The organism is Shewanella sp. ULN5, from assembly GCF_030731885.1.
Classification (GTDB): domain Bacteria; phylum Pseudomonadota; class Gammaproteobacteria; order Enterobacterales; family Shewanellaceae; genus Shewanella; species Shewanella holmiensis.
This window is the reverse complement of the sequence record NZ_JAPJEE010000001.1, coordinates 204,762-320,104: the sequence shown is the minus strand read 5'-3', so window position 1 is coordinate 320,104 and position 115,343 is coordinate 204,762. Positions and strand designations below refer to the sequence as shown.

The 115,343-nt window shown below is 40.7% G+C and carries 103 protein-coding genes, 1 tRNA gene and 2 pseudogenes (2 of these 106 cut by a window edge); 82 read left to right on the top strand and 24 right to left on the bottom strand.

Annotated features, from left to right (window positions below; all coding sequences use genetic code 11):
* The 38 genes from ORI98_RS01405 to ORI98_RS01220 form a co-directional block, all read left to right on the top strand.
* Nucleotides 1–653, top strand: partial view of a type IV pilus twitching motility protein PilT gene (locus ORI98_RS01405; RefSeq protein WP_188841225.1) — the 3' portion only. It extends 385 nt beyond the left edge of the window; 653 of the gene's 1,038 nt are visible here — the last part of the coding sequence; its start codon lies beyond the left edge, outside the window; the stop codon is at nucleotides 651–653.
* A gap of 11 nt (nucleotides 654–664) precedes the next feature.
* Complete coding sequence (locus ORI98_RS01400) at nucleotides 665–1,777, top strand: PilT/PilU family type 4a pilus ATPase (protein ID WP_306133972.1); 1,113 nt, start codon at nucleotides 665–667, stop codon at nucleotides 1,775–1,777.
* Between the two features lie 219 nt (nucleotides 1,778–1,996).
* A complete protein-coding gene (locus ORI98_RS01395) occupies nucleotides 1,997–2,596 on the top strand; it encodes a hypothetical protein (protein WP_306133971.1) in 600 nt (199 codons plus the stop codon).
* Nucleotides 2,597–2,621: 25 nt separating this feature from the next.
* Nucleotides 2,622–2,789: a hypothetical protein gene (locus tag ORI98_RS01390; protein ID WP_306133969.1), complete on the top strand. Its 168-nt coding sequence runs from the start codon at nucleotides 2,622–2,624 to the stop codon at nucleotides 2,787–2,789.
* A gap of 103 nt (nucleotides 2,790–2,892) precedes the next feature.
* A complete protein-coding gene (locus tag ORI98_RS01385) occupies nucleotides 2,893–3,456 on the top strand; it encodes a glutathione peroxidase (protein ID WP_306134060.1) in 564 nt (187 codons plus the stop codon).
* A 265-nt stretch (nucleotides 3,457–3,721) separates the two neighbouring features.
* On the top strand, nucleotides 3,722–4,735 hold the full coding sequence (gene hemH, locus ORI98_RS01380; RefSeq protein ID WP_306133968.1) for a ferrochelatase: 1,014 nt from the start codon (nucleotides 3,722–3,724) through the stop codon (nucleotides 4,733–4,735).
* 237 nt (nucleotides 4,736–4,972) lie between these two features.
* Nucleotides 4,973–5,302, top strand: coding sequence for a stress response translation initiation inhibitor YciH (gene yciH, locus ORI98_RS01375; RefSeq protein ID WP_188840990.1), 330 nt, complete (start codon nucleotides 4,973–4,975; stop codon nucleotides 5,300–5,302).
* A 123-nt stretch (nucleotides 5,303–5,425) separates the two neighbouring features.
* A complete protein-coding gene (locus tag ORI98_RS01370) occupies nucleotides 5,426–6,037 on the top strand; it encodes a YqgE/AlgH family protein (protein ID WP_306133966.1) in 612 nt (203 codons plus the stop codon).
* A 227-nt stretch (nucleotides 6,038–6,264) separates the two neighbouring features.
* Nucleotides 6,265–6,684, top strand: coding sequence for a Holliday junction resolvase RuvX (gene ruvX / locus ORI98_RS01365; RefSeq protein WP_306133965.1), 420 nt, complete (start codon nucleotides 6,265–6,267; stop codon nucleotides 6,682–6,684).
* A 190-nt stretch (nucleotides 6,685–6,874) separates the two neighbouring features.
* On the top strand, nucleotides 6,875–7,432 hold the full coding sequence (locus tag ORI98_RS01360) for a DUF4136 domain-containing protein (RefSeq protein WP_306133964.1): 558 nt from the start codon (nucleotides 6,875–6,877) through the stop codon (nucleotides 7,430–7,432).
* Between the two features lie 391 nt (nucleotides 7,433–7,823).
* The gene (gene rfaH, locus ORI98_RS01355; protein WP_306133963.1) at nucleotides 7,824–8,336 is read left to right on the top strand and encodes a transcription/translation regulatory transformer protein RfaH; all 513 of its coding nucleotides are present in this window, start codon (nucleotides 7,824–7,826) and stop codon (nucleotides 8,334–8,336) included.
* 959 nt (nucleotides 8,337–9,295) lie between these two features.
* Nucleotides 9,296–12,064, top strand: a complete 2,769-nt coding sequence (locus ORI98_RS01350) for an SLBB domain-containing protein (protein WP_306133962.1) — start codon at nucleotides 9,296–9,298, stop codon at nucleotides 12,062–12,064.
* A gap of 145 nt (nucleotides 12,065–12,209) precedes the next feature.
* Nucleotides 12,210–12,563: a four helix bundle protein gene (locus ORI98_RS01345; RefSeq protein WP_306133961.1), complete on the top strand. Its 354-nt coding sequence runs from the start codon at nucleotides 12,210–12,212 to the stop codon at nucleotides 12,561–12,563.
* 205 nt (nucleotides 12,564–12,768) lie between these two features.
* Nucleotides 12,769–13,734: a Wzz/FepE/Etk N-terminal domain-containing protein gene (locus tag ORI98_RS01340; RefSeq protein ID WP_306133960.1), complete on the top strand. Its 966-nt coding sequence runs from the start codon at nucleotides 12,769–12,771 to the stop codon at nucleotides 13,732–13,734.
* Between the two features lie 317 nt (nucleotides 13,735–14,051).
* Complete coding sequence (gene wecB / locus ORI98_RS01335) at nucleotides 14,052–15,173, top strand: non-hydrolyzing UDP-N-acetylglucosamine 2-epimerase (protein ID WP_306133959.1); 1,122 nt, start codon at nucleotides 14,052–14,054, stop codon at nucleotides 15,171–15,173.
* 9 nt (nucleotides 15,174–15,182) lie between these two features.
* Nucleotides 15,183–16,334, top strand: coding sequence for a dTDP-glucose 4,6-dehydratase (locus tag ORI98_RS01330; protein ID WP_306133958.1), 1,152 nt, complete (start codon nucleotides 15,183–15,185; stop codon nucleotides 16,332–16,334).
* Entirely contained in the window at nucleotides 16,334–17,221 is an 888-nt protein-coding gene (gene rfbA / locus ORI98_RS01325; RefSeq protein WP_306133957.1) for a glucose-1-phosphate thymidylyltransferase RfbA, read from the top strand. The genes ORI98_RS01330 and rfbA (ORI98_RS01325) overlap by 1 nt, the downstream gene beginning before the upstream one ends.
* Nucleotides 17,221–18,102 carry a dTDP-4-dehydrorhamnose reductase gene (gene rfbD / locus ORI98_RS01320; RefSeq protein ID WP_306133956.1) on the top strand — a complete coding sequence of 294 codons (882 nt, stop codon included), beginning with the start codon at nucleotides 17,221–17,223 and terminating at the stop codon, nucleotides 18,100–18,102. The genes rfbA (ORI98_RS01325) and rfbD (ORI98_RS01320) overlap by 1 nt, the downstream gene beginning before the upstream one ends.
* Before the next feature lie 4 nt (nucleotides 18,103–18,106).
* Nucleotides 18,107–18,652: a dTDP-4-dehydrorhamnose 3,5-epimerase gene (gene rfbC, locus ORI98_RS01315; RefSeq protein WP_306133955.1), complete on the top strand. Its 546-nt coding sequence runs from the start codon at nucleotides 18,107–18,109 to the stop codon at nucleotides 18,650–18,652.
* Nucleotides 18,652–19,056 carry an FdtA/QdtA family cupin domain-containing protein gene (locus ORI98_RS01310; protein WP_306133954.1) on the top strand — a complete coding sequence of 135 codons (405 nt, stop codon included), beginning with the start codon at nucleotides 18,652–18,654 and terminating at the stop codon, nucleotides 19,054–19,056. The genes rfbC (ORI98_RS01315) and ORI98_RS01310 overlap by 1 nt, the downstream gene beginning before the upstream one ends.
* Nucleotides 19,046–19,495, top strand: a complete 450-nt coding sequence (locus ORI98_RS01305; protein WP_306133953.1) for an acyltransferase — start codon at nucleotides 19,046–19,048, stop codon at nucleotides 19,493–19,495. Before ORI98_RS01310 ends, ORI98_RS01305 begins: the two co-directional genes overlap by 11 nt.
* Nucleotides 19,492–20,595, top strand: coding sequence for a DegT/DnrJ/EryC1/StrS aminotransferase family protein (locus tag ORI98_RS01300; protein ID WP_306133952.1), 1,104 nt, complete (start codon nucleotides 19,492–19,494; stop codon nucleotides 20,593–20,595). Before ORI98_RS01305 ends, ORI98_RS01300 begins: the two co-directional genes overlap by 4 nt.
* A gap of 251 nt (nucleotides 20,596–20,846) precedes the next feature.
* Nucleotides 20,847–21,638, top strand: coding sequence for an acyltransferase (locus tag ORI98_RS01295; protein ID WP_306133950.1), 792 nt, complete (start codon nucleotides 20,847–20,849; stop codon nucleotides 21,636–21,638).
* An 86-nt stretch (nucleotides 21,639–21,724) separates the two neighbouring features.
* Nucleotides 21,725–23,200, top strand: a complete 1,476-nt coding sequence (locus ORI98_RS01290) for a glycosyltransferase (protein WP_306133949.1) — start codon at nucleotides 21,725–21,727, stop codon at nucleotides 23,198–23,200.
* Nucleotides 23,197–24,105, top strand: coding sequence for a glycosyltransferase family 92 protein (locus ORI98_RS01285; protein WP_306133948.1), 909 nt, complete (start codon nucleotides 23,197–23,199; stop codon nucleotides 24,103–24,105). Before ORI98_RS01290 ends, ORI98_RS01285 begins: the two co-directional genes overlap by 4 nt.
* A complete protein-coding gene (locus tag ORI98_RS01280) occupies nucleotides 24,098–25,582 on the top strand; it encodes an oligosaccharide flippase family protein (RefSeq protein WP_306133947.1) in 1,485 nt (494 codons plus the stop codon). Before ORI98_RS01285 ends, ORI98_RS01280 begins: the two co-directional genes overlap by 8 nt.
* The gene (locus tag ORI98_RS01275; RefSeq protein WP_306133946.1) at nucleotides 25,582–26,184 is read left to right on the top strand and encodes an acyltransferase; all 603 of its coding nucleotides are present in this window, start codon (nucleotides 25,582–25,584) and stop codon (nucleotides 26,182–26,184) included. The genes ORI98_RS01280 and ORI98_RS01275 overlap by 1 nt, the downstream gene beginning before the upstream one ends.
* 40 nt (nucleotides 26,185–26,224) lie before the next feature.
* Nucleotides 26,225–27,535, top strand: a complete 1,311-nt coding sequence (locus ORI98_RS01270; RefSeq protein WP_306133945.1) for a glycoside hydrolase family 99-like domain-containing protein — start codon at nucleotides 26,225–26,227, stop codon at nucleotides 27,533–27,535.
* A gap of 80 nt (nucleotides 27,536–27,615) precedes the next feature.
* Nucleotides 27,616–28,791: a hypothetical protein gene (locus ORI98_RS01265; protein ID WP_306133943.1), complete on the top strand. Its 1,176-nt coding sequence runs from the start codon at nucleotides 27,616–27,618 to the stop codon at nucleotides 28,789–28,791.
* The gene (locus ORI98_RS01260) at nucleotides 28,781–29,884 is read left to right on the top strand and encodes a glycosyltransferase (RefSeq protein WP_306133942.1); all 1,104 of its coding nucleotides are present in this window, start codon (nucleotides 28,781–28,783) and stop codon (nucleotides 29,882–29,884) included. The genes ORI98_RS01265 and ORI98_RS01260 overlap by 11 nt, the downstream gene beginning before the upstream one ends.
* Nucleotides 29,885–29,893: 9 nt before the next feature.
* Nucleotides 29,894–31,030 carry a glycosyltransferase family 4 protein gene (locus ORI98_RS01255; protein ID WP_306133941.1) on the top strand — a complete coding sequence of 379 codons (1,137 nt, stop codon included), beginning with the start codon at nucleotides 29,894–29,896 and terminating at the stop codon, nucleotides 31,028–31,030.
* Nucleotides 31,027–31,983, top strand: coding sequence for an SDR family oxidoreductase (locus ORI98_RS01250; RefSeq protein WP_306133940.1), 957 nt, complete (start codon nucleotides 31,027–31,029; stop codon nucleotides 31,981–31,983). The genes ORI98_RS01255 and ORI98_RS01250 overlap by 4 nt, the downstream gene beginning before the upstream one ends.
* Before the next feature lie 9 nt (nucleotides 31,984–31,992).
* The gene (locus tag ORI98_RS01245) at nucleotides 31,993–32,541 is read left to right on the top strand and encodes a sugar transferase (RefSeq protein WP_306133939.1); all 549 of its coding nucleotides are present in this window, start codon (nucleotides 31,993–31,995) and stop codon (nucleotides 32,539–32,541) included.
* Between the two features lie 310 nt (nucleotides 32,542–32,851).
* Entirely contained in the window at nucleotides 32,852–34,783 is a 1,932-nt protein-coding gene (locus ORI98_RS01240) for a nucleoside-diphosphate sugar epimerase/dehydratase (RefSeq protein WP_306133938.1), read from the top strand.
* 63 nt (nucleotides 34,784–34,846) lie between these two features.
* Nucleotides 34,847–35,734, top strand: coding sequence for a UTP--glucose-1-phosphate uridylyltransferase GalU (gene galU, locus ORI98_RS01235; RefSeq protein ID WP_306133937.1), 888 nt, complete (start codon nucleotides 34,847–34,849; stop codon nucleotides 35,732–35,734).
* Entirely contained in the window at nucleotides 35,734–36,747 is a 1,014-nt protein-coding gene (gene galE, locus ORI98_RS01230) for a UDP-glucose 4-epimerase GalE (protein WP_306133936.1), read from the top strand. The genes galU and galE overlap by 1 nt, the downstream gene beginning before the upstream one ends.
* 279 nt (nucleotides 36,748–37,026) lie before the next feature.
* Nucleotides 37,027–37,695 (top strand): hypothetical protein, encoded by a 669-nt coding sequence (locus tag ORI98_RS01225; protein ID WP_306133935.1) that lies wholly within the window; start codon nucleotides 37,027–37,029, stop codon nucleotides 37,693–37,695.
* Nucleotides 37,696–38,070: 375 nt separating this feature from the next.
* A complete protein-coding gene (locus tag ORI98_RS01220; RefSeq protein WP_306133933.1) occupies nucleotides 38,071–39,480 on the top strand; it encodes an MBL fold metallo-hydrolase RNA specificity domain-containing protein in 1,410 nt (469 codons plus the stop codon).
* A gap of 305 nt (nucleotides 39,481–39,785) precedes the next feature.
* On the opposite strand, the gene ORI98_RS01215 is transcribed toward ORI98_RS01220, so the two are convergent.
* Nucleotides 39,786–39,983, bottom strand: coding sequence for a hypothetical protein (locus tag ORI98_RS01215; protein ID WP_306133932.1), 198 nt, complete (start codon nucleotides 39,981–39,983; stop codon nucleotides 39,786–39,788).
* Nucleotides 39,984–40,055: 72 nt separating this feature from the next.
* On the opposite strand from ORI98_RS01215, the gene ORI98_RS01210 reads away from it, so the two are divergent.
* The 7 genes from ORI98_RS01210 to rfbC (ORI98_RS01180) all read left to right on the top strand — a co-directional run bounded on the left by ORI98_RS01210 (nucleotide 40,056) and on the right by rfbC (ORI98_RS01180) (nucleotide 46,362).
* Nucleotides 40,056–41,282, top strand: a complete 1,227-nt coding sequence (locus tag ORI98_RS01210) for a NupC/NupG family nucleoside CNT transporter (protein WP_306133931.1) — start codon at nucleotides 40,056–40,058, stop codon at nucleotides 41,280–41,282.
* A 51-nt stretch (nucleotides 41,283–41,333) separates the two neighbouring features.
* Nucleotides 41,334–42,047 carry a purine-nucleoside phosphorylase gene (deoD, locus tag ORI98_RS01205; protein WP_261298125.1) on the top strand — a complete coding sequence of 238 codons (714 nt, stop codon included), beginning with the start codon at nucleotides 41,334–41,336 and terminating at the stop codon, nucleotides 42,045–42,047.
* Between the two features lie 98 nt (nucleotides 42,048–42,145).
* Nucleotides 42,146–42,562, top strand: coding sequence for a copper resistance protein NlpE (locus ORI98_RS01200; protein ID WP_306133930.1), 417 nt, complete (start codon nucleotides 42,146–42,148; stop codon nucleotides 42,560–42,562).
* Nucleotides 42,563–42,759: 197 nt separating this feature from the next.
* On the top strand, nucleotides 42,760–43,848 hold the full coding sequence (gene rfbB, locus ORI98_RS01195) for a dTDP-glucose 4,6-dehydratase (protein ID WP_306133929.1): 1,089 nt from the start codon (nucleotides 42,760–42,762) through the stop codon (nucleotides 43,846–43,848).
* Between the two features lie 82 nt (nucleotides 43,849–43,930).
* Nucleotides 43,931–44,797 (top strand): glucose-1-phosphate thymidylyltransferase RfbA, encoded by an 867-nt coding sequence (gene rfbA, locus ORI98_RS01190; protein ID WP_306133928.1) that lies wholly within the window; start codon nucleotides 43,931–43,933, stop codon nucleotides 44,795–44,797.
* Nucleotides 44,794–45,792, top strand: a complete 999-nt coding sequence (gene rfbD, locus ORI98_RS01185; protein WP_306133927.1) for a dTDP-4-dehydrorhamnose reductase — start codon at nucleotides 44,794–44,796, stop codon at nucleotides 45,790–45,792. The genes rfbA (ORI98_RS01190) and rfbD (ORI98_RS01185) overlap by 4 nt, the downstream gene beginning before the upstream one ends.
* 12 nt (nucleotides 45,793–45,804) lie before the next feature.
* Nucleotides 45,805–46,362 carry a dTDP-4-dehydrorhamnose 3,5-epimerase gene (rfbC, locus tag ORI98_RS01180; RefSeq protein WP_306133926.1) on the top strand — a complete coding sequence of 186 codons (558 nt, stop codon included), beginning with the start codon at nucleotides 45,805–45,807 and terminating at the stop codon, nucleotides 46,360–46,362.
* A gap of 118 nt (nucleotides 46,363–46,480) precedes the next feature.
* Here rfbC (ORI98_RS01180) and ORI98_RS01175 read toward each other — a convergent pair.
* The 5 genes and pseudogenes from ORI98_RS01175 to ORI98_RS01155 form a co-directional block, all read right to left on the bottom strand.
* Nucleotides 46,481–46,652, bottom strand: a pseudogene (locus tag ORI98_RS01175) (integrase core domain-containing protein); the annotation flags it as partial.
* Nucleotides 46,653–46,794: 142 nt separating this feature from the next.
* Complete coding sequence (locus ORI98_RS01170; protein ID WP_306133925.1) at nucleotides 46,795–48,231, bottom strand: OmpA family protein; 1,437 nt, start codon at nucleotides 48,229–48,231, stop codon at nucleotides 46,795–46,797.
* A 108-nt stretch (nucleotides 48,232–48,339) separates the two neighbouring features.
* Nucleotides 48,340–49,884 (bottom strand): leucine-rich repeat domain-containing protein, encoded by a 1,545-nt coding sequence (locus ORI98_RS01165; protein WP_306133924.1) that lies wholly within the window; start codon nucleotides 49,882–49,884, stop codon nucleotides 48,340–48,342.
* 171 nt (nucleotides 49,885–50,055) lie between these two features.
* Nucleotides 50,056–50,457 carry a hypothetical protein gene (locus ORI98_RS01160; protein WP_261298103.1) on the bottom strand — a complete coding sequence of 134 codons (402 nt, stop codon included), beginning with the start codon at nucleotides 50,455–50,457 and terminating at the stop codon, nucleotides 50,056–50,058.
* Between the two features lie 1,169 nt (nucleotides 50,458–51,626).
* Complete coding sequence (locus tag ORI98_RS01155) at nucleotides 51,627–53,456, bottom strand: ABC transporter ATP-binding protein (RefSeq protein ID WP_306133923.1); 1,830 nt, start codon at nucleotides 53,454–53,456, stop codon at nucleotides 51,627–51,629.
* A 200-nt stretch (nucleotides 53,457–53,656) separates the two neighbouring features.
* On the opposite strand from ORI98_RS01155, the gene ORI98_RS01150 reads away from it, so the two are divergent.
* The 7 genes from ORI98_RS01150 to sstT all read left to right on the top strand — a co-directional run bounded on the left by ORI98_RS01150 (nucleotide 53,657) and on the right by sstT (nucleotide 62,815).
* Nucleotides 53,657–55,204: an AlkA N-terminal domain-containing protein gene (locus tag ORI98_RS01150; RefSeq protein ID WP_306133922.1), complete on the top strand. Its 1,548-nt coding sequence runs from the start codon at nucleotides 53,657–53,659 to the stop codon at nucleotides 55,202–55,204.
* A gap of 29 nt (nucleotides 55,205–55,233) precedes the next feature.
* Nucleotides 55,234–55,782: a methylated-DNA--[protein]-cysteine S-methyltransferase gene (locus ORI98_RS01145; RefSeq protein ID WP_306133921.1), complete on the top strand. Its 549-nt coding sequence runs from the start codon at nucleotides 55,234–55,236 to the stop codon at nucleotides 55,780–55,782.
* A gap of 565 nt (nucleotides 55,783–56,347) precedes the next feature.
* Complete coding sequence (locus ORI98_RS01140; protein WP_306133920.1) at nucleotides 56,348–57,622, top strand: DEAD/DEAH box helicase; 1,275 nt, start codon at nucleotides 56,348–56,350, stop codon at nucleotides 57,620–57,622.
* Between the two features lie 11 nt (nucleotides 57,623–57,633).
* Complete coding sequence (locus ORI98_RS01135) at nucleotides 57,634–58,113, top strand: dual specificity protein phosphatase family protein (RefSeq protein WP_306133919.1); 480 nt, start codon at nucleotides 57,634–57,636, stop codon at nucleotides 58,111–58,113.
* 86 nt (nucleotides 58,114–58,199) lie between these two features.
* Entirely contained in the window at nucleotides 58,200–59,750 is a 1,551-nt protein-coding gene (locus ORI98_RS01130; RefSeq protein ID WP_306133918.1) for a phospholipase D family protein, read from the top strand.
* A 455-nt stretch (nucleotides 59,751–60,205) separates the two neighbouring features.
* Complete coding sequence (locus ORI98_RS01120; RefSeq protein WP_306133917.1) at nucleotides 60,206–61,105, top strand: chemotaxis protein; 900 nt, start codon at nucleotides 60,206–60,208, stop codon at nucleotides 61,103–61,105.
* Nucleotides 61,106–61,588: 483 nt separating this feature from the next.
* Complete coding sequence (gene sstT / locus ORI98_RS01115) at nucleotides 61,589–62,815, top strand: serine/threonine transporter SstT (protein WP_261298095.1); 1,227 nt, start codon at nucleotides 61,589–61,591, stop codon at nucleotides 62,813–62,815.
* A 163-nt stretch (nucleotides 62,816–62,978) separates the two neighbouring features.
* On the opposite strand, the gene ORI98_RS01110 is transcribed toward sstT, so the two are convergent.
* The 3 genes from ORI98_RS01110 to ORI98_RS01100 all read right to left on the bottom strand — a co-directional run bounded on the left by ORI98_RS01110 (nucleotide 62,979) and on the right by ORI98_RS01100 (nucleotide 64,876).
* Complete coding sequence (locus ORI98_RS01110; RefSeq protein WP_306133916.1) at nucleotides 62,979–63,632, bottom strand: pseudouridine synthase; 654 nt, start codon at nucleotides 63,630–63,632, stop codon at nucleotides 62,979–62,981.
* A gap of 65 nt (nucleotides 63,633–63,697) precedes the next feature.
* The gene (locus ORI98_RS01105) at nucleotides 63,698–64,252 is read right to left on the bottom strand and encodes a protein disulfide oxidoreductase (protein ID WP_306133914.1); all 555 of its coding nucleotides are present in this window, start codon (nucleotides 64,250–64,252) and stop codon (nucleotides 63,698–63,700) included.
* Between the two features lie 27 nt (nucleotides 64,253–64,279).
* Nucleotides 64,280–64,876: an ACP phosphodiesterase gene (locus tag ORI98_RS01100; protein ID WP_261298092.1), complete on the bottom strand. Its 597-nt coding sequence runs from the start codon at nucleotides 64,874–64,876 to the stop codon at nucleotides 64,280–64,282.
* A 204-nt stretch (nucleotides 64,877–65,080) separates the two neighbouring features.
* Between ORI98_RS01100 and ORI98_RS01095 the strand changes: the two genes are divergently transcribed.
* The 9 genes and pseudogenes from ORI98_RS01095 to ORI98_RS01055 all read left to right on the top strand — a co-directional run.
* Nucleotides 65,081–65,311: a hypothetical protein gene (locus ORI98_RS01095; protein WP_306133913.1), complete on the top strand. Its 231-nt coding sequence runs from the start codon at nucleotides 65,081–65,083 to the stop codon at nucleotides 65,309–65,311.
* 73 nt (nucleotides 65,312–65,384) lie between these two features.
* Entirely contained in the window at nucleotides 65,385–66,437 is a 1,053-nt protein-coding gene (gene queA / locus ORI98_RS01090; RefSeq protein WP_306133912.1) for a tRNA preQ1(34) S-adenosylmethionine ribosyltransferase-isomerase QueA, read from the top strand.
* A gap of 156 nt (nucleotides 66,438–66,593) precedes the next feature.
* Nucleotides 66,594–67,727 (top strand): tRNA guanosine(34) transglycosylase Tgt, encoded by a 1,134-nt coding sequence (gene tgt / locus ORI98_RS01085; RefSeq protein WP_261298089.1) that lies wholly within the window; start codon nucleotides 66,594–66,596, stop codon nucleotides 67,725–67,727.
* 61 nt (nucleotides 67,728–67,788) lie between these two features.
* On the top strand, nucleotides 67,789–68,121 hold the full coding sequence (gene yajC, locus ORI98_RS01080; RefSeq protein WP_188841037.1) for a preprotein translocase subunit YajC: 333 nt from the start codon (nucleotides 67,789–67,791) through the stop codon (nucleotides 68,119–68,121).
* Nucleotides 68,122–68,138: 17 nt separating this feature from the next.
* A complete protein-coding gene (secD, locus tag ORI98_RS01075; RefSeq protein WP_306133911.1) occupies nucleotides 68,139–69,989 on the top strand; it encodes a protein translocase subunit SecD in 1,851 nt (616 codons plus the stop codon).
* A 14-nt stretch (nucleotides 69,990–70,003) separates the two neighbouring features.
* On the top strand, nucleotides 70,004–70,951 hold the full coding sequence (gene secF, locus ORI98_RS01070; RefSeq protein WP_306133910.1) for a protein translocase subunit SecF: 948 nt from the start codon (nucleotides 70,004–70,006) through the stop codon (nucleotides 70,949–70,951).
* Nucleotides 70,952–71,527: 576 nt separating this feature from the next.
* Nucleotides 71,528–72,334, top strand: a complete 807-nt coding sequence (locus ORI98_RS01065; protein WP_306133909.1) for an alpha/beta fold hydrolase — start codon at nucleotides 71,528–71,530, stop codon at nucleotides 72,332–72,334.
* A gap of 61 nt (nucleotides 72,335–72,395) precedes the next feature.
* Nucleotides 72,396–72,794 (top strand): acyl-CoA thioester hydrolase YciA, encoded by a 399-nt coding sequence (yciA, locus tag ORI98_RS01060; protein ID WP_306133908.1) that lies wholly within the window; start codon nucleotides 72,396–72,398, stop codon nucleotides 72,792–72,794.
* Between the two features lie 139 nt (nucleotides 72,795–72,933).
* Nucleotides 72,934–73,199: pseudogene (locus tag ORI98_RS01055) on the top strand (protein translocase subunit SecF); the annotation flags it as partial.
* A gap of 101 nt (nucleotides 73,200–73,300) precedes the next feature.
* Here the strand turns inward: ORI98_RS01055 and ORI98_RS01050 are convergent.
* Nucleotides 73,301–73,756, bottom strand: coding sequence for a hypothetical protein (locus ORI98_RS01050; RefSeq protein WP_306133907.1), 456 nt, complete (start codon nucleotides 73,754–73,756; stop codon nucleotides 73,301–73,303).
* A gap of 145 nt (nucleotides 73,757–73,901) precedes the next feature.
* Complete coding sequence (locus ORI98_RS01045; RefSeq protein ID WP_261298085.1) at nucleotides 73,902–74,312, bottom strand: DUF3224 domain-containing protein; 411 nt, start codon at nucleotides 74,310–74,312, stop codon at nucleotides 73,902–73,904.
* A gap of 203 nt (nucleotides 74,313–74,515) precedes the next feature.
* Between ORI98_RS01045 and ORI98_RS01040 the strand changes: the two genes are divergently transcribed.
* The 4 genes from ORI98_RS01040 (at nucleotide 74,516) to ORI98_RS01025 (ending at nucleotide 76,760) form a co-directional block, all read left to right on the top strand.
* On the top strand, nucleotides 74,516–74,833 hold the full coding sequence (locus ORI98_RS01040; RefSeq protein WP_261298084.1) for a DUF2007 domain-containing protein: 318 nt from the start codon (nucleotides 74,516–74,518) through the stop codon (nucleotides 74,831–74,833).
* A gap of 46 nt (nucleotides 74,834–74,879) precedes the next feature.
* Nucleotides 74,880–75,239 (top strand): rhodanese-like domain-containing protein, encoded by a 360-nt coding sequence (locus tag ORI98_RS01035; RefSeq protein WP_261298083.1) that lies wholly within the window; start codon nucleotides 74,880–74,882, stop codon nucleotides 75,237–75,239.
* Entirely contained in the window at nucleotides 75,240–76,151 is a 912-nt protein-coding gene (locus ORI98_RS01030; RefSeq protein ID WP_306133906.1) for a bifunctional precorrin-2 dehydrogenase/sirohydrochlorin ferrochelatase, read from the top strand.
* A 72-nt stretch (nucleotides 76,152–76,223) separates the two neighbouring features.
* Nucleotides 76,224–76,760: a YaeQ family protein gene (locus tag ORI98_RS01025; RefSeq protein WP_261298081.1), complete on the top strand. Its 537-nt coding sequence runs from the start codon at nucleotides 76,224–76,226 to the stop codon at nucleotides 76,758–76,760.
* A gap of 295 nt (nucleotides 76,761–77,055) precedes the next feature.
* Here ORI98_RS01025 and ORI98_RS01020 read toward each other — a convergent pair whose 3' ends face one another.
* The 4 genes from ORI98_RS01020 to ORI98_RS01005 form a co-directional block, all read right to left on the bottom strand.
* Nucleotides 77,056–78,555, bottom strand: coding sequence for a DUF3300 domain-containing protein (locus tag ORI98_RS01020; RefSeq protein ID WP_306133905.1), 1,500 nt, complete (start codon nucleotides 78,553–78,555; stop codon nucleotides 77,056–77,058).
* A 74-nt stretch (nucleotides 78,556–78,629) separates the two neighbouring features.
* A complete protein-coding gene (locus ORI98_RS01015; protein ID WP_306133904.1) occupies nucleotides 78,630–79,976 on the bottom strand; it encodes an ATP-binding protein in 1,347 nt (448 codons plus the stop codon).
* Nucleotides 79,973–80,659, bottom strand: a complete 687-nt coding sequence (locus ORI98_RS01010) for a response regulator transcription factor (protein ID WP_261298078.1) — start codon at nucleotides 80,657–80,659, stop codon at nucleotides 79,973–79,975. Before ORI98_RS01010 ends, ORI98_RS01015 begins: the two co-directional genes overlap by 4 nt.
* 2 nt (nucleotides 80,660–80,661) lie before the next feature.
* A complete protein-coding gene (locus tag ORI98_RS01005) occupies nucleotides 80,662–81,003 on the bottom strand; it encodes a PepSY domain-containing protein (protein ID WP_306133903.1) in 342 nt (113 codons plus the stop codon).
* Between the two features lie 295 nt (nucleotides 81,004–81,298).
* Between ORI98_RS01005 and ORI98_RS01000 the strand changes: the two genes are divergently transcribed.
* Entirely contained in the window at nucleotides 81,299–82,201 is a 903-nt protein-coding gene (locus ORI98_RS01000) for a choice-of-anchor H family protein (RefSeq protein ID WP_306133902.1), read from the top strand.
* 131 nt (nucleotides 82,202–82,332) lie between these two features.
* Complete coding sequence (locus tag ORI98_RS00995; RefSeq protein WP_306133901.1) at nucleotides 82,333–82,992, top strand: OmpA family protein; 660 nt, start codon at nucleotides 82,333–82,335, stop codon at nucleotides 82,990–82,992.
* Between the two features lie 139 nt (nucleotides 82,993–83,131).
* Here the strand turns inward: ORI98_RS00995 and ORI98_RS00990 are convergent, their stop codons facing one another.
* Nucleotides 83,132–83,359 carry a hypothetical protein gene (locus tag ORI98_RS00990; RefSeq protein WP_306133900.1) on the bottom strand — a complete coding sequence of 76 codons (228 nt, stop codon included), beginning with the start codon at nucleotides 83,357–83,359 and terminating at the stop codon, nucleotides 83,132–83,134.
* Between the two features lie 90 nt (nucleotides 83,360–83,449).
* A complete protein-coding gene (xseA, locus tag ORI98_RS00985; RefSeq protein ID WP_306133899.1) occupies nucleotides 83,450–84,775 on the bottom strand; it encodes an exodeoxyribonuclease VII large subunit in 1,326 nt (441 codons plus the stop codon).
* A 119-nt stretch (nucleotides 84,776–84,894) separates the two neighbouring features.
* Between xseA and guaB the strand changes: the two genes are divergently transcribed.
* The 3 genes from guaB (at nucleotide 84,895) to tadA (ending at nucleotide 88,692) form a co-directional block, all read left to right on the top strand.
* Complete coding sequence (gene guaB / locus ORI98_RS00980; protein WP_261298073.1) at nucleotides 84,895–86,367, top strand: IMP dehydrogenase; 1,473 nt, start codon at nucleotides 84,895–84,897, stop codon at nucleotides 86,365–86,367.
* Nucleotides 86,368–86,464: 97 nt separating this feature from the next.
* Nucleotides 86,465–88,042 (top strand): glutamine-hydrolyzing GMP synthase, encoded by a 1,578-nt coding sequence (gene guaA, locus ORI98_RS00975; RefSeq protein ID WP_306133898.1) that lies wholly within the window; start codon nucleotides 86,465–86,467, stop codon nucleotides 88,040–88,042.
* Between the two features lie 98 nt (nucleotides 88,043–88,140).
* Nucleotides 88,141–88,692, top strand: coding sequence for a tRNA adenosine(34) deaminase TadA (tadA, locus tag ORI98_RS00970; RefSeq protein ID WP_306133897.1), 552 nt, complete (start codon nucleotides 88,141–88,143; stop codon nucleotides 88,690–88,692).
* 450 nt (nucleotides 88,693–89,142) lie between these two features.
* On the opposite strand, the gene mltF is transcribed toward tadA, so the two are convergent.
* Entirely contained in the window at nucleotides 89,143–90,588 is a 1,446-nt protein-coding gene (mltF, locus tag ORI98_RS00965) for a membrane-bound lytic murein transglycosylase MltF (RefSeq protein WP_306133896.1), read from the bottom strand.
* A 427-nt stretch (nucleotides 90,589–91,015) separates the two neighbouring features.
* On the opposite strand from mltF, the gene purL reads away from it, so the two are divergent.
* Nucleotides 91,016–94,897: a phosphoribosylformylglycinamidine synthase gene (gene purL / locus ORI98_RS00960; protein ID WP_306134059.1), complete on the top strand. Its 3,882-nt coding sequence runs from the start codon at nucleotides 91,016–91,018 to the stop codon at nucleotides 94,895–94,897.
* 227 nt (nucleotides 94,898–95,124) lie between these two features.
* Here purL and ORI98_RS00955 read toward each other — a convergent pair whose 3' ends face one another.
* Nucleotides 95,125–96,327, bottom strand: coding sequence for an IS256-like element ISSde5 family transposase (locus tag ORI98_RS00955; protein WP_306133895.1), 1,203 nt, complete (start codon nucleotides 96,325–96,327; stop codon nucleotides 95,125–95,127).
* Nucleotides 96,328–97,364: 1,037 nt separating this feature from the next.
* Here ORI98_RS00955 and ORI98_RS00950 point away from each other — a divergent pair.
* The 3 genes from ORI98_RS00950 to cydX are packed head-to-tail and all read left to right on the top strand — an operon-like array spanning nucleotide 97,365 to nucleotide 100,208.
* The gene (locus ORI98_RS00950; protein ID WP_261298069.1) at nucleotides 97,365–98,921 is read left to right on the top strand and encodes a cytochrome ubiquinol oxidase subunit I; all 1,557 of its coding nucleotides are present in this window, start codon (nucleotides 97,365–97,367) and stop codon (nucleotides 98,919–98,921) included.
* 15 nt (nucleotides 98,922–98,936) lie between these two features.
* On the top strand, nucleotides 98,937–100,076 hold the full coding sequence (gene cydB, locus ORI98_RS00945) for a cytochrome d ubiquinol oxidase subunit II (RefSeq protein ID WP_261298068.1): 1,140 nt from the start codon (nucleotides 98,937–98,939) through the stop codon (nucleotides 100,074–100,076).
* A gap of 15 nt (nucleotides 100,077–100,091) precedes the next feature.
* Nucleotides 100,092–100,208: a cytochrome bd-I oxidase subunit CydX gene (gene cydX, locus ORI98_RS00940; protein ID WP_188841058.1), complete on the top strand. Its 117-nt coding sequence runs from the start codon at nucleotides 100,092–100,094 to the stop codon at nucleotides 100,206–100,208.
* A 515-nt stretch (nucleotides 100,209–100,723) separates the two neighbouring features.
* Here cydX and ORI98_RS00935 read toward each other — a convergent pair.
* The 3 genes from ORI98_RS00935 to ORI98_RS00925 all read right to left on the bottom strand — a co-directional run bounded on the left by ORI98_RS00935 (nucleotide 100,724) and on the right by ORI98_RS00925 (nucleotide 107,298).
* Nucleotides 100,724–102,730 (bottom strand): methyl-accepting chemotaxis protein, encoded by a 2,007-nt coding sequence (locus ORI98_RS00935; protein ID WP_261298066.1) that lies wholly within the window; start codon nucleotides 102,728–102,730, stop codon nucleotides 100,724–100,726.
* A 369-nt stretch (nucleotides 102,731–103,099) separates the two neighbouring features.
* Nucleotides 103,100–106,171 (bottom strand): efflux RND transporter permease subunit, encoded by a 3,072-nt coding sequence (locus tag ORI98_RS00930; RefSeq protein ID WP_306133894.1) that lies wholly within the window; start codon nucleotides 106,169–106,171, stop codon nucleotides 103,100–103,102.
* Nucleotides 106,168–107,298: an efflux RND transporter periplasmic adaptor subunit gene (locus tag ORI98_RS00925; protein ID WP_306133893.1), complete on the bottom strand. Its 1,131-nt coding sequence runs from the start codon at nucleotides 107,296–107,298 to the stop codon at nucleotides 106,168–106,170. The genes ORI98_RS00930 and ORI98_RS00925 overlap by 4 nt, the downstream gene beginning before the upstream one ends.
* 213 nt (nucleotides 107,299–107,511) lie before the next feature.
* Here ORI98_RS00925 and ORI98_RS00920 point away from each other — a divergent pair, with 213 nt between their 5' ends.
* Together ORI98_RS00920 and ORI98_RS00915 are read left to right on the top strand one after the other, a co-directional pair.
* Complete coding sequence (locus ORI98_RS00920) at nucleotides 107,512–108,150, top strand: TetR/AcrR family transcriptional regulator (RefSeq protein WP_306133892.1); 639 nt, start codon at nucleotides 107,512–107,514, stop codon at nucleotides 108,148–108,150.
* A 130-nt stretch (nucleotides 108,151–108,280) separates the two neighbouring features.
* Complete coding sequence (locus ORI98_RS00915) at nucleotides 108,281–109,207, top strand: DUF6268 family outer membrane beta-barrel protein (RefSeq protein WP_306133891.1); 927 nt, start codon at nucleotides 108,281–108,283, stop codon at nucleotides 109,205–109,207.
* A gap of 93 nt (nucleotides 109,208–109,300) precedes the next feature.
* Here ORI98_RS00915 and ORI98_RS00910 read toward each other — a convergent pair whose 3' ends face one another.
* Complete coding sequence (locus tag ORI98_RS00910; RefSeq protein ID WP_261298061.1) at nucleotides 109,301–109,753, bottom strand: LPP20 family lipoprotein; 453 nt, start codon at nucleotides 109,751–109,753, stop codon at nucleotides 109,301–109,303.
* A complete protein-coding gene (locus ORI98_RS00905) occupies nucleotides 109,750–110,460 on the bottom strand; it encodes a FlgO family outer membrane protein (protein ID WP_306133890.1) in 711 nt (236 codons plus the stop codon). Before ORI98_RS00905 ends, ORI98_RS00910 begins: the two co-directional genes overlap by 4 nt.
* Nucleotides 110,461–110,715: 255 nt before the next feature.
* On the opposite strand from ORI98_RS00905, the gene ORI98_RS00900 reads away from it, so the two are divergent.
* The 6 genes from ORI98_RS00900 to pseG form a co-directional block, all read left to right on the top strand.
* Nucleotides 110,716–111,918: a flagellar assembly protein FlgT gene (locus ORI98_RS00900; protein ID WP_306133889.1), complete on the top strand. Its 1,203-nt coding sequence runs from the start codon at nucleotides 110,716–110,718 to the stop codon at nucleotides 111,916–111,918.
* A 160-nt stretch (nucleotides 111,919–112,078) separates the two neighbouring features.
* Nucleotides 112,079–112,154, top strand: a tRNA-Arg gene (locus ORI98_RS00895).
* A gap of 37 nt (nucleotides 112,155–112,191) precedes the next feature.
* A complete protein-coding gene (locus tag ORI98_RS00890) occupies nucleotides 112,192–113,487 on the top strand; it encodes a motility associated factor glycosyltransferase family protein (protein WP_306133888.1) in 1,296 nt (431 codons plus the stop codon).
* A complete protein-coding gene (locus ORI98_RS00885; protein ID WP_306133887.1) occupies nucleotides 113,484–113,762 on the top strand; it encodes a hypothetical protein in 279 nt (92 codons plus the stop codon). The genes ORI98_RS00890 and ORI98_RS00885 overlap by 4 nt, the downstream gene beginning before the upstream one ends.
* A gap of 36 nt (nucleotides 113,763–113,798) precedes the next feature.
* On the top strand, nucleotides 113,799–114,518 hold the full coding sequence (pseF, locus tag ORI98_RS00880) for a pseudaminic acid cytidylyltransferase (RefSeq protein WP_306133886.1): 720 nt from the start codon (nucleotides 113,799–113,801) through the stop codon (nucleotides 114,516–114,518).
* Nucleotides 114,519–114,526: 8 nt separating this feature from the next.
* A protein-coding gene (gene pseG / locus ORI98_RS00875) for a UDP-2,4-diacetamido-2,4,6-trideoxy-beta-L-altropyranose hydrolase (RefSeq protein WP_371931099.1) crosses the window boundary here: on the top strand, nucleotides 114,527–115,343 show its 5' portion. It continues 755 nt past the right edge of the window; 817 of the gene's 1,572 nt are visible here — the first part of the coding sequence; the start codon lies at nucleotides 114,527–114,529; the stop codon falls past the right edge of the window.

The window sequence follows — 115,343 nt, the reverse complement described above, 5'->3', positions numbered from 1 at the left end:
CTGGGCCGACGGGTTCAGGTAAATCAACCACCCTCGCGGCTATGGTCGATTATATTAACGAAAACCGCCACGACCATATTTTAACAATTGAAGATCCTATCGAATTCGTCCATCAAAACAAGCAATGTTTGGTCAACCAACGTGAAGTGCATAAACACACTCATAGCTTTAACGCCGCACTGCGAAGCGCGCTGCGTGAAGACCCTGACGTTATTTTAGTGGGTGAGATGCGTGACTTAGAAACGATTCGTCTAGCCATGACGGCCGCTGAAACCGGTCACTTAGTGTTTGGTACTTTGCATACTACCTCAGCCGCTAAAACCATTGACCGTGTGGTTGACGTATTCCCAGCAGGTGAAAAAAGTATGGTGCGTACCATGCTATCAGAATCACTGCAGGCGGTAATTTCACAAACCTTGATCAAAAAAGTCGGCGGAGGCCGAGTTGCCGCCCATGAAATTATGATGGGAACACCTGCGATTCGAAATCTGATCCGTGAAGACAAAGTTGCGCAAATGTACTCAGCAATTCAAACCGGTATGGCGCATGGTATGCAAACGCTAGAGCAGTGCTTGCAAACACTGGTTAACCGCGGCTTAATTACCCGTGAAGATGCGATGCAAAAAAGCTCGAACAAACAAGCAAACTTCTAAGGAATACTAAAATGGATGTGCGCCCTTTTTTAGCCACAATGGTCGAGAAAAAAGCTTCTGATTTATTCATCACGGCGATGTTTCCGCCCAGTGCCAAAATTGATGGTGAACTTAGGCCATTAACTGAAACTAAGCTAACTCCTGCTCAATCATTAGAGTTTGTTGAATCATTGATGTCTGATGTGCAGAAAAAGGAGTTTAAAGAATCTCGCGAATGTAACTTTGCCTATGCTGTGTCTGGCTTAGGACGATTTCGTGTAAGTGCCTTTTGGCAGCGGGATTCAGCCGGTTGTGTCATGCGCCGTATTGAGACCACTATTCCTGAAGTGGATGATTTAAAGCTGCCACCTATTTTAAAAGATTTGGTGATGAGCAAACGTGGCTTGATTATTATGGTAGGGGGCACTGGCACGGGTAAATCAACGTCACTTGCAGCCTTAATTGGTTATCGTAATCAGCATGCCCGCGGTCATATTCTTACCATTGAAGATCCGGTTGAGTTTGTGCACAACCATCGCCAAAGTATTGTGACTCAACGAGAAGTAGGTATTGATACCGAATCATTTGATGCAGCATTAAAAAGCTCATTGCGTCAGGCGCCAGATGTGATTTTGATTGGTGAAATTCGTACCCAAGAAACCATGGAGTTTGCATTATCATTTGCTGAAACGGGCCACCTATGTATGGCAACGCTGCATGCGAACAACGCTAACCAAGCACTCGATCGTATTATGCACTTGGTGCCAGAAAGTAAGCATGCCCAGCTGTTGTTCGACTTATCGCTTAATTTACGTGGCATTGTGGCTCAGCAGTTAATTGCTAAATCAGATGGCACAGGGCGACGAGCTGCAATCGAAGTGCTAATCAATACTCCGCGTATCAGTAGCTTGATTGCTAAAAATGAACTCCATATGCTAAAAGAAACCATGGCAAAGTCTAATGAGCAAGGGATGCAAACATTTGACCAAGCACTTTTGGGCTTATATACATCAGGCGAAATCAGCTATGCCGATGCACTGCACCATGCCGACTCTCCTAACGATTTGCGTCTAATGATTAAACTTAAAACCAACGACACATCAAATTCTGGTTTCATGGAAGGCGTCACCTTAGATTTAGATTAATCAGCAATACTGGGTTAATTACCACTTGGCGACTAAGCCGCAACAATTGTTGCGGCTTTTTGTTGTACTTGTTGGTTCCATTCTTTTGTTTGTGCCTCAGTTGTTAGCATTCTGTTCATTTAGATGAATTTGATTTTGTTCAATGATTGAGAAACCATTCTATTTACCCTAAGGATTTTTTCATGTCTTTCCTCAAGAAAGCATCACTACCCGCATTATGTGTTATTCCCCTACGCCGCACATTCGTTCTGGTTTGGGGCAACCTACTACATTGGCTTTGAAGATGATTATGATGCAGGCATTCATTATCAATATCAACGTGATAACTTGCGTGTTGATTTTGCTTATTTTGCCAATGATGAATATGGCAAAGGTAGTCGTTTTGACCGTTACTCATTTGATGTGGCAACAACAGCACAATCACCATATGAAGAAGCTGGGCAGTTAAATGCACGACTGGAATACCAGCTGCAACAGGGCGAGTTTAGCCATAAAGTAGGCGGTTCATTTCAATACGGTCAGTTAGATTTTGTAGCTAATGTGTCAGGGCTGAATCCAACAGCAAATACCGATGATATAAACACCTTTGCTGGCGCCGCGCATTGGCAAGCGGATTGGCAAAAGTGGCAGCTTCAATTGCAATACTTGCATTATGATTATGATGTGAACAATAGTAATCGAATCGCCTTATCAGCATTCTCATATCCCTTTGAAATTGCCGCACAAGCGGATGTAGTCACAGCAAATATTTCAAAGTCGATGGATGTAGATTGGGGGCCGATTTCAAACTTAACCTGTTACAACATTACAGCACAGTGATTGCTTCGGGTGATTGCCTAATTCAATGCAAAACGTGACGGGATGTGCGATTACTGCGGGTAAGTTTTATTCGTATGTTGATTGGATTGCCGGAAAAAATAGGAATTTTGCCGGAGGTGAGGGCGTTGGCATTGATAATGGCGATACTGCGTGGCATTCTCGACTTAATATAAATATCGGTTTGTATTTTTAATCGTGATCGAACGGCTGTTTGTGTTCGTATAGAGCTTGATAAATAACAAATAAACTGAGGATTGATCATGTCTGTTACAGCAAAAAGCGTTAATCATTCTATTATGATGCCATTTATCAAAGGCACAGCCGTTATATCTACACTGTTTGTTGGCGCGGCGTTGTATAGCGCCACGGCGACTGCGGCAAGTTGTCCGGATTATTTAAATGTTGAGGCGCGCAAATTACATTCTGAAGAAAATGTAAACCTGTGCGAACTAACCCAAGGTAAGTCGGTATTAATTGTCAATACCGCCTCCAATTGTGGTTTTACGCCGCAATTTAAAGCGCTTGAAGCCTTGCATCAAAATTATAAAGACCAAGGATTAGTGGTAATTGGTTTTCCATCGGATGATTTTTTCCAAGAAGAAAAAGATGAAGCGAAAACCGCAGATGTTTGTTTCTTAAATTACGGTGTCACTTTTACCATGGTGGCAACATCACCGGTTCGAGGCAGCGATGCTAATTCAGTATTTGAACATTTGAACGCCAAAACCAGCGCGCCAAAATGGAATTTCTACAAATACCTCGTATCTGGTGATGGCGAAACTGTGACTCAGTTTAACTCGCGAGTGAAACCCGACAGCGAAGAGCTAAAAAATGCGATTGAAAAACAGTTAAGCCTATAACCCCGATAGCTCAATCGTCATTTTATCAAAACGGAATAAGTTGTTTTTCAACCCATTCAAACCTTAATAACGGCAATATTTCGGGTTAAGCTAAAGCCGTTTTTAAGATAAAAGATTATTTGATAGGCCATTTATTCGGCTGCAGTGATAATTTTGGCTAGTTAAGTCGCATTTTCAGCAAGATATTGGGACAACAAGACGTAAAAATAATATCCTTTTTAGATTAAAAAGTACGATACAAAACAATAAAAACTAGGAGCGAGTTTTGGCGCGATTCTCAGGGTTAGACAAAGAAACAGGTCACAGTGCACGTGGTAAAACAGGCGTATTATTAGTTAACTTAGGTACGCCAGATGAACCAACAGCATCAGCGGTTAGGCGTTATCTTGCAGAGTTTTTAGCGGATCCTCGGGTGGTTGAAATTCCAAAGCTAATTTGGATGATGATATTACACGGTATTATTTTGCGTGTTCGTCCGGCAAAGTCAGCGGCGCTTTACAAAGAGATCTGGACAGAAGAAGGTTCGCCATTATTAGCAATTAGCAGACAACAACAATCAAAGTTGGCTGATTTGTTAGCGACATCGGGCGTTAACGCGTCAGTGCACCTTGCTATGCGTTATGGCTCGCCATCGGTAGCCTCAACCTTACAAGATATGCACAAGCAAGGTATTGATAAATTAGTGGTATTACCGCTTTACCCTCAATATGCAGCGCCTACAACAGCATCGGCATTTGATGCCATAGCCAAAGAGTTATGTAAATGGCGTTACCTGCCAGCATTGCACTTTATTAATACTTATCACGATCACCCAGACTTGATAAATGCGTTAGCAAATTCAATTCAACAAGACTTTGATAAAAACGGTAAACCGCAAAAGTTAGTGTTGTCATATCACGGCATGCCAGAACGCAATTTACATTTGGGCGATCCCTATTATTGCTTTTGCATGAAAACGACCCGCTTAGTGGTTGAAAAACTGGGATTAACTGAAGACGATTATATCACCACATTCCAATCGCGCTTTGGTAAAGCTAAATGGTTACAACCCTATACCGATGCGACAATTGAAGCATTACCAGCAAAAGGGATTAATGATATTGCGGTAATTTGCCCCGCCTTTAGTGCCGACTGTTTAGAAACCCTAGAAGAAATTCAAGGTGAAAATCGTCACGTATTTGAAGGCGCTGGTGGCAAAAACTTCAGATACATTGAATGTTTGAATGCCAACGATGACCATATCAAAATGATGGCTAATATCGTTAAACCTTATCTATAAAGCAAGTAAAGGACGAAGGCGCACTTCGTCCTTCTTGGGCCTACTTAGACAGTGTTTAATCCTAACAACCTTACTTTACATCGAAGCAATCTTTTATAGCGCACCAGCTATGCGAAGCCCTTATTAGCTTTAGGCTCTTGCATCTAGCCCATAGACGCTAGAACCTCGTTGCAACATCTCGCTTCATCTATATCAATTTGTTAGACTCAACATAACAATGGTTAACGCATATAAGTTATGAGAATAGATCCCAACATAGCCCTAGTTTTCAGTACCGATAAAGGCAGAATTGAACCCGATAAAATAGTAGATGCTGTGCCAGAAGGCGATGGCATTGTGCGTATTCACAAAGACAGTAAAGGCCGCAAAGGCAAAGGTGTGAGTGTCATTAAAGGCTTAGGTTTGGATCAAACTGAACTAAAAGCATTGGCACAAAAGCTTAAAAAGCAATGCGGCTGCGGTGGTACGGTCAAAGACTTTACCATTGAAGTACAAACAGACAATCGTGAACAATTGAAAACCTTGCTAGAAAAAATGAATTATACGGTAAAGTTAGCGGGTGGTTAAAAGAACTAGCTGATGTGCTAGGGGCTGTTTTTGAAAAAACAACTTTTAAACATCAACAATCTCCAGCAACCTATCGTGAAAGTTGATGCATTTAGACTCATTATTTAACAAGAGAGACTGATTATGGATGAATCTAAAACGAATCTAAAAGAAGCACAAAAAAGTCGTTTAAAAGGCGATAACTTACAAGGTTATTTGTTGATAGCTATGCCCTCACTTGAGGAAACTTTTTTTGAACGTAGCGTCATTTATGTTTGTGAGCATGACGAAAAAGGGGCCATGGGATTAATTATCAATCGTCCTATCGGTATTGAGCTGGAAGATTTATTAGAGCAAATGGGTCTAAATCCGCCACCAGAAACGGCATTTTATATCAATTCACAGGTATTGGTTGGTGGACCTGTTTCACCCGATAGAGGATTTGTATTGCATAGTCCGCAGTCCAATTGGTTGAATAGCCATCAGATCAGCGAGTATTGCATGCTAACCTCATCTCGCGATGTACTGTCATCAATTGGTACGGCCAAATCGCCAACCGATTATATCGTTGCATTAGGTTATGCGGGCTGGGGTAAAGACCAGTTAGAACAGGAGTTAGCCGATAATACCTGGCTAACGATAAAAGCGACACCCGAGTTACTGTATTCTAAAGACCCCGAGCATTTATGGGATATTGCCTCAAAGCAACTTGGATTTGATATGTGGCAAATATCATCACAAATTGGCCATGCTTAATGAAGGCACATAGCGTTTAGTCGCTAGAAACTAGAAGCTAGAAACTAGAAGCTAGAAGCTAGAAGTTAGAAGCTAGAAGCTAGAGGCTAGAGGCTAGAGGCTAGAAGCGAGAGGCTAGAGGCTAGAAGCGAGAGGCTAGAGGCTAGAGGCTAGAAGCGAGAGGCTAGAGGCTAGAGGCTAGAGGCTAGAAGCTAGAAGTCTGCACCTATTTTTATAATGAGAAAATCATGCACCCACAAACCGTACTAGGTTTTGACTATGGTACCAAAAGTATTGGCATCGCCATTGGCCAAGCTATAACAGGCAGTGCTAGCCCGCTGATGTCAATTAAAGCGGTTGACGGTATTCCTAATTGGGATGACATTGGTAAGTTAATTCAAGAATGGCAACCGGATTTAGTTGTTGTCGGTCTACCACTGAATATGGATGGTACCGAGCAAGAAATGACCCAGCGAGCGCGCAAGTTTGCTAACCGCATTAATGGCCGTTTTGGTATAAAAGTCGCAACTCAAGATGAACGGTTAACCACTGCAGACGCCAAAGCACGATTATTTGAACTCGGCGGATTTAAAGCGCTGACTAAAGGGCAGGTTGATGCGGTTTCTGCAGTGCTGATCATTGAAAGTTACTTTGAAAACCAGTTTTAATCTAGAATCTAGAATCTAGAATCTAGAATCTAGAATCTAGCACTCTAGCCTCTAGCCTCTAGCACTCTAGCACTCTAGCACTCTAGCTTCTAGCTTCTAGCACTCTAGCCTCTAGCAGTTAGATTTACTTGACAATCATTTAGCTGTCTATAAGCTAACAATGAATTAACGTGTTGTATTTGGAGTCTTTATGAAGAAGTTGTTTTTAGCCGCAGCAGTATTAGCTTTAAGTGCGTGCAGCACATTAAAAATCAATACAGATTTCGACCCAGCGGTGTCGTTTAACCAATTTAAAACCTTTGCTTGGGTTGAAGCTAAAACTACCGATGAAGGTTATCATCTAGACGGTCTACTTGATCAGCGTGTAAGAGATGCCGTTGACAACCAAATGGCCGCGAAAGGATTAACTAAGGCATCAGTGGAAGAAGCCGATTTATTGGTGAATTATCTCACCAAAGTCGATAAAAAAATCAATGTAGATACCTTTAACAATAACTTTGGATATAACCCATATTACGGTCCTGGTTGGGGATGGGGCGGTTCAATGCAGACCCAAACAACAGTACGTGAATATGAAGTCGGCACTTTGATCATCGATTTAGTCGATAACAAAACGGATAAGTTAGTCTGGCGAGGCAGTGTTGCTGATACGATTCGTGATCACAACACCCCACAAGAGCGAGTTGAGATTATCAACAACGCCATTGGCCAAGTGATGTCAGCTTTTCCACCTCAGCCAGCAGAATAATTTACAAACCAGTGCAAGCTGCGCTAACAAGCGCAGCTGTTTCTTAATTGAACAAATAAAACCAATTCTCTCGCCTGATATCTAAAGTTAACCCAATTATCTAAAGTTAACCCAATTATCTAAAGTTAACCCAATTATCTAAAGTTAACCCAACTATCTAAAGTTAACCCAACTATCTAAAATTTAATCTAAATATTTCCAAATCGCTGCCTTATTGCCACCTCATTGCTTCAACATAATGTCAGTTAAAACTGGGCGAAGACATTTTTAGAGTCTGGAGTCTAAAAATAAGGATATGTGGGGGTATTTTTCTTTACCCTCAAAAAAGCATTTGTTAGAATTCACGACGGTGATAAGGACCTTCGCATTTTTTAATTGAGTGACCCTTCCAATGAAATCTTGGTATCTTTTGTACTGTAAACCACGTGAAGAATTACGTGCACTGCAAAACCTAGCGCTTCAACAAGTTGAAAGCTATTTGCCAATGATTAAAGAATCAAAAACAATAAAATCGATCACTAAAATAGTCGAAACGCCACTATTTCCAAATTACCTGTTTATTCATTTTGACCCAACAGAATTCAGTGTCAGTAAGATCCACTCAACCCGAGGCGCTAGCCGCATCATTGGTTGTAAAGAGGTTATGACGCCTATTGATGATCGTTTAATCAATGAGATTAAACGCCGGGTTAATGCGCATATACCCAAACAGGAAAAAGGCATTCAAAAAGGCGATAAGGTGAAGTTCATAGAAGGTCCATTTATTGATTTACAAGCCATCTTTGAAGAGCGAAATGCCGAAAAACGTTGCTATGTATTGTTCAATATTATGGGCCAGCAAAAGCGCATATTAGTGGATGAAACCAGCATAAAAAAACTTACCGAAGAGAGTGGGAGTAAGTGATTTTTGTTGCTTGAAAAATAAACATGCATTAGATATTCGCTTCTATGCTTGTAAGACATTGACCATTTACATTGGTTGGCCGGTTACTGAAAAAATCATTCGTTAACAGAATGCCAATAGATAACTATTTAAAATCATTTATTTAGCTTTTTTGTAACAGGCTGGTGCAATTTTTTTAAATCGTATGTGTAACAAATCAGTCATTTAATATTGAATGGTTGAATTATGTGCATATTTAAGCACAAACATAAGCTATAATACGGCGCACTTTTAAGATTGGTTCAGTTTTAGACTAATCATTCTATCTAGAACAAAATCAGACATTTCGCACCGCGAAGGGCAATATAGAAGCCGAAATCTATGGGCGGTAGCGTGTCCGAAGGACATCGAATGAACAGTTTCATTCGTTTAGCTATAAGCCGAAGGGCGTCTCGCCCGCTACGCGGATCGGTAGCATAGATCTTGAAAGCAAGGTCGTGACCTTTCTGATAATTGTGATCTTTTAGTCTTTTAGTGAACGCCGAAAATAATTGTCGGGAACAATTATTAACAGCTTTAGTCTGGCCCGAAGGGGAAAATACAGGACGTATTTTATAAAGGACATCGAATGAAAGTTTCTGTCTTTTAGTGAACGCCGAAAATAATTGTCAGGAACAATTATTAACAGCTTTAGCTGGCTCGAAGAGTGAAATACAGGACGTATTTCATCAGGGCGTCTCGCCCGCCACGCGATTGAAGTGTCAGGAACACTTCAAAATTGCTTTAGCAAGCCCGCAGGGTGGAGTATATGGAATAATCGGTAGCATAGAGCTTTAAAGTTCGGCAAGCTTGCCGACCAAATTTTATGAATAGAGCCTAGCAACACAATCAACAGGCTCTATCAACCTAGAATCTAGAATCTAGAATCTAGAGTCTAATCTTAGAACCAATTTCAAAACCAATAATATCGGAGATACCTGGTGTTCCATAAAACCAAAAACATGTTCATTGCAGGATTATCTGCCCTTATTATCATTAGCTCGCCAGCGCTTGCTATCACGCCTTCACCGCAAATGATTGAGCAATTTAAACAATTGCCGAAATCAGAGCAACAACGAATTGCCAAGCAATACGGAATCGATCCTAGTGTGCTTGCTGGTGGTCAACAAGCTGCTCAGATTTCTAATCCTGAAGTTGTATCACAGCGTAATACTGAGAAAGATAATTCTGAGAAAGATAACGCTGATGCCGAGAAAGATATTGCTAATGCCAAGAAAAAAACTGACGACTTTGACTTTACAGACGACAACCAAAAAGGCGAGTTAAAACGTTTTGGCTACGACATGTTCGCCGGCGAACCATCCACTTTTGCACCTGTAACTGATGTACCAGTTCCCAGCGATTATAAGGTTGGCCCTGGCGATACTATTAAGGTTCAATTATTTGGTAAAGATAATAAAGAATACACCCTTAACATTAACCGCGATGGCACTATTCAGTTTCCTGAATTAGGCCCTATTTCGGTTAATGGCTTAAGTTTTTCTGAACTTCGTGAACAATTACAACAACGTATTAAGCAACAAATGATAGGTATTGAATCAAATATTTCTATGGGCGAATTACGCTCAATTAGAATATTTGTTGCAGGTGATGCTTATAAATCAGGTTCATATACAGTTTCTAGCTTATCGACTATTACCCAAGCTTTATTTGTAGCCGGTGGTGTGAATGAAATCGGCAGCCTCAGAAACATACAGGTGAAGCGTAGCGGCAAGTTAGTCGGCACCTTTGATATGTATGACCTATTACTTCGAGGTGATGCTTCAGGTGACATCGGTCTTCGTTCAGGTGACGTAGTCTTTATTCCTTCAGTGGGCGGTTTGGTTTCGGTAACTGGTGAAGTGCGTCGTCCTGCTATTTATGAGTTAAAAACCGGTGAAACGGTTGCGGATATTGTCAAAATGGCAGCAGGTGTAACTCAAGCTGCTTATTCAAAATCGACCAGTATCGAACGTTATAATGCCAATGGCTTAAAAACCATTGTTAACGTAGATTTAACGACCAACAAAGGCGCGCAAGTTAAGGCAAAAGCAGGTGATGTGGTTCGTGTTAAAAATGCCTCACTACAATATGAAGATGCCGTAACCATTGTTGGTGCTGTGGTTCGCCCAGGTAAATACCAATGGCAAGCGGGTCAAAAAGTAAGTCATTTACTGTCTTCTATATGGGGCGATTTGTCTGCAAATGTCGATTTAGATTATGCATTAGTTGTACGTGAAACAAATAAATATGGCGATATCAACGTTTTTCAATTCGCATTAGGTAAGGCGATTAATGAGCCGCAATCTGATCAAAATTTATTATTACAACCTCGCGATAAAGTAATTGTATTTAATTTCAATGATAAAACATTGAACCGTTATGAATTAAACAAATTAATTCAAACGCGCATTAAAAAAATATCTTCATTAAGGGGTGAAGCCCTAGTCAGTAATGACACCTTTGAAAGTGGCTTTAACTCACTCAATACCTCGTTGGATAATCGTTATAGAAGTTCAATTGCCGGCGTAGCCATTACTGGCAGTGTTGAAGAAAAAGATGATGTAGTTAAAAACGAAGTAGAAAAAATGCTGACAAATCTTTTTGAAGACAGAGATTTGATAAAGCTAAGTCATTCAATGCGCAGAAGCGAGCTACTTTATCCAATACTTAACCGACTGTCACTGCAGCTTAAGGTGAGTCAAGGCGTTAGCATTGTCGCGATTGGTGGCAAAGTTAGGCACCCTGGTGTTTATCCGCTTACGCAAAATGCTCATGTGGCTGAATTACTGATTGCAGCAGGTGGGTTATCTGAAGGAGCTTATGTAGAACGCGCTGAATTGACAAGAGCCAAGGATACCGATGAACTGGCAGACATTACCCATACAAATGTGAATATCAATGGCGTTTTACTTGGTATGCCAGAAGATAATATCAGTTTACAAAGCCGTGACATGTTAACCGTATTGACTACACCAGAATGGCAAGAGCGCAAAGTGATTGAAATTCGTGGTGAAGTTAAATTCCCAGGTACGTACAATATCCGCCGTGGTGAGCGCTTATCTGATGTACTAACACGAGCGGGCGGCTTTACTGATTTTGCATTCCCAAGTGCAGCGGTGTTTGTTCGTGATTCAATTAAAAATCAAGAGCAACTCGAGATTAAAAAGTTAGCGGATCAATTACGTCGTGATATTGCTACCCGAGGTGTATCAAAAGACGGCACGGTAGTGAATTATGCCGATGCACAGCTTATGTTAACCGATTTAGAAAATATTAAGGCTGTTGGGCGTTTGGTTGTTGACCTAAATGCCATTAGCTTAGGGATCCCAGAAGCAGATATCCAGCTAGAAAATAGTGATATTTTGTATGTACCAACCGTTAAGCAAACGGTTTCTGTTATGGGTGAAGTTCAGCATCAAGCAACCCACAGATTTAAAGATGGCCTAACGTTAGATAATTACTTAGATATGTCTGGTGGCCCAAGAGAGCGTGCAGATGATGACCGCACCTATATCATCAAAGCCGATGGCTCGGTAATGTTACCTGTAGCAAGCCTATGGTTCAGCGGAAATGCGACCCTTTCACCAGGCGACACTATCGTCGTGCCACTAGATACAGAATACAAAGACAATCTAACCCTGTGGACTCAAATTACGACCATCATCTACAACTCAGCAATCGCTCTAGCCACAATCTCGACGTTGTAGGGTAATGTAGAACTCAACATTGCTAGGACGTGACTTAGTCACTGTGGATTACGGAACGGCCTCCGGCCTTACGGTTAAACCCGAAAGTGAAGGTTTCAGTCTTCGGTGAACTTAGCGTTTATTGCAATAACAACCAAGGATGGTTATGAAATTTCAAACTTTAGAAGTTTGGCAGCTAAGTTATCAACTGTCGTGTTCAATATACATAGAGACTAAAGAGTTGAGGGATTGGGGATTCAAAGACCAAATTACTCGTTCAGGTCTTTCTGTTCCTTCGAACATTGCAGAGGGAATTGAACGGCAGGGTTCAAAAGAGCAAATACAGTTTTTGTATATTGCTAAAGCATCGCTAGCCGAAGTTATGACACAGGCGATGATAGGTAAAGATATAGGCTATCTAGAAACTAAATTCGTGGATGAGCTACTTACTAAATCAGAGAGAGTATCGGCAATGCTTGCTGGATTGATAAAGAGTATAAAAGCCCGCAATAACGTTTAGTGAGAGGGCTTTGGCTTTAAATTCTTACCTTAAGCGAAGCGTTCTGTTATCCGTAAACGAGCTTGCTATCGTTGGTCTCAGCTTAAGGTCGCTGACCGTTCAGCTCTTCTCTTAGCTTGGAGCTGTAAGCGAAGCGTTCTGTAAGAGAGCTTGCGAGCGTTCCGTCAACCGTATTCGAATACTTAAATAATGAGATAAGATTTAAATGTCTATAGAAGTTACAAAATACCAGCAAGATGTTACATTTCCCCAGCAAGTTGCTGACGATGAAATAGACCTTCGCGAGTTATTCTCTGTCATCTGGCAAGGCAAGTGGCTCATCATTGCCATTACTGCAGTATTCGCCATTGGCTCAGTGCTTTTTGCCATTAGCCAGCCTAATACCTACAAATCAGAAGCGTTATTAGCGCCTGCAGATACAGAACAAGGCGGTGGTGGTTTAGCTGCGCTAGCTGGGCAGTTTGGTGGTTTAGCTTCAATGGCCGGTATTAACCTTGGCGGTAAAAGTGGCGTGGATAAAACCCAAATGGCCATCGAGGTGATGAAGTCACGCCAATTTACAAGCACCTTTATTCAACAACATAATCTTTTACCTGATTTGATGGCCATTAAAAGCTGGAACATGGCTGAAAACACAATCAGTTATGATGATGAAATATACCTTGTCAATGACAATAAATGGATCCGCGAGGTACAAGCCCCCTTTAAGCCTGAACCTTCAATGCAAGAAGCCTTTAAAGTGTTCAGTCAAAAGGTTGCTGTAAGTACCGACAAAGAAACCGGTATGGTGAAAATATCTGTCGAGCACTTATCGCCATTTATCGCTCAGCAGTGGGTTAACTGGTTAATTCAAGACATCAACAAAGTCATGAAAGAACGTGATGTTGCAGAAGCCATAAAAAGCACCGCGTTTTTAGAAAGTAAAATCGAACAAACAAACGTAGCCGATATCCGCTCAATTCTTTACAAGTTAATCGAAGAGCAAGCTAAAACCATTATGTTTGCCGAAGTACGTGAAGAATATGTCTTTAAAACAATTGACCCAGCATTAGTACCAGAAGAAAAAGCCGGCCCTAAACGCGCGCTAATATGTGTATTAGGCACCATGTTAGGCGGCATGTTAGCGGTGATGTTGGTATTAATCAGACATTTTGTAAGAAAAGAAGATTAATATTTTGCAGAACCTAGAATCCCCGGTAATAGCATTCGAGGACGGGGCTAAAATCTGTAAGCGCAGCGTTCCGTAAACGTAGTGTTCAGTAAACTGTTAACAAATATGATTTTTATAGCCTATTGGGACTGTTTTAAGACAAAAAGCAGAAAAACAGCCAAACCCTAGGTTTATAAGGGATACCGCTTACTTAGACATAAGTGCGACTGTCTCAAAATGGATTAAAAGTGTCTCAGCTTGGTTCTACAGGCTGAGATTGAAAAGTGTGATTATTCAATTCCTCATCCAGAGGGAATACTCAAATCAGGTCGGATCTAATGACAAAAAAGAAAGTACTTACGGTATTTGGTACCAGACCGGAAGCAATTAAAATGGCTCCATTGGTTCATGCTTTAGCATCGGATGAGCGCTTTGAAGCAAAATGTTGCGTCACTGCTCAGCACCGTGAAATGCTTGATCAAGTCCTTGAACTATTTGAGATCACACCTGACTATGATCTGAACTTGATGAAATCGGGTCAGACATTAAATGACGTAACAGCTAAAATCATTCAGCAATTGAAACCTGTACTAGAAGAATTTAAACCAGATGTTGTGCTTGTGCACGGTGATACAGCTACCACATTTGCGGCAAGTCTTGCAGCTTATTACGAGCAGATCCCTGTTGGGCACGTAGAAGCAGGTCTGCGTACTGGTAATATTTATTCGCCTTGGCCAGAAGAAGGTAATCGCCGCTTAACCGGCGCCTTAACGAAGTTCCATTTTGCTCCTACTGAAACATCTAAGCTAAATCTGCTTAAAGAGAATTTTAACCCTGTTGATATCACTGTCACAGGTAATACCGTTATCGATGCATTGTTAATGGTTAAAGATAAAATTCAAAACGATGAAGACTTAAAGCGAACGCTTGCATCACAGTTTCCATTCTTAGATGAAGATAAGAAGTTAATTCTTGTTACAGGACACCGACGAGAGAGTTTTGGCGGTGGTTTCGAACGTATTTGCGAAGCTTTAGCGATAACAGCAAAAGCGCATCCAGATACGCAGATTTTATACCCAATGCACCTAAACCCAAATGTTCGTGAACCGGTAAATCGTATCTTGGCTGAAATCGAGAATATTTACCTCATTGAGCCGCAGCAGTACCTTCCATTTATCTATTTAATGATGCGTTCAAACATAATTCTAACAGATTCTGGTGGTATTCAAGAAGAAGCCCCTTCTTTAGGCAAACCAGTTCTAGTTATGCGTGATACCACTGAGCGACCTGAGGCTGTTGAAGCTGAAACGGTAAAACTAGTTGGAACCGATGTTAACGTCATCGTGGATAACTTGAATATTTTATTGACCAACGACGAAGCATACAAAAAGATGAGCTTTGCTCATAATCCTTATGGCGATGGTCACGCGTGCCAAAGAATTTTAAATTTTATAGGTTAAATTGAACAGATGAAAATATTACTAACAGGTGGTGCAGGGTTTATCGGCTCTGCAGTAGTGCGACATATCATTAATAATACAAAAGATAGTGTTATCAATGTCGACAAATTAACCTATGCAGGTAACTTAGAGTCATTAGCAAGCATCGATTCTAGTGAACGTTATGTTTTCGAAAAAGTTGATATTTGTGACCGCGCTGAATTAGACAGAGTCTTCTCAAAGTACAAACCTGACGCTGTGATGCATTTGGCAGCAGAGTCCCACGTAGATCGCTCAATCACGGGGCCTGCAGATTTCATCCAGACTAATATCATCGGCACTTATACGCTTCTTGAAGCGACAAGAGCGTATTGGAACACATTATCTGAAGATGCTAAGAAAGTATTTCGTTTCCATCATATTTCTACCGATGAAGTCTATGGCGATTTACCACATCCGGATGATATTGAAGATGGTATAGAGCCATCAACGGGTAAAGAGTCTTCAGCGAATAATGAGCCTTCAGCCAATAAATCGCTACCTTTATTTACCGAAACGACATCATACGAACCCTCAAGCCCTTACTCTGCATCTAAGGCTAGTTCTGACCATCTTGTTCGCGCTTGGCTAAGAACTTATGGCTTACCAACAATAGTAACAAACTGCTCTAATAATTATGGTCCATATCACTTTCCTGAAAAACTGATCCCATTGGTTATTTTAAATGCATTAGAAGGAAAGCCATTACCTATATATGGTAAAGGTGATCAAATTCGCGATTGGCTATATGTTGAAGATCACGCTAGGGCACTATATAAAGTTGTGACTGAAGGTGTTGTTGGTGAAACCTACAACATTGGTGGTCATAACGAAAAGCAGAACTTAGAAGTCGTTCAAACTATTTGCTCAATTTTGGATTCTTTAGTGCCAAAAGAAACTCAGTACAAAGAGCAAATAACCTATGTTACAGATAGACCAGGCCACGACAGACGTTACGCAATTGATTCAAGTAAAATGCAGCGTGAGTTAGGTTGGACGCCAGTAGAGACGTTTGAAACAGGCCTTAAAAAGACTATTCAATGGTATTTAACTAACCAAGAATGGTGTCAACACGTACAAGATGGTAGTTATCAGCGAGAACGTCTAGGTGTAGAGTCATCGACTACGAAGGAAGAAGCGTAATGAAAGGTATTGTATTAGCCGGTGGCAGCGGCACTCGTTTATATCCATTGACTCGAGGTGTATCAAAACAGCTTCTTCCAATTTATGATAAACCTATGGTGTTTTATCCAATCTCTACTTTAATGTTGGCTGGCATTAAAGATATTTTAATTATTACAACTCCTGAAGATATTGCAGGCTTTAAGCGATTATTGGGCGACGGCTCTGATTTTGGCATCAACCTAGAGTATGCTGTTCAACCAAGTCCTGATGGCTTAGCACAAGCGTTTATCATTGGTGAAGAGTTTATTGGTGATGATAGCGTTTGTTTAGTACTAGGCGATAACATTTTCTATGGTCAGTCTTTTTCAAATACTTTAAAAAGTGCCGCTTCGCGTGAATCAGGAGCCACTGTGTTTGGCTACCAAGTGAAAGACCCCGAGCGTTTTGGTGTGGTTGAGTTCGATCAAGATATGAAAGCTGTATCTATCGAAGAGAAACCTGAGACACCAAAATCAAACTACGCCGTTACAGGTCTTTATTTCTACGATAACCGCGTTGTTGAAATGGCAAAACAAGTTAAACCTTCTCATCGCGGTGAACTTGAAATTACCACTTTAAATGAAATGTACCTTAATGATGGCTTATTGAACGTAGAATTATTAGGTCGTGGCTTTGCTTGGTTAGATACAGGCACTCATGAAAGTCTTCATGAAGCTTCTTCTTTTGTTCAAACCATTGAAAATGTTCAAGGCTTAAAAGTGGCTTGCTTAGAAGAAATTGCATGGCGAAATGGTTGGTTAAGCGATAAGCAAGTGTTATCCCTTGCCAAGCCTATGATGAAGAATGAGTACGGTCAGTATTTAACTCGGTTAGTGGGCGAAAACCAAAAAAAGGCTACGAGTTAATGCGTGTTTTGATTACGGGATGTAATGGACAAGTTGGTTGTAGCCTTACAGAGCAACTAACTAAGGATACTAATGTAGAAGTGTTAGCGCTTGATAGAGACCGCCTTGATATTACTGATCAAGATGCCGTAAATGCTACGGTGGTTGAATTTCAACCTACTGTCATTATTAATGCAGCGGCGTATACCGCAGTTGATAAAGCTGAAGAGGAAATAGAGCTTTCTTATGCAATTAACCGTGACGGCCCCAAATACCTAGCACTAGCTGCACAAGGTGTTGGAGCCACCATACTCCATATATCAACGGATTATGTCTTTGAAGGCAATAAAAATAGTGACTATGTAGAAACTGACTCTACTAATCCACAAGGTATTTATGGTGATAGTAAGCTTGCAGGAGAAGTTGCCGTAGCAGAAGCTTGTGACAAACATATTATTCTTCGTACAGCATGGGTTTTTGGCGAAAATGGCAATAATTTTGTAAAAACTATGCTACGTATAGGCACAACTCATGATGCATTAGGAATTGTTGGTGACCAATTTGGTGGGCCTACATACGCAGGTGATATTGCTAACGCGTTAATTCAAATCGCTAATGACATCACCCAAGGTGATACTGTTGAGTACGGCATATATCATTACTCAGGTTTACCTCATGTGAGTTGGTATGAGTTTGCTCAGATTATTTTTGATAAAGCACTTGAGCAAGGTGTTATCAAGACAAAACCAAACTTAAGCAGTATTGAAACGTCGCAATACCCAACCCCTGCAAAACGACCAAGTAACTCATGCTTAAATACCGATAAGATCAATAATGTATTTTCAATTGAAGCTAGTGACTGGAAATTAGCATTAGATAATATTCATGCATATACAGGATAATAATATGAAAGTGATAAATACTAGTATTCCTGATGTAAAAATTATAGAGCCAAGTGTGTTTGGTGATGAACGCGGATTCTTTATGGAAACTTGGAATCAAAAGAGATTTGAAGAGTTAGTTACAGGCAAACCTACACAATTTGTGCAAGACAACCATTCAAAATCCAAGAAAGGGATTTTGCGTGGTTTACATTACCAGAGTGAAAATACTCAAGGGAAACTAGTTCGTGTAGTTTCTGGAGAGGTATTTGATGTGGCGGTTGATATTCGAAAGGGATCTCCAACATTCGGACAGTGGGTTGGGGAGTATTTGTCTGCTGAGAATAAAAGACAATTATGGGTACCAGAAGGATTTGCTCATGGATTTTATGTTACAAGTGATGAAGCTGAATTCGTTTATAAGTGCACAGATTATTATAATCCGAACGCAGAAATTAGCATTGCATGGAATGATGTTGATATAGGTATTAAGTGGCCCTTTAATAATATACCATTCTTGTCTGAAAAAGACGAAAGCGGTTTAAGTTTCAAAAGCTTGAAGGGGGTCTAGTGGATATAAAATTTATACAATTTCAAAGTCATGGTGATGAAAGAGGTTCTTTAGTCTCCCTTGAAGGTCATAAAAATATGCCTTTTACCATTAAGCGAGTGTATTATATATTTGACACTAAAGAAAAAGTAAGGCGTGGTTTTCACGCGCATAAACAACTCAAGCAGTTGGCCATTGTGCTTAAAGGATCTTGTCGTTTTTTGTTAGATGATGGAAAAGAAAAAATAGAACTATTACTGGATAACCCATCGCAAGGGCTATTTATTGAATCATTTGTTTGGCGTGAAATGTATGATTTTTCAGAAGACTGCGTTTTACTTGTTTTAGCTGATTCATTTTATGACGAATCAGACTATATTCGCGATTATCAAGAATTCATAGAGATGGCTACTCATGATTCATAATTTATCTGACGTACAATCAAATAACATAGGCGAAGGTACTAATATTTGGCAGTTTTGTGTGGTATTACCGCAGGCTGTGATTGGCGTTGACTGTAACATTTGTTCTCATTGCTTGATTGAAAATGATGTAAAAATTGGAAATCAGGTCACGATTAAAAGCGGTGTTCAAATTTGGGACGGAATTGAAATTGAAGATAAGGTTTTTATTGGGCCGAATGTCACATTCACAAATGATAAATCCCCTCGCTCAAAGGAATACCCAGAAGTATTTTTAAAAACGGTTATAAAAAGTAATGCCTCAATTGGTGCTAATGCAACGATACTACCAGGAATCACCATTGGTGAATATGCCATGGTAGGTGCGGGAGCAATAGTTACCAAAGATGTTAAACCTCACACCACAGTAGTTGGTAATCCAGCAAAAGAAATAAATAAATGATCCCTTTCTTAGATTTAAAAGCAATAAATGAGCAATATCAAACAGAACTAAAAGAGGCCTGCAGTCGAGTCATAGACTCAGGCTGGTACATAATGGGTAAAGAGTTAGCTTCATTTGAGGAAGAGTTTGCCGAATACTGTGGTAGTAAGCATTCAATTGGCGTTGCAAATGGACTTGATGCTTTAATTCTTACACTTCGAGCATGGATAGAACTGGGAAAAATAAAAGAGGGTGATGAAGTAATAGTACCAGCCAATACTTATATAGCTTCAATCCTTGCAATTTCTGCGAATAGGCTAACTCCAGTATTAGTCGAACCAGATCCTGAAACTTTTAATTTAACCGCTGATGGAATAGCTAAAAGTATTACAGCTAAAACAAAAGTGATTTTACCTGTCCATCTATATGGACAAATTTCACCAATGAAAGAAATCATGCAATTAGCTAAAAAGCATAGTTTGCTGGTATTAGAGGATTGTGCACAAGCACATGGTGCAATGATCGATGGGAAAAAGGCTGGCTCTTGGGGAGATGTCGGAGCATTTAGTTTTTACCCAGGGAAAAATCTTGGTGCTTTAGGGGACGCTGGAGCAATTACAACTGATAGTGACGAATTGTACCGTGTTATAAGTGCATTACGTAATTATGGATCTCATGAGAAATACAAAAATGATTTTAAAGGCGTTAATAGCCGATTAGATGAAATTCAAGCGGCCATGTTAAGGGTTAAACTTATTCATTTAGAATCGGTTACAGTACGTCGTCAGGAAATTGCTAAACGTTACCGTGATGAAATTAAAAACCCATTCATTAAATTGCCATACGTTGATACCGAAGCTGGACATGTTTGGCATCTTTTTGTAGTTTGCTCAGAAGAGCGTGAAGAACTGCAAAATTGGCTTGCTGAATATGATGTACAAACATTGATTCATTATCCTATTCCTCCCCACAAACAGCAAGCTTACAGCGATTGGAATAAGCAATCAAAGCCAATCACTGAGATGATTCATCGACAGATACTTTCCTTACCACTTGACCCTACCATGAGTGAGTCTAATATTGATACCGTTATTGAATTGGTCAATAACTTTAAAATGTAAGTTTAGGTAGAGCTATAAAGATTATGTCCTTTATAGTAAAGGCATCATCTTTATTTTGCCATTTTCGGGTATAAAATAATGATTATCAGAGTTGGCTTTATGTTTTTACTCTGTAAATAGTAATATTTTAACGGGCAGGCCTTGTTACAATTAAAGGTTATTTGATTTTTAAAGGAATCCTCATTAATTTTAGTCCTTCAAGGCTCGTAGGTAAATGATGATTATTGACCTCCTAATCTTTACGGCTTGTTGTGGTAGATTATGCTGGTGTTACGCGCTGTGTATATAAAGTTGGAGTGTATAATTTGATAAAAAGAATAAAAAAAAGAATTCGGTCATATGAAGAAAGTAACCTTATTCTTTATTGTTTAATTTTTCGCCTATGGGAAAGGCCATATTATTTAGGTGTGGATTTTTTAATTTGTTACTTATACTCTTTATTTATTTCTTATAAACTCTTCGGAGTTTCATTTGTCCCTAAAGTATTTTTTAAATCAACTGTTTTTAGAGTCGTGATCAAAAAATCAAAAGACTGTATTATAACTTCAAAAACAAAAATACCTTTTGTTTTTGAATCATTTAATTATGGTGTTGAAAGAACTGTTTTTGTTTTTTCGAAAAACTCAAAAGTTAATATAGATAACAGTTTCTATATTGGAAATGGTTGCATCATTAATGTAGGTGAAAACTCCAAGTTATCATTATCTGGCAGTAAATGTAACCGCTTATCTGGAATAACATCTGATAGTAAAATAATCTGTTGCGATGATATAAAAATAGGAGAAGGGACAATTATATCTTGGGGTTGCTATATTACCGACTCTAATAATCATAAAATAAATGGTAAATTAGTAAATAAACCTGTTTCTATTGGAGGCAATGTTTGGATTAGTGAGGGGTGTACGATCGCTCCAGGTGCAGTGATAAAGGAAGGTACAATTGTAGGCGCAAAGTCATATGTAAATGGTGATTTCCCTAGCAATGTTTTGCTTGTTGGTTGTCCTGCTGTAATAAAGAAAGCTAATATAAGTTGGCAACGGTAGCGTCAATCTAAATGTTTTAACTACCTGAGTAGTCATAAATTTGAACGAAAGTCAAAGCTGCACTTTCATTATTAAAGTGAAAAAAAATGGTAACTAGAAAAAAAGTTGAATGTGACTTTGTAAACTTCAAGGAGTACGCGAAGTTAGCATTCAAAAGAGCTAAGTATGATGAAGCGTGTAAATTAATTAAAACAGCAAGTAAAATAGCATATCATTTCAACTTTAAATATTCAGATAAAGAACTTGACGGACTGATAAAAGAGTTGTCTATTAAAAATATAATTAAAGGTAACTTTAATGGACAATTGGGGAAATATGTATTTTATGATAGCTTTGGTTACGATAATAGAGGGTTGACACAGCAATATATAAAGGCTCTTAAAAAATGGGATGTGGATTTTCTTTATATTCTTGAAAGTGAAAATAGTCAATGTTGTAATATAATACAAGAGCTGAATGAACACGAAAAGGCAGAAATACTTGTTTTGCCGAGTTTCGAAAGTTATATAGCAAAATCACAATTAATTTATGAGAAAATTAGTCAATATAATCCAGAAAAAATCTTTATGCATCTCGCTCCATGGAGTGTGGAAGCTCTAATAGCAATGCATGCCATAGCTGGACCTAAGAAGTATTTGATAGATCTAACAGATCATGCTTTCTGGCTTGGTGCAGACGTTGCTGAATATTATATAAGCTTTAGAGGTTACGGTGAGTTTATCTCTAATGAATTTCGAGGCATAAGTGCCGATAAAATAATGCGTCAGCCTTATTACCCAATTATAAATAACGATGAGTTTAAAGGTTTTGATTTTGATACTGATGATAAAACAATTATATTTACTGGTGGTACTTACTATAAAATGTATGGAGAAGGAAATACATTTTTAAATATAATAGTAAGGATTTGTAAGGAAAACCCTAATGCCATTGTTCTGATTGCTGGTTCAGGCGAACCTTCTCCAATAAATAAAATCATTAGAGACAATAACCTCCAAGATAAGGTTTATTTGATTGGTAATCGAAGTGATATATCAAGTGTATTTAAAAACATTGATATATACTTAAATACATATCCTATTATTGGGGGCTTGATGAGTCAGTATGCAGTGTCTCATAATAAGCCTCTAATAGGTTATACATCTAAAAATATACCTTGTAATGTAACAGAAGGCCTTTTTGTTAACGTTACAAATCGACAGATTGGATTTACATATTATGATCTTGATGATTTACATCATGAAATAAATAGGTTAATTTCATGCAAAACATACAGAGTTAATAAGGCTAATGAATGTTTTGACATAATACCTACTGAGGAAGAGTTTTTTATTGAACTTAAGAATAATGTAGAGAATTCAAAAGTGATTGGTAGTGTAGAAAAAATTGACGATTTTGATATTGAAAAGTTCTCAAGCTTATATTTTGATATGGAAAATAATTATATAAAATCATATGACAGGGTTAAGTTGTCAGAAATGAAATTATTATACTTCAAGTACAATTTCTTAGATGCTTTAGGAAGCAGTTTGAAAATCATAATGAGCAAGGTTTTAAAATGAAACATATCGCAAAAAAAATAATCAGTTTAATATTATTTCCATTTAACCACTTGTTTTATACACTGTATATATTTCTTTTTGGTGTTAAAGCTGATAGAAGTAAACAGTATTATATATCAGTTTGTTCGATATTTAAGAATGAATCCATTTATCTCAGAGAGTGGATTGAATATAACTTGGTAGTCGGAGTTGAACATTTTTATCTATACAACAATTTTTCTGACGATGATTATCACTCAGTTTTAAAGCCATACATAGATAATGGTATAGTTACATTGACAGATTGGCCTGTTGAGCAGGGACAAATATCAGCTTATAAAGATTGTATCAAGAGGTTCGCACCGGAATCAGCCTGGATATCGTTTCTAGATATTGATGAGTTTATTGTGCCAAAGCAACATAATGATTTACATTCATTCCTACATGAATATCAAAAATATCCTTCAATTCATATTCCTTGGAAGATGTTTGGAACTAGCGGTAAACTAGATGCATGTAAAGATAAATTGGTCTGCGAACAATATATTGTATGTTGGGAAGGGGTCTATGAACATAAATGTATAGTTAACACATCATATGGAATCAGTAATTTAAATCATCATCAAATTAGTTCGACTGACTCAAAAGTAAATATTCCTGGTGTCGACCAGAATAAAATCTTTAACATGCTTGGCCTTTATGCAAAAGATAGTGCAAAAAAAATCCAAATAAATCATTATTGGTCAAAATCTTACGATGAATATTTATACAAGTCAGGAAAAGGGGATGTTTATCATAAGATTAGTACATATAATCAAGAACGTTTTTACTTCAGTGAGCACAAAAACACATCAGTTGATTATTCAATATATAAGTACTTAATTAAGCTTAAGCTTGCTATCAAGGGTTTAGATAGCGATGCATGAAGAGAAAACAAGTTATAAAACTATAATAAAATCAATAAGTATTATAGGCGGAGCCCAAGTGCTAAATATACTTTTTAGTATCATTAGAACAAAAGCTGTCGCAATTTTTGTTGGTCCGGCAGGCGTGGGCCTGCTGGGTATGCTTCAATCACTTATAGATCTTATTAGAACAGTTTGTAGTTTAGGGTTGAATTTTAGTTCAATTAAAGAAATTGCTTTAGCAAAGGCTGGTTCAGAACCTGAGAAATTAACTGCTATTCTTTCGTCTTTACGAATATGGACTATTGTTACAGGTACTTTTGGTTTTTTAGTTCTGCTCTTTGGAAGTAACTACTTAAGTCTATTGACCTTTGGTAATAATGAATATGATTTTCATGTTATGTTATTGTCCATTGCTGTCTTATTTGGAACCTTATCTGCCAGTCAGTTAGCAATAATTCAAGGTTTACAAGAAATAAAGTACATGGCACAGTGCCAGTTAATTACAGGATTCTTTGTAACGATTTTGTCTATACCTGTTTATTACTTCTTTCAAGAAGATGGTATTGCTTTCTCTTTAATACTAATTTCAATAACAAGTTACGCTATCGGTAAGTTATTTCTAAATAAGTTAAATGTTGTTTTTAGTCACCAACTTTCTTTGATGTCCCAACTGTTACCCGGTCTTGATATGATCAAGCTCGGGTTATTCATGACTATTAATACACTCATCAGTCTTCTTTCACTGTATTTTTTAAGGGGGTATATTGCTGATGTCAGCGATATGGTATCAGTTGGTGTCTTTCAAGCGTCGTATGCAATAGCAACTACTTACCTTGGCCTAGTTCTTAGTTCTATGCTGACTGATTTTTTCCCTAGATTAAGTTCGCATAGCCAAAATAATAGATTAGTTAATCAAAGCACTAATGAACAAGGAATGTTAACTCTAATTATTGGCGCACCTGTCGTTTGCATTCTTTTGGTTTTTTCGGCTCCAATTGTTAATGCTTTATATTCCTCGGAATTTCTTGGAGCTACAGAGCTATTACAATGGAGATTGTATAGCACTATGTTTACGCTAATCTCTTGGCCTGTTGGGGTTATCTTATTAGCTAAAGGGAAAGGGCACTTATCTATGATTCATGATATTTCTTTTAATATTGTATATATTGGCTTCTGTATATACTTATGGGATATATTTGGTCTCATGGCAACATCATATGCCTGTATTCCTGCGGTTATTTTATCTATGATAATTCTTTTCTTCTTTACAAATAGGCTAACGGGATTTCACTATAATATGCGATATTTAAAGCTAGCGGTGTGTTATATGCTTTTAATAACTATCATCATGTATGGTTTTTTTTCTAACGTGACATCTGTAGTTAGCTGGATTTTAATCATATTACCTTTGTTGTTAACTGTTAGCATTTCAATTTACAAGTTTAATCAAATATTTAATATTGCAGATGTTCTGCGAAGTAAATGGAGGCGGTGATGATTAGTAAATTAACTTTAGTCGTTAAGTTATTTAGAGGATCTTATTGTTTTAAAAAATCGCCATTTTGTCGAGAATCAAGAATTTTCATTGATAATAACCCGAAGGTTATAAACCCAACTCGAATTGTTGTCAAAGGCACTATAAGCTGTGGACGTAATGCATGGATACATGCTATCACACAATATTTTGAATATGATTATGAACCGACAATTGAATTTGGTGATTCATTTTCTTGTGGCAATGACTTTCATTTAGCAGCAACAAATCGAATAATTATTGGCAGTAACGTGCTTATAGGTAGTTACGTTCTAATTTCTGACCATTCTCATGGTATCTATGATGGTGTCGAGGAGGTCTCAGTTCCTCTATCTAATCCTGTTTTTCGACAATTATCTATCGGTCATATTAGTATTGGTGATAACGTTTGGATTGGTGATTCCGTGAAGATACTAGGGAATGTCAGTATTGGAAGTGGGTCGATAATTGGTGCTGGTTCTATCGTTGTTAAAGACGTACCTTCTAATTCTATTGTATGCGGTGTTCCGGCTAGAGTTGTAAAAGTATGGTGTGAATTAACTGGCACATGGGTCAGGTGTTAACTGTGTACTTATTGTTTCAATCTATTCCGAGGAGAGGTCAGTGTTTCGTGATTTGTTAAGAAGTCTTTATTGGTGTTTACCTATTAAAAGTAAACAGAAAAGATGGTTTTTAGATTCAATCCGTTCGAAAGGTTTTTTTTATACATTAATTCCTATGAAAAGGAGAATGTCTGATACCAATTCTGATATTTACAGTTCTTATACTAAACAAGTTCTAGATTCAGCAAGAATGAAAAGTAATTCTTTTGAAAAAGACTTTTTAGACCAAGACACAATTGACTCAAATGTAGTCAAACCAATCGCATATTATTTAACTCAGTTTCATCCCAATGAAAAAAATGACGAATGGTGGGGCAAAGGAATTACTGAATGGAATAATGTATTTCGTGGTGTACCTCAATATTTAGGTCATTACCAACCCACAATCCCCGGTGAATTAGGAGCCTATGATCTTCGTTTGAAATCAAATATGGCTAGACAAATAGAGCTAGCGTCTAAGAGTGGTATAGAAGGCTTTGCATTCTATTTTTACTGGTTTAATGGAGATCGACTACTTGAAAAACCATTCGACCTATTTCTTGAAAGTACTGATTTAAAGATCGATTTTATGATCTGCTGGGCAAATGAATCGTGGACTAGACGGTTTGACGGTGCAAGTTCAGAAGTTCTTATGGGATTCAAAGGCGATTTTGATTCAAATAAAGATTTTATTGATGATAATGCGAGTATATTTACAGATAAGCGTTATATGAAATCCGACGGGAAATGTGTTATTCAGATATACCGACCTTCTAACTTTGATAATGTTAAAGAGCTGATATCTCATTGGCGACTAAGGGCTAAAGAATTATTCGGTGAAGTTCATTTTATGGCCGTCTCATTTGGTAGCGATTATAAGGAGGATTGGATCAGCCATGGCTTCGATTCAATTAGTGACTTTCAGCCCGGTAGTATGATGAGTTATCGGGATTATGAGAAAATCAATAAAAAACTAGATATTGTAAATGAAGACTTCGTTGGCACTATTTATGATTATGCAGATATAGCTGCTGATGCACCTTTTAGACAAGGTGTATATCCCGCTGTAATGCCATCGTGGGATAATAGCGCGCGCAGGGTGGACAGTGGTTTGATTTTTCACAATTCAACTCCAGAATTATACGGGGATTGGCTTGATTCCGCTTGTAGAAACGTATTGGTTGACGATTCTTTAAATGAAAACTTTGTTTTTTTGAATGCATGGAATGAGTGGGGAGAAGGAGCATACTTAGAGCCAGATAAGAAGTTTGGATATGCTTACCTTAATACTACAAGAAGGGTTGTTGGGCAAATTAATCTGGAGTTTGAATAATATTATCTAATTATTCATACTTACTATCCTGCCTATATTAGTTCAGAGCTTTATTTACTGATACACATTTCGGTGAGTTTATGTTTCAATATTTTAGTCGTTCAAAAGATTTGCCGTTTGTGTTTTTAGGTTCTTTATTGCTCAGCCTTGTAGCATACCCTACTCTTTATGAAACCTATACGACACTACCGTTTGAGGGAACGTACGGTAGCGATGCATTTCATTATTATCAAAGTGCATACTCTGCAGCTTTCTTAGGGACTGATTGTACAGCTGATTTAGCACCGCTTCATGTTTGTTTTTATAGTAATATTCTATATTTTTTTCAAAACGCCAAATTTATAGCTTTGATTATATCATTTATCGTAATTTACTCGTTTACCACTTGGTTGATATATATTACTACAGGCCGTTTAATTAGTTTTTTGTCAATAAATCAAAATGTAACATTCAGTAACAGTTATAGATTTTATTTGTTACTGTTGTTGTATAACCCAATAATCGCATGGACTTTGATTAGGGGGATTAAAGAAACATTTGTTTTCTTATGTTTTGCTTTATGGTTCTACGGTGTGGTTAAATGGCTGGAAGGCAGGTACGTTATAGCATTTATGTTTGTTGTTTTGTCTTCTGTTCTTTCTGAATATCTAAAACCGCTTGGTAGTATTTTTATCTTTCTACCATTTATATTATTTATCTTGTTTAAATTTATCGAAAGATCTTTTTACAGGAAGTTATTGGTTATTTCTGGTAGTATAATTTTGTTTATGTTTTTTCTGGTTATTTTTAATTCATATATAACTCAAATTTCTGCGCATCAAGATATATATTTGAAACAATCATCAGGTTCTGTAAATATATTCTCTTATTTGTCTGCTCCGCTAAGGTTTATACTTGGTCCTGGTGTGATTGGCCCTTTTAGACAATTATTATACGGCGACGTTTTTATAGTATCTACAAAGGTCGCTGATTGGCTAATATTTATAGGCGGGATAATTTGGTACGGTTCAATTTTTAAGGTTTTTTTCGGAAAGTTTGGTGTTTTTTTTAATTTTAATAAAAATTTATTCTATGTTCTTTTTCTAGTGTCTTTAGTTGGTCTTTTCTATGTAGGCGTCTATTCATTTGCATACTTAGGTCAAGCAGATACACGACATAGAGCGGTTGTATATGTGGCCTTGGCCCCAGCAATGGCCATTATTATGTCTGTTAGGTCAATTGCTAAACGGAAAAGTGGAAGGGGTTATGAGCGATAAAAAATTATTAGTTGTTAGTTCTAGGGATGTTTTTTCACCTGGTGGTGAAAGGAACTTGATGGAAAATAAGGCATTAGGCTTAAGGGAATTAGGTTGGGATGTTGCTTATGTTTCATTAAGACTTAAAGGGAAAGGTGTTTTACAAGATGATTTCAAATATCGTTTTGTTATAAATGAAACTTTGGTTTGGGGAATGTTAAATATAAAGTTGATTTTAAATGTTATTTCTCGAGAGAAACCTGATGTTATTCAGTTTAGTGGGTTGTGGACTTATTTGTTTTACTGGATTATGATTAACAGACTTGACTTAAATAATGTAGTGGTTTCATTGGATTATCAAGGGGCATTGGACGAACTATATGAGTTCTCTTCGAAGGGAAGTCTGTTTTTTCGTAAGTTATTATTTAAATTTTTCACCTTCTTTGAGAAAAACATTTACAAGAATGTAGATGTAATTGAAGTTGTATCTTTAAATTGTAAAAAACATCTTTCTCGGCAATATGGTACGACTAAAGCAAGGTTTGCTCTTGTTCCATGTAATCTAAATACTACTCTTTCCAAAGAACAATATTTTATTAAACGTCAGTATTGGCGTTCTAAATTTAACTACTTAGATAAAGATATCGCTGCTGTATATTCTGGTGGAATTTCAAGTTGGCAGTGTATAGATGATGTTATTTTGTTTTTCAACAATAGTAATATCAAAGGGATGATTTTCACTTCTGAAAATAATCACGCTGCGATAAAACAGCGCCTGTCCAATAGAAATGTCGTTGTAGAATGTTTGTCTCCAAAAGTTTTAGCTGATGCATTAACTGCTTTCGATTTTGGTTTGTTACCTCGTGATGAGAAGTTTACAAATTACGTTGCTTACCCAAATAAATTCGCAGAATATTACAATGCACGGTTAACTATTTTGCTGAAAAGTACTGAGATAGGGTTTTATAAAGGGTTTGAGAATTTCTGCAAGATCAATGCTTTCGGAAGTTTAGATTGCCCCCCTCGGGTAAAGATAGATGAATACAATCCTGAGATGGTAAAATTATCAAACTCAATTAATGCTTTGAATGAGTTGTATCTAAATTTTAAGTAGATTTTGTATATGAAAATATTGTACGTTGTAAACTCTTCTGCTTTTTTTTGTTCTCATTTCTTAGAGTTGGCAAAGGAAATTCAAAAAAGTGGCTTTGAAGTTACGATTCTAGCTGGCGATTGTATAAAGAAAGACTATCTAATTAGTTTGGGATTTAAATTTACTAGCTTTAATTTATCAAGGAAGGGGGTCAATCCTTTTTTTGAGTTGATTTCAGTTTTTTCTCTTTTTAGAGAGATGAATAAGATTAAACCAGATATTTTGCATTTATTTACTATTAAACCAATTGTTTATTGTGGTTTACTTACTAAGCTTTTTAGATTTAACAAAAATGTAAGGAGTGTTTATTCTGTAACAGGATTGGGTTCCGCATCTTTAGATTCATCATTAAAAGGCAGGTTTATTTGGTCTCTAATTCAAAAAGCTTATAGATTTGTTTTTTCTAACTCTTCGGTAAAAGTCGTTTTTGAAAATTCTGACGACAGGAAACTATTTATACATAATAGCCTGACTACTAAACAACAGAGTTATGTTGTTAATGGCGCAGGTGTCGACATCAAGAAGTTTTGTCCTATAGCCACTGAGATGCGTTCGGAGCTACGCGTGGTACTAGTTGCGAGGCTGTTAAAAGATAAAGGAGTTAGAGAGTACATAGAAGCAGGTAAATTACTGAATAGTTTAAATAAAAAAATCACACTCCAATTGGTAGGTGGATTTGATCCTGGCAATCCGTCAGCGATGACTGAGAGTGAAATACTAAAAGCCCATGAAAACGGATTTATTGAGTATTTAGGACAAAGAGATGATATACATATAGTGTATCAAAACGCTGATATAGCTTGTTTGCCATCTTATCGCGAAGGATTACCTAAATCGTTAATTGAGGCGGCTGCGTGTGGATTGACGATTTTAACGACAGATGTACCGGGTTGTAGGCAAATGATTTTTAATGGTGAAAATGGCTGTTTAGTAAAGCCTTACTCCGGAAAGAGCATTGCGGATGCACTAATTAAATTAAGTGATAATCCAAACGAGCTTGATAGAATGGGGAGTGTAAGTCGCGAAAAAGCTATCTCTTTATTTAGTCATTCGTCAATCATTAGCTCTTTTAAAGAACTCTATAATGTGAAAAGTGAATTAAGATGAATCAAAGTATTTTATTAACGGGAGCCAGCGGATTCATTGGTAGAACATTAGCAGGAACTTTGTGCAAACTTGCGTCTGTAAAAGTTTTAGGTCGAAAAAATCCACAATTGATTAATACTCATTTTGTAGCGGGGGATGTTTGTACAATTCGTCATCACGAGAGTACCTTTGATAATGTATCCGTCGTTATTCATTGTGCGGCTAGAGTACATATAATGAATGACAAATCTTCAGATTCGTTATGTGATTTTAGAAACGTTAATACGTTAGGAACACTAAATCTAGCAAAGCAATCCGTTGCCAATGGAGTAAAGCGTTTTATTTTTATTAGTTCAATTAAAGTTAATGGTGAGTCGACCTTAAGCGATATACCTTTTACTGGAGCTGACGCAAGAAGTCCTGAAGATTTTTATGGGCAATCTAAATCAGAAGCTGAAGAACAGTTATTGGAACTTGCCAAAGAAACTGGATTAGAAGTCGTTATCATACGACCTACATTGGTTTACGGACCTGGAGTTAAGGCTAATTTTGCTTCACTATTAAAATTAGTCTCTAAAGGCTTACCATTGCCATTTGGTTGTATCAAGGATAATAAACGCAGTTTGGTTTCAGTAAAAAATCTTGTCGATCTAATTATTACCTGTATAGACCACCCAAAAGCCGCTAATCAGGTATTTTTAGTTTCTGATGATCATGATGTATCTACTGCCTCAATGGTAAAGCATATGTCACATGCGCTTGGAAAATCGAGTAGATTATTACCCGTTCCTTTATGGTGTTATCGCTTAGTTGGTAAGTTATCAGGTAAGACTGATGTAGTTGATAGGTTATTAGGGTCTCTACAGGTTGATATATCACACACTAAGGATACGTTAGGCTGGGTACCGCCACAAACACTTGAGCAAGGTTTTAAAGAAACCGCAGAATCTTTTCTTCTCAATAAAAATAAATAGAGTATTTACATGATTCGACTAATTGATTTTTTAGCCGCCTTCTTTGGTTTATTGTTACTTTGGCCTGTTCTACTTATCGTCACAATTATTGGTATGTTTGATACCGGTTCACCAATTTTCATTCAAACTCGTGTGGGCAAAAAACAAAAGCCGTTTAAACTAATAAAGTTTCGCACCATGTCAGTTGAAACTAAGTCAGTTGCTAGCCATCTTGCCAGTAATGCATCTATCACTAAACTCGGTGCATTTTTACGTAAAACGAAGATTGATGAGTTACCTCAATTAATTAACGTCGTTAAAGGCGAAATGAGTTTAGTTGGTCCTCGTCCTAACTTATTTAATCAAGAAGAGTTGATTAAAGAACGTGATTCATTAGGTGTTTATGATGTTTTGCCTGGTGTTACAGGACTTGCCCAAGTGCAGAACATTGATATGTCTACACCAAAGCTGCTAGCAGAAACGGATAAGCAGATGATTGATACGCTGAATATCAAAAACTACTTTAAGTATATTTTGATGACGGTGACCGGTAGTGGTAGTGGTGATGCGGTAAAGTAGAACATAGTGGCCCATCTATCAGAAATGTGACGCTATGACGTTGTTTTATAAACCATAGCGTTTTTCATTTCTGTCTCAATTTTTCAATATCACCAAAAAAACTGTCTCACCCTCTTTTGGGTCAGGCATTTGAGTTCTGGTTATTTATCGCATTTTTAATGCTTTCTTTTCCAACTATCTCTGGTTTGGCATATAATGCATAAACCATAATTTGTGCAATGGTTACTTTGTTCATCTAAGGTGTATCTGGTGATCATGTCAGTATTTTAAGTTGTAATACATTATGAATTATATCAATTTGGAGCGGAAAATGGATTTTTTGCAATCATTATTTGGGCTTAAACGCTCACACAAACGCGTTGTCAGTTTGGTTATTGATTCAGTCTTTCTTTGTTTTGCTTTTTGGGCGGCATTGTTAGTTCGGGTTGATGACATTAGCGTATTAGCCGATGCGAGTTACTGGTTGTTGGTGGCCATTGTGGTGCCTTTTAGTTTAGTGGCTTTTACTAAACTTGGGTTATACCGTGCTGTGTTACGCTATATGAGCCTGCAAGCTTTAACGGCTATTTTTTTAGGCGTTGTGGTATCCACTATTACACTGGTTATTGCATCTTACTTTACTGATGCGTTACTGCCTCGTACTGTCCCCATTATTTATGCCGCTTTTGCCATTGTGTTTATTGGTGGCACCCGCGCAATAGTGCGTTCGCTTGTCGGCTCCGGCGTAAAGCGGATTGGTGAGCCAGTGATCATATACGGCGCAGGTGTGAGTGGTCGTCAGTTATTAACCTCTTTAGTGCTTAGCCACGAATATTATCCCTTCGCCTTTGTTGATGATGATGAAGCATTGCATGGCTCAGTTATTCAGGGCGTGCATGTTCATTCACCGTCAATTATTCGTAAGTTAATTAAGCAAAGAAAAGCGACCAAAGTCTTGTTAGCGATGCCAAGTGCAACAAGAGCGAAGCGTCAGGATATTCTCAATCGCCTACAATCTTTATCCGTTCAGGTGTTAACCATTCCTGCGATGTCTGACCTTGTTAATGGTACCAAGCTATACAGTGACATTAAAGAAGTTGAAATTGACGATTTGTTAGGTCGCGATTCAGTGTCACCAAGGTCAGATCTATTGTCTGCCAACATTAAAGATAAAGTGGTGATGGTGACTGGCGCCGGCGGCTCTATTGGCTCTGAACTTTGTCGTCAGATTTTAAAACAGGCACCTAAAAAGCTGGTGTTATTCGAATTGTCTGAATACTCGCTTTACGCCATCGAAAGGGAATTGAACGCCACAGCAGCGGAATTAGGTTTGAATGTTCGCATTTTTCCTATGATGGGCTCAGTGCAACGTGAGAACCGTGTTCAAGCCATTATGGAGTCTTTTGGTGTTCAGACTGTTTATCATGCAGCAGCCTATAAACATGTGCCGTTGGTTGAGCATAATGTGGTAGAAGGTGTGCGTAACAACGTGTTTGGCACCCTATATACAGCTAGAGCCGCTATAGCAGCAAAAGTTGAAACCTTTGTTTTAGTATCAACCGATAAAGCGGTTCGCCCGACCAATGTTATGGGCACTACAAAGCGTATGGCCGAATTAGTTTTACAAGCCTTTGCTAAAGAAAAGCACAGTACGCGTTTTTGCATGGTGCGATTTGGTAATGTGTTAGGCTCATCTGGCTCCGTTGTGCCTTTATTTAGAAGCCAAATTGCTAATGGCGGTCCGGTTACCGTAACACACCCTGAAATCACTCGTTTCTTTATGACCATACCAGAGGCATCCCAGCTAGTTATTCAAGCAGGGGCTATGGGCAAAGGTGGTGATGTATTTGTACTGGATATGGGAAAATCAGTAAAAATTGTTGATTTAGCGGCTAAGATGATCCGTTTGAGTGGTTTTGAAGTGCGCGATGAAACCAATCCAGAAGGCGATATTGCCATTGAGTTCAGCGGACTTCGTCCAGGTGAGAAGCTTTACGAAGAACTACTGATTGGCGATGATGTTACCGGCACTGAACACGAGCGAATCATGACAGCTAATGAGTTGCATTTAACCTGGAATGAGTACGCTAAAATTCTTGAACGTTTAGATATCGCTTGTCATAACTTCGACCATGAAGCTATACGCGACATTTTATTAAAAACACCAACCGGTTTTGCGCCTACAGATGGTATTTGTGATTTGCTGTATCAGCAAACAGAGAAAAATTTAGTGTCGCATAAGAATGTTATTAAATTAGCATAAACTTTACGCGGTTAAGCAATAAACCCGACTAAGTGTTGGGTTTATTTTTATATAGGATATTTCATGAAAGTTGTTATTCCCGTTGCCGGTCTCGGCACCCGTATGCTTCCGGCGACTAAAGCCATTCCTAAAGAAATGTTACCGATTGTAGATAAACCGCTGATCCAATATATCGTCAATGAATGTGTTGCTGCAGGTGTGAAAGAAATCGTATTAGTGACCCACGCCAGTAAAAATGCCATTGAAAACCATTTTGATAAATCGTATGAGCTTGAGTCACAACTTGAAAAGCGTGTAAAGCGTCAGTTGTTAGATGAAATTCAATCTATTTGTCCAAAAGATGTCACTATCATGCATGTGCGCCAAGGTGAAGCCAAAGGATTGGGCCATGCAGTGCTATGTGCCAAACCTTGTATTGGCAATAACCCGTTTGCTGTGGTGTTACCTGATGTGATTTTAGATGAGTATACGGCAAACCAAAAAACTGAAAATCTGGCAGCAATGATCGCTCGTTATAAAACCTCACATGCAAGCCAAATTATGGTTGCACCAGTACCAGACAGTGAAGTGAACAAATATGGTATTGCGGATTGTGATGGTGCTGATATAGCCCCAGGCGAATCTGCTAAAATTAACGCTATGGTAGAAAAGCCAGCTGTTGAAGAAGCACCGTCTAATTTAGCGGTTGTTGGTCGTTATGTATTATCGGAAAAAATCTGGCTATTACTGGCAAAAACGCCAGCTGGAGCAGGGGATGAAATTCAGCTCACCGATGCAATTGATATGCTGATTGAGCAAGACACGGTTGAAGCGTTTAATATGACCGGAAAATCACACGATTGTGGCGATAAGCTGGGTTACATGACCGCTTTTGTTGAATATGGTATACGTGATAAAAAGCTGGGCGTGGATTTTTTGAAGAATATTAAACAATTAGTTAAGGATATCTAATGGCGGTTTTGGTTACAGGCGGAGCGGGTTATATTGGTAGCCATACAATTGTTGAGCTTCTTAACTCGGGTGAAGAGGTGATTGTTTTAGACAATCTATCCAATTCGAGTGTTGAAAGTTTGGCGAGAGTGAAAAGAATTACGGGTAAAGAGGTTAAGTTTTATCAGGGTGATATTTTAGATAAGGCATTACTGACTAAGCTGTTTAGCGAAAATCAGATTGGATCAGTGATCCATTTTGCCGGTTTAAAAGCTGTGGGAGAGTCTGTGGCGCAACCTTTGCGCTATTACACCAATAATGTGACTGGCACGATTGTGCTTTGCGAAGTGATGGCTCAGTTTGATGTCAAAAATTTGGTATTTAGCTCTTCTGCGACCGTTTATGGTGATCCTGCCAGTTTACCGATTTTAGAATCATTTCCAACGTCAGCAACTAATCCTTATGGTCAATCTAAGCTAACTGTTGAACATATTTTGGCTGATTTATCGCACTCAGATCCCCTATGGAATATTGCATGCCTTCGTTATTTTAACCCAGTAGGGGCACATGAAAGTGGTTTGATTGGCGAAGACCCTAATGATATTCCAAATAATCTTATGCCTTTTATTTCGCAAGTTGCCATTGGTAAAAGAGAAAAGTTAATGGTGTTTGGTAATGACTACTCTACCCATGATGGCACTGGGGTGAGGGATTATATCCATGTTGTTGATTTGGCATTAGGGCATTTAAAAGCATTAGATAAACTAAACACGAACAGCGGATTTGTGACTTATAACCTTGGTACTGGCGTGGGTTACAGTGTGCTGGATATGGTAAAGGCATTTGAAAAAGCCTCACAGAAAGCGATTAACTATGAAATAGTTGCTCGCCGCCCTGGCGATATTGGTGCTTGTTATGCCGATCCAACTAAGGCCAAAACAGAACTGAGCTGGGAAGCAACCCATAACTTAGACGATATGGTAAACAGCAGTTGGAAATGGCAGTCAATGAATCCAAATGGATATAGTGATTAGCTATCAATTTTTTTTAAATGAGTATTGTGTCTTGTTTTTAATTGTTGTTTTTCAATGTCTTATTCTGTTGTAGTTACCCATGCGTTTTATGTTATTAATTGACAATCTTTTGGCCTTGAGTGAAAACTTAAGGCCTTTTTGTTTTAGGGGAAGCCGATTTCTGCTTAAAGCATTGCAAGTGTTATTGTTCAGTTAGCATGTTTGATTTACTTTGATTATTATAAAGAATAGTTTTAGCAACTTATTCAATTCACGCTAATTTATTTTAAAGAGGTACTAATGTTTGATGAATTTCAAATACAGCTAACTACATTTGATTGGAACGGGGTTTCTGGTCTAACAAATATCTTGATGGTAATTTTAACTGGCCTTTTATTATATGGTTTGAAGCAAGGTTCTAATAACATTAAGGAGTCAGCGTTATCGAGAGATGCTGATATTTTACGTTGGGCAATGGCTGAAATGGATCTCCTGAAACCTGCTATTCGAATTATCACTGAAGCTCATAAGCGCAATGCGTATTGCAATTGCCAGTTTAAACATGAGCTCGAGTTTGAATCTTGTTGGTCTGTTGAAGAGTTAGCAGCTGCTCAAGAAGTCAGTGTCAAACTTCAAAGGATTGGTTATATGGCCTTACATAATTTGATTTCTAGAAATCATTTTATGAATGTTTGGGGGCCGATGTATTTGTCCATTTGGTATTCATTAGAGGCCTGGGTTATTCATAAACGTCTTGAACTTAATGAACCTGCAAAAATTGAAGATGGTGCTTATTCAAGAATTTACCTTGAACAATTTGCTTTGTACTGTGAAAGAAATTTACCTGAAATTTTGGTGAATAATGAACGCAAAAGATTTAATTTGCCTTTAATTGATAAAAATCAAGTCGGGTTGAAAGCTAAACTAATGCGCCGTACAAAAAGTTCATGTGAAAAACTCAATATATAGTTAACCTCGAATTCAACTATCATTACGACTTTTATCAAAACTAGATGCTTTTCTGCAACCATGAATTTTTGTTGTTATTTTATTGGTGTAGTTAATGTTTTTATCGTAAAGATTGAAATATTAAGATAGTAATTGTGCATAATCTATGAGGCCTTAAGTGAAAACTTAAGGCCTTTTTGTTTTAGCTCGAGTCAAGGGATGGTTACAAGTGCAATGGTGGTGCAGATGTAAATGTCCCCTTTAAAATCAAAATGTTTTGAACTATGCGGGACCATTATCAATACGTTACGCTGAGATCGCTTAAAGGTTCTAGGTGTTAGCTTTGTCTATTTTATGTGCTAAGTTAAGTTATCTAAATTATAAAAAGGATTTTTTATGCAGATACTTCATCATGGCGCGGTTAATGGCGTAACGGGATCATGTCATCAATTAGATGTGAATGAGCTAGGCGTTATGTCTAGTTATCTTGTTGATTGTGGTTTGTTTCAAGGTGCTGAAACCGCGGGTAAGGCTTCGGCCCAACAACTGCAAATTGATTTTGATATCAGCACTATTCAAGCGCTTGTCGTAACTCATTGTCATATTGATCATGTTGGTCGTATTCCCTATTTAATTGCCGCGGGTTTTGATAAACCCATTTATGCCACCGAAGCGACTGCGGCGTTATTGCCATTAGTGATTGAGGATGCGCTAAAAATTGGTGTGACACGGGATAAGGCGTTAATTGCAGCCTTTTTAGCTAAACTTGCATCACTGATTGTGCCCGTTAAATATCATCAATGGATAGCATTGCCGTTAAACTTAACGGTTGAACATAAACAGGACGTTAGTGCGGTTAAACTTAAGTTTAAACCCGCAGGTCATATTTTAGGATCTGCCTATATTGAGTTTGACCTGATAGGCAAAGCAAAACACAGGGTGGTGTTTTCAGGTGATTTAGGTGCCACTTATGCGCCTTTGTTAGCCAGTCCGCGCAGTCCTTATCGTGCCGATACGTTAGTTATTGAATCAACCTATGGTGATAAAAATCACCAAGGCAGAAAACATCGCAGTAAACTGCTGAAACAGCTTATTGAAAAGTGCGTTGCCGATAAGGGGGTTGTACTTATTCCCGCTTTTAGCATTGGGCGAACGCAAGAGTTACTTTATGAGTTTGAGCAGATTATTGCTAAAAATCAGCATAATGCTATTTGGCAGCAGATTGATATTATTGTTGATTCGCCAATGGCGGCTAAATTTACCCAGAAGTATCTTGAGTTTCAGGTGTTGTGGGATAGCGAAGCCAAGCGGGTTGTCAATAAAGGTCGCCATCCTTTGGATTTTGAGCAGCTGTTTACCATTGATTCGCACCAAGACCATTTGGCCGTTATCAATTATCTTAGCTCACGTAATAAACCTGCCATTGTTATTGCGGCTTCGGGGATGTGTAGTGGTGGTCGTATGATGAACTATTTAAAGCGCTTTTTGACTGAACCAACGGCAGATGTGTTGTTTGTAGGTTATCAAGCTAACGGGACACCGGGTAGAGACATTCAAACTTACGGCCCGAAAGGGGGGTATGTTGTATTAGATGACGAACGTATTGATATCAAAGCTGGCATTCATACCATTAGTGGTTATTCCGCCCATGCTGATCAAACTAATTTAGTGAATTTTGTTAAACGGATGCATCACCAGCCCAAGCATATTCGCATCGTGCATGGCGATGATGACGCAAAGCTTGCTCTGGCTGATAAATATCGCCAATTACTGCCCGATTGTGACGTGGTAATAGGTAAAGATTAAGTTTAAAACATTGTTGAGATATAGATTGAGATGATTGAGATTGATTTCTTAATGATGTTCTTTACTCTGCTCAAGCTTATTTATTTCTTATTGTCGGGGGATTATTTTTAGCCAGCCCTTGGCTTATTTTACGCTTCATCCCTTAGCTCATTTTCTCTTCATCACTGTGCTATCCAGTCCATAATGAGCTCCTTTTTAGTAATCTCCGAGCACTTTATTCATACTCTCTAACCTCAGCCAATTTTATGGAATTTAATTTCAACTATGTAATTTATATTCTGCATTTTACGTGTTTTAGCGGTTTATCACTCTTTGGCACACTCAAGCTGCATGTTACCTGAAGTGTTAAGGTTGTTAGTTGTGAGTTGGTTTTTTTGCGGTGATGTTTGGTTTTTTGGTGTGGTGTCGATTGCTTGTTGTTGCAGCGGTGTTTGCGGTATTTTGATTTTTTGTTGATTAATATCAAGTGGATAATAAAAGTTCATCTTTTGTTGTTTTTGCAAGGTTAAGCACTTGAGTCTGCGTTTTTATTTCGTACACTGCGACTTATTCTAAGATTAATGAGTCAAAAATGTATGGAAGTTTTCATCAGTTTGGTCGGTATGATGGCCTTAATAGGTTTAGCGATTTTATTCTCGGAACGTCGCAGTGCCATTAACCCAAGAACCGTAATAGGCGCACTTGCTTTACAAGTCGCTTTTGGTGCGTTTGTACTTTATGTCCCCTTGGGAGAAAGGGTATTAGATGCCGTGTCTGGTGGTGTCATGCATGTCATTAACTATGCCAATGAAGGTTTAAGCTTCATATTTGGCGGTTTAGCGACTTACAGTCTTGGCTTTATCTTCGTTATTAATGTGCTGTTTGTGGTGGTTTTTATCAGTTCATTAATCGCGGTGTTGTATTACCTTGGCATAATGCAGTTAATTATTGGCCTGATTGGCGGCGGTTTATCTAAATTATTAGGCACAAGCCATGCTGAATCATTATCTGCTACAGCAAATATCTTTGTCGGGCCTATTGAAGCCCCTTCTATGGTGCGTCCCTTTGTTAAACACATGACTCGCTCTGAACTGTTTGCCGTAATGACAGGTGGTTTAGCATCGGTTGCGGGTGGCACTATGATTGGTTACATCCAGATGGGGGTTGATATTAAGTATGTGCTTACCGCAGCATTCATGACTGCTCCAGCGGGATTATTATTTGCCAAGTTGATGTGGCCTGAAACGGAAAAGCCCCGTAATGACATAAAGCAAGTGATGGATGAACAAGAGGATAAGCCAAGTAATGTACTTGATGCGGCAGCCAATGGTGCCGCGATGGGTATGCAACAAGTGTTGGCTGTATCTGCATTGTTGATTGCCTTTGTTGGCCTTATTGCCTTGATTAATGGTTTTGTCGGTAATATTGGCTCTTGGTTTGGTTATGCCGATTTAACGCTGCAGGGCATTTTAGGCTATTTATTTGCGCCTTTAGCGTGGTTAATGGGGGTGCCTTGGAGTGAGGCAACCCAAGCCGCATCATTTATTGGCCAGAAAATGGTGATCAATGAGTTTATTGCTTACGTCGACTTTTTAAAAGTTGCGCCTGAATTATCAGAGAAAACTCAAATTATTATCAGTTTTGCGTTATGTGGCTTTGCTAACTTAGGCTCTCTTGCCATGGTGATTGGTGGGTTAGCGGCACTGTGTCCCGAACGTCGACATGATTTAAGTGAAATAGGCTTTAAAGCCTTAATTGCTGCTGCGTTAGCAAATTTAATGAGTGGAACTATTGCTGGTTTGCTATTCAGTTTAGCGGGCTAATTACATTATCCCGCCAGGATCATGACACTTGGCGGGTCTGTTAGGAGAGATATCATGACCCCACATATCAATGCACCTCAGGGCGCTTTTGCAAAAACCGTGTTAATGCCTGGTGATCCTTTACGTGCCAAATATATTGCCGAGCACTTTTTGGATAATCCGAAACTGGTAACCGATGTTAGAAACATGCTTGGGTATACCGGTGAATATCAAGGGAAACCGATTTCGGTGATGGGATCAGGAATGGGGATCCCTTCCATTTCGATTTATGCGAAAGAATTAATTACAGAATATAATGTCGAGAATATCATTCGCATCGGATCATGCGGCGCGGTAAGCAATAAAATTAAGCTAATGGATGTCGTTATGGCGATGGGGGCAAGCACGGATTCTGCCGTTAATCGCAGCCGCTTCCCTAATACCGATTTTGCCATGATAGCCGACTTTAATTTACTTCGATTAGCCGTAGAAGCCGCTGAGAAGCAAGATGTAAGCTATCACGTAGGTAACTTATATTCCTCAGATTTATTCTATAGTGCAGATGAAGAACGTTATAATTTAATGGAAAAATATGGCATTTTGGGCGTTGAAATGGAAGCCGCAGGACTTTACGGTGTTGCTGCTGAATACGGTGCAAATGCGCTAGCCATGATGACAGTAACCGATCATCTAAGACTGGGCTTACATTTAACGGCAGAAGAGCGCCAGCAAACCTTGAACGAGATGATCAAGCTTACCTTAGAGGCGATAATCCAACTTAATTAATGGTGATTGTCAGCAAGATGACTAGAGCAAACGGCAAATCAATGGATTAATCGTTTGCTCCTAGACTGAATTGATATCAATAAAGATGTAAGTGATAAATGAAACTTTTAGCCGTATTTTTAATAGCGTGTGGTGCAGTATTAACGGGATGTGGTAGCCCAAATACCGTTGCTGGGCCGGATGAAACGACCAGCATCAACGCCGCCGACACCGCAAGAACATCTTTAGATTGGAATGGAATATATAAAGGAACCGTTCCATGTGCGGATTGTGAAGGTACTGACGTTTTTTTAGAACTGAAACATGATGGGACTTATATGCAAAGTTTAAGTTACATCGGCAAAATGAGCGCAACGGTTATGGACGAAGGTGAAATATCCTGGAATTCAGCAGGCAATGAGATCACCATAAAAGAGATGCGTTATTTTGTTGCTGAAAACCGTCTTGTTCTTGTTAATGATGGCAGTGCGACTGAACAGAAGGTTTATACGCTTTACAAAGAGCCGGTTTTGTAATTTGCAAATTGACGCGCATGGCTTACTTTTACACTTTGACAGATCACGGTTTTAGTGGCCAAGTAAGCTTGGTTAACATGGGGCGTTTAAGTATGCCCTGTTTTTAATATCATATTGAACACAGAATAAATCCATCATTCCTGCCTTAAACTCTATTATAATCAAGCTAATTATATTTTTACCTATTGAGTTTTTCATTGAACATTTTAGTCACCGGCGGAGCTGGTTTTATTGGTTCAGCCGTCATTCGATATTTGATCCAGCACACGACTCACAGTGTGGTGAATGTTGATAAGTTAACCTATGCTGGCAATTTATTGTCATTAAAGTCTATTGTTCAAGATAGCCGCTATAGTTTTGAGCAAGTCGACATTTGTCATCAAGCCAGGCTGCAACAAGTATTTGAACAGCATCAACCAGATGCTGTGATGCATTTAGCTGCCGAAAGCCATGTTGATCGATCAATCACTGGCCCGAGTGACTTTATTCAAACCAACATTGTTGGCACCTACAACCTATTAGAGGTTAGTCGTCAGTATTGGCAAACCTTAACCGTACAAAAACAGCATGCATTTCGATTTCATCATATCTCGACTGATGAAGTGTATGGCGATTTAATCCACCCTGATGAAATAGATCAAGCTGACTTACCATTGTTTACCGAGCATACCGCTTACTCGCCCAGTAGTCCTTACTCAGCTTCAAAAGCGGCGAGTGATCACTTGGTGCGAGCTTGGCATCGCACATACGGTTTACCCACCTTGGTTTCAAATTGTTCTAATAATTATGGCCCGTATCATTTCCCTGAAAAGCTTATTCCTCTTGTCATATTAAATGCGCTTGAAGGGAAACCTTTACCCATTTATGGCAAAGGCGATCAGATCCGTGATTGGTTATTTGTCGACGACCATGCTCGTGCATTACTTAAGGTGGTAACCGAAGGCGAAGTAGGGCAAACATATAATATTGGTGGCAATAATGAGAAACGCAATATTGAAGTGGTCACCGAAATTTGTGCGGTACTGGATGAGCTTGTGCCCAAATCGGCCCCTTATGCGGAGCAAATTGTTTATGTTACCGACAGACCGGGACATGATAGACGCTATGCCATAGATGCCACTAAAATTGCCACTGAACTAGGCTGGTCACCACAAGAAACCTTTACCTCAGGTATCCGCAAAACAGTTGAGTGGTATTTAGCAAATAGGGCTTGGTGTAAGCAAGTTCAAGATGGCAGTTATCAGCGGGAACGCTTAGGTCTGTCGCTAGGGGTCATAGGAAAATAAATGGCTATTTGTTATCGATGGTGACTGATTTAAGAATAATCGCACAAGGTGTTTATCTTTTAGCGTTGGTGGGTGAAGGGTTATGAAAGGAATTATTCTTGCTGGTGGCTCTGGTACACGCCTTTATCCATTAACTCGTGGCGTATCGAAGCAGTTATTACCGATTTATGATAAGCCTATGATTTATTATCCTTTATCTGTTTTGATGCTTGCAGGCATTCGTGACGTACTTATTATTACCACCCAAGAAGACCAAGCCAGTTTTAAACGTTTACTCGGTGATGGCTGTGATTTTGGTATTTCATTAACCTATGCGGTTCAAGCTTCACCGGATGGCTTAGCGCAAGCGTTTATCATTGGTGAACATTTTATTGGTGATAGTTCAGTATGCTTAGTGCTTGGTGATAACATTTTTTATGGTCAATCATTCAGTCAAACATTGCAAGATGCAGCTAATAGACCTATTGGCGCAACCATTTTTGCGCATCAAGTGAAAGATCCTCAACGCTTTGGCGTTGTAGAGTTTGATCGTCATTTTAAAGTCTTATCGATTGAAGAAAAACCGCTACAACCTAAATCCAATTATGCGGTAACGGGTTTATATTTTTATGATAATCGGGTGGTTGAGTTTGCTAAAGCATTACAACCTTCTGCACGAGGTGAGCTTGAAATATCCGATATTAATAATCGCTATTTAGCTGATAACAACTTGAATATGGCACTGTTAGGCTGGGGATTTGCTTGGTTAGATACCGGCACCCACGAAAGTTTGCATGAGGCGTCAGGTTTTGTGCAAACCATTGAAAATGTGCAGGGCTTGAAAGTGGCTTGTTTAGAAGAGATTGCTTGGCGAAAGGGGTGGCTAACAGATGAGCAATTATCTGCAATTTCCCATTCGATGAAAAACAACGCTTATGGTCAATATTTGGCTAAGTTGCTCACTCAATGATATCTGACATAGAAAATAAAGGCGTATCTGTCGAGACATCTAAAACCCAGCATAAGATACCAATCAAAGCCCCTAGTACTGTCAAGGTAATGCTAACTGGCGCAGCTGGTGCTGTTGGCGTATCGATTGTTAAACAGTTAGCAGGTAAAGTCGATTTATATGCCTACACTCACAAACAACTGGATATTACTCAGTTAGCGGCCGTTTGCGAAATCATTGATAAAGTAAAGCCTGATATCATTATCAATGCCGCGGGTTATACCGCAGTTGATAATGCACAAAACGATGAGACTCAGGCCAATCTGGTTAATCATGATGGCGCACAATATTTAGCGTTAGCCGCTGAAAAAATTAATGCGGTATTGTTCCACCTTTCTACTGATTATGTGTTTTCAGGTGAGTCTGACGCGGCCTATACCGAGCAAGACTTACCTCATCCTATTAATGTGTATGGACACAGTAAGCTGGCGGGAGAGTTAGCCATTCAGCAAAGCTGTACCAAGCACATTATTATCCGCACAGCCTGGGTTTTTGCTGAACATGGACAAAATTTTGTCAGGACAATTTTAACGCTAGCGAAAAACCATTCGCAGTTGGATATTGTTGACGATCAAATTGGCGGCCCAACCTATACGGGTGATATCGCCAAAGTGATAGAGGTGTTGATTAATAAACTTTCCGGTGATGATGTTTCGTCTGTTCATTATGGTATTTATCATTATTGTGGTTTGCCTTATGTCAGTTGGAAAGGCTTTGCTGACGCGATAATTATGGCCGCTAAACAAGGTGATATTATTGATACTTTGCCCAAAGTGAATGGCATATTATCTGAAGCATACCCAAGAGCGGCTAAAAGACCTAAGAACTCACGTTTAGATTGTCGTAAAATAGCGCAAGTATTTGATGTGCTGCCATCTGACTGGCAAGCGGCATTAAGCGTTCTTGTCAGCTCAACTGACTTTTCACTTGAGCCGTTGATGAAACCGAAACCCTAATTAAGACACCTAATGAAGATTATTAACACCGCCATAGCCGATATCAAACTTATTGAACCCACGGTTTTTGCTGATGAGCGTGGATTTTTTATGGAAAGCTGGCATCAGCAACGCTTCGAGCAATTGGTGACTGGTCAGCCTATAACGTTTGTTCAGGATAATCATTCCCGCTCGTTTAAAGGAACCTTGCGAGGCTTGCATTACCAGCAGCAACATACTCAAGGTAAACTCGTTTGGGTGACCGCTGGTGAAGTGTTTGATGTTGCAGTGGATATTCGCCAAGGCTCGCCAACTTATGGGCAGTGGGTGGGAGAGTATTTATCTGCAGATAATAAAAGACAAATTTGGATCCCCGCCGGATTTGCACATGGTTTTTATGTGATGAGTGACTATGCCGATTTTGTTTATAAATGTACTGATTATTATGATGCATCATCAGAAAAAGCCATTTTATGGAATGATACAGATTTGAATATTGACTGGCCATTAACTGCGGGGCCATTATTGTCTGATAAAGATCGGCAAGCAGCCGCTTTTGCCGACATTGAGCCACTTGATTACCACATTTAAGAGCAGCTTAAAAACTCATCTTACTAAATCGTATACAGATAATATATTTGAAACTATAAATGAGCATCCCTAAAGGGTTCTGGTCACCCCAACCGGACTCTTTTCTAAAAGAGATTTCTCAATCTATTGGCGACAGAACAGCATTTGCCGAGTGAAGTCGTTCTGCATTGTAATATTTCATATATTTTGCCACATCATCACGCACACGTTGACGAGTTATATGTGGTAGTTTTAATAACCAATCGTGTTTCAAACAACCCAAACCGCTTTACAACAGCATTGTACCAACACGTTCAGAGGCTAAACTTGCAAGGTGATTGGCTGAAAGTACAACTAAACTAGGATATTTGTACTGCAATAGGTGTGCGTCGAACGACTGTTCAGCGCACACCTTAAGTTACTCCGATTAGTATTATTAAACCTGAGTACTGGTTACTTATTATCGGAGCGAAGTACCAACTCGACACGGCGATTGAGTTGCTTGCCTGCATCGTTACTATTGTTGGCAACTGGGGAGTATTCGCCAATACCCTTGGCGGTAAGCTGTTGTTTGTTTATACCGTGCTGACTGGTCAGTGATTGCACCACTGCCTTAGCCCGCTTTTCAGATAACACTTGGTTATAGCTCTGTTGACCTTGGTCATCGGTGTGGCCGATAACATAGAAGTCTTGCTGCTGGTTAGCCTTAAGATAGCTTGCCACAATCGTTATCACTTCGGCGGCCTCTGGTAGCATTTCATCGCTATCAAACTTAAACAATAGGCCGTCTAGTGCCACGTGACCAGTTTGCGCAATCTTGTCAGTTAGGCCTTTTAGATCAATAACTAATCTATCATCTACAAGGCTGGTTTCTTCAATAAGTTTAAGCTCGCTCCATAGGCCATTCTCGAAACCTGTAATGTAGACCATGGCATGCACAGTACCCTCAGGGCGAGCTAATTTATAGAGAGAATAAAACTGGTTTTCATCCAGTCCAATATGTGCAAAGGTTTTGATGCGTTGATGAATTTTTCGTGATTTACCGCATTCATTACCTTGGCAGTGAAACCCACGCACAAAACCGAGTTTTTCTAACGCCGCCTTGAAATTAGCATTGACCTCATATTCAGAATAACCGCGAGGAAGTTTGTAGTTTATATCGGTGATCTTACCTTCAAGGGGCTTGATTTTGTGTTGGTCCTTGTCTATGCCATCGAACACTAAGGTTTGGCCAAATCCTTGTTGTAGGTAATCTTGAATATAGGCACCGGGTAGTCTGGCTATCATGGGATGATCGCTAGCGCCTTGTGTATCCTTGCTCGTTCTGTCTTTAAATGACTCTTGTTCTACCACCGCGCCGAGATAGGCTTGATTGGTTGTTAACAGATCCAGTGGCTCATCGATTTCCTCGATAATATCCAGTTGCAGCCCAGCACCATTTTGCCAATTAGTCGCATAGACTGAGAGGTAAACTTGTTTGTTTTTAAGGGGGAGCTTAGCCGTGAGTAAGGCCGGTGAGTTCTTCGGAATATCGTTAAGCGGACTAATTTGTTTCGAAAGATTGTTCTTGTTACCACAGGCATCTAGCTGACATTCAAATAGTATGTTGCCTCCTAGCTTTATTATTTGTGCTTTATAGTTATTAACGGCATGGCTAGGGTCATAGCTGCTGGGAAGTTCATAATAGGTGCGTTTTAGCTGCCCGGCATAAGTTTGAGTTTGATATTCCCCCTTATTAATACCTGAGATAAAGGCGAACGGAATATAATGACGAGTCTGTTTTTTATAAACCTTACTATCGGCAAGCGGTGTGAAGGGCTGTTGCTCTGGCTCTGCTTGAGCGCTGACGGCTAAAGTACAACATAGCGCTAATAATAGTTTTTTTATCATTGTATTTCCTTTTACAGTTTATGGACTAAAGGCAATTGATTATCTATGCCACTTAGTTTCTCAGAGCTATTTTTAAGGTTTAACTTTTGCTGCTTAGCTGTTTGCTTATTAGTTTTTGGGGGCAGGGCAATCTGTTAACACTGTCAGTGATTTGTTGCTCTCGTCCATTTTTTGCATTAGCGCCATCATCTGATTGGGGTCAAGTCCTTTATACATTAAGGCGACACCAGGCTGATGTGCTAAAGGGGCTAACCGCGAGCAATCTGTCATGTTCATGATCGAGATAGAGCTAGCTTGGCTATGGGCTAATGCCTGCCAATCTTGAGTGTCGATATTTGATAGCATCAGGTTAGCTGAAAGTTGACTAATATCGCCAAACTTGGCTATCCGACTCTGCTCTAGGTTGAGTATCTCTAATTTCGCTAAGCTCGATAAGGGAGATAAATCAGTGATTTTCCCGCCCTTTAAATTGATTGTTTGCAGTTGTTTGAATTTTTTCAGGTCTTGAATACTTACTGTCGATGACAGGCGGCAGTTAAGCTGAGTAAGTTCATTGCTGTTACTTAATTGAAGCTGCTTAGCAGCAGATTCTACACAGCTTGCTATTTGTGGGTCGTTAAATGACATTGCATCGATAGAATATGACGGCGAGCGTACCAGTAATATATCTAGGGTGACTCGCTCATTGTCGGTCTCGACAACACCAGTAATACGGGCTTGGTATGGCTGGCTTATATCGGCTAATACAGCATCTGGCAGCTGTAACTTAAGTTGTTCATTAATACTGAGTTGATTGGTCAACGTAAGTTGTTTGAGTTGAGAAATATCGTGGACTTCAAGATAGCTAAGATCGTTAAAATAAGGGAGAGCATTAGCCGTAAATTCATAGCTTAGCGTCAGTGTTTCAACAGATTTATTTTGTGGCTGCTGTGATTGAGGCTCAGTCGCCCTTGTTAGAACCGCCTGCGATGTCGCGTCAGTAAATTCATCTGTCGCCCCATGTTGTATTAGTTTCTCAACCATTTCCATCTCGACACTTTGAACGTTTTCAACCAAAGAGGGAAGAGCCTCAGACAGATAGCAGAATTTAGCCACCTCAAACATGTCTACAACCATATTGACCTGGGTTTGACCAAGATTGAACGCCATTAATGCCGAGAACGCTTCAGCTTCATCTCGTGTCGTTACTAGGGAGTCGATGTTATCGACATAGTCTTGCAGCTCTGCTGTAGTTTGTTTAAATTGCACTAATTGCTCGGGTTGATAGCAGTGACTGTCTTTGTCGATGTTTGCGAGAAAATGCTGATAATGGGGTAAATACTGGTTGGCTAGCGCTAACATTTGCTCGGCAGTCTGTGTCATGTCGCCAATAAATTCGCTCTGTAGCACTTTTTTAGCGCTTTGAGTCTCGTCTAGCTTTTGTGATAACAGTTCCATTTGCAGGGCATGTTGTTTACTGAGTAGATGGGATTGCTCGACGATAGTGCTGGTATCTTGTTTGAAATTTAGGATGGCATCGCGGGTCGACATTGCGAGTAGCTCGTTACTGTATGTCATTGCTGTGATAACAAGCACAATAGATATTGTCGAGCTAAATTGTTTATCTGTGAAACCGCGGTAGGGTACTAGCTTTAATAATTGCTTAATTGCCATTAGCTTCCCTGTTTATATAGTCAATCTAGCCTTGATTGATGAGTATCAAGACAGGTTGCCCACAAGACTGATTCATACAACCAAGGTTATAAAAGATGGGCAATAGTCCATGAGGCATGAGATATCAATTCAGGGGGAAACAAGCCCCCTGATTAATCGTTAAGCCTAAATTTAGAAATATAAATTATCGACTAACTTTTCATTGACATATAACTCGCATTTATCGGCCGTACTGCTCTTTGAAGATTGCACGACAGCAGCGATGGCACCAAAGGCGCCGCCTTGATTACCTAACACTGAACCAAAGTAACAATGGCTGCGTACAGCAAAATCTTTGTATTTTGCGTTTAAGTTTTGAGTTGGAGTGTAAGGGGGAAAACGACCTTGCATAATGGGGTCGCCGTTTACAGTTAAGATCAAAATATTTTTCTTGTCATGATAACTGCCGTTAAATTTGAGCTCTGTACCATCTACTTCGACCGTTTTTTCGAGTGCCATACGAGGGCCAGGATCTGAAGCACAACCAGTAAGAATCGCAGCAAGTGTTAAGGCAGAAAGTGAAGCGTATTTCATTTAAATAGTCCTTTATATCAACAGTAAAACGTCCATGAAGGAGCGAATGTTAATTTAGACAAAAAAGCATAACAATGAGATGTAATCTTATTCGCTAAAAAATAAAACTTTAGTTTTACGCCATGATCTTATCCTAAAGTTATCGCTCGCTGTATTACCCTTTCGGGTGTATTTTGATGGAAGTTAGACTTGTTAACCCTCGATTTATATGAAGAGTTTCTTAGAAAGTGCATAAAATGTACTTGCGAGACTGAAGTCTATGGGTCATTCGTTAATTTTGAAAAAAGTCACTTGTTTAAAAAAGGTATTAGCCAGCTGTGAATCGCATAACTATATTTAGTGGGTATTTTATAAGCGAGTTGTTCTGAGCCTTGACGTGTTATCAGATAGGTTATTTTTGCCACATTAACCACACCAATCACTTCAGATAATGGATATTTCCTCTCACCAAATAGGCTAGTTTTCACGATCAAATTACCATGATCGATTTTTAAGCGAGTCGGCACATCATTATTAATGATAAGGAGGCTAATACCCAGGGTGAGATCGCGAATACTTTTCGCCCAATTAGTGGAAGTTTATTAATCGAATATCAACTGCATGGACGCAGTTGTTAAGCCATCATGGATGATTTCACGGCGTTTCGTTTAATAAACTTTCACGAGTTGTATAAAATGCAATCACTCATGCGGTAGCCCTGGGCTAATACCGCTTGAAAAGAACAAGGCTGTTAAGTACTGCATTGCAACGGGGATGTATGAAGTGTGACTATCTGCCAAACAGGTAGTTTACCTTATAGATCTGACTTTATTTTATCCAGAACGCCACGGGTAACTATCACCGGTGGAGCATAAACTCTTGCTGTGCCACTTGTTTTAATGTCAATGGGTTGATTTGTTGCCATTGGGGGGAAGCCGTGCCCTTAAAATCCTTAGGTTAGTTATCTATGCCATAAATAGAGCCTTCCTGTAAAACGTCTGCCTAGGAGCTGTATATGGTCAGCCCTTAGCCAACGACTAACCAGCTCGCAATTAAAAGTGCTATCTATTTGGTCGCAATGATTGTCATCAACTGCTCCAAGTTTATCCTGGAGCAGGTGTTTTCAAATAGTCAGATTATTAATGCTAGGTGTGGTTAGTTAGAGACTACATTTTTACCATTACTCCACTCTAATCAATCCCTAAAAATCCACCGGTTTGATGTGCCCAAAGCTGGCTATAAATGCCATCTGAAGCAATCAGTTCTTGATGTGTTCCTTGCTCAATAATTTTGCCTTGGTCGAGTACTATTAATCTATCCATTGCGGCAATAGTCGATAGACGATGGGCGATGGCAATAACGGTTTTACCTTCCATTAATTCATATAACGACTCTTGGATTGCGGCTTCGACTTCAGAATCGAGTGCTGAGGTGGCTTCATCTAAAATCAAAATTGGTGCGTTTTTCAGCAGTACCCTGGCAATGGCAACACGTTGTCGTTGTCCACCTGATAGCTTGACACCGCGCTCACCAACCTGGGCGTCTAAGCCGACATTGCCATGGGGGTCGGTCAAATCTTGAATAAAGTCATAGGCCTGGGCTTGTTTAATTGCCGACATCAATTGCTCTTCAGTTGCGTGTGGGTCGCCATATAAGATGTTTTCACGGATAGAGCGGTGAAGCAGGGAGGTATCTTGAGTTACCATGCCAATATGTGCGCGCAAGGAGTCTTGGGTGACATCGGTTAAAGGCTGGTCATCGATTAATATCTGTCCTTTTTCGACATCATGGAAGCGCATTAACAGGTTCACCAATGTTGATTTACCTGCGCCAGAGCGTCCCACTAAACCGACTTTTTCACCGGGTTTAATGTTTAATGCAAGGTTGTCAATCACACCCGTTTTTTCACCATAGTGAAAGCTGACTTGGTTAAAATCAATTTTACCTTGGCTGACATTAAGCGCTTTAGCTTGCGGCTTATCTTCAATAGCAATTGGTTTGGATAAGGTATTCATGCCATCGGTAACGGTACCGATGTTTTCAAATAGTGAGCTAATTTCCCACATTATCCATTGTGACATGCCGTTTAAGCGCAGTGCTAAGCTCACCGCGATAGCGATAGCGCCCACAGTAATGGCATCGTCCGCCCATAACCAAATAGACACAGCAGCAATGGTAAAGGCCAAAAGGTAATTGATAATTTGCACCAATACACTGATAACTGTTACTAAACGCATTTGGCCATAAACGGTTTTTAAGAAGGTCATCATGCTGTCTTGGGCATAATCTGCTTCTTGTTTAGTGTGTGAAAACAGTTTAACGGTTGAAATATTGGTGTAGCTGTCAACAATACGGCCGGTCATACTTGAGCGGGCATCAGCCTGCTCGGCAGAGATGGCTTTAAGCTTTGGCACTAACTTCCATTGAATGGTTACATAAGCAAAAAGCCAGATCAGCATAGGCAGCATCAAACGCACATCTGCACTGGCTATCATGACTAACATTGAGGTGAAGTAAATCAAGATGTACATCAATACATCTAATAGCTTCATCACTGTTTCTCGCACAGCAAGGGCAGTTTGCATCACCTTAGTTGCCACACGACCGGCAAAGTCATCTTGATAGAAGGAAATACTTTGCTTAAGTAAATAACGATGCGCTAACCATCGAATGGCCATCGGGTAATTGCCTAGTAGCGTTTGGTGAACAATCAATGAGTGCAGTAATACCAAAAGTGGAATGATCACCAATACAATGACCGACATGGTAATTAATGTGGTGCTTTCTTCTTGCCATAAGGTGTCAGGATTTTTGGTGACTAGCCAATCGACAAGTTGCCCCATAAACCCAAACAATGACACTTCTAACATGGCTAATAATGCTGTCAGAATTGACATGATAATAAGTGGTGCACCAAACCCTTTAGTGTAATGACGACAAAAAGCATATAAGCCTGTTGGCGGCTGGGTGGGTTCTTCTGGCGGTAAGGGTTTTACTAATGATTCAAAAAAGTTAAACATGCAGGGCTCTAATTATTCATCAAAAAATTCATCCTTAGGATACCTGAACTACTTGCGCTTGTTTATCTTTGATGTTGAGTTAAGGGATAATTTGGACAATAAAGTGTGCAGCAGACATTAGCTTGAGTTCCGATTTTCGCTAGTGCTTCTAAACTGGCTATCGTAGAGTAGTTGTCAATATCACCTTTGTTGGATTCGCTGTGCCTAGATTACCTGAACATGATTGCGCCTTATTGGCTGAAGTTTGCCGTCAGGCGAGGCTAAGCCGAGATGCACGATTTGATGGACAGTTTTTCACCGGGGTGTTTAGTACGGGGATTTATTGCCGCTCAATTTGTCCTGTATCACCTCCCCATGAAAAAAATGTTCGCTATTTTGATACCAGTATAAAAGCCGCCAATCACGGACTAAGGCCCTGTTTACGTTGTCGTCCAGACAGTGCGCCGCATTCCTATGCTTGGATGGGCACGCAAACGACATTGCAACGAGCCGTCAAGTTGATTGATGCTGGTGCAATGGCGGGGGATAACGCTTTAAGTGTTGAGCTGCTGTCTGAAAAATTAGGGATCAGTAGTCGCTATTTGGTGAAGTTATTTAATCAATATTTAGGTACCTCGCCTAAGCGTTATGCGGTGTACCAACAAGTGATGTTTGCTAAAAAACTCTTGCATCAAACCAGTATGCCCATTACTGAAATCGCCTTAGCGGCGGGATTTAATAGTATTCGCAGCTTTAATGATGCCTTTAAACAAGCATTGTTATTAACCCCGAGTGCGTTAAGGAAATCAATAAATCCACAGCCGAGCGATTCGAGATCTACACGCACGCTTGCTGCTGGCAAGGTAAACTCGTCTATTTCCTTAAAGCTAAGTTATCGCCCACCACTTAATTGGCAAGCCATGCATGATTTTTATCATTTAAGGCAAGTGAACCAAATGGAGTGGCTGTCTGATAATACTTATGGTCGCAGTTTTGATTTAGATGGGGTGAAAGGCATATTTGCGGTTAAACATATCGCCAGCAAAGCGCAGTTTGCATTAACCGTCAGCTTTGTTCGTCCAGCCGATAGCCGCTACTTGGCAAACGTGGTAAATGCTGTGCGCAAGATGCTCGATCTTGATGCTGATATGGCGACAATTGAGCATAAGTTGCAAGACATTAAACCCGTGTTGTTAAATCATCTTCAAGGCCTAACCTTAATCAATGATTTAAGTATGGTTAAGGGGTTACGGATCCCTGCTACCTTTACAGTGTTCGAGGCGGCGTGCCGTGCCGTTCTGGGGCAGCAAGTGAGTGTGGTACAAGCGTCTAAGTTATTGAATACGCTCGTGGCACATTATGGTGAGTTAATTGTGATAAATCAGCAAGAGTATCGTTTATTTCCAACCCCGCTTGCTATTGCAACGGCTAGTTTAGACGCGCTAAAAATGCCTGGGGCAAGAAAGTTAGCTTTAAATGGGCTAGGACAGTTTGTGCATGATAACCCACGTTCAACACCGAGTGATTGGCTAAATGTAAAAGGGATTGGCCCCTGGACTGTGGCCTATGCGCAAATGCGCGGCCAAAGTAATCCTAATGTGTTTTTATCTGGCGACTTAGTGATTAAAAATCGCTTAAAAGCCTTTTGCCAACCACTTACCGTGGCGCTTGATACCCCAAAACAGTATATCGAGTTAGCCGATGACATCGCGCAGCAAATTGCTCCTTGGGGCAGCTATCTAACGTTCCAACTTTGGGCAAATACTTAAGGCTTAACAGCTTAATAAAGGAAATCAATATGGTCATTGAATATCAGCCGCCAGTGTTAGAAGTGCACCTTACCAGCCCTGTTGGGATTTTGTCGTTAAAGGCGTCAGCTATGGGCTTAACCCATTTGACGGTTGTGGATCTAAACCGTCAATCAGATCAAGTAGAGGAGTGTGCTGTAAATGAACTCCCCATAGCTGCTTTTTCAGACAACAAAATGCGCGCACAGCAGCATATTCACGCAGTAAAGGGACAATTAAGTGAATACTTTGCCGGTACGCGCCAAGCATTTGAATTAGCCTTAGCGCCCAAAGGTACGGTTTTTCAGCACCAAGTATGGCAAGCATTAGCGGCAATGCAGTTTGGCGAAGTTTGTAGCTATGCTGATATTGCCCAGCGTATTGAACGTCCTAAAGCGGTAAGGGCAGTGGGGGCAGCCAACGGCGCTAACCCCATAGCGATTATTGTGCCTTGCCATAGGGTAATAGGCAAAAATGGCAAGTTAACAGGTTATGCCTATGGCTTAGAGATGAAGCAATTTTTATTAGGGTTAGAGGCTGATAAGTCACACAGAGTATAGAAATAGACTTATTAACAAAGGCTGCATTGCAAATAGTTTATCGCGTTATATACCCAATCAACCTGAAGATGCATGTTTCAGAGCTTCACCGTGTTTTCAATACTAGGCGCGTTAATGCGGTAATGTAGGTACCTTATAATTTAACGCAACAACGCTGTTGATTTAACAATCAGGGGAACACGGTGAAACTCCCAAAGGGCAAGTTTTACACGCGTTTATGCTGCGTTATTGATTTTAGAATGGGAATAACCATTACTCGCAATCAATGCCTTGCTTAAACGCGTGTAAACTCTTGCTGAAATTGCGCATCTTCAGGTCGTTTGGGTATAGACACACTATTCATAAACTGGCGCAAGCATGTTGGCATCGAGATCCCATTGATGACATGTTGAGCGGTTGAAGTCGGTTTTCGATTTAAGTGTTCATCCTTCTTCCTTGCGATGTTTAAATCGCTACAGTGCGTCACTTTTAGCTGTGATAACACTGGTGTCTCGCCCTGTGTTTCTAGCCTCTTTGGCTAAATTAAGGTAAAATCGGCGTTTATCTTAATTGACTGAATTGATTCATGACCCAAGCGGCTACTTTTACTGATTTTGGTTTGTCTGCACCTTTACTTGCACGACTCACTGAGCTGAACTACACCACGGCCACACCTGTGCAGGCAGCCACTATTCCGGCCTTATTACAAGGTAAAGACGTGCTAGCGGGGGCGAATACCGGTTCTGGTAAAACGGCAGCGTTTGCGTTACCCATTATTCAACATTTAAGTGTGAACACCCAGCGCGGTGCTTCTAAGCAAAATAATGTCAGTTGTTTAGTGTTAGTGCCCACTCGTGAATTGGCCAAGCAGGTTGCTGATAGTTTTCAGTCTTACTCTAGCCACTTAAATGGCTTGATTAAAACGGTAGCCGTATTTGGTGGTGTGTCGGTTAATACCCAAATGTTGGCATTACGTGGTGGTGCGGATGTGGTTGTTGCTACACCGGGTCGATTGTTAGATTTATTGTCGTCAAATGCACTTAAGTTAAACAAAGTGACGCATTTAGTGTTAGATGAAGCTGACCGCATGTTAAGTCTTGGTTTTACCGAAGAGTTAAATCAAGTGCTTGAGTTAATGCCAAAGAAAAAGCAAACCTTGTTGTTTTCAGCGACTTTTCCGGAAGATGTGCAAGCTTTAGCCTCATCGTTATTAACAAATCCTCTTGAAATTCAAATGCAAAGTGCTGAAGCTAGCACCCTGGTACAACGCGTTTTTACCGTAAATCGTGAAAGTAAAACTGCATTATTGGCTCATTTAATTAATGAGAATCACTGGCGACAAGCACTCATTTTCGTCAATGCTAAAAATACCTGTGAACATTTAGCGCAAAAATTAGCTAAAAGAGGCATTAATGCTGAGGTGTTTCATGGTGATAAAGCCCAAGGTGCAAGAAATCGTGTATTAGAGGCTTTCAAATCATCTGAAATTGATGTATTAATTGCCACCGATATTGCGTCACGGGGTATTGATATTGATAAATTACCCGTGGTGATTAATTTTGATTTACCAAGAAGTCCAGCTGATTATATGCATCGAATTGGTCGAAGTGGCCGAGCCGGTGAAGTTGGCCTGGCAATTAGTTTGGTATGTCATGATGATTATCATCATTTCTCAGTGATTGAGAAAAAGAATAAGATCCGCCTTGAGCGTGAGCAAGTTGCAGGCTTTGAGGCTGATGAAGAAATGCCATTAAGTGCGCAAATCGTTAAACCAATGGCCAAACCCGCCGGTACAGGTAAAAAGAAGCGTAAAAAACTTCCCGCTGTAAACGTCGAAGTATGGTCAACAAAACCAGATTAAGTAGTAGGTATATGAAACAAGTTTTTTGGTTAATTGATGGGCAACTTGCAGGACGCAGTGGTCCCAATAAAGATGCATGGGATTTAGCAGAGTTAAAAGCCGCAGGTTTTGGTGCGATAGCATCACTGAATGATGGCGCTATGTGTGATACACAACAGATGGCTGATTTGGGCATCGAACATCAAATATTTAACTTGCCGGATAATATTCCGCCCGTTGATGGTGATGTTGAAATTTGTGCTGAAATAATGCCAAAAGTATTGGCTTTTATTCGCCAAGCCGAAGCGCAAAATAAAGCAGTATTGTTACATTGCCGTTCAGGTATCAATCGTACTGAGCTAATGATGGCTTATTATTTAATGGAAAACGGTGTGGCTCCAGTGCACGCGGTCAGCCAGGTTCGTAATGCCAGTGGTTTAGCATTTGATGCTGAGGGCTGGGATCAGTTTGTCTATGATGTGCTTTACACATTACAAAGCCCGTCGAATTAAACCAGCATCCAGCCTCGATTGAATGAGCTATTTGACCAAGGGATTAACTTAGTCAATTAGCTCATTTTTGTTTAAAGGAGCAAAACATGTTTCGCTACAGGATGTTAAGGCCGCTATTTTCTTATTACGCATCTATTTTTTTATTGGCATTATTTGTCAGCGGATGTTCAACCCATTATGTTTACCCCACCGCGCCGCTTGAATATCAACTCGCCAAACCTGATAACACACCTTTAGCTCAGTATTTGCAGCAACTTCCTGAACTGGAAACGCATAATGGCATTTATCCTTTACATGATGGCTTAGATGCTTTTACGTCGCGATTATTGATGATTGATAGCGCCAGCGTGTCTATCGATTTGCAATATTATCTTTATCATGATGACGAAACAGGCAAGCTATTAACCTTACACCTTTATAACGCCGCAGAGCGTGGCGTAAGGGTAAGGTTATTAGTGGATGACATGACCACCAAAGGGCGTGACTTAGGCATATTAAACCTTGCCGCTCACCCTAATATTAGTATTCGTATTTTCAATCCAGCCGATGATCGAACTTTTCGTAATATAGCGTTTTTAAATAACTTTTCGCGCTTAAACCATAGAATGCATAATAAATCGCTCACTATTGATAATTTAGTGAGCGTGGTGGGTGGCAGAAACATAGGCGATGAATATTACTCGGCAAACCACAACGTTGAGTTTGGTGATTTTGATGTGTTGATGGTGGGTAAGGTTGTTCAGCAGGTGTCTGAGCAATTTGACCTGTACTGGAACTCATCTCAAGTTAGGCCTATTGAACAACTGTTTGTAAGAACATCTAACCAACCTGCAGCCGATGAAATTCAGCAGTATTTTAGGGATTATCATCAATCGGTGCTCGATCATCCATATCTGCTGCGTTTAGCCCAGTCGCAGTTTTTATATCAAATGCTTAACCATCAATTGAACTGGTTTTGGTCTGATGCTGAGCTGATTTATGATATGCCGAATAAGCTTAATCAACTCGATGAGCCTATTTTACTGGATGATTTAAATCTGTTCTTTCAAAAAACCAATGACGAAATGGTCATGTTGTCGCCTTATTTTGTGCCAACCGAGAAAGGCGCTGATGCCTTGATAGCGGCGGTAAAACAAGGCAAGAAAGTCACCATTATTACTAACTCACTTGCCGCCACCGACGTGCTGGCGGTGCATGCTGGTTATATTCATTATCGAGAACGTTTAGTCAAAGGCGGGGTAATCATATATGAAATGAAAGCCCATCCCGCTAATGATAAAACCAAAGCGAAAAAGTCCACTCTAGCAGGAAGCTCGCGCAGCAGCTTGCATGCCAAAATGATTGCGATTGATAAGCAGCATTTATTTGTCGGCTCCTTTAACTTTGATCCTCGTTCAGCCTGGTTAAATACTGAAATGGGGGTGATTATTGAAAACCCTGAATTAACGCAATTAATTGTTGAAAGCATTGATAACAGCATCTCAAAATGGGCGTATTTGCTTGAATATAAAGATGAACAATTACAATGGTTGGATATTCAAAATCAAACCTATTATCAACAAGAGCCTGAAGCAAGCTGGTGGCAACGATTTTCGGCAAAATCCCTATCGCTTTTGCCTATTGAATCACAACTTTGATGATGTTTTTTCAGGATTTTTTAATCAATAACGCCACCATTATTTGATGTTGATGCTATAGTCAGTTTATACCCTAAAATGTTTGACGGTATTAGAATACCGTATCGTTGATGTGTTTAGGGTCTGTTGATCTTTCAAGGTTGTTTTTGCAGTGAATTGTTGGCCATTTATACAAGGCAGAGGCTTTGCCGTGTAGTTATTCTACATAATAAGCCGATAACGCAGTAAAAATGGCCAACAAACGCTGTCCGAAGGATTCGGCTAAAAACGAATTACGCTTTGTTGAGTGAGTTTTGCTTAGATTGCTAGGCTACAATTCACTCGCCGCGCTTAATTCGTTTTTATCTCGAACAAAATTCCACCAGCAAAGATCAACAGACCCTAAGGTTATGGTAGGAATGTGACTAATTAAGTCGCAATAATTTGAACTCATTTTTATCGATAGAGGAACGTTAATGGCGTCAAAGCAGAGTAAAGCTAGTCAATCACAAGGGTTGTTGTTATTCCACTTGAATCACTCGCAGCTATTCGCTTTGGGCACGCTTAAAATACGTGAATTAGTCCCTTTTACCGAATTGACTAAAATCCCTAATTCTCATCCTAGTATTATGGGGGCGGCGACCGTTCGAGGTGGCACTATTCCGGTTATCGATATGGCGGCTGCCATTGGTTTTCGGCCGATTGAACAAAGTGAGTTGAAAAATTGTTTTATCATCATCACAGATTGTCAGCGGATGGTTATTGGTTTTGTGGTACGCGCCATTGATAAAATCATTGAATGTAATTGGCGTGATATTGAACCACCATCAAGTAGTTTAGGTAAAAATGCTTACTTAACCGGCGTTACCCGTTTTGATGGCCGCTTGGTACAGTTACTCGACGTTGAGTTGCTTTTATCTAAGATTTTCCCCAATGATCCTACCGTTAACCGCGCTATTTTGACCGACGTACAACGCGAAAAACTCAAACCGCTGCGAATTTTAATTGTCGATGACTCTAAAGTGGCCCGCAAGCAGTTATCCGATGCGCTTGATTCAATCAATATTCCTTATGAAGTGACCTCTAATGGCCATGAAGCATTAATGATGATGGTGGAGGCGGCAAAAGAGCGTAAGCCTGTTGACCTGTTGGTCAGCGATATTGAAATGCCTGGGTTAGACGGTTATGAGTTGTCATTTGAAGTAAAAGATAATCCTGAAATCGCTAAGGCGTATATTATTTTACATACCTCGCTTTCAAGTGAGATTAGCTTAAGCCAGGCCAAGCAGGTTGGCGCGAATGAAGCGTTAACCAAGTTTGATGCCAAAGAACTGATTGAAGCTATGCTTCGGGGCGCACAATTTTTATCCAAGTAAGCTGTTGGCATTGCAGTAATGCTGAGTCAAACCACTGGGTACTTTGGCTTGTTTGTATTTATAGTCGCATTGCCGTGAATGCGTTCATGCGTGAATGAGCGTTGATTAAACCTAACTCCAGCCATTCTATAGAAGAGGGTAAGTACTGTCAGTTGAAGCTATTTCTTTACCTGTTCTAGGTGGTTTGGTAGGCATTATCGGTTTTCATTAAACGCTTAATACTCCAGTTTAATCTGTCATCAATTATGCCGCTAAGATTTAATCCATCGATATCTCACAGCCCCTCTCACTTAACTGCCAAATCGGCTAATTATGCTGCCGTTGCACCTGAGCATGTTTAATAAATGTGGTCAGGTTGCGAATTTTGAGTAATTTTCAGTTTAATTAACCGCCTTTGCTAGACTTTGCCCATAGCATCCTGATATACAACCTCTATATCTGAATAACAGATAAAAATAATAAAATAAATTTGAAGGTTAAGTCATGAATCAAAACACATCGCTGTTTGCGCGTATTGTGAACGGTAGCCTAGTGCTACAAATTATCGGCGGGATCATTTTAGGGGTGATCCTCGCATCGGTTTCAACATCGGCTGCTGGGCAAGTTGCTTTTTTAGGTGATTTATTTGTCGGTGCGTTAAAAGCTATTGCGCCTATTTTAGTCTTTATCCTTGTGGCATCTTCTATCGCGAATCAGAAGAAAGATAGTCACACCAATATGCGTCCTATTATTGTGTTGTATTTACTCGGCACACTCGCAGCGGCCATTACCGCGGTTGTATTCAGTTTTATGTTCCCGACCACATTATTACTCGCAACGGGGATTGAAGGTTCAAATCCACCACAGGGCATTGGTGAGGTACTGAATACCTTATTGTTTAAAGTGGTCGATAATCCTGTAAATGCACTTATGACCGGCAATTACATCGGTATTTTAGCTTGGGGTGTGGGTTTAGGTGTTGCTATGCACCATGCAAGTGATTCAACTAAGCAAATGCTAGCTGATTTAAGCGATGCGGTATCCAGTATTGTACGCTTTGTTATTCGCCTTGCGCCTATTGGTATATTTGGTTTGGTCGCGGCCACTTTTGCCACAACTGGCTTTGCTGCATTAGCCGGTTATGCCCAGTTATTATTGGTGTTAGTTGGCGCAATGTTATTTATTGCACTTGTGGTAAATCCATTGATTGTTTACATCAAAATTAAGCGTAATCCTTATCCATTAGTGTTTAAGTGCCTACGTGAAAGCGGCGTGACGGCATTTTTTACCCGTTCAAGTGCTGCTAACATCCCAGTTAACATGGCTTTATGTGAAGAGTTAAAACTGCATAAAGACACCTATTCAGTGTCGATCCCTTTAGGGGCAACAGTTAACATGGGTGGCGCGGCGATTACTATCACGGTATTAACCTTGGCAGCGGCACATACTTTAGGGATTCAGGTTGATTTTATGACGGCGATTTTATTAAGTGTGGTTGCTGCTGTATCGGCTTGCGGAGCTTCGGGTGTGGCGGGTGGATCATTACTACTTATCCCATTGGCCTGTAGTTTATTTGGTATTTCGAATGATGTTGCCATGCAAGTGGTTGCTGTTGGCTTCATCATTGGGGTTATTCAAGATTCTGCTGAAACCGCATTAAACAGTTCTACTGATGTGGTCTTTACGGCTGCCGCATGTGAAGCCGCTGAGAATAAAGCTAAATCTGTATGAATGATTTTGCGGGTGGCGCGATGAATTAATTTGCGCCAATCCCGTTAATCTTCGCATTGAGTAATGATATGCCGACACTTTGAAATGTCGGCATTTTTTATGGCTGATGATCCCATTTAAATTGAATAGGGGCTCTGGAATGGTAGGTAAACTTGAACGTGAATTAGAAGTGCTCTGGGCTAACAAAGGTCAATTGAGTCAGTTTGTAAGGGTGAGTAATAGACAAGGATTTAGCGTGCAGTTTTAATCTAGGGCTTGCGTTAATCGCTGCCGTATCGGCATAAAAAGTATCACCTAGAATGGGGTGGCCTAAAGCCAGCATGTGAACCCGTAATTGATGCGTTCTACCTGTGTGAGGGCAGAGTTCGATTAAGGTACTGTTATCACGATGCTTAAGCACCTGATAATCGGTTATCGCAACTTTACCCTGTGCGCTTACTTGCTGAAAAGGTGGGTTATCAGCTATGGGGCCTAAGGCTAAATCAATTTGTCCTGAACGTGGTGATACATGGCCTGCAACCTCGGCTATATACACCTTTTTCGCTTCACGGTTTTGAAATTGGGTTTTCAAATGTGATTCGGCTTTTTTGTTGCGGGCAAAAATTAAAATACCTGAAGTGTCACAATCTAATCGGTGCACTAAAATGGCATCGGGATAACGCTCAATCACGCGACTAATCGCGCAGTCATGGGTCTCTGGCGCTCGTCCTGGGTTCGATAATAATCCCGACGGCTTATTAATAACGATGATGTCTTTGTCTACATGTCGAATATCTAACCAAGGAATGCTAGGCGGTTGATAACTAAAAATATGCATTGGTTCACTCAGAAGAAATTAACACGGATGATGAGGGGGAGTTTAGCAAACTTGTCGTCAAATGATCATAAAAAAGTGCTTAACCACAACCGTATTTTAAGCCCCCACTGGGTAGTAATACCTGATGTCACAAAGCGAATTTGTTGTTGATTATCGATAATATAGATAGCGGGAAAAGCATTCGCTCCCCATTGTTGTGAAAGGCTTTGTTGTTGTGGGGCTAACGTCATATTCGCCTCGTTAATCACGGTAAACTGCAAGTCATTTTTGTGCATGTATTGAATAATATCTTCATCACTACCTGATGCCACTGCAATAGCAATAACCTGATAGTCATTAGAGGATGCAAGGTTGTTAATCATTGGTGAGGTCACTTTGCAGGCGGGGCACCATGTTCCCCAAAAATAAACCAAGGTAGGCTTGGTCGAGCTAGCAAGCATAAATGGCTGTTGCTGAACTGTGATGGCCGAAAGTGGTGGTGCCTGGCCATTTATCATATCGCGTTGTAAGTAACTGGCAATTGCAAAAAGAACAGCTAACAAAATGCACAGATCGCGAATTTGCTTTATCCAAAAAGCGCGACTTTTAACGCGTTGGCCAAGGGGGAGATTATTATTCATGTGTCTTTATGTGTATTTCGCTTATGTTTACTTTAAATATTCTGCCGGTGTTTTTCTGCTATAAATGCGGCTATATGCCATAAGTTGCGGATAAAAAGTGCGAAAAGCTATTTCGATATCAATATAGAGCTTGTCTACATCTTTTATTGCACTGTTGAATAATTCGGGTTTCGACAAACGCTTACTTATGCCAGTAATCGCTTGATTTAATCCTTGCTTAGATTGATAACTGCTTAGCCAATCCTGTTGCACAATATTGGGGATGATATGCTGCAGTTTTTCCGGTAACTGCTGAGTGGTTTGCATGCATTGATAGGCTTTTTGAGTAAAATCGGCCAAAGATTGGTGATGATATTCTTCCCAGTAATAAGCCAGGTAATGATCAAAAGCTAAATCAATTAAAATGGGTGCAACTCTTCGAGACGTTTTGGGAAATTGCTTTAATAAATCAATAATAATCTCATGACTGTCGGTGACCACATCTATCTGTCTATGCAACCAAATGCCCTGCTGCAAATGTTTAGGGTGGTCAATTATGCTACCTTTGGCAAAATCACCAGCTAGATTGGCCGTTAAGTGAGTGCCACTGATATCAGCAAGGTGTAAATGTGCAAGAAAGTTCATGAGTTTATGCTTCTTTTTTAAGGATTTTACAGTATGATAACAACTAAAAATAAAAGGGTATTTGTCAGTAAAGCAATCATTACGTTTGCTAACTGTATCACAGACAAGCAAAATGCTGCACAAATAAGCCTCGCAACAATGACATAAGCATTATTAACTACCGAATTATCTCTTGAGTAACGTTTGTTTTTAGGATCATGGAAGATGAAAAACTGGCTGAATAAAATAATAGGTCGCACGCCTGCGCCTACCCGCAACAAAGTCACGGTCGATTTACGCTATCAATCGCACAGCTTTACCATGGACGATTTTAAAAATGCCGGTAAAGAAATAGAATCCGCTGCAATCAATGCCGTTGATAGCACGATTTCTGAGTCAAACGAGCCCGATAGCGCTACAAGTAATAACTCATGCAAGGTTAAGCTAATTAAATGATCGTCTTAACTTGATCTTCATTCACGGTCACCATAGACTAGCGGCCGTTTTTTAGACTTGTTGAGATCTTATTATGCGCGTCACCGACTTTTCGTTTGAGCTTCCAGATGAATTGATTGCCCGTTACCCAACGGCGCAACGCAATGCATCGCGTTTACTTACTCTTGATGGCCAAACTGGCGCCTTAGCAGACCAAAAATTCACTGATTTATTGCAAATGATCAATCCCGGTGACTTGATGGTATTTAATAATACCCGAGTGATCCCGGCACGTTTATTTGGTCAAAAATCAACAGGTGGAAAGTTAGAAATTTTAGTTGAACGCATGCTTGATGATAAGCGGATTCTCGCTCACGTACGAAGCTCAAAATCGCCGAAAGTTGATAGCTTAATAGACTTAGATTCTGATTCAGGTTGCGGTTATCAAATGAAAATGGTGGCTCGCCACGATACCCTTTTCGAGCTTGAGTTATTATCAGAACTCACCATTTTGGAAGTGTTAGAACAAATCGGCCATATGCCACTGCCGCCTTACATTGACCGCCCTGATGAAGATGCCGATAAAGAACGTTATCAAACCGTTTATAACCAAAAGCCGGGGGCAGTTGCTGCGCCAACAGCAGGGTTACATTTTGATGATGCTATGTTGGCAGCTTTGAAAGATAAAGGTGTCAATATTGCGTTTGTGACGTTGCACGTAGGTGCGGGGACTTTTCAACCCGTGCGCGTTGATAATGTGCTTGAGCATAAAATGCATTCTGAGTGGGCTGATGTGCCAAAAGAGGTCGTTGACTTAATAGCCCAAACCAAAGCCGCTGGTAATCGTGTTATTGCGGTTGGTACCACTTCTGTTCGCTCGTTAGAAAGTGCCGCTAAAGCTTGTGGTGACAATCCATTAACTGAGTTTTGTGGTGATACCGATATCTTCATCTACCCAGGTTTTACGTTCAAAGTTGTCGATGCCATGGTAACTAACTTTCATCTTCCAGAGTCAACATTAATCATGTTGTTGAGTGCTTTTGCTGGTTATGACGAGGTCATGCAAGCCTATCATCATGCAATTGCGCAAAAATATCGCTTTTTTAGCTATGGCGATGCGATGTTTGTGACGAAAAAAGCCCCCTAAAAGCAAAATATGATTTAAAATAAGCGCCCACTGATATGTGGGCTTTTTTAACGCATTTTTTGGCAATTTGAGAGTTCAACACTTGAACTGGTCATATTTGCCCTCATTACTATTGAAACAACAACGAGTCAGACTGTTTATCTGGCAAGGTGATTTATGAAATTTGAATTAGATACAACTGACGGCCGTGCTCGTCGTGGTCGTTTAGTGTTTGAACGCGGAACCGTTGAAACGCCGGCGTTTATGCCTGTTGGGACTTACGGTACTGTGAAAGGGATGACACCTGAAGAAGTACGCGCAACCGGTGCTGATATTCTTTTAGGTAACACTTTCCATTTATGGTTACGTCCTGGTGAAGAAATCATGCGTAAGCATGGTGATCTCCATGACTTTATGAATTGGCAACGTCCAATTTTAACGGATTCAGGTGGATTCCAAGTATTCAGCCTAGGTGATATTCGTAAAATCACTGAAGAAGGTGTGCATTTCCGCTCACCCATTAATGGTGAGAAGATTTTCTTAGACCCTGAAAAGTCGATGCAAATTCAAGATTCGCTCGGCAGTGATGTGGTGATGATTTTTGACGAATGTACGCCTTATCCTGCGACACATGATGAAGCGCGCAAGTCGATGCAAATGTCTTTACGTTGGGCTAAACGTTCACGTGATGAGTTTGACCGTTTGGAAAATCCAAATTCACTCTTTGGTATTATTCAAGGTGGTGTATACGAAGATTTACGTGATGAGTCAATTGCAGGATTAACCAATATTGGGTTTGACGGTTATGCCGTTGGTGGCCTGGCTGTTGGTGAGCCAAAAGAAGACATGCACCGCATTTTAGAGCACGTTTGTCCGCAGTTACCTGAAGATAAGCCTCGCTATTTAATGGGTGTCGGTAAACCTGAAGATTTAGTTGAAGGTGTTCGCCGTGGTGTGGACATGTTTGACTGCGTAATGCCAACGCGAAATGCCCGTAATGGTCATTTATTTACCAGCGAAGGTGTGATTAAAATTCGTAATGCGCGTCACCGTGATGATACATCAACACTGGACGCCAAGTGTGATTGTTACACCTGTAAAAACTATTCACGTGCCTATTTATATCACTTAGATCGTTGTAATGAAATTTTAGGTGCGCGTTTAAACACCATTCATAACCTGCGTTACTATCAAATGTTGATGGAAGGTTTGCGTGGTGCGATTCAGACAGGTACATTAGACGCCTTTGTGAAGGACTTTTACACCAGTTTGGGACGTGAAGTTCCAGAAGTACCTGAGTTAAAAGATTAATTACAGTTTGTTTAGACTTATTATTGTTCATTTAATTGTTTATTTATAAGAAGAGAGAACTATGTTTATTTCAAATGCATATGCAAACGCAGCGGGCGCTCCACAAGGTGGCGGTACAATGGAATTAGTGTTCATGCTAGTCATGTTCGGCTTAATCTTTTATTTCATGATTTTCCGTCCGCAATCTAAGCGTGTTAAAGAACATAAAAACCTGATGTCTTCAATTTCGAAAGGTGATGAAGTACTTACAAGTGGCGGTATTTTGGGTAAAGTCACCAAAATCAGCGACGAGAATGATTACGTGTTATTAGCCATTAATGACAACAATCAAATCACCATTAAAAAGGATTATATTGCGGCAGTATTACCTAAAGGTTCTATTGCGTCGCTATAAGCCAAGAGGGCGTCAGAGTGTTAAATAAATACCCTATGTGGAAAAACCTGATGGTGATAATTATTATCGCCATTGGTGCTTTTTATGCTACTCCGAACCTTTTTGGTGAAGACCATGCCGTTCAAGTTGTGGCAACCCGCGGTGCTGAAGTCACTGTGTCCACACAATCAACAGTAACAGACGTACTGGAAAGCAAAGGCATAGCGGTAAAGCGCTCTGAGCTTGAAAATGGTCAATTGTTGGTGCGTGTGAATAACCCAGACCAACAGTTATTGGCCAAAGAAGCCATTGCTGATGTGCTAGGTAATAACTACACGGTGGCGTTGAACTTAGCGCCAGCGACACCAGAGTGGCTTGAGTCTCTAGGTGGTTCACCTATGAAACTGGGTCTTGACTTACGTGGTGGTGTTCACTTCTTAATGGAAGTGGATATGGGCGAAGCCCTACGCAAAATGGAAGAAGCAAAAATTGCTGATTTTCGTAGCCAACTGCGTGAAGAGAAAATTCGTTACGCAGGTATTCGCAAAACAGCTAAAGGCATCGAAATTAAATTTCGCGATGCTGAATCGGTTGGCGTAGCTGAGCGGTTCCTGAAAACCAAAAGTAATGACATGGTCTTTTCTGATGGCAGTCGTGATGGCAACTTCCTGTTATTAGCTGATATGAGCGATGCTTATATTAAGCAAGTAAAAGAAGAAGCATTACAACAAAACATCACCACCATTCGTAACCGTGTAAACGAGTTAGGTGTGGCGGAACCGGTTGTTCAACGTCAAGGTGCTGAGCGCATTATTGTTGAGCTTCCTGGTGTGCAAGATACTGCTCGTGCAAAAGAAATTTTAGGTGCAACGGCTTCTATTGAATTCCGTATGGTGGATGATAAAGCTGACCCTGAAGCGGCTGCGAGTGGCAGAGTATCTGCTGCATCAGAAGTCTATCAACGTCGTGGCGGCGGTATCGCGGTATTACGTAAAGAAGTGATGTTAACAGGTGATCATATCACTGGCGCACAGCCTACTTTTGACGAATACAGTCGTCCACAGGTTGCCATTAACCTCGATGCGAAAGGCGGCTCAATTTTCTCTAACGTCACCAAAGACAACATTGGTAACCCAATGGCGACTTTGTTTATTGAATATAAAGATAGCGGTTTACGTAATCCTGATGGCACAGTAAAAATGACTAAGATTGAAGAAGTCATTTCAGTTGCCACGATTCAAGCACGTTTAGGTCGTAACTTTGTTATTACAGGTCTTGAGCATAAAGAAGCGCAAAGCTTAGCTTTACTGTTACGTGCGGGTGCTTTGATTGCACCAGTAACAATTGTTGAAGAACGTACTATTGGTCCTAGCTTAGGTAAAGAAAACATCGAAAACGGTATGCAAGCCATGATCTTTGGTTTAGCCATTGTTTTAGTGTTTATGCTGGTTTATTACCGCGCATTTGGCTTTATTGCTAACTTAGCATTGCTAGCAAACCTAGTGATGGTTGTGGGCGTGATGTCGATGATCCCAGGGGCTGTATTAACCCTGCCAGGTATTGCGGGCATGGTATTAACTGTCGGTATGGCTGTTGACGGTAACGTGCTTATTTATGAGCGTATTCGTGAGGAGTTACTGGCTGGGCGCAGTGTTCAACAAGCTATTCATGAAGGCTATGCGAATGCGTTTTCAACCATTGCTGATGCTAACATTACTACCTTTATGACGGCATTAATCTTGTTTGCTGTGGGTACGGGGGCGGTGAAAGGTTTCGCGGTAACCTTAATGATAGGTATTGCGACATCGATGTTTACGGCTATTGTGGGTACTCGTTCAATCGTGAATGCGCTTTGGGGCGGTAAACGTCTTAAAACGTTGTCTATTTAAGGAAGAGGTTGAACATGCTTCAGTTATTTTCAGTAAAAAACACCGTTAACTTTCTGCGTCATGCTGCACCGATCAGTGTTATTTCGGTTATCTTGGTTATTGCCTCGTTTGTTTCTTTAGGAACTAAAGGCATTAACTGGGGCCTAGACTTTACCGGTGGTACGGTTGTTGAAGTTGAGTTTTCTAGCCCTGTAGACTTGAATGAGTTACGCAGCAAGTTAACCTCAGTTGAAACAGAAGGTGCGTTAGTGCAGAACTTTGGTTCAAGTACTGACGTGCTATTCCGTTTGCCTGTTCGTGAAAATATTAAAAGTGACCTGCAAGCGATGGGTATTATGAACGTTGTTAATTCAATGGATCAAAATGCCATCCAAAAGCGTGTCGAGTTTGTTGGTCCTCAAGTGGGTAAACAGCTTGCTGAACAAGGCGGTTTAGCGGTAATCGTAGCATTAATCTGTATTTTGATTTATGTGTCTTTCCGTTTTGAATGGCGTCTAGCAGCGGGCTCTGTTGCGGCGTTGGCCCATGACGTGATTGTTACACTTGGGGTGTTTTCAATTCTGCAACTTGAGTTTGATCTTACAGTACTTGCAGGTTTGTTGACCGTTGTCGGTTACTCACTTAACGATACTATTGTGGTATATGACCGTATTCGTGAGAATTTCCTTAAGATGCGTAAAGGCACCCCTGAAGAAATCGTTAACCAGTCGATTACGCAAACCATGAGCCGTACAGTGATCACTACGGGTACCACGTTAATTGTGGTTATCGCGTTATTCTTGAAAGGTGGCACAATGATCCACGGCTTCGCAACCGCGTTACTGTGTGGTATTTTTGTGGGTACTTATTCATCTATCTATGTTGCAAGTTATCTTGCAATTAGATTGGGCATTAACCGCGAGCATATGTTGCCGGTTGAGATTGAAAAAGAAGGGGCTGATCAGCCACCAATGACGCCTTAATCGTACATTGAGCAATGCCGAAAAACCACTTCATGTTAATGAGGTGGTTTTTTTTTATCCAATTTGTCGATGCATCCCTGCTATTCTCGCTACGTACCGAACACTGGTTTTTTTTCGACAGGTTTGATTAAAAAGTATTTTCCTAGGGCGTAAGCCTTTATTGGCCAAATTTTGTGTTTGAGTGGCGTTATTTAAAATGTGGATATGATCCATCAAACGGGATTGTTCGAAGAAAATGTTTTGCATTATTCTTACGTCATTAAATAAGTACAAATTTTATGATGAGTATCGTCAATTTTCGGAGGCCCCCATGGGTAAAACTCTTGGTACCTGTTGATGTTGTTGACACTTAATTAGAAGATGTGAATGTGATAAAAAATAATTAACTAAACCAGGTAGTTAATTTGAAGCGGGCGTTGAGGTTCACCTTTAATGCCCGTTTGAGTATTGTCAACTTATCAAACAGAGCTGGATCAAATAATCGTATAAGTCCTGACCTTTGTGTGGGGGAGCAGTAATGCTTACTCCTAACGCAACTAATTATACTAAGCTATTTCTTTGCCAGAGATTGACTGAATGAATTCAATGACAAGAGTTTTAAGCATGTCCAACGTAAACAAAAAGTGGGATCGTTTAAGAGCCTATATTTTTGTTTTGTTCGCATCGAGCATGCTTTTCGCCTGCCAATCTAGTCAATCTGTTGCTCCGGCTTTCGATGAAAGTATTAGTTTAAATAATAAAAACGATGTTGTTGTGCTACTGCATGGTATGTTCCGTGACGAAAGAGCTATGAGGCCTGTGGAACGCTACTTAGATGAACTTGGATATACAACCGTAAATGTAAGCTATCCATCTACTAAATTTGAGATCGAAACCTTAGCAAAAAATTATCTCCACCCTGAACTGCAAAAATTAAAGTTAAAACAAGGCCAAAAGTTTCACTTTGTTGCCCATTCGATGGGCGGTATCTTGGTTCGTTATTATCTTAAAGACTATTCGTTAGAACAAGTTGGCAGAGTCGTGATGATCGCGCCACCCAATAAAGGTACCCCGTTAGCCGACTTACTTAACGATGTGACATGGGTTAAACCAGACTACAATCCTGCAAAAATGCAAATTAGTGTGCAAGAAGATAGTTGGGTAAATCAACTGGGACCAGTCAACTTTGAATTGGGTGTGATTGCCGGTAATAACAACAAAAATTGGGTAACCAGCCTTTTACTACCGGGTGACGATGATGGTGTGGTTTCAGTAGAAAATACGAAAATAGACAATATGAAAGACTTTGTCACAGTGCCAGATAAGCACTATAAACTAAGAGCAAATGAGTTGGTTCACCAGCAGGTTGCGCACTTTTTGAAGTATGGCCAGTTTTATAAGTAGGCTTATGCAAAAGGCTTTTAGCTAATTGATAGCTATTTTTTATTGAAAGAGGAATTTCTTCATGCAAACAACACCAGAGCAAAAACCACGCGGTGAGATATTATTACGCACTCTCGCTATGCCAGCTGACACCAATGGAAATGGTGATATTTTTGGAGGCTGGATCATGTCTCAACTTGATTTAGCAGGTGCTATTGTGGCGCAAGAAATAACAGGTAGTCGCGTAGTAACTGTATCTGTTTCCAATATTACTTTTAAAGCGCCAGTCAGTGTTGGTGATATTGTCTGTTGTTATGGAGAATGTACCCGAATTGGCAATACCTCTCTGTCTATTGCACTTGAGGTGTGGATAAAAAACAGAGCAAAGGTCGGCATGAACCAACATTACCTAGCTTGTGATGCACTATTTAACTATGTTGCAATCGACGACAATGGTAAACCTCATCATATTTCAAAATAATTTATTATTGTATATGCTGTAAGTTGTTAGCAATTTTGCCGTAAACTCTCGCCCGAACGGGCGGTGAGTCGTCACTCGCTTAGTTTTCAAATCAGTTCTTGAATTCAGTTCAAATACCAAGTGACGTATCAGGGAATAAATTGTTAACCAGTCAATTACACAGACCATGAGCCGTACTGTGATCACGACAGGTACCACGTTAATTGTGGTTATCGCGTTATTCTTGAAAGGTGGCACAATGTCCATGGTTTCGCAACCGCGTTACTGTGTGGTATTTTTGTGGGGACTTACTCATCTATCTATGTTGCAAGTTATCTTGCAATTATATTGGGCATTAACCGCGAGCATATGTTGCCGGTTGAGATTGAAAAAGAAGGGGCTGATCAGCCACCAATGATGCCTTAATTGGTCATCTTTTTCGAAGAAAACGCCACTTTAGCCTGCTAAAGTGGCGTTTTTATTTGTTAAATAACCTAACTTGGATGAAGAGGTTAAACACCTTTGTTTTAGCCAAACCAGTCTTTCACTTGATCCCATATTCCTAATGACGCGTCTGGGAATAGGTCGATACCTAATGCTGACTTTAAGATATACAGTGATAACAACCCGAACAACATCCCCGCCAAAATTAGCGCTGTGATGCTGAGCATTAACATGGCCACTGACATTTTCTTTTCTGTGCGAGTATAAGCACGTTTGTTTTTACCTAACAGGAACACATAATAAAATCGCCATTTTATAAAGGGAAACTTAAATGTACCTCTGTTATCGATAAAATGGCCGCCCCATGTGTTAGGACCTAGGGCACTTTTAATGCCATGAAGTTGCTCATCAGTGTATGTTTGGGCTAATGATGAAGGGAGTCGCCCGAGTAACTTTACAATCAGGTAATCTTGACGAATATCGGCCACAACCGGCGATGATGGAAGGTGCTTTTGTTCCTCGGTTTGCGGTTGCGTCATTCAATAACCTCGTCGTCCGGAAGTGTAAGGGGTAACTGTTTAACAATAGTCAATTAACACCTTTTGGGGTAGGGCCTTAACTGCTAATAATTTCACATAATTAAACGCTTACAGCACAACTTAATGGTCTGCAACGGATGAATTTTTAGGTTGTAGCTATAGACAATGATAGCGCGTAATTAGCTTGACCATTATCAGCCGTTTTAAAGCAGCCTTGGCCTGTCGAGCCCTTAAAATCACCGGTTCCAGAATCCACTACAACAGTAAAATTACTTGAGGCAATATGGTTTTGATATTCACCATTGTGTTGTAAGGTAAGTGTGCCATTTAATTGCCCAATGGTAATGTTGATCACTTCAAAGCCAACAAACAATGCGTGATCATCACTTAGGTATGTCATCAGGTAATTTACATTGGCATCGCCTGTCACCGCACCATCATATTGCTGGGTTATCTTGGCATGGGTTTGCTTACTACCTCCAGGCATTGTGGCGTAAGTGTTTTCATCCCAAGAGGTGATCTGAAAGCGGCCTTTGTAAATGTTATTGTCACTCATGGTTTAGCCTCGAAGTTTTAAGCAGATTTACTGTAATGGATATTATCTTTAACGGTAATTGCTGTTGTTGTCTATTTGTTAACCATGGCACAGTTATCAACTCGACAGCAAATAACTTTAGCAGTAGGATGAATAAAAATTTTGCTAAAGTGCTGCAGGCTTAAGCGGTATTTTACTCCAAATAACACGCTAGGATAATCATAATGGAACAACGCAAAGTTTTGCTAACAGGTGGCAATTTACTTCAAGCCCACACTTGGAAAGGTCTGTTAGAAACCAGCGGAATTGGTGTTGATTTAAGAGGTGAAGCGTTAATGGGTGGCGTGGGTGAGTTACCCGTTGATATGCAGACCGTTGAACTGTGGATTGAAGCGGAACAATTAACCGCCGCACAAACACTTTTGGCCAGTTTAAATGTCGAGCAACCTCAATGGCAATGTGTTCAATGCCATGAACAAAATGAAGGTAGTTTTGAATTATGCTGGCAATGCAGTTCGCCACGAAGCGAATCGCACAATTAAAATGTAATCGTTATACCAAATATATTCGTATTCTTAAGGAGTTGCTATGCAACCAACTTGCGCATTTTCGCAACTAGTTGATTCAATTAAAGACAATGTTACCCATATCAGTATTGAGCAATTTCAAGCCGACGATAGCTGGGTGTTAATTGACGTCCGTGAAGATCATGAATGGCTCCAAGGCCATCTACCGAATGCAAAGCATTTAGGTAAAGGTATTATTGAACGTGACATTGAAACACGTTTTCCTGATAAGGCGACACCCTTATTACTCTATTGTGGTGGCGGTCATCGCTCATCGCTAGCAGCGCATAATATTCAGCTGATGGGATATACCCATGTCGGGTCGTTAGTGGGTGGTTTTAAAGCCTGGGTTCAACATCAATTTCCAGTGGTGCAAGATTAAGTGCAATATTTTCCGTTATTTGTAGATACAAAAGACCTTTTTGTGCTCATCGTTGGCGCGGGTGAAGTTGCAAGTCGAAAACTTGATTTGTTAGCTCGCACGGATGCCAATATTCACGTTATTGCGCCGCAAGTGGCAGCAGATGTTGAAGCTTATGCAAAAAAAGGCAGAATCAAGCTCTCACGACGAGAAGTATCTGTTACAGATATGACATGTTATGACCTGATTTATTTAGCAACCGCTAATGAAACGCTAAACACTGATTTAGCGGTTATCGCGACGCAAAATGGTATTTGGGTTAATGTGGTCGATAACCCCAAATTTTGTCGTTTCATCACACCATCAATCGTTGATAGAGGCCGTTTAGTGGTGGCCATCAGTACTGCTGGTGCAGCACCTGTATTTGCCCGCACGATTCGCTCACGCCTTGAGACTTTGCTGCCGAACTCGTTAGCCCCCTTGTTTGATTACGTGGCGACTAAACGTGAAGAGGTGCAGTTAAAACTGACTAATGGCAAAGATAGGCGTTTGTTTTGGGAACGGTTTTTTAATTTAAACCAAGACCGATTTGACGCTGCAACTGAGTCACATTACCAGCAAGCTTTTGATAGCTATGCCAGCCGGGGAGAAATTTTATTACTCGATGAAAATACCCCTGCAGGCTTATTACCTATTGCCGTGATGCCTTTATTGCAAAAATTGGATGTGGTGTTCAGTGAAAATGCACTTGATGAGCAAACGAATGAATTATTAAGGCGTGATGCTTCGCGTGAGTCATTGCCGGCATTAAGTGCTATTTCAAAGCAGTTTGAACTTGGCGATAGAATGCTACTGGTTGCACCCGCTGAAAAAATAACTCAGCTTAAAGCGCATTTTCCAATGGCAAAACATTTAAGACCTGGCGCAATTTAAGCTAGTTTCCTTTATGATACCGCTATCTTTAATAACCGAGTTTACTCGGTTTTTTTCTTTTGTGGACTCAATATGGCCCCTAAATCTACTGTTTATAAAGTTAACTTACAGATTGCCGACATGGATAGGCACTATTATGCCGAGCATCCGCTAACGATTGCGCAGCACCCATCTGAAACAGATACCCGAATGATGGTGCGCTTATTAGCATTTGCATTAAATGCCAGTGAAACATTGCAGTTCAGCAAAGGCTTATGTGTTGATGATGAGGCAGAGTTGTGGGATGTTGATTTGTCTGGGGTCGTCGATTTATGGGTCGAGTTTGGTCAAGCTGATGAAAAATGGCTTCGTAAAGCCAGTGGCAGAGCCAAACAGGTGGTTTTATATACCTATGGTGGCCGCAGTGTGCCAATTTGGTGGCAGCAAAACCAGTCTATATTAAGCCGTTTTAAAAACCTTAAAGTGGTCAATATTCCTGAACAAGCCGTTGAACAGCTAGCTGGTTTTGTTGGACGTAATATGGCAATACAGGTCAATATTAATGAAGGCCAGGTGTGGTTATCTAATGCCGATATGAGCGTGTTAGTTGAGCCTGAAGTGTTACAGTAACCTCAGAACGGGATAATAAATGCATATCAACCTGTTCTTTGCTGCGTTAACTGCGTTGAAGTTACTTACAAGAGGCCAGCTATTGGCGTATTAATTCGCCCAGTTACCAGCGCAAAGCTCAAGTTTAAGGATAAATACTTGAATTTTGGCTATTAAAACTCCATTTATTTATCTCTTAAGCCGATTTGAGGTTGCAGTCATTCTGTTTGTGATATGGCTATCGGTTAACGAGCTATTTATTACACTAGCTCGTTAACCTTTTATGGTTTTACTTTTCCAGAACCATGGTTAGCTATTATCTTTCAATCCCTCTTGATTTAGTCACATTGCTTTGGTGGTTAGATGACCTAGTTGGCGGTGTTCTAACGGCTGATTGCCGCGTATTATTTACCTGCCTGTAACTATCTTGCCTTGGTGATACCTTAGCTTGATGACTTGGCTGACCATAAGTGGGTTTATTGAGACTCGGTTGCGTTTTAGCAATATGGCTAGTACTTTGCCTCGACCTTTCAACGGCCCCCTTTGGCTGCTGGCGCGGAGTCATTACTTGGTTTTTTTGAAGTTGTGTTGTCCGATCATAGTTTTTATTTTGTGCAGGCGATTTATGATCTTTTAATTGATCTTTCACACGGTCTTGCCTATCCAGTTTATGGCTGCTGAACGCTTTGATGCGATCATTATTAGCCATTTTATCGCGTGATGGCTGGTTGAATCGATTGTCTTTGTTGAGCGATTTATTGCCATCATATTGGCGTGGCTTCGCACCATTTTGTAAAGATTGGCTCACTCGATGTTGTGCCGACTTATCCATTTTATGGATAGCTTGGCTGTTGTTTAGGCGCGGCTGCTGATGCAGATCTCTGCGCACACTTTTTGCCTGTTGATGATGCTGATAACGCTGCGGCGAATCATAACGTTTACTGACCGCGCTGCTTCGATACGCAACACCATGGCGATGTGATGGTTGATGTTTCCAACGCTTGGCACCACTGCTGTAAGCAATCTTACGCGAAGGTTTGTAATAATGACTATGGTGATGATTTATCACCACTACTCTGCGGTGTGACCAATGCACTGAACCAAAGAAATAGTTAAAGTTAATATAAACACTTGGCCCCCAGTAAATAGGGCGGTGATAAGCGTAAACCGGACGAGTATACCAATACACTGGCGGATAAGCGCGCCAATACCAATTACCATAAACCACGCGGGTATCGTAATAAGGTACATAAATGACTTCAGGTTTAGCGGGTTCAATAATGATTTGCTTTTCAACTTTAGTGACTTTCATATTATCCATGTCATCAAAGCTGTTGGCTTCATCTGCTTGTCGACGCAGAGTTTGCACCATCGCCAATACACTTTCCTCATCTTGCAAAAAGGCATCACCTAGGTTTTGAGTCCAATCTAAATCATCATTGAGCTTTTCTAATACTGTGGGAAAAGCCGTTAAGGCAATCACACTCGGATCCCATGATTGCTGTTCTGCAAGTTGCATTCTGGTTTCAACATCAACATTGGCTTGCTTTTTTACCCAACGATTAGCTTGCACAAGCTCTAAAGGGTAGGTTGATGCAATGAGAATATGAGTTAACAAACTGTCAGGGTATAAAGCAATCGGCGCAAGCGTTTGTGCCAGTTCAGCTTCTGATAGTTGTTCTACGGATTGAGCAATCTGCTGTGGTGCCGATGTGGTTTGCGCATAAACATAGGATGGTGAAAGGGCTATGCTAGCAACAAACATCACAGCACATGTGCGTAATCGTAATGACGGTAAAAAGTGAGTTTGTTTCATATCATCTCCAACACTTTTGCTAAGTTAGGTTGATAATACAAAACTGAAAATGAACATAAGCTGAAAGTGAAAAGTTACCTTGCGAATATTAGGCTAAATTTTGCCCCTTTTAGTTGTGCAGAATCACTTACGATTAACTTCCCTTGGTAGCTGTTGACCAAATCACTGACAATCGCTAGGCCGATACCATGGCCTTGTTGGTAGGTATCAGCCCTTGCACCGCGTTCAAATATTAAGGCTTGTTGTGCGGCTGTTAAGCCTGGACCATCATCTTCTACGCTAATTATTAATTCACTTGCCGTTGTTTCTAAGGTTAACAACACCTGATGTTTGGCGGCTTTACAGGCGTTATCAAGCAAATTACCCATCATTTCACTTAAGTCGGCGCTGTCACCTTTAAATATTGCGGCCTGATTTTGATAAAGCGTTTGCTGATAATCAATATCTTTATGGCTGCTATGATAAATTTTCGTTAGGGTGCGGATCAATTTAGTCGCGGTCTCGTCAACATTGATGCCCAAATGCCAGGCATTACCCGCGACGCTTTGGGCTTTTTTCAGCTGATAGCCAATGATGTGATTAATATGATCCAGTTGCTCATGGCTATCTTGGGTTAATTGTGGCTGTGATTTGATCACTGCCAAGGGGGTTTTTAAGCTATGGGCTAAATCTGAAAGCGCATTACGATATCGGTTTCGTTGCTGTTTTTCTGTATGCAATAAGGTATTAAGCTGTTTGGCTAAAATAGTTAACTCATTGGGATATGACTGGCTTAATTCGGCAAGTTTCCCCTGTTCCACTAAGGTTATTTCATGGCTAAACTGGCGCAATGGTTTTAACGTCCAGGCTAACCACACTACCTGAATAATAATTAACACCAACATCAAAATGCCGATCCACACCCACAGGGTATGATTAAATTCATCGGCTTGCGTTTGGTAATCAGATTCATCTTTAATGATATGGAGCGTCAACGGAATAAGTTGTTTTTGATGGGAAAAACTGACAGTAAAACTAAAAACTACATGCTTCACCTTATCGATTTTAACCCGATAAAATTGGCTTTGACCCACTAAAGGCTGGCGCAGTGTTGGTGTGTTCATACCAAAAAAAGAGCCAGATGACCATACGGTTTTATTGTGTTGATCACTGATCAAAGCGTATAAGCCTGAACCGATTACGTTAAATTGATTTTCGACCAGATGTGGCGGCATGTTGATATCACCGTTATCGACTTCAGCCACCGCCAAAACACTGTACATATAGGCGTTAAGTTGGTTTTCTATCGACAGGGCAATTTGTCGTTCAAAGGCATTATTAACCGTATAACCAATTGCTGGCAATAACACCATAATCAGTAACAAGCCGCTGACCACAAATCGGGCTTTTAATGAATGATGCCATTGTTTGCTTGATGTCATTCTGCGTTGTCTTCAAGAGACCGGAGGCGATAGCCTTGACCGCGCAAAGTTTCAATTAATTGATATTGATTGTCTGGGTCGAGTTTTTTACGTAATCGACGAATAAACACTTCAATCACATTTGAGTCAAGGTCAAAATCTTGATCGTAAATGTGCTCAATTAATGTGGATTTAGAGATCACTGCATTTTGGTGCATCATCAAATATTCGAATAATTTAAATTCTGAGCTGCTCAAGGTGATAGGTTGCTGATGCAAACTTACCGCAAGGGTGCGAGTATTTAACTGCAAAGGCCCGTTATTGATTACTGGGCTAGCTTGACCCGCTGAACGGCGTATCAAGGCATTTAAACGAGCAGATAACTCTTCAACTTGAAAAGGTTTAGTTAAATAATCATCGGCGCCAGCATCTAAGCCTTTGACTTTATCTTGCCAACCATCACGGGCGGTTAAAATTAAAATCGGATAGCTGATGCCCTGTTGGCGCAGTTGTTCAATTAAACTAATGCCATCTATTTTAGGTAAGCCAACATCAATGATTGCGGCATCAAATAAGGTTTCTTGCGCTTGAAAAAGTCCGTCCTCGCCATCGGATGCGACATCAACACTGTAGTGGGCTTGCTGTAAGTGTTGAGCAAGGTTAGCTTGTAAACTTAAGTCATCTTCAACAATCAGTATTCGCATGGTTAGTTCCTCGATACTGCACCGGTTACCGCATTGACGCTGGCGTAAAAAACGACACCATCATTACTTAATAATTTTACCCGATAACCAGGATTACCATTTACCTGGCTGGATTGCACCCGCAACACTTTACCGCCGTATTGGCTTTGGGCTCGGCTTGAGGCTTGTTGAGCACTTTTGATGACCAGATTTTGCGGCTTCGGTTTTTGTGGGCCTGGTAGTTGAAATACGGCAATGCTTGCCGCCACAGGAGAGATCTGTGCCATGCTGGGCAAACTGATGCAAAATGTAATGCAAATCAGTGATACCGATATTATGACGCTTTTTAATGAAACCAGATTCATGTGTTATTCCATTCCACTCAAATGTTCAGCGCGTAGTTATCACAAACTGTGTGAGTAATATTAGGCAAAATCAGCCATCAGTGTAAAAGATCCACCTCATTTTATAAACACTTAACAAGTAACAGATTCAATTATGTCGTAATTAAAATGAATACAATCTGAATGATGTAAATTTTTTATCATGCAGTATCGAGAAAACCCAGTGATCTTTAGTCGCAGGATAATTCACGTTCAGCTTGGATTCATTTTGAATCGTTTTTAATGTCCTCAAGCGTAAAGACATTAAGGAATGATTATGAAATCGCATCATGAATTATTATTGAATAAAACACAGCAAGCTGCTTTGGTCACCATGGTTATTGCGGGATTAACACTGTCCCCGTTAGCCACTGCCGATGAGCCTGTGGAAACAATGCAAGCCGTGAGTGAAGGTCGTATGACTAAGGGACAATTAGACAGCTTTAGCATTGAAGATAAACACAAACAAATTGAAATACTTAAATCAAATGCTAAACAGCAGCTTACTGTTAAAAAACAATTTTTTGAGCGAGATGCCCGTATCGCAGCTTACCAACAAGGTCAGCTGACCCAACCCGTTTTATCTTCAATTAGCCCGCAACAAACCGCCGTGGATACCAAGGTTAATATCGGTATAACGCAGGTGCAACAGGCACAACAAAGTGTGATTGGCTACCGTGACTTTGCCATCTTTCAAGCCTATAGCCGCTTGTTTGATGATCTCGATGAGGATGGATTTTATCAAACTTTCAGTGTGACATTTGATGCCGATGTTTATGGCTACACCCTAAATGAGCCTGCAAATGTGTATGCTGAAATGTATCTAAGCCGTAACGGCGGCCCGTGGGAACATTACTACACCACAGATGTATTTACGATTTATGGCCAATCAGAAGATGATGACTTTGAGGTGTTAACCACTTTGAGCCAAGGTTATCAAACGGATTACTACGATGTGCTTATCGATCTTTATGAATATGGTTACCCTGAAGTGGTAGCGACATTAAGTGCCGATGAAGCCGATGGTTTATATGCTTTAGCATTGGAAAGTCATGATCGTGATGTGGTGTATGAACAAGAAATTATTGAAGAAGTGGTTGTCGTAGAGGGAGGAAGTTTGTCATGGGGGACATTAATCCTTCTGATTGCTGGCTTATTCAGCAGACGGGGCATGAAGTAGAAAATAGATTAGCCCAAAAGGTTGGGTTATCGATACAATCACCCCCCATTATTGTTGTCACTTGAGCGTCATCGTTATGGCGGTGCGAACAAGTGTGTAATGCAAAGTAATGTAAAGCGAGTGTTAAAATAATGCAAAACAAATACAAAGTGCTATTCGTCTCTGGGGCGATACTATTATCAGGCTGTCAGTTACCTAATCCGTATACTGGCGAAGCGGAAAACAGCAAAGCCACAAATGGTGCCATTATTGGTGCCATTGGTGGAGCAGTAATTGGCGTAGCCTCATCAAGTAAAAAAGATCGTGGTAAAGGCGCATTAATTGGCGCAGCATCAGGCGCAGCAGTGGGTGGCGGTATTGGATATTACATGGATGTGCAAGAATCTAAACTGCGTCAGCAATTAAAATCTACGGGCGTTAGCGTTACCCGTAATGGCGACAATATTATTTTGAATATGCCTAATGATGTCACCTTCGACGTTGATCAAACAGTGCTAAGTGAACGGGCTAAATCAGTGCTGAATAGTGTGGTGCTGGTGGCCAAAGAGTATGATAAAACCCGTCTTAATGTGATTGGCCATACTGATAGCTCAGGTTCAGATTCTTATAACCTACGTTTGTCACAGGTACGCGCTAGCGAAGTGGCCCAGTACATCACAAGCCAGAAGGTTAGTGGGGGGCGTGTTTCTTCAACGGGGATGGGCGAAAGCCAGCCGATAGCATCGAATGCCGACACTGCGGGTAGAGCACAAAACCGTCGTGTAGAAATTATGTTGACGCCAATAGGCTAACACTAGGTCAGTCAAAAACAATTAAGCCACCGCAAGGTGGCTTTTTATTGTTCAACGGTCAATCACATCTAGCGACAATCATTAGTACATCAATTCGTTGTTTTATCGGTACATCCAAAAAAACCGTGAATAAATCAATTTAGACACTGGCGGCTGTGTTGTTATCGGTGACCTTAATATCATTTTTAAGTGCCAAGAAGATCATCATCCCGATGCTAAGAATGGGAATAAAACTTGCGATAAAGCCAATAACCGTCACCATTATCGGAGTTTGTGTTTTACGTTTTGCCAGTATGGCAATGATGATTGTTGAGATAACCAGCCACACAATAAACAGTTGGCCAAGCAAGGTTGCATTTATACTCATTGATAGAAATCCTTCTCTAATAACTATTTTTCATTAATATACAGTTGTTTACAATTCTAAGACTACCCTATTTATTTAACCACTGCTGTATTAAATCACGGTTGATTTAACTTCACCCTGTTTCAATTGGGTTGTTAGCACATCGCCTTTGTTCACTTGTGCTGAATCCGTTAGTACGCCGTCATTATGCTTAGTAATCGAATATCCTCGGGTTAACGTTGATAATGGGCTGACGGTTTCCAGTTGATGCACTGCATGTTGTAAGCGTAAATCAGCCTGGCGAAAGTAATTTTTACTGGCATCGTCAAAGCGTGATGCTAAAAACTGTAGTCGATTACTTTCTACTTTTAAGCTGTTGACCGGTGAGCATTGTTGTAATCGGCTATGTAATTGTTGCTGCTGCATCGCTAATCGATTTAAGCGGTGTTGTAGGGCGTTGTTTAAACGCATCTGCATTTCATCAAAGCGTTGCTCAAATTGCTGTAATCGCCTTGCTGGATCATGGCGTTGTAATTTATGGTGCACATTTTCCAGTTGGCTGGCTTGATGTAACTGATAGTGACGAATGCTTTGCTGTAACCTTGATAGCATCAAAGCTAACTTTTCGGTTTTATTACCTTTATCTTTTGATAATAATTCAGCGCCAGCAGAGGGCGTCGGCGCACGCACATCGGCAACGTAATCACTAATAGTGGTGTCAATTTCGTGTCCTACCGCGCTGACAATGGGTATAGCACTGTTATAAATAGCATGGGCAAGTAATTCATTATTAAAGCACCATAGGTCTTCTAAAGAGCCACCACCGCGGGTTAATAGTAATACATCAACTTCAAGGCGACGATTAGCTTGTTGAATTGCATTGCAAATTAACTGACTCGCCGCGCCACCTTGCACTTGAGTGGGGTAAACGATGACCTCAATAGATGGATCGCGCCTTGCTAATACATGCAATACATCACGAAGAGCAGCACCTGTCGCTGAGGTGATCACGCCAATACGTTGGATATTATTAGGTAACGGGCGTTTGGTTTCTGCTGCAAATAATCCTTCCGCCGCTAACTTCATTTTCAAGGCTTCGTATTCTTGGGCTAATAAACCGTCACCAGCTGGCAACATAGACTCAATTAATAATTGATAATCGCCGCGAGGCTCGTAAACGCTAATTGCACCTTTTACTAATACTTGCTGGCCATTTATCGGGCGAAAGCGCACAGATTGGTTGCGGCCTTTAAACATGGCACAACGAATTTGCGAAAAATTATCTTTAAGAGTGAGATACCAATGGCCAGAAGAAGGCGAAGAGAAATTGGATATCTCGGCATTAAGCCAAATTTTACCCAATTGACCTTCCAGAATTTGCCTTACTTCACCGTTTAATTTGGACACGGTATAAACATTGTCTTTTGTGGCACTCATGTCTTTTCTTAATCTAAAGGTAATAAAATCCTATTTTCCATTTACCAACCCCAATATGCAAGGTATAATCCCGCCGCAATATTTCACCTCAAATCCTACTTAAATAGGGAGATGTTGCCATGCTACGTTTACTGAAAGATGCACTAACCTTTGATGATGTGTTGTTGGTTCCTGCCCACTCGACCGTACTCCCTAATACCGCTGTTCTCAAAACGCGTTTAACCAATAAAATCGAACTTAATATTCCTTTAGTGTCAGCTGCCATGGATACTGTGACCGAGTCACGTCTTGCCATCGCAATTGCTCAGGAAGGTGGTTTAGGTTTTGTTCATAAAAACATGAGCATTGAGCAACAAGCCGAAGAAGTTCGTAAAGTTAAAAGCTATGAAGCCGGTATTGTTCAAGACCCAGTGACTGTTACCCCATCGACTAGCCTGACAGATCTACGTCTGTTGACCGAGAAAAACGGTTTTGCTGGTTATCCCGTCGTTAATGATGCACACGAACTTGTGGGTATTATCACAGGTCGTGATGTGCGTTTTGTGACTGACTGGAGTAAAAACGTTGCGGATATGATGACGCCAAAAGATCGTTTAGTGACAGTTGCTGAAGGGACTAAGCTAGACGAAGTGCAAAAATTGATGCACTCACACCGTATTGAAAAAGTGTTAGTGGTTGATGATAACTTCAAGCTAAAAGGCTTAATCACAGTTAAAGACTTCGAAAAAGCAGAGCGTAAGCCTAATGCCTGTAAAGATGAATTAGGTCGTTTACGTGTTGGTGCTGCTGTTGGTGCGGGTCCCGGTAATGAAGAACGTGTTGACGCGTTAGTCAAAGCTGGTGTGGACGTGCTGTTGATTGACTCATCCCATGGCCATTCTGAAGGCGTATTACAACGTATTCGTGATACCCGCGCAAAATACCCAGATTTACAAATTGTTGGCGGTAACGTTGCCACCGCAAGTGGCGCATTAGCGTTAGTTGAAGCTGGTGTTAATGCGGTTAAAGTCGGTATCGGTCCTGGTTCAATTTGTACGACACGTATTGTTACTGGTGTAGGTGTGCCGCAAATTACTGCGGTATCAGATGCCGCTGAAGCCGTTAAAGCTTTGGGTATTCCAGTTATCGCCGATGGCGGTGTACGTTTTTCTGGTGACTTAGCCAAAGCATTAGCTGCAGGTGCATCATGCATTATGGCGGGTTCAATGTTTGCAGGTACTGATGAAGCTCCTGGTGAAACAGAACTGTATAAAGGCCGTGCTTATAAATCATATCGTGGTATGGGTTCACTAGGCGCAATGGGCCAATCTCAAGGCTCATCAGATCGTTACTTCCAAAGTGACAATGCTGCTGACAAATTAGTACCAGAAGGTATTGAAGGTCGCGTGCCATACAAAGGTAAACTAAAAGAAATTATCCATCAGCACATGGGCGGCTTACGTTCATGTATGGGCTTAACGGGTTGTGCAACCATTAAAGATCTTAATGAAAAAGCACAATTTGTAAAAGTTACCTCAGCAGGTATGGGAGAGTCACACGTACACGATGTGACTATTACCAAAGAAGCGCCGAACTACCGTTCAGGTTCTTAATGTTAATCAGGGCGGCGTAAGCCGCTCTTGTTTATTTATTTAATGACTTAAACACCCCGTTTAAGTTAGTGCATTAATCATTATTTGAAGGTACTCCATGAGTAATATCCATGAGCATAAGATACTGATCCTTGATTTTGGTTCTCAGTACACCCAACTTATTGCCCGCCGTATTCGCGAAATTGGCGTTTATTGTGAACTTTGGGCATGGGATGTCACCGAAGAACAAATCCGCGGTTTTGCCCCTAATGGTATTATTTTAGCCGGTGGCCCAGAAAGCGTAACTGCTGAAAATTCTCCACGCGCTCCTGAATATGTGTTTAACGCGGGTGTACCTGTTTTAGGTATTTGTTATGGCATGCAGACCATGTCAGAGCAACTTGGCGGTAAAGTCATTCAAGGTGTAGGTGAAGGTGAATTTGGTTACGCCCAAATTGAATTACAAACCACTTCTGCTTTATTCAAAAGCATTGAAGATGCCGTTAGCGCTGATGGCAAACCCTTACTTGATGTATGGATGAGTCACGGTGATAAGGTGTCTGCTATCCCTGAAGGGTTTGTGGCAGTTGCAAAAACGGATACTTGTCCTTATGCGGCTATGGCGAATGAAGACAAACAATTTTACGGCGTGCAATTTCACCCTGAAGTAACCCATACCCGTCAAGGTAAGCGTATGCTTGAGCATTTTGCCCTTGAAATATGTGGTTGCCCTGCAAACTGGAAACCCTCTTCAATTATTGAAGATGCGATTGAGCGTTTGAAAAAGCAAATTGGTGATGACGAAGTTATTCTTGGCTTATCTGGTGGTGTTGACTCATCCGTCGTGGCAATGTTGTTACATCGCGCAATTGGCAGCAAGTTGACCTGTGTATTTGTTGATAACGGTTTATTGCGTTTAAACGAAGCTGAGCAAGTCATGGAAATGTTTGGCGATCACTTTGGACTGAATATCATTCATGTTGATGCTGAAAACCGCTTCTTAGATGCGATGGCTGGCGTTGCAGATCCTGAAGCTAAGCGTAAAATTATTGGCCGTGTGTTTGTTGAAATTTTTGATGAAGAATCGAAAAAATGTGCCAATGCAAAATGGTTAGCACAAGGCACTATTTACCCAGATGTGATTGAATCAGCAGGTAGTGCAACAGGCAAAGCACATGTGATTAAATCGCACCACAATGTGGGCGGTTTACCTGATGATATGGAACTTGGTTTAGTTGAACCTTTACGTGAATTATTTAAAGATGAAGTACGTAAAATTGGTTTAGAATTGGGTCTACCATACAACATGCTTTACCGTCACCCGTTCCCAGGCCCAGGTCTTGGAGTACGTGTTCTTGGTGAAGTGAAGAAAGAATACTGTGATTTACTGCGCCGTGCAGATGCTATCTTCATCGAAGAATTACACAAAGCCGATTTGTACAACAAAGTTAGCCAAGCATTTACGGTGTTTTTACCTGTACGCTCAGTAGGCGTAATGGGTGATGGTCGTAAATATGATTGGGTTGTTTCACTTCGCGCAGTAGAAACTATCGACTTTATGACCGCGCATTGGGCACACTTACCTTATGATTTCTTAGGTCGTGTTTCTAATCGTATTATCAATGAAGTGGATGGCATTTCTCGTGTGGTTTACGATATATCGGGTAAGCCACCTGCAACGATTGAATGGGAATAATCTTATTAAGTGTTGGCTGACACTTTGTTAAAAAAGACGCTTCGGCGTCTTTTTTATTTGTTAGAATAAATCATTATTGATTTTGTTAGGTTAGGCAAGTGACTTTAAGCGAACATACGACAGACCCCCTTGATATAGCACAGCAAGCAATCGACCAAAAGTGGATGGCCGTTGCTATGCAATTGGCCGAGCAGGCAGAACTTAAAGGCGAGGTGCCTGTGGGAGCTGTACTGGTTAAAGATGATGTGATGATCGCAAGTGGCTTTAACTTAAGTATCCTAAATCATGATCCCACCGCCCATGCTGAAATGGAATGCATTCGCCAAGCGGGGCAGGTTTTAGAAAATTACCGTATGCTCGATACCACCTTATATGTCACTTTAGAACCTTGCGCCATGTGTGCCGGCGCCATAGTACACGGCCGTATTAAGCGAGTGGTGTATGGTGCTGATGATTTAAAAACAGGAGCGGCAGGCAGTGTGATTAATTTATTACAACATGCCCAGTTTAACCATCAGTTACAAGTAACCTCTGGAGTGTTGGCAGACGAATGCGGCGCGCAATTAAGTGCTTTTTTTAAACGACGCAGACAGGAAATAAAAGCCTTAAAACAGGCAAGGGCAGTTAATCAGCTGAACACTGATGAATAACTATCTTCAGCGGCTATTTTCAAGGTTAACTGCGTAGGATTGACTTGCAATAATCTAACTCTTGGCGGGTAAAATGACACGGTGATCAATCAAAAATCTTTGGTTGAGGTGGTAGAGTATATATTCAATGAATCAATCGCTTAACCACGGTTAAGGTCAATACTGGAAGCAAATAGCGATACATTAGCTTTAACGTTTATCTGAGGTAAATGACAGGTGAACTACCCCGCGACTTTCGCTGCGCTCGGATCACGGGGTTTTCTCGACATATTTGATAAAAAAACGGATGCCTAAGCATCCGTAGTTTGAAAAGAAAAGAAAGAGTGTTGCCTGTTTTTAATACGTCTTTTTTGCAGCTTCAACATCACGCGTCTGCGAGAGCTAATATTGCTCATTAAACGTCTTCTCATAAATACTCCATATTCTTAACTGTACGCTAAAAACTAAGGGTTAGCCTTTAGGGGAAAGTGTGCTTTTTGTTAGATTGTTGTTCACTTCTGCTACGGCTTCTGCCTCATTTTCTGGCGTCAATGTTTCCATTTGTTTAGATTGATTATCAACCCAAACAAGCGTGTCATAGTAACGACGGATACTGTCAACATAATGCACGGCTTCACTGCCACGGGCATAACCATAACGTGTTTGTTTATAATATTTAGATTGCTGAAGTAAAGGCAATACCTTTTTAACATCTCGCCATGAACTGGGATCCATCCCCATAGATTGCGTCAATTTTCGCGCATCTTCCACGTGACCCATTCCAATATTGTATGAAGCTAGTGCAAACCAAATACGCTGGCTGTCAGGAATTGACTCAGGCAAGCGATCAATCATGTCTTTAAGGTAAATGGCACCACCACGAATACTTTGTTCAGCATCAAGTCGATCATTCACGCCAACATATTCAGCCGTAGGACGTGTTAGCATCATCATGCCTCGAACACCTGTCGGGGAGCGAGCTGATGGATTCCAATGTGACTCCTGATAACTGGTGGCGGCAAGTTTACGCCAATCAAAATCACCAGCGTATTGCTCAAACATCGACCTATATTCAGGTAAAACGTTATCAATTGCGCGAATAAAGGCACGAGTATCGACATAATCAAAACGCTTTACATGGCCAAAATACTTTTCATTTAAATGTTCTAAGGTTCCAGCGCGTTTTTCTTTATGCCAAAATGCTAACAGTTTGCTCATTAAACGATCGCTTTCATCGGCTGGCAAAAGCCAAACGACTTCTAGCTTCTCTTCTAAAATCATCCCCGCACGCAATTCGGGTAAAAAACGCTGATTGATCAATAAGCTGTTAGAGTCCGAGATGGTGTAATTGATATCACCATTGGCAACTAAAGCAAACAAATCGTCATAATCTTGCTCGTTAACCTGATTCCAGGCGAGATCCGGATGGTTTTTCTGTAATTGGGTTAAGGTATGGACCGATGATGAATGCGAAGCAACAGTAATTTCACCCGGTAAAGATGCGATATCTTTCGGCTCCGGTGTGCCTTCTTTGTAAACCAATACCTGGTTTACCTTATACATGGTCGGACCCAGTTTAAATTGTTGAGAACGGCTGGGGGTTTTGGCTATACCAGCGGCAATAATATCAATTTTACCTTCTTTAAGAGCTTGAAACAGCTGCTTACGGTTAGTAAAAGGCACCATCTGTAATGGTAAACCAAGGTAATCAGCAAATTTGTTGGCCATTTCAAAGTCAAAGCCAGACTCTCCTAACTCTTCAGAGTTAAGATAAATTTGCGGTCCATAAAGTGTACCAACTCGAAGTTCGGTACGTTTTGTGACCGGAGAAATAACGTCTTCTGATTGTGGTGTTTCAACTGGCTGGCAAGCGAGTAATGTAACCGCAAACAAAATGACAAATAATTTTTTTATCATAATTATTAATGAATTACTTTCTAAAATAACGTTAAGAATCGAAAAGAATTACTGTTATAAAGCTAAGTAAGAAAAGAGCAAATAGCAGAGCTGTAGGGCTTGTTATGGTGCTTATTTTAACAGGTGTTATTGAAATCGCATAGTCGCGGTTAAAAAGTGAACGTTTTTTAATGTTAAGATCTTGGCTGGTTTTGTTTTAACGTCGATATTGGCTTGGTATTTTTAATGGGGAACTTTTTCAGCAGTTTTTTAAAATCTTAAACTGTAGCTTTATATCTGGCCTGAAAATAACTGCAATTAACGACGATATTTTGCCTAAAAGGAAACACTGTTTTCACACTGTATGGCAGGTGATTTGTACGGTGCAATTCCCTATAATAGCGCCAATTCTGACCCTCCTATATAATTTATAAGGTGAATAGACGTGATGGAAATCATTCGCGGAGCCCCTGCACTTTCTGCATTTAGAGTTCAAAAACTCATGGAGGCCTGCGATAGCGCAGATCTTCCTGTGAAAAGTATCTACGCTGAATATATGCATTTAGCAGATTTAACTGAACAACTAGATGATAATGAGCGTGTTCAGCTTGAACGAATCTTGACCTATGGCCCAGCCATTGAGTCCCACGCCCCGCAAGGACAATTAGTTTTTATCACGCCTCGTCCTGGCACCATTTCACCTTGGTCTTCCAAAGCCACAGACATCGCGCGTAATTGCGGCTTAGGTAAAGTAAAGCGTTTAGAACGTGGCATCGCCTATTATGTTGAGTCAGCTGAGTTATCGACAGCACAACAGCAGCAATTATTAGGTTTATTGCATGATCGCATGATGGAAGTGGTGTTAACCGATTTTGCTGGTGCTGAAGTGCTTTTCAAGCGCACTGAACCTGCTAAGTTTAACAGTGTGAACATTCTTGCAGAAGGTCGCCGTGCTCTTGAAGTGGCTAACGTTAAGTTAGGACTTGCGTTAGCAGAAGACGAAATTGATTATTTAGTTGAGAACTTTGTTCGTTTAAAACGTAATCCAAATGACATCGAATTAATGATGTTCGCTCAGGCTAACTCTGAACATTGTCGCCATAAAATTTTTAATGCAGATTGGACGATTGATGGTGAAGTTCAGCCAAAATCATTGTTCAAAATGATCAAAAACACCTTTGAAGTGACCCCAGATAACGTGTTATCAGCCTACAAAGATAACGCTGCAGTAATGACAGGCCCTGTTGCTGGCCGTTTCTTCCCTGATCCTGATGGCGTATACAATTATCACACTGAGCCGATGCACGTGTTGATGAAAGTGGAAACCCATAATCATCCAACCGCAATTAGCCCTTATCCAGGTGCCGCTACTGGTTCTGGTGGTGAAATTCGTGACGAAGGTGCAACGGGTCGTGGTTCAAAGCCTAAAGCCGGTTTAACGGGTTTTACCGTGTCCAACTTGAAGATCCCTGGTTTTGTTCAGCCATGGGAAGGGAATTACGGTAAGCCTGATCGTATCGTCACTCCGTTAGAAATTATGCTTGAAGGCCCATTAGGCGGCGCAGCATTCAACAACGAATTTGGTCGTCCTGCTTTAACAGGGTATTTCCGTACCTATGAGCAACAGGTGTCTAGCCACAATGGTGTTGAAGTGCGTGGTTATCACAAGCCAATTATGATTGCCGGTGGTTTAGGTAACATTCGTGATGAGCATGTGCAGAAAGGTGAAATTACCGTTGGCGCTAAGCTTATTGTGCTTGGTGGCCCTGCTATGAACATTGGTTTAGGTGGCGGAGCTGCATCGTCTATGGCATCAGGCCAATCAAGTGAAGATTTAGATTTTGCCTCAGTACAACGTGAAAACCCAGAAATGGAACGTCGTTGTCAGGAAGTGATCGACCGTTGTTGGCAGTTAGGTGATGCAAACCCAATCCAGTTTATTCACGATGTTGGCGCGGGTGGATTATCGAATGCGTTCCCTGAATTAGTTAATGATGGTGATCGTGGTGGTGTATTTAATTTACGCAACGTACCATCTGATGAGCCAGGTATGAGCCCGCTTGAAATCTGGTGTAACGAATCACAAGAGCGTTATGTGTTATCTGTCGCGCCAGAGAACTTACAACAATTTGCTGATATTTGTGCCCGTGAACGTGCACCTTTTGCCGTTGTGGGTGAAGCGACTGAAGAAATGCACCTAACGCTTGCCGACAGCCACTTTAACAACAAGCCAATTGATTTACCGCTTGAAGTGTTATTAGGTAAAGCGCCTAAGATGAGTCGCGATGTGGTATCTGCTAAAGCTGTATCGCCAGCGTTAGATCAATCTAAGATTGATTTAGCTGATGCGGTTAAGCGTATTCTGACTTTACCTACAGTTGCTGATAAAACCTTTCTAATCACCATCGGTGACCGTTCTGTAACGGGTTTAGTGAATCGCGATCAATTAGTCGGTCCTTGGCAGGTTCCCGTTGCTGATTGTGCGGTTACTGCATCAAGTTACGACAGTTACTGCGGTGAAGCCATGTCAATGGGTGAGCGTACGCCGCTAGCCTTGCTTGATTTTGATGCTTCAGCCCGTATGGCGGTTGCTGAATCTATCATGAATATTGCAGGCACAGACATCGGTTCATTCAAGCGCATTAAACTGTCTGCAAACTGGATGTCGCCAGCGGGTCACCCTGGTGAAGATGCCGGTCTTTATCAAGCGGTTAAAGCAATTGGTGAAGACTTATGTCCAGCATTGGGTATCACCATTCCTGTTGGCAAAGATTCAATGTCAATGAAAACGGCATGGGAAGATAACGGCACGCAGAAAACCGTCACTTCACCTATGTCTCTAGTGATCACCGCTTTTGGTGTGGTGCAAGATATTCGTAAAACCGTTACCCCTGAATTGCGCACTGATAAAGGTGATACAACCTTATTAATGTTGGATTTAAGCAATGGCCAAAATCGTTTAGGTGGCTCTTGTTTAGCACAGGTTTATAGCGAGTTAGGCGATATTGCCCCAACTTTAGATAAAACGGCTAACCTTGCAGGCTTCTTTGAAGTCATGCAAACGCTAGTCGCAGACCAATCGGTTATTGCTTATCACGACCGCAGTGATGGTGGTTTGTTCACGACGTTAGTTGAAATGGCCTTTGCTGGTAACAGTGGTTTAAACATTGATCTTGCAGCGCTAAACGGCACTGATTTAGAACGTTTATTTAACGAAGAGTTGGGCGCGGTTATTCAAGTAAGCCAAGCGGATGCCGCAAATATTGCCGCTAAATTTGAAGCTAAAGGCGTGACGTGTCATAACATTGGTGGTTTAGCGTCTGCTGACAGCATCAAGATTACTGATGGTGAGCGTGTTATTTATCAGAACAGCCGTACTGCACTTCGTACTTTATGGTCAGAAACCACTTACCGTATGCAGTCACTTCGTGATAACCCAGCATGTGCGCAAGAAGAGTTTGAGCTTAAGCAACAAGCTGATGCACCCGGCTTAACGGTTAAATTGGGCTTTAACCCAAGTGAAGATGTTGCCGCCCCTTATATATTAAAAGGTGCAGCACCTAAAATGGCGATTTTACGTGAGCAGGGTGTTAACTCTCATATTGAAATGGCTGCAGCATTTGACCGTGCAGGCTTTGAAAGCCGTGACGTGCATATGTCTGACATTCTGTCAGGTCGTATCAGCTTAGAAGAGTTCCAGGGCTTAGTGGCTTGTGGTGGATTCTCTTATGGTGACGTATTGGGTGCTGGTGAAGGTTGGGCTAAGTCGATTCTATTTAATGCCCGTGCCCGTGATGAGTTCAGTCGTTTCTTTGAACGTGACTCAAGCATTGCCTTAGGTGTGTGTAACGGTTGTCAAATGTTGTCAAACCTGAAAGAAATTATTCCTGGTAGCGAGCATTGGCCACACTTTGTACGTAACCGTTCTGAGCGCTTCGAAGCGCGCTTCAGTTTGGTTGAAGTACAGCAAACACCGTCAGTGTTCTTTGAGGGAATGGTGGGTTCGCGTATGCCTATCGCAGTGTCTCATGGCGAAGGTTTAGCTGAGTTTGCTAATGCAGATGCATTAGCAAAAGCTGAAGCTTCAGGCACGATAGCATTGCGTTACGTTGATGGCCACGGTCAAATCGCGACTCAATATCCATTAAACCCAAATGGTTCACCAAATGGTTTAACGGGGATTTGTACCACAGATGGTCGTGTGACTATTATGATGCCACACCCAGAGCGAGTATTTAGAACGGTTGCCAACTCATGGCATCCTGAAGAGTGGGGTGAAGATAGCCCATGGATGCGCATGTTCCGTAATGCGCGTGTTAAAATTGGTTAGTAACCTCTTTTAATCCCATCAAAAGGCGACGATTAAGTCGCCTTTTTCATTATTAAGCCTTCTACCTTGGAATGTGTTTGGTGCTGAAATACGTTTGTACATATTGAACTGGATAAGACAAAACCACTTAGACGAGTAACAAACCACTGAGTGCGATGATGCTTTGGTGTTCGATAGAAAACATCACCAAACAATGAGGGCGTTCGAAATTCTGTGTCAGGCTAAGTTTAAATTTCTAGCACGCTGTCTAAACGTCCTTCAAAATAAATCGCTAACTGAGATAAACAAAGGCTCCAATTGTGAATGGGCATTGTCCATTTATTCGAGGCGTTCAATATGCCAGCATAAAGTAGCTTCAACAAGCTATTTTCATTGGGAAAAGCCCCTTTGGTTTTGGTTAACTTCCTAAATTGACGGTGTACCGCTTCCACCGCATTGGTGGTGTAAATCACTTTTCTGATGTGCTCTGGATACTTAAAATAGTGCGATAGATTGTGCCACTTACGGCGCCAAGAATTGATAACAAGTGGGTAAGCCTCGCCCCATTTCGCTTCTAGTTCATCTAACGCTAGCTCCGCCGCTTCCTTGCTCACCGCACGATAAATACACTTCAAATCGGCCATGAACGCCTTCTGGTTTTTCGAGGCCACGTACTTCATTGAGTTGCGTATTTGATGAATGATGCACAGCTGCGTCTCTGTATTCGGGAAGATACTGGCGATGGCTTCAGGAAACCCCGTCAGGCCATCAACACAAGCGATAAGGATGTCCTTTACGCCGCGATTATTAAGATCGGTCAGCACAGATAACCAGTAATTAGCGCCTTCATTTTCAGATAAATGCAGGCCGAGTATTTCTTTTTTTCCTTGCATATTAAGGGCTAGCAGGGTGTACACCGCTTTGCTGATGTAACGGCCATCTTCTTTGACTTTGTAATGTATCGCATCGAGCCAGACAATCGGGTAGTGGCTGTCCAGTGGGCGCTGTTGCCAGGCTTTAAGCTCAGGAATAAGCTTGTCAGTTATGGCGTTAATGGTCGCGCTGGAGACATTAATGCCGTACATCTCCTCGACGTGCTGATTGATGTCGCGGTAGCTCATGCCCATGCTGAACATCGATAGCACTTTGCGGTCGATTTCATCGGTGAGCGTGGTTTGGTTCTTCTTGATGAGCTGAGGTTCAAAAGAGCCATTTCTATCACGAGGCGTTTCTAACTCAAAGTTGCCTGACGGGTGCTTAATCGTCTTAGCCGTCTTACCATTCTTGCGGTTAGGTTGCTCATCATGAGCCAAGTGCTGTTCAAGTTCGGCTTGAAGCGCCGCTTCGGTAAGTTGTTTAATCAAGGGGCCAAGAATACTGTCTTTGCCTGTGAGGTTTTTACCTGCTTGAAGATCTTTAAGGGCTTGTTCAAAGTTAAAAGGTTGAGTCATGTGTCATTCCTGTTTTTGTACAGTTTACTGAAATGACACAGAATTATGAACACTACGCAAACAATACAAAAAAGACAGGCGTAAAAAAGCCCATTCAATTATGAATGGGCTTTTTTGTGTCAGTCATCGTATTGTTTATCACGATGACGACTGCTTTGCGCTAACAAAACATAAACTGTTAGTGATTTACTTCACTTCTTTAGCGGTGTACATCTCAACAAAAGCACGTTTGTATAAGTTGACAACGTTTTCAAATACTTTAGTCATAGCAACATCTCTCAATTGTTTGGTTCATCAAAGAACGTTAAATACCTTAGGGTTAAGTCAACGGCTCCTTGGCATAAATGCTACTCGTTTTCTTAATGTGTGTATGATACTGAGCTTAATGAAAACTTTCAAACTAGTAAAAATGATATTTAAGATTAGTTTTTCTAATGTTATAGCGGTTTGTTTTATTGTTGTGGTTTTTCATGTTGTTGTTTTTAATAGAAAAATGTAATTTGTTTGGGTTAGTATATCTGTTGCTTAATTTGTTAATGTTTTGGTGTCGTTGCTTTGGGTGTAGTTACAGCTTAATCATCTACATTAGTAATGAACGTTATAGATTTATGAAATTTTACCTACCAATGAATTATGCACTTGTCAATATCTCAAGTGTGGTATTATGCGCACATGCTCAAAACCCACTTAAAGCTGCAACTTAGATTGATTTGGGTCAATTTTCAATGGTATAAAATCTGCGTATTCTGAATTTATTTGAAATGTAAGTCGCTGATATTGGTACTTAAAATTATTTTTGAATAAGTTTGCATAAAGCGAGATCACACTTTTGCTTTAAATGAGATGTTGAGCGATTTTTTTGTTCAGGTTTCATGTTTTAATCACACGAGTCATTTATTGCTGTAACCTCGTGCTTTAACACCTTGTTAACTAATGGTGTTAAACCCGTTGGTTGGATGGCAATAAGTAAACACCCATATTGGCAACAGGTATGTTGTTTAATTTGCATTTGGTTGTACTGAAGTAAGGAGTCGCCAATGATTATCGAAGAGGTAGTTGAGCTATCGCGTTTGCAGTTCGCGCTGACAGCCATGTATCACTTTCTATTTGTTCCTCTCACCTTGGGCCTAGCTTTTATTCTGGCGATCATGGAGTCACTTTATGTGATGACAGATAAGCAGATATATAAAGACATGACTAAGTTTTGGGGTAAATTATTCGGAATCAACTTTGCCTTAGGTGTTACCACCGGTTTGGCAATGGAATTCCAGTTTGGTACTAACTGGTCATATTTTTCACACTATGTAGGTGATATTTTTGGTGCGCCATTGGCGATTGAAGGCCTAATGGCATTCTTCCTCGAATCAACCTTAGTGGGTATGTTCTTTTTTGGTTGGGACCGATTCAGTAAACGTCAGCATTTAGCGGTAACCTGGTTGGTTGCGCTGGGTTCAAATATGTCTGCGTTGTGGATTTTGGTTGCTAATGGTTGGATGCAAAACCCGGTAGGTTCAGTATTTAACTATGAAACCATGCGCATGGAAATGACCAGCTTTGCTGAAGTTATTTTCAACCCTGTTGCACAGGTGAAATTTGTTCACACCGTGGCATCGGGTTATGTAGCGGGTGCCATGTTCGTTCTGGCAATCAGTTCATACTATATTCTAAAAGGCCGTGATTTACCGTTTGCTCGTCGCTCTTTTGCGATTGCAGCAAGCTTTGGTATGGCGTCAATTCTGTCTGTTATCGTACTGGGTGACGAATCTGGCTATAAAGTCGGTGAAGTACAACGTGTGAAATTAGCGGCAATTGAAGCAGAATGGCACACTGAGCCGGCTCCAGCTGCCTTTACTGCCATTGGTTTCCCAAATGAAGAAACCATGAAAAATGATTATGCGATTCGAATTCCGTATGCAATGGGTATCATTGCCACGCGCTCTTTAGATGAGCAAGTGACCGGTATTATCGATTTGATTGACGAGCATGAAGTGCGTATTCGTAACGGTATGATTGCTTATTCATTCTTAACACAGCTTCGTGCTGGCGATACCAGTCAGGAACTGCGTGATAACTTTGAAGCAACTAAGCATGACTTAGGCTATGGCTTATTGCTGAAGCGTTATACTGAAAACGTAGTTGATGCGACAGAAGAGCAAATCAAAGCGGCTGCGAAAGACTCTATTCCTAATGTCGCGCCAATGTTCTGGTCATTCCGTATTATGGTTGGCGCGGGTGTGTTGATGCTGTTTATCTTTGCTGCAGCGTTTTGGCAAAGTACTCGTCATCAGATTGCTGAGAAAAAGTGGGTGCTTAAAGCGGCACTATACGGCTTACCGTTACCTTGGATTGCCATTGAGTGTGGTTGGTTTGTAGCTGAATATGGTCGTCAACCTTGGACGATTTCAGAAGTATTACCGACCTTTATGTCAGCATCAAGCTTAACTGTGTCTGATTTATGGTTCAGTATCATTTCAATTACCTTGTTCTATTCAGTATTACTGGTTATTGAGATGTTCTTGATGTTCAAGTATGCCCGTCTTGGCCCTAGCAGCATGAAGACTGGTCGTTATCACTTTGAAAACCAAGATGCTTAATCAGAGGACCTGACTATGTTTGATTATGAAGTTTTAAGATTTATCTGGTGGGCATTAATCGGTGTGTTGTTTGTCGGCTTTGCCGTCACTGACGGCTTCGATATGGGTGTAGGTGCGTTATTACCAATCATAGGTAAAGATGACACTGAGCGCCGTATTATGATTAACACCATTGCGCCGCATTGGGATGGCAACCAGGTTTGGTTAATTACCGCTGGTGGTGCGTTATTCGCAGCCTGGCCTATGGTATATGCCGTGTCATTTTCTGGCTTTTATGTCGCGATGATGCTGGTGCTGTTCGCCTTATTCTTGCGTCCAGTAGGCTTTGATTACCGTTCGAAAATTGAAGATCCAAAATGGCGTAAGTCATGGGATTGGGCACTGTTTATCGGTGGTTTTGTACCGCCACTCATCATAGGTGTAGCGTTTGGTAACTTGTTACAAGGCGTGCCGTTTAACTTTGATGAGTTTTTACGTGCTAAATACCATGGTGGCTTCTTTGGGTTACTGAATCCATTTGGGCTTCTTACTGGCCTTGTGTGTGTCAGCATGATCATGATGCAAGGTGCTGCATGGTTACAAATGAAGACCGAAGGTGAGTTACGTGTTCGTGCCGCTAACATGACCCAGATTTGTGGTGGTTTGTTAGTCGTACTATTTGCAGCTGCCGGTGTGTGGTTAGCAAATGGCATTGACGGTTATGTGATTACCTCAACACTTGATTTAGCGGGCCCATCTAATCCAACAACGAAAACGGTTGCGATTGAAGCGGGTGCCTGGTTAGCTAATTACGATAAGTATCCGGTGACCATGTTATTCCCTGTTTTAGGGTTATTAATGCCAGTGTTAGCAATATTTGCTAGCCGCTTTAACCGCAGTGGTTTCGCGTTCTTATTTAGCTCATTAGCCATTGCAGGCGTAATTTTAACTTGTGGTGCAGCGATGTTCCCGTTTGTTATGCCGTCATCGCTTGAGCCAAATGTAAGCTTAACCATGTGGGATGCGACAGCAAGCCAAATGACCCTAAAAGTGATGACCTTCGCCGCGATTATCTTTGTACCAACCGTATTAAGTTATACGATTTGGACTTACTACAAGATGTATGGTCGTTTGAATCGTAGTTTTATTGAAGACAATAAAACCTCACTTTATTAATAGGAGTCATCATCTATGTGGTATTTTGCGTGGATATTAGGTGTATTACTGGCTTGTTCTTTCGGCATTATTAATGCGCTATGGTTAGAAAACACTGAAAACATGGATCGCCAAGAAAATAGCGAAAGTTAACGAGTTTTGTTGGTTAAATAATAAAACCCCGCTTATTTGCGGGGTTTTTTTATGGCTTAAATAAATGTTGCCGCGTCTTGGTTATTCAACCGCTAATGAATTCCAACACTGCTATGGATAATCAATGCATATCAAACAGCCCATAGCGGCGATAATTTGCACCAATAACCGTGTTGTGTTTTGCGTCAACAACTAGCCCATTGCCAGTAAAGCCATCACTGCTAGCGTTGCTAATCGCCACTGAAAATAGATTTATCGTCCACTATCAACAAAAACCAGTGATCTTTAGTCGCAGGGCAATTCACCTTATCGATTAACACCTTTACTTATTCTTATCATTTGGCATCAATCACCTAGCATAATTCATCGTCTATAAATTAGCTGAACTTAATGCTTAAAGGGGGCATGCAAACAAAAAATGGCCTGAAGCAAGATGCCTCAGGCCATTTAATTAGCGATTGTCAATTTGCTGCTTAAACCTCAAATTGAACAACGGCTGTTAATCCAGAACAATATTAGTCTACTTTAAATACACCAATTTGCTGTTTAATATTACCGGCTAATTGGGTTAACACATCGGCATCGTCAACCGCTTTAATGGCTCTTTGCTCACTGTTTTGTGCCAAAGAGGCAATAGAATGTAAGCTGTTCGATACTTCATCCGCCACAGTGGTTTGCTGTTTGGTCGCACTGGCTATACTGGAGGAGAACATGGCCATTTCGGCAATATTTGTATTAATTTGGCTTAGCTGAGTATTGGCATCATCGCCTTGCTCGGCAGACTTAATCCCCAATTGTTGGCAATGGTTCATTTGTGTGGCCGTCAGTTTGACCTGTTGTTGTAATTTGTTGATGGTGACACTGATCTCGCTAATTGATTGTTGGGTGCGTTGTGCTAAAGATCGTACTTCATCGGCAACAACAGCAAAGCCTCTTCCTTGTTCACCTGCTCTTGCGGCCTCAATAGCAGCATTTAATGCCAGTAGGTTAGTTTGCTCGGCAATACCGTTAATGACCTCAGTGACCTGGCTGATGGCCTGACTCTCATAACTTACCCCTTCAATATTTTGTTGGGTTTGGGTGAGTTGTTCGCTGAGTGATTGCAGATCGTTGACCACTTGTGTTAATTGGTTATGGCCATCGCTTGAGGCTTTATCAATTTCTTGAGCTTGAATCGCGCCTTGGCCAGAGTTTTGTGCCACATCTTTAATTGACGCTGACATTTCTTCAATTGCGGTAGCGATTTGTTCTGTTTGATTGAGTAATGATTTAGCTTCATTACCATTATCTGTTGCAGTTTGTTGACTTAAATTGGCATGACTTTCTAAGCTTAATACTGACTGTTGTAATGACTTAATCAGCCCAGCCAGATTGGTGGCCATTTGAGTGACACTAATGGTGATTTGATCCACTTCATTTGCACTGTGTGGATCGCAAGCGGTAAATGTTTGGGATAAATCACCTTCACCGAGTTTGGCTATTTTGGCCTCTAATAACTGTAGTGGTTTAACTGCGCGGGTGATTAACGTACTCAACAATATGAAAATAAGCACAATACCAATTACCGCAATTAGCAGATTTTGCTGCAACATAGTCACGCTTTCATTATTCAATTCCTGTTGCGGCACAAATCCCACTAAGGTCCAATTCCAGCCTTTAATGGCGACTGAGTAAGAAAACATATCATCGTTATTTAGCGAAGTATAAAACCAGCTTTGTTCATCGGTTAAAGCTTGTTCAATGGTTAATCCATCAAGTAAGGCAGCATCAAAAGGGGCATCTGCTGTTAATTTAGGATGAGCAATGATTTGTTTGTCTGAATTTCGAATAATGACATAGGAGCCGGACTCTTCTAAGGTCATTTTTTTCATGGTTTGTTGGATTTGCTGAACCGATTGGGTGATATCAAAACCAACGAATAAAATACCTATGACTTTGCCACTGACATCTTTAATAGGGCGATAAATTGTCATGAAATCACGGCCGAATAATTTGGCATAACCTTCATATTCTTCACCGTTAATCAGTTTTTTGTATCCAGGGTGCGAGGTGCCCAAGTTTGTGCCAATGGCGCGTTTACCGTCGGCTTTTTTTAATGACGTTGAAATACGGGTAAAGTCATCCTGATCGCGCACAAAAATTGTCGCCACGCCACCGGTGAGTTTTGAAAATCTGTCCACTTTACTGCGTGATGCATTAATTTGCTCATTGCCATGTTTCAATGAGGGTGAGCTGACACTGAGCACTTTTACGTTTCGGCCACCTAAATAGAACGTGCTGGGATATAAAGTCCGAAGAATATCTGCGTTTCTTCTGGCGAGGGTAAGCATGCTGTCGTACTGCAATTCAATCAGTTCGGCATTACTGTGCATTTGCGCGCCAATGGCTTGAACCGCTTTGTCATTTAACGAGTGAGAGGCCGATTGATATGAAAATAAAGACATCGCCACAAAAATGGCAATGGATGACAGTAAGGCAAGCGAGCTGATCTGTTTTGCAATCGGCCAATTTTTATAATTCATGACAATATTTCCGGATAGTTACTGTATGGTTAATTTATAGCAAATCCGAAGTTAAGGCCTTGACTCAAATCACATTAGCTAACCTCAAATTCGTTTGAGAAATGAATAAATAAAATTGACTCAGCGAACATTCACCTGCTTTGCGTCAAACTTGAATTGAATACTGATAATAAGAGAAGGTTACGCGTCAATAGCTCGACTAAATCAAGTCATTTAAGCATCGTTGGGGATCAAGTATTTATTGAATGCGGTTAATTAACAGAGCCAAGGTGGGGGACTTTGGGGTGATGCCCGAATAAAAAAGAGTGACATGTTGCCATATCACTCTTTTTATCATGTCATTCTTTATATCATGTAAGTACTTTGAAGCTAAACGGGCAGCATGTCGGGCAGCAGTGTCTGTTTTTTGGGTTTCATCATTAAATGATACATCACAGGCACCCACACTAAAGACAGCATAGTGGTTAATAAGGTACCGCCAGCAATGGCTATTGCAAAGGGCGGCCAAAATCCACCGCCGGCAATAATCAAGGGTAAAAAACCGCCGATTGTGGTGATGGTGGTTGAGCCAATATGGCGGCCGCAACTGCTAACGGTATTGATAATTACTGCCATATTACCTTGTCTTGCCTCGGGCAAATCTTCAAGTTCAGCCAAGATCACAATGGCGGCATTAATGGCTAATCCCATCAAACCTAATAAACCAATTATAACTGTAAAGCCAAAAGGGTAGCCAAACACGAATACGGCTAATAACCCCAATCCGGCAGACTGAATCGCGCTGAATAGAATAATGCCAGTGATGCGGAATGAGTTGAATGACAACACCACAGTAGCCAGTAATAGGGTAATAACTACAACGAGGTTAGACATTAGGTTACCAACGGCTTCATTGCGTTTAGCGCTTTCTCCGCCCACTTCAATATGGTATCCAGAGGGTAGCGCAATGTTATTGAGTTTTGATTTCACATCATCAAGCACCTGAGCTGGCAATACGCCACTGGTGATATATGCCTCAATGGTGTTGACTCGTTCACCATTACGACGGGGTATCGCCCCACGACTGGCACTGACTTCATTATAGGATAATGCCGATAATGGAATCCCAGTGCCTGTTGGCGAGACTAAGTTAAGTTCTGCTAATCGCGTAGCTTGTTCGCGGCTGCTATCACCTAAACGCACACGAATAGGCAACGACTCCGTTTGCTCTAAAATACTGCCGCCAATGATGCCTGTGGTGGCCATTTTCACCTGATTGGCGATATCAGTTAAGCTTAAACCGCTCATCAAACTTGCGTCTTCATTGACTTGTAACCATAGTTTAGGCGCGCCTGGTGACAGCGTCGCTCTGGTATGGATAACGTCGGGTGTGGCAATTAATAGTGCCCGCACTTGATCGCCAATTTCTTTTAGCATGTCCAGATTCGGTCCGTAAATAAGGAGTTCGACAGGCGCATTAAAGGGGGGACCTTGTTCCAGTTTTCTTACTAGAATTTGTGCTTGTGGAAATTCAACATCAAGTGATTGTTGTAACAGGGGGATCAGTTTGTTTGCGGTGTTAAAGTCAGTGACTTTCACCATTGCCTGAGCATAGTTAGTTGCACCTTGCTGACGTTGAGTCAGATTGTAATAAAATGATGGTGTATTACCACCAACAACCCAGGTGACTTCGCTTATTTCGGCAAGGTTTTGAAGCTTTTTATCAATCAAGGCAACCTGTTGGCGAGTATTTTCTATACTTACCAGTGAGGCCAGATGCACTTCGATTTGGAACATATCCCTGTCTGATGGCGGGAAAAATTGTTCGGTCATTTTACCTGCCACCATAAAACCACTCATAGGCAGAACGCCCACTACAAGCGCCGTTAATAATGGTCGTTTAAGTGCAAACGCTAAACTGGTTTTAAAGGCTCGGCCTATTCGAGGAAAAGCCATGCCTTGTTGATACCAGGCGGTAGCTGGCTCGCTTCGACTAAAACGACCTGCAAGCCCTGCAATAAGGGTATGGGAAATAATATAAGAGCCCAATAGCGCAAACATGACCGAAATAGCAATGCCGCCGACAAACTCACCCGCCGCCCCTGGCATTAATACTATTGGCGCAAAGGCTAACATAGTTGTAATCGTTGAGCCGGCAAGCGGGAGCCATAAATGATGTAGTGTTTTAGATACGGCCTCTAATTTACTCATACCTTGTTGGCGGCGCTGGGCAATCGCATCAACAATAACAATGGCGTTATCTACCATAATGCCTAATGCGACAACCAAACCCGTTACCGACATTTGATGAATGGGTAAACCTGTGTATTTCATACAGGCTAAAGTGAATAGGGCAGTAAGAGGTAATGATAACGCCACAATTAATGCATTACGCAACCCTAAGGTCAGCATTAATACGGCAACAATAATCACAAAGCCTTGCAGCAAATTAACGACCAAATCGCCGAGTCGAACACTGGTGTAACCTTGCTGATCAAATAACCATTGCACTTTGATATTGGCTGGCAAATTTTGTGAAAAGGTGTCAATCGTTTGCTCTATTTGATGCTGCCATATATCAACGCGATTACTGTTAAGCATGGTCGCGCCAATCAGCACACCTTGCTGACTGTTGATCAGCGCAATGCTGCTAGCCGGCGTTTTGGATTGGCGGCTAATGGTTGCCACATCGCCTAGGCGAATAATTTGCCCGTATTCATCTACTTTTAACGGCACTCGTCGAATACGACTTTGCGAATCAAGCTCGCCAGAAACTTCAACTAACGCGCGAAATTGCTGGTTGTTAATTTCACCGGCTGAAATCTTACTATCAGCATTTGTTAAAATTTGTGCAATTACCCCAGGGGTCAGTTTCAGCTGACTGATTTTATTCCCATCAAGCTCTACGAGAATTTCCTCTTCTGGCGCGCCATAAAGCTTGGCAAAATCAGTGCCTGATAATAGTCTGATCCGGCTTTGCAACTCCTTGGCGTAACGGTTTAAAATATCACTTCTTACCGGCGAATCATCCGCCCACACTACCCCCAGAATCGCCGTGCTGGCATAGCCAACTTGATCATCTAGAGTGCTATTTTGCGCTTGAGCTGGAAGCAAGTGCTTACCATCGGCCACTAAATCACGCGCCCTAGACCAAACTGGCTCAGTTTCAGTGATGGTATCTTTCAGCTCAAGCTGAATAACTGATATTCCCGGGCGGGAAGTCGATTGAACAAGTTTTATTTCTTCTAAACGGCGTAGTTGTGTTTCTAATACTTCGGTGACTAATGCTTCTACTCTTTCAGCTGAAGCGCCAGGGTAATGGGTAATCACTGAAGCAAAACGATTGGTAATGTGCGGATCTTCTGTGCGCGGTAAACTGGAAATCGCACCAAATCCCGCCACAATTAACAGAGCGATAAATAAACTGGTTAGACGGCCGTTTTCTAAAAATGCTTTAATCATATGGCCCCCGCAACAGCGGTGGTCGCAGGCGTTACAACTTGTCCAACGACCAGTTTATGTAACCCTTCAATGATAATGGTGTCATCATTGCGTAATGCGCCTTTTATATAGGCTTTATCTTGATTGGTATAAATAATTTCAACGTCACGACGTTCAATACTGAAGTGATTTACACCACTGGTATCAGCTTGTTTATTTAATACGTAAACATTCCACAATCCTCTTACGCCATCGGTTAAGGCGGAAATTGGCACCCAATATCCAGCAACCGGAATATCCTGTTGGTATTCAAAATAGGCGATTTCACCATTTAATACGTCAGCATCTTTGGGCAGGCTAATTCTTAACTGCACAGTACGAGTGATAGCATCAACTTCGGCGCTTATTCCGGCAATACTGCCGTTAAGGGTTTTATCACCAACGCGAATCGGCACTTGTTGATTGTTTTTCAAGCTAGATGCCACTTGAATAGGCACACCAATATAAGCAAGCTGCTGATCATCACCGATTAAGGTAAATACGGGACTACCCAAACCAATCACTTCACCTAGGTTATGGTGACGTTTACTGATTTTGCCATTGAAAGGTGCCATTAATATCGATTTTTCAAGTTTTAAGTTTGTAGCGTATAAGCTTGCATTGAGTCGTTGGCGGTTGGCGATTAAACCTGTGACTTGCTGTTTAGTTTCGTCTAGCTGCTGCTCAGAAACGTAGTTTTTATCTTTTAAACTAAGGGTACGCTTTAATGTGTTTTCAGCTAAATCTAAGTCTGCTTTTGTTTGCTGCAAACTGGCTTCAAGCTGTTGTTTCTCGGCCTGTAAAAGGTCAGTATCTAAGGATGCTAAGGTTTGTCCCAGGGTGACACTGTCACCACTATCCACTTGAATACTATTTAATTTACCTGCTAATTCGAAACCAATACCCGTGGTATTAGCTGAGCGAATAGTGCCAGTATAGGTTTGTTTGTGTTGATAATATTCCGACGGCGTGAGGGCAGTGGTTGCTACGGTTTGATAACTAACCGACTCAGAGTGTTGTTTTACTTCAGATCCACAACCGCTAACTACCAGTAAGCTGCATAGGCCTACCATTAATAGTCGCACTTGGCCGATCGATTGATATTCCATTTTTGTACCCCATTAGGATAATAATTTATACGTGATGCAAACAACTTATTAATCCATAGCAGAAAATGCTTATTCGGCTATGTAACGTAGCAATGTAACACTAATGTTAAACTAGACTGTCTAGTCTAATTATATGAAACTGGACTGTCTAGTCTATTTTGTGATTAAATAGTATTAAATGTTGAATATAAGTAAAAACACTACGAGTAAAAGATGACAGAAGACCATGTGCTAGCTGTAAATTTGGATGCAACATTATCGAAAAGTGAACAAAAACGGGTGCAGATCCTTCATTCGGCTATTGAGCTTTTTTGCCATCAAGGTTTTTCCAATACCAGTATGGATGAGGTGGCTAAACATGCAGGGGTTTCTAAGCAAACGGTATACTCCCATTTTGGCTCTAAAGACGATCTTTTTGTTGCATCAATAGAATCAAAATGTGTGGTGCATCAACTCACTGAAAACCTATTAGTGGATGCTTCTCAACCAGAGGTTGTACTGACTATTTTTGCACAGCAATTTGGTGCAATGATTGTTTCAGAAGAGGCGATTAGGGTATTTACAACCTGTGTTGCCCAGTCCGACACTCATCCTGAGGTGTCTGAATTATTTTATAATGCTGGCCCGAAACATATTTTGAATTTAGTAAAAGGATATTTAGGTAAAGTTAATCAGCATGGTCAGTATTATTTCGAAAACCCACACGACAGTGCAGTGAGATTGAGCTTAATGTTATTTGGTGAGCTGCGAATGCGTTTAGAATTAGGCTTATCAACGGCAGATATTCTTCCTAAAAGGCAGAGCTATTTGAAAGAGACGGCCTTAATGTTCTTAAGGGCGCACCGTGTATAGTGTGTGACATTTTGTTAAATTAAATGCCATTTTTGATAAAGCTTCATAATTTTGAACTAGTTTGTATAGTGTGACGTATTGTTCTACCAATAAATAATCCAACATCAATTAAGCTGAAGGGATGCAATTAATGACAAGTGCTTTTTATCAACAAACTCAAAAACGAAATTTGCTGTCTACATCTAAGCTTGTGCCAATCATTGTTGTCGCCGTTGGTTTAAGCAGCATGAATGCACAGGCGAGTAAACGCTCACCTTTTGAGTTGAACGTTGCTCGCACTTCAGTGCAATCCGCCGATGTGGGGGAAAATGGTAATGAGCTTAAAAGAGATGTTTGGATCACTAAGCTTTCTGCTGCTATGCCACTTAATAAGCACTGGATGATTGGGGCTAATATCGGCTATGAAAACCTTGATTACGGCTGGCGTGTTAATCAACAAAGCCCACTAATAAACAGTAATGTACCTTGGTCAACTATAAATCAATACAGCGCAGGTTTATCGTTAATTTATCGCCCAGATAATAATTGGACCTTCTTATTTGCCCCAAAACTTCAATATGCTTATGCCAATACCGCTTCCTCATCTAATGCACAAAGTTACGGTGTAGTTGCTTCGGGTATGTACCGTTTTGAATCGGGAAATATGCTTGGCATAGGTGTAGCGTATTTGAATGATATTACTGAAGTCCGCACCGTGCCTTATTTAGCTGTTCGCTGGCAAATTACTGACAAGTGGGTACTTGCTAACCCTTTTCAGGCCGGATTTAGTGGCCCTGCGGGTTTAGAGTTAACTTACGAGTTATCACAGGATTGGAATTTTGGTGTTGGCAGCTCTCGTCGAACGGAAAGCTTTTTAATCGAAAATGACGACAAGGCGATTAAGATTGAAGAGTGGGTAAGTTTTTTACGCGCTGGATGGAATATCAGTGAGAGTGTTAGTTTAAATGCTTATGCTGGCTATTACTTTAATGGCGACATAGAACTTAGCAATCCACAACTTAGCGAAGACATCAGTAATCAAGCCGCGGCAGCGCTTGCGTTTAAAGTGAAATTCTAATCTTGATTGTCCAATGGGGTATAAGTCCCTCATTGAACTTCACATAAACTAAAACGCCGCGATAATTCGCGGCGTTTCTTGTCGGTTCATCATCTAAAAGTAAGTGACATCTTTAATCCGTTTTGAACGATTTTGCTGTTCATACAAATGCCAAACCTGTTTGAAATCTAGCTCAAGCTCAGTGACATAAAAGTCGCCAGAAGGGTAGGTTTTAACGACTTTAGCTCCGCGAATAATTCCGCTAACGGATGACTTAACACTATCATTAGTCAGTAGCCACTCACTCACATTGCTTACCGCATCAATTTTTTGCCCATACACCTGCTCTGCTAATTCACGATATGCCGCAACCTTAGAAGCTTGCATCGCCATAAGCATTTTATGTGATTGAATATCACTCGGCTGAGTCGCTAACGGCGCATAGCCTACTGCAGTAATTTTAGGAAAATGACTCGGTGGCTCGGTTTCCCATTGCACGTATTTGTCATTACTGGAACACCCCAGCATCAATAAGCTTAATGCGATAAATAGCATTATATTTTTCATTGCTCATCTCCTAAAACGGTAAAACGACTCTCTTTGGTGTTTTCTGTACGGTAGATAATGCCGCCACGGGTTTGTACTTTATTGGCTGGCAATACGTATCCAGATAAGCTTTTACCTGCTACAAACGATTGCACCGCTGAAACCACTCGATTATTAGTTACATCTACCACGCGGCCGTTAAAGCTTACGCCTTCATTAGTTAAACTGAGTGTTGAAACTAGCACATGTGACACGGGTAAATCGGTAGGGAGTAGCTCCCAATTACGACTTAAAATAAGTTCACCGTGATCTGTTGCACGTAGCGAATTAGCAACATTCAAATCAACCAAGTTAAATTCATGGGCATGAAAAGCCGCTTGTAAACTTTGTTGTAATTGCAAGGCTAATTCATTGGTTTGATTAAAATCATCACTCATTACAGGTGTAGTAACAAGCAAGGGTTGATCAGGTCTTAATGCATCATTTTGTAACACCAGTTCATTGACTAATTTTTCTGCCCAAACATTCAACTGGCCTTTTGGGGCTAATCCTGAAGCGTTAACATCATAAACCAGTTTTTCCTGGTACATGTTATTTTGGTCTTGATAGCCAATATGTTGCCCATCTTGAACATAGTCCAAGTTATGTGATTGATTGACTGCGTTACTGCATCCAGCAAGACCAATTGTGGTTAGCATCAGCGCGAGAATAGGGTACTTTTGCTGCATGAGTTATTCCTTCGCTTTAGGTTAAAAAGCAATGCAATTCGATTAATAACTATTTATCGGCATTGAAGCGATTTTCTTTACAGCGATTATCTGACTACTTTAACTTTATAGCTTGATTGTGATGAAACCAAAGACTCACGCCTCACCTAGCGTTTAGGCATAGTTATTGCTTGATTCTTAGTTATAGAGCGATGCAATCACCGTAAAATGGCGGATTTGCAATGCAGACGACAGATATCTGACGCAGGGTGAAATATGTTTTATGCATTAAAAAATCAAAATAGCGCACAAACTTGGCTTAACTGGGCACGAGTATTAATGCTATTACCTGTTTTTATCAGCTTTAATGGTATTGCGGAGCAAGTCGAAGTGACAGGCACAGCTAAAATCGTTAATGGTAATATGGATAAAGCTCGTGAAGACGCTATAAATCAAGCACTAAACTATGCCAGTTTGCGAGCAGGGGTTAATTTTTCAAGCCAACAGCAAATTAGCCAAGGATCGTTAACGCAGGATACCTTTTCTATGCAGCGTATGGGCGCAGCCAATAACATTGAACTGCTAAGTGAGATGGTCAGCGGTGATACGTTAACCGTGATGCTGTCACTCTATGTTGATGACACGAGCCAAACTGACCAATGTAAAGCCCAATCTTTAAAAGCTGCCATTTTATTGCCGCAAATTGAAGTTGCCGATCGCAGTCAGCTTAATCATGGTCATCTATTTGGTTTCAATAAAGCGCTAACTTTTCAATTTGGTCAGCTGATTAATAGTCAGTCTGTGACCAGTTTTGCAAGAGTGCATGCGGATGAACGTTTAGACGACACAAACGAATTAGTTAACTTTAAAGGTTATGGTATTCCAAGTTGGTTAGGTGAAATCACCGATAGTCAGTATATTTTAAAAACTAAAGTGATAGATATGTCTACAGAGCCTTACACCACCAGTTTTCTAGGGTTTGTGGATGATACGCCTTTAAGGCAGTTCAGTTTCGAGTTGACCCTGTTTCACGGGATCAGTGGTGAAGTGGTTTGGAGTGAGGCTTTTACCACCAATGCTCCATGGGAGTTTGAACGCCAAGAAACCGTGGTACCTAACAGTCAACGTTTCTGGTCTTCATCCTATGGCGCAGCAATTAGCCAGCAGCTGCAACAAAGTATTATTTCATTAGATAACACGTTGAACTGTCGTCCATTATTAGGACAGATTATAGCGAGGCAGGGCGACCGTATTATTATTAATTTAGGCCGTAAAAATGGGGTTAAATTAGCTGACAAATTTCAAATCGTTTTGCAAAAGAATATTCCAGACCGTCTCAATAATATGCGTGCATTAGTGACTAAAAATCGCGCTGAAATTATCATCGATCAAGTCAGTGAAGACACCGCCACCGCAATGATTGAAAATATTGATGCTGCAGATAATATTCAGGTTCATGATATAGCCATTAAGTTGTAATCACCGTAAGGGTTTTATCAGTAAATGTTGAGTTGATTTGTTGGTTAAAGCAACTAGCCATTTATACAATGGCGTTTGTTTATTAACCAATTAAATCTAAACAGTTTTAAACCCAAATAAGCGCTTTTCATCAAGGCAAAAAACAGTATAATTGTTTTGTCTTCCTATAGCTCAACAGGATAGAGCAGCCGCCTCCTAAGCGGCCGATCGGGGTTCGAGTCCCTGTGGGGAGACCATATTTATGATAATAAATAAGCTAGAAGAGGTGCGTCAATGACTGAACTATTTTTAGCAAATCTTGACATCATTCGCCTACGTTGGCCTGCTCTTGCTGTAAAATTAGAAAATACTTCAATTGATCAATTCGATGCTTGTCTCGTTAATGGCAATGAACAAACAATCAGTGTCAATGGTATTCAATTGAGTAGCCGTCATAACCGTTTCGCCGAAGCGCAGCTGTTGATTAAGCAACTGCCAGCAAACTGCAGTGAAGTAACGGTTTATGGTGTCGGCATGGGTGATGTCCCCACCGTCTTAGTGCAGAACCCTAACATAAAAAGTATACATATTTGCCTGCTCAATGTTAGCCTGTTTGCCTTATTAATGACTTATACAGATCAGCGCGAATGGTTGAGCGATCCGCGCGTAGCACTGGTGCACCCGCTTCAACAACACCGACTGCCGCCTCACTACATTACCGTCACACCCGAACTCTTATTGAACCATGATGACAATGCCAAATTGCGTGACTTATTGGTATTTAACAATAACCTTGATTTTGCCAACAGGAGCCATCGCAGTGATGACGCAGAGCTTCAGCAGCGCATGCTTGATAATCTTGCGATCATGCAACAAGATGCTGATGCCGCGACTTTAAGCTTGCAATATAAACCTAATCAAACATTGGTCATCGCTACTGGTCCCACGCTCGAGCAGCATTATGCTTACCTTAGGGCGCAGCGAGCATTACCAGAGCCGACTAGACCATTGATGATTAGCGTCGACACCGCATTAAAAGCCTTACTCAATGAACAGATTGTTCCCGATATCGTTGTGAGCATAGATCAAAATGTCACGCGTGACTTTTTGCCCGATAACGTGCCTGATAGCGTGAAACTGGTCTATTTCCCTAAGTCACAGCAAGCAGTGTTGCAATGGTGGCCTGGGCAACGTTTTACCGCTTACTCGCACAGTAAAATCTATGATGAGTTCCACCAGCAATGCCCTAAACTGCGCCTATTTGCCAATGGTAGCGTCATCCATCCTGCCATCGATTTAGCCGTACATTTAAACAGTCAATCGATAACATTATTTGGTTGCGATTTTAGTTATCCGCATAATAAGACCCATGCTTTTTGGCAAGATGGTAAATTAGGCCCTTCTATTGCTCATACTAAAAGACACTGGGTGATGAATGGGTATGGAGAAAAAGTGGCAACCGATCTGAATTTTCGAGGCTATTTACTTGCCCTTGAACATTATATTCTCACTAAACCTGAGGTGACTTTTTATAATGCGAGTTTAGATGGTGCAGCCATTGATGGCGCCCAATATCAGGAGTGTAAGTGATGAAAAGTACTGCAACTGACGCCCTTATCCAAATGCTGACCTCGGCTGCGCATAAGTTTCGCTTAGGCCATGAAGCCGATGGGTCACATGACTTTGCTCAGTGCATCGACCTTCTTAACCCTATCTTGCCTGAGTTACAAAATGCCGTAACTGTGGTTGAGTTATTTCGCGACATGCTGGCTGCGCAGGAGCGTAACGACTGGCTTTCCCTCGCCGATAGTTTAGAGTACGAGCTAACTTTACTATTACAGCAACATGTTAATATTAAAACTTGAACCATTCATTATTTTATATTTGCAGAGAATCAATTTATGAAAATAGCAATAATACCTGCAAGAGGTGGCAGTAAGAGAATACCGAGAAAAAATGTTCGTCTTTTCCATGAAAAACCTATTATCGTATGGTCTATTGAAGCAGCTCTTTCCAGCGGTTGTTTCGATAGAGTCATTGTTTCTACCGATGATCCAATTATTGCAGATATTGCGCTTCACGCAGGAGCAGAAGTACCATTTATGCGCCCAGCAGAACTATCAGATGATATGACGGGGACTATGGCCGTAATTTCTCATGCAATTAAGTGGCTTAATAGCGCATCAACATCTGTACAAAATGGTGAAAGCAGCATCACCCATGTGTGTTGCATTTATGCTACGGCACCGTTTATCAATGACGAAGATATCAAGCGCGGTTTTATAGCTCTAACGGCTGGAGAAAACGACTATGCACTAGCCGTAACAAATTTTGATTTTCCTATCCAACGTGCGGTAGTAGTCAATCAACAAAATCAACTTAATATGCTGCAACCGAAACATTTCATGACTCGTTCACAGGATCTACCCATGGCATTTCATGACGCAGGGCAATTTTGTTGGGGAACTGTAGATGCTTGGTTAAGGGAAAAATCAATATTCTCAGCCCCCACAGTAGCAGTAATCATACCTAGTTATCGGGTACAAGACGTTGATACTGAAGATGACTGGATAAGAGCTGAATTAATGTTTAAAGCCAGTTATGCTATGAAGTCACTTTAAAACTATTGGTGGTTATTTTGAAAGCAGTACTATCCAGCAAGCAGATAATTGTGTTCAGAACAGACTCTAGTCATCTGATAGGTTATGGACATCTCATGCGCTGCCTTACGCTGGCTCATACGTTAAAACAGTATGGTTGCAAATGCTTTTTTATTTGCCGAAATTTAGCCAATAACCAAGGAACCTTGATAACACAACAAGGCTTCGAGTTAGTTTTATTACCCCAGGATACTCATTCTATAGCAGTTGATCTGGATGTACCACAACACGGGGTTTGGTTGGAGACTAGTTGGCAGCAGGATATCACTCAGTGCATTCCCTTTTTTATATCACTCAAGCCAGATATCATCATCCTAGATCATTATGCACTGGATGCGAAATGGGAGGTTAAGGCAAAGACATATTGCAATAAACTCATGGTTATTGATGACCTCGCCGACAGGAAACACCAATGCGATATCTTGCTCGACTACAATTTGAACGTAGCAGCAAACGCATATCAGGCATTGGTACCAAAACAATGTCAATTACTGCTCGGCGGTAAATATGTTTTATTGCGTGACGAATTTAAACAATGGCAATACCATAGTATCCGTCGCCGAAATAATAATCGACTCGAGACAGTGCTTATCATATTCGGAGGTTTAGACACCGACAATAACAGTGAAAGAGTCCTGCAGTTACTCAAAAACATACCTGCGTTGGCTCTGAAGCGTATTGACCTTGTGGTCAGTGCCAATGCCCCCCATTTTGCCTCGTTAAATGCTGCCGCTCTCTGCATGCCAACCGATACCCGTATTCATACTAATGCCAGCAATATGGCAG

Coding starts and splice junctions, on each gene's coding strand:
- ORI98_RS01010 (WP_261298078.1), bottom strand. CDS start 80,659: ATGCGAATACTGATTGTTGAAGATGACTTAAGTTTACAAGCTAACCTT.
- ORI98_RS01135 (WP_306133919.1), top strand. CDS start 57,634: ATGAAACAAGTTTTTTGGTTAATTGATGGGCAACTTGCAGGACGCAGT.
- ORI98_RS01100 (WP_261298092.1), bottom strand. CDS start 64,876: ATGAACTTTCTTGCACATTTACACCTTGCTGATATCAGTGGCACTCAC.
- ORI98_RS01200 (WP_306133930.1), top strand. CDS start 42,146: ATGAAACTTTTAGCCGTATTTTTAATAGCGTGTGGTGCAGTATTAACG.
- guaB (WP_261298073.1), top strand. CDS start 84,895: ATGCTACGTTTACTGAAAGATGCACTAACCTTTGATGATGTGTTGTTG.
- rfbA (WP_306133928.1), top strand. CDS start 43,931: ATGAAAGGAATTATTCTTGCTGGTGGCTCTGGTACACGCCTTTATCCA.
- ORI98_RS00995 (WP_306133901.1), top strand. CDS start 82,333: ATGCAAAACAAATACAAAGTGCTATTCGTCTCTGGGGCGATACTATTA.
- ORI98_RS00990 (WP_306133900.1), bottom strand. CDS start 83,359: ATGAGTATAAATGCAACCTTGCTTGGCCAACTGTTTATTGTGTGGCTG.
- ORI98_RS01225 (WP_306133935.1), top strand. CDS start 37,027: ATGTTTGATGAATTTCAAATACAGCTAACTACATTTGATTGGAACGGG.
- ORI98_RS01000 (WP_306133902.1), top strand. CDS start 81,299: ATGAAATCGCATCATGAATTATTATTGAATAAAACACAGCAAGCTGCT.
- ORI98_RS01300 (WP_306133952.1), top strand. CDS start 19,492: ATGATCCCTTTCTTAGATTTAAAAGCAATAAATGAGCAATATCAAACA.
- ORI98_RS01285 (WP_306133948.1), top strand. CDS start 23,197: ATGAAACATATCGCAAAAAAAATAATCAGTTTAATATTATTTCCATTT.
- wecB (WP_306133959.1), top strand. CDS start 14,052: ATGACAAAAAAGAAAGTACTTACGGTATTTGGTACCAGACCGGAAGCA.
- queA (WP_306133912.1), top strand. CDS start 65,385: ATGCGCGTCACCGACTTTTCGTTTGAGCTTCCAGATGAATTGATTGCC.
- yciH (WP_188840990.1), top strand. CDS start 4,973: ATGAGAATAGATCCCAACATAGCCCTAGTTTTCAGTACCGATAAAGGC.
- rfbC (WP_306133926.1), top strand. CDS start 45,805: ATGAAGATTATTAACACCGCCATAGCCGATATCAAACTTATTGAACCC.
- rfbC (WP_306133955.1), top strand. CDS start 18,107: ATGAAAGTGATAAATACTAGTATTCCTGATGTAAAAATTATAGAGCCA.
- rfbD (WP_306133927.1), top strand. CDS start 44,794: ATGATATCTGACATAGAAAATAAAGGCGTATCTGTCGAGACATCTAAA.
- ORI98_RS01265 (WP_306133943.1), top strand. CDS start 27,616: ATGTTTCAATATTTTAGTCGTTCAAAAGATTTGCCGTTTGTGTTTTTA.
- ORI98_RS01280 (WP_306133947.1), top strand. CDS start 24,098: ATGCATGAAGAGAAAACAAGTTATAAAACTATAATAAAATCAATAAGT.
- ORI98_RS01245 (WP_306133939.1), top strand. CDS start 31,993: ATGATTCGACTAATTGATTTTTTAGCCGCCTTCTTTGGTTTATTGTTA.
- ORI98_RS01360 (WP_306133964.1), top strand. CDS start 6,875: ATGAAGAAGTTGTTTTTAGCCGCAGCAGTATTAGCTTTAAGTGCGTGC.
- ORI98_RS01130 (WP_306133918.1), top strand. CDS start 58,200: ATGTTTCGCTACAGGATGTTAAGGCCGCTATTTTCTTATTACGCATCT.
- ORI98_RS00915 (WP_306133891.1), top strand. CDS start 108,281: ATGACAAGTGCTTTTTATCAACAAACTCAAAAACGAAATTTGCTGTCT.
- ORI98_RS01165 (WP_306133924.1), bottom strand. CDS start 49,884: ATGGCAATTAAGCAATTATTAAAGCTAGTACCCTACCGCGGTTTCACA.
- ORI98_RS00930 (WP_306133894.1), bottom strand. CDS start 106,171: ATGATTAAAGCATTTTTAGAAAACGGCCGTCTAACCAGTTTATTTATC.
- sstT (WP_261298095.1), top strand. CDS start 61,589: ATGAATCAAAACACATCGCTGTTTGCGCGTATTGTGAACGGTAGCCTA.
- ORI98_RS01020 (WP_306133905.1), bottom strand. CDS start 78,555: ATGAAACAAACTCACTTTTTACCGTCATTACGATTACGCACATGTGCT.
- secF (WP_306133910.1), top strand. CDS start 70,004: ATGCTTCAGTTATTTTCAGTAAAAAACACCGTTAACTTTCTGCGTCAT.
- ORI98_RS01400 (WP_306133972.1), top strand. CDS start 665: ATGGATGTGCGCCCTTTTTTAGCCACAATGGTCGAGAAAAAAGCTTCT.
- ORI98_RS01095 (WP_306133913.1), top strand. CDS start 65,081: ATGAAAAACTGGCTGAATAAAATAATAGGTCGCACGCCTGCGCCTACC.
- ORI98_RS00905 (WP_306133890.1), bottom strand. CDS start 110,460: ATGCAGCAAAAGTACCCTATTCTCGCGCTGATGCTAACCACAATTGGT.
- ORI98_RS01340 (WP_306133960.1), top strand. CDS start 12,769: ATGTCTATAGAAGTTACAAAATACCAGCAAGATGTTACATTTCCCCAG.
- ORI98_RS01035 (WP_261298083.1), top strand. CDS start 74,880: ATGCAACCAACTTGCGCATTTTCGCAACTAGTTGATTCAATTAAAGAC.
- yajC (WP_188841037.1), top strand. CDS start 67,789: ATGTTTATTTCAAATGCATATGCAAACGCAGCGGGCGCTCCACAAGGT.
- ORI98_RS01025 (WP_261298081.1), top strand. CDS start 76,224: ATGGCCCCTAAATCTACTGTTTATAAAGTTAACTTACAGATTGCCGAC.
- ORI98_RS01240 (WP_306133938.1), top strand. CDS start 32,852: ATGGATTTTTTGCAATCATTATTTGGGCTTAAACGCTCACACAAACGC.
- guaA (WP_306133898.1), top strand. CDS start 86,465: ATGAGTAATATCCATGAGCATAAGATACTGATCCTTGATTTTGGTTCT.
- ORI98_RS01345 (WP_306133961.1), top strand. CDS start 12,210: ATGAAATTTCAAACTTTAGAAGTTTGGCAGCTAAGTTATCAACTGTCG.
- ORI98_RS01250 (WP_306133940.1), top strand. CDS start 31,027: ATGAATCAAAGTATTTTATTAACGGGAGCCAGCGGATTCATTGGTAGA.
- ORI98_RS01370 (WP_306133966.1), top strand. CDS start 5,426: ATGGATGAATCTAAAACGAATCTAAAAGAAGCACAAAAAAGTCGTTTA.
- ORI98_RS01105 (WP_306133914.1), bottom strand. CDS start 64,252: ATGAATAATAATCTCCCCCTTGGCCAACGCGTTAAAAGTCGCGCTTTT.
- ORI98_RS01305 (WP_306133953.1), top strand. CDS start 19,046: ATGATTCATAATTTATCTGACGTACAATCAAATAACATAGGCGAAGGT.
- ORI98_RS01255 (WP_306133941.1), top strand. CDS start 29,894: ATGAAAATATTGTACGTTGTAAACTCTTCTGCTTTTTTTTGTTCTCAT.
- ORI98_RS01015 (WP_306133904.1), bottom strand. CDS start 79,976: ATGACATCAAGCAAACAATGGCATCATTCATTAAAAGCCCGATTTGTG.
- ruvX (WP_306133965.1), top strand. CDS start 6,265: ATGCACCCACAAACCGTACTAGGTTTTGACTATGGTACCAAAAGTATT.
- ORI98_RS01260 (WP_306133942.1), top strand. CDS start 28,781: ATGAGCGATAAAAAATTATTAGTTGTTAGTTCTAGGGATGTTTTTTCA.
- pseF (WP_306133886.1), top strand. CDS start 113,799: ATGAAAATAGCAATAATACCTGCAAGAGGTGGCAGTAAGAGAATACCG.
- ORI98_RS01005 (WP_306133903.1), bottom strand. CDS start 81,003: ATGAATCTGGTTTCATTAAAAAGCGTCATAATATCGGTATCACTGATT.
- ORI98_RS00910 (WP_261298061.1), bottom strand. CDS start 109,753: ATGAAAAATATAATGCTATTTATCGCATTAAGCTTATTGATGCTGGGG.
- ORI98_RS01050 (WP_306133907.1), bottom strand. CDS start 73,756: ATGACGCAACCGCAAACCGAGGAACAAAAGCACCTTCCATCATCGCCG.
- galU (WP_306133937.1), top strand. CDS start 34,847: ATGAAAGTTGTTATTCCCGTTGCCGGTCTCGGCACCCGTATGCTTCCG.
- ORI98_RS01160 (WP_261298103.1), bottom strand. CDS start 50,457: ATGAAATACGCTTCACTTTCTGCCTTAACACTTGCTGCGATTCTTACT.
- galE (WP_306133936.1), top strand. CDS start 35,734: ATGGCGGTTTTGGTTACAGGCGGAGCGGGTTATATTGGTAGCCATACA.
- ORI98_RS01385 (WP_306134060.1), top strand. CDS start 2,893: ATGATGCCATTTATCAAAGGCACAGCCGTTATATCTACACTGTTTGTT.
- ORI98_RS00890 (WP_306133888.1), top strand. CDS start 112,192: ATGACTGAACTATTTTTAGCAAATCTTGACATCATTCGCCTACGTTGG.
- ORI98_RS01390 (WP_306133969.1), top strand. CDS start 2,622: ATGCAAAACGTGACGGGATGTGCGATTACTGCGGGTAAGTTTTATTCG.
- ORI98_RS00955 (WP_306133895.1), bottom strand. CDS start 96,327: ATGACTCAACCTTTTAACTTTGAACAAGCCCTTAAAGATCTTCAAGCA.
- rfbA (WP_306133957.1), top strand. CDS start 16,334: ATGAAAGGTATTGTATTAGCCGGTGGCAGCGGCACTCGTTTATATCCA.
- ORI98_RS01120 (WP_306133917.1), top strand. CDS start 60,206: ATGGCGTCAAAGCAGAGTAAAGCTAGTCAATCACAAGGGTTGTTGTTA.
- ORI98_RS01275 (WP_306133946.1), top strand. CDS start 25,582: ATGATTAGTAAATTAACTTTAGTCGTTAAGTTATTTAGAGGATCTTAT.
- ORI98_RS01170 (WP_306133925.1), bottom strand. CDS start 48,231: ATGATAAAAAAACTATTATTAGCGCTATGTTGTACTTTAGCCGTCAGC.
- ORI98_RS01110 (WP_306133916.1), bottom strand. CDS start 63,632: ATGCATATTTTTAGTTATCAACCGCCTAGCATTCCTTGGTTAGATATT.
- ORI98_RS01140 (WP_306133920.1), top strand. CDS start 56,348: ATGACCCAAGCGGCTACTTTTACTGATTTTGGTTTGTCTGCACCTTTA.
- tgt (WP_261298089.1), top strand. CDS start 66,594: ATGAAATTTGAATTAGATACAACTGACGGCCGTGCTCGTCGTGGTCGT.
- rfbD (WP_306133956.1), top strand. CDS start 17,221: ATGCGTGTTTTGATTACGGGATGTAATGGACAAGTTGGTTGTAGCCTT.
- ORI98_RS00925 (WP_306133893.1), bottom strand. CDS start 107,298: ATGGAATATCAATCGATCGGCCAAGTGCGACTATTAATGGTAGGCCTA.
- ORI98_RS01290 (WP_306133949.1), top strand. CDS start 21,725: ATGGTAACTAGAAAAAAAGTTGAATGTGACTTTGTAAACTTCAAGGAG.
- ORI98_RS01065 (WP_306133909.1), top strand. CDS start 71,528: ATGAATTCAATGACAAGAGTTTTAAGCATGTCCAACGTAAACAAAAAG.
- ORI98_RS00935 (WP_261298066.1), bottom strand. CDS start 102,730: ATGAATTATAAAAATTGGCCGATTGCAAAACAGATCAGCTCGCTTGCC.
- ORI98_RS01145 (WP_306133921.1), top strand. CDS start 55,234: ATGGTCATTGAATATCAGCCGCCAGTGTTAGAAGTGCACCTTACCAGC.
- ORI98_RS01040 (WP_261298084.1), top strand. CDS start 74,516: ATGGAACAACGCAAAGTTTTGCTAACAGGTGGCAATTTACTTCAAGCC.
- rfaH (WP_306133963.1), top strand. CDS start 7,824: ATGAAATCTTGGTATCTTTTGTACTGTAAACCACGTGAAGAATTACGT.
- ORI98_RS01220 (WP_306133933.1), top strand. CDS start 38,071: ATGCAGATACTTCATCATGGCGCGGTTAATGGCGTAACGGGATCATGT.
- yciA (WP_306133908.1), top strand. CDS start 72,396: ATGCAAACAACACCAGAGCAAAAACCACGCGGTGAGATATTATTACGC.
- ORI98_RS00920 (WP_306133892.1), top strand. CDS start 107,512: ATGACAGAAGACCATGTGCTAGCTGTAAATTTGGATGCAACATTATCG.
- ORI98_RS01330 (WP_306133958.1), top strand. CDS start 15,183: ATGAAAATATTACTAACAGGTGGTGCAGGGTTTATCGGCTCTGCAGTA.
- cydB (WP_261298068.1), top strand. CDS start 98,937: ATGTTTGATTATGAAGTTTTAAGATTTATCTGGTGGGCATTAATCGGT.
- ORI98_RS01045 (WP_261298085.1), bottom strand. CDS start 74,312: ATGAGTGACAATAACATTTACAAAGGCCGCTTTCAGATCACCTCTTGG.
- xseA (WP_306133899.1), bottom strand. CDS start 84,775: ATGAGTGCCACAAAAGACAATGTTTATACCGTGTCCAAATTAAACGGT.
- ORI98_RS01155 (WP_306133923.1), bottom strand. CDS start 53,456: ATGTTTAACTTTTTTGAATCATTAGTAAAACCCTTACCGCCAGAAGAA.
- mltF (WP_306133896.1), bottom strand. CDS start 90,588: ATGATAAAAAAATTATTTGTCATTTTGTTTGCGGTTACATTACTCGCT.
- cydX (WP_188841058.1), top strand. CDS start 100,092: ATGTGGTATTTTGCGTGGATATTAGGTGTATTACTGGCTTGTTCTTTC.
- purL (WP_306134059.1), top strand. CDS start 91,016: ATGGAAATCATTCGCGGAGCCCCTGCACTTTCTGCATTTAGAGTTCAA.
- ORI98_RS00950 (WP_261298069.1), top strand. CDS start 97,365: ATGATTATCGAAGAGGTAGTTGAGCTATCGCGTTTGCAGTTCGCGCTG.
- ORI98_RS01210 (WP_306133931.1), top strand. CDS start 40,056: ATGGAAGTTTTCATCAGTTTGGTCGGTATGATGGCCTTAATAGGTTTA.
- ORI98_RS00900 (WP_306133889.1), top strand. CDS start 110,716: ATGTTTTATGCATTAAAAAATCAAAATAGCGCACAAACTTGGCTTAAC.